This is a genomic window from Amycolatopsis sp. NPDC049252 (genome assembly GCF_043197175.1).
In the GTDB taxonomy this organism is placed as follows: Bacteria; Actinomycetota; Actinomycetes; order Mycobacteriales; family Pseudonocardiaceae; genus Amycolatopsis.
Genome location: NZ_JBICSQ010000004.1, coordinates 1 through 110,497, shown reverse-complemented (window position 1 = coordinate 110,497; position 110,497 = coordinate 1). Strand labels below are relative to the sequence as shown.

The 110,497-nt window shown below is 70.6% G+C and carries 116 protein-coding genes, 1 tRNA gene and 1 pseudogene (1 of these 118 cut by a window edge); 58 read left to right on the top strand and 60 right to left on the bottom strand.

What is annotated here, in order from left to right:
* From ACGFMK_RS08210 to ACGFMK_RS08170, 9 genes and pseudogenes are all read left to right on the top strand, one after another.
* Window positions 1–159: the end of an N-acetylmuramoyl-L-alanine amidase gene (locus tag ACGFMK_RS08210; RefSeq protein WP_392759559.1), read on the top strand. Its footprint begins 1,200 nt before the window's first position; only the last 159 of its 1,359 coding nucleotides appear in the window; the start codon falls outside the window, past its left edge; its stop codon occupies window positions 157–159.
* A gap of 56 nt (window positions 160–215) precedes the next feature.
* On the top strand, window positions 216–1,643 hold the full coding sequence (gene purB, locus ACGFMK_RS08205; RefSeq protein WP_392759557.1) for an adenylosuccinate lyase: 1,428 nt from the start codon (window positions 216–218) through the stop codon (window positions 1,641–1,643).
* A 114-nt stretch (window positions 1,644–1,757) separates the two neighbouring features.
* On the top strand, window positions 1,758–2,576 hold the full coding sequence (locus ACGFMK_RS08200; RefSeq protein WP_392759555.1) for a substrate-binding periplasmic protein: 819 nt from the start codon (window positions 1,758–1,760) through the stop codon (window positions 2,574–2,576).
* A gap of 1 nt (window position 2,577) precedes the next feature.
* Entirely contained in the window at window positions 2,578–3,354 is a 777-nt protein-coding gene (locus ACGFMK_RS08195; RefSeq protein WP_392759554.1) for a transporter substrate-binding domain-containing protein, read from the top strand.
* Window positions 3,355–3,361: 7 nt separating this feature from the next.
* The gene (locus tag ACGFMK_RS08190) at window positions 3,362–4,141 is read left to right on the top strand and encodes an ABC transporter substrate-binding protein (protein ID WP_392759552.1); all 780 of its coding nucleotides are present in this window, start codon (window positions 3,362–3,364) and stop codon (window positions 4,139–4,141) included.
* A 7-nt stretch (window positions 4,142–4,148) separates the two neighbouring features.
* Window positions 4,149–4,916, top strand: a complete 768-nt coding sequence (locus tag ACGFMK_RS08185) for an amino acid ABC transporter permease (protein WP_392759550.1) — start codon at window positions 4,149–4,151, stop codon at window positions 4,914–4,916.
* Window positions 4,913–5,659, top strand: a complete 747-nt coding sequence (locus tag ACGFMK_RS08180; protein ID WP_392759549.1) for an amino acid ABC transporter ATP-binding protein — start codon at window positions 4,913–4,915, stop codon at window positions 5,657–5,659. Before ACGFMK_RS08185 ends, ACGFMK_RS08180 begins: the two co-directional genes overlap by 4 nt.
* A gap of 216 nt (window positions 5,660–5,875) precedes the next feature.
* Window positions 5,876–6,718 (top strand): annotated as a pseudogene (locus ACGFMK_RS08175) (IS5 family transposase).
* A 153-nt stretch (window positions 6,719–6,871) separates the two neighbouring features.
* Window positions 6,872–7,753, top strand: coding sequence for an MOSC domain-containing protein (locus tag ACGFMK_RS08170; protein ID WP_392759547.1), 882 nt, complete (start codon window positions 6,872–6,874; stop codon window positions 7,751–7,753).
* Here ACGFMK_RS08170 and ACGFMK_RS08165 read toward each other — a convergent pair.
* A complete protein-coding gene (locus ACGFMK_RS08165) occupies window positions 7,636–8,442 on the bottom strand; it encodes an S-adenosyl-l-methionine hydroxide adenosyltransferase family protein (RefSeq protein ID WP_392759546.1) in 807 nt (268 codons plus the stop codon). The genes ACGFMK_RS08170 and ACGFMK_RS08165 overlap by 118 nt on opposite strands.
* A gap of 47 nt (window positions 8,443–8,489) precedes the next feature.
* Here ACGFMK_RS08165 and ACGFMK_RS08160 point away from each other — a divergent pair, with 47 nt between their 5' ends.
* From ACGFMK_RS08160 to ACGFMK_RS08150, 3 genes are all read left to right on the top strand, one after another.
* A complete protein-coding gene (locus ACGFMK_RS08160; RefSeq protein ID WP_392759545.1) occupies window positions 8,490–9,494 on the top strand; it encodes a phosphoribosylaminoimidazolesuccinocarboxamide synthase in 1,005 nt (334 codons plus the stop codon).
* Entirely contained in the window at window positions 9,388–9,879 is a 492-nt protein-coding gene (locus tag ACGFMK_RS08155; protein WP_392760093.1) for an NADPH-dependent FMN reductase, read from the top strand. Before ACGFMK_RS08160 ends, ACGFMK_RS08155 begins: the two co-directional genes overlap by 107 nt.
* A 74-nt stretch (window positions 9,880–9,953) precedes the next feature.
* Window positions 9,954–10,649, top strand: a complete 696-nt coding sequence (locus ACGFMK_RS08150) for a DUF2334 domain-containing protein (protein WP_392759543.1) — start codon at window positions 9,954–9,956, stop codon at window positions 10,647–10,649.
* A 58-nt stretch (window positions 10,650–10,707) separates the two neighbouring features.
* Here ACGFMK_RS08150 and ACGFMK_RS08145 read toward each other — a convergent pair whose 3' ends face one another.
* Window positions 10,708–11,358 carry a TetR/AcrR family transcriptional regulator gene (locus ACGFMK_RS08145; RefSeq protein WP_392759541.1) on the bottom strand — a complete coding sequence of 217 codons (651 nt, stop codon included), beginning with the start codon at window positions 11,356–11,358 and terminating at the stop codon, window positions 10,708–10,710.
* Between the two features lie 90 nt (window positions 11,359–11,448).
* Between ACGFMK_RS08145 and ACGFMK_RS08140 the strand changes: the two genes are divergently transcribed.
* Window positions 11,449–12,399 (top strand): SDR family NAD(P)-dependent oxidoreductase, encoded by a 951-nt coding sequence (locus ACGFMK_RS08140; RefSeq protein ID WP_392759539.1) that lies wholly within the window; start codon window positions 11,449–11,451, stop codon window positions 12,397–12,399.
* A gap of 20 nt (window positions 12,400–12,419) precedes the next feature.
* Here the strand turns inward: ACGFMK_RS08140 and ACGFMK_RS08135 are convergent, their stop codons facing one another.
* Together ACGFMK_RS08135 and ACGFMK_RS08130 are read right to left on the bottom strand one after the other, a co-directional pair.
* On the bottom strand, window positions 12,420–13,055 hold the full coding sequence (locus ACGFMK_RS08135) for an MBL fold metallo-hydrolase (protein ID WP_392759537.1): 636 nt from the start codon (window positions 13,053–13,055) through the stop codon (window positions 12,420–12,422).
* A 39-nt stretch (window positions 13,056–13,094) separates the two neighbouring features.
* A complete protein-coding gene (locus ACGFMK_RS08130) occupies window positions 13,095–14,033 on the bottom strand; it encodes a DUF5937 family protein (RefSeq protein WP_392759535.1) in 939 nt (312 codons plus the stop codon).
* Between the two features lie 68 nt (window positions 14,034–14,101).
* Here ACGFMK_RS08130 and ACGFMK_RS08125 point away from each other — a divergent pair, with 68 nt between their 5' ends.
* Together ACGFMK_RS08125 and ACGFMK_RS08120 are read left to right on the top strand one after the other, a co-directional pair.
* Window positions 14,102–15,238, top strand: a complete 1,137-nt coding sequence (locus ACGFMK_RS08125; RefSeq protein WP_392759533.1) for an MFS transporter — start codon at window positions 14,102–14,104, stop codon at window positions 15,236–15,238.
* A gap of 34 nt (window positions 15,239–15,272) precedes the next feature.
* Complete coding sequence (locus ACGFMK_RS08120) at window positions 15,273–16,769, top strand: aldehyde dehydrogenase family protein (RefSeq protein ID WP_392759532.1); 1,497 nt, start codon at window positions 15,273–15,275, stop codon at window positions 16,767–16,769.
* Between the two features lie 90 nt (window positions 16,770–16,859).
* Here ACGFMK_RS08120 and ACGFMK_RS08115 read toward each other — a convergent pair whose 3' ends face one another.
* Window positions 16,860–18,440 (bottom strand): GMC family oxidoreductase, encoded by a 1,581-nt coding sequence (locus ACGFMK_RS08115; protein ID WP_392759530.1) that lies wholly within the window; start codon window positions 18,438–18,440, stop codon window positions 16,860–16,862.
* 173 nt (window positions 18,441–18,613) lie between these two features.
* Between ACGFMK_RS08115 and purS the strand changes: the two genes are divergently transcribed.
* Together purS and purQ are read left to right on the top strand one after the other, a co-directional pair.
* Entirely contained in the window at window positions 18,614–18,853 is a 240-nt protein-coding gene (gene purS, locus ACGFMK_RS08110; protein ID WP_086675945.1) for a phosphoribosylformylglycinamidine synthase subunit PurS, read from the top strand.
* Window positions 18,850–19,527: a phosphoribosylformylglycinamidine synthase subunit PurQ gene (gene purQ / locus ACGFMK_RS08105; protein ID WP_392759528.1), complete on the top strand. Its 678-nt coding sequence runs from the start codon at window positions 18,850–18,852 to the stop codon at window positions 19,525–19,527. Before purS ends, purQ begins: the two co-directional genes overlap by 4 nt.
* Before the next feature lie 224 nt (window positions 19,528–19,751).
* Here the strand turns inward: purQ and ACGFMK_RS08100 are convergent, their stop codons facing one another.
* Window positions 19,752–21,497 (bottom strand): ABC transporter ATP-binding protein, encoded by a 1,746-nt coding sequence (locus ACGFMK_RS08100; protein ID WP_392759527.1) that lies wholly within the window; start codon window positions 21,495–21,497, stop codon window positions 19,752–19,754.
* Window positions 21,494–23,128, bottom strand: a complete 1,635-nt coding sequence (locus ACGFMK_RS08095) for an ABC transporter ATP-binding protein (RefSeq protein WP_392759525.1) — start codon at window positions 23,126–23,128, stop codon at window positions 21,494–21,496. The genes ACGFMK_RS08100 and ACGFMK_RS08095 overlap by 4 nt, the downstream gene beginning before the upstream one ends.
* 288 nt (window positions 23,129–23,416) lie before the next feature.
* Between ACGFMK_RS08095 and purL the strand changes: the two genes are divergently transcribed.
* Window positions 23,417–25,723: a phosphoribosylformylglycinamidine synthase subunit PurL gene (gene purL / locus ACGFMK_RS08090; protein WP_392759523.1), complete on the top strand. Its 2,307-nt coding sequence runs from the start codon at window positions 23,417–23,419 to the stop codon at window positions 25,721–25,723.
* Window positions 25,724–25,984: 261 nt separating this feature from the next.
* Here purL and ACGFMK_RS08085 read toward each other — a convergent pair whose 3' ends face one another.
* Window positions 25,985–26,542, bottom strand: coding sequence for a TetR/AcrR family transcriptional regulator (locus tag ACGFMK_RS08085; protein WP_392759522.1), 558 nt, complete (start codon window positions 26,540–26,542; stop codon window positions 25,985–25,987).
* A gap of 89 nt (window positions 26,543–26,631) precedes the next feature.
* Here ACGFMK_RS08085 and ACGFMK_RS08080 point away from each other — a divergent pair, with 89 nt between their 5' ends.
* Window positions 26,632–27,555 carry an NADP-dependent oxidoreductase gene (locus ACGFMK_RS08080; protein WP_392759520.1) on the top strand — a complete coding sequence of 308 codons (924 nt, stop codon included), beginning with the start codon at window positions 26,632–26,634 and terminating at the stop codon, window positions 27,553–27,555.
* Here ACGFMK_RS08080 and ACGFMK_RS08075 read toward each other — a convergent pair.
* The 5 genes from ACGFMK_RS08075 to ACGFMK_RS08055 form a co-directional block, all read right to left on the bottom strand.
* Entirely contained in the window at window positions 27,552–28,652 is a 1,101-nt protein-coding gene (locus ACGFMK_RS08075) for a pentapeptide repeat-containing protein (RefSeq protein ID WP_392759518.1), read from the bottom strand. The genes ACGFMK_RS08080 and ACGFMK_RS08075 overlap by 4 nt on opposite strands.
* Before the next feature lie 4 nt (window positions 28,653–28,656).
* Entirely contained in the window at window positions 28,657–29,574 is a 918-nt protein-coding gene (locus tag ACGFMK_RS08070; protein WP_392759517.1) for a hypothetical protein, read from the bottom strand.
* 174 nt (window positions 29,575–29,748) lie between these two features.
* Window positions 29,749–30,624, bottom strand: coding sequence for a lysozyme (locus tag ACGFMK_RS08065; protein ID WP_392759516.1), 876 nt, complete (start codon window positions 30,622–30,624; stop codon window positions 29,749–29,751).
* 194 nt (window positions 30,625–30,818) lie between these two features.
* Window positions 30,819–31,661, bottom strand: coding sequence for a lysozyme (locus ACGFMK_RS08060; protein ID WP_392759515.1), 843 nt, complete (start codon window positions 31,659–31,661; stop codon window positions 30,819–30,821).
* Between the two features lie 80 nt (window positions 31,662–31,741).
* On the bottom strand, window positions 31,742–32,449 hold the full coding sequence (locus ACGFMK_RS08055; RefSeq protein WP_323324700.1) for a type VII secretion system-associated protein: 708 nt from the start codon (window positions 32,447–32,449) through the stop codon (window positions 31,742–31,744).
* A 56-nt stretch (window positions 32,450–32,505) separates the two neighbouring features.
* Here ACGFMK_RS08055 and ACGFMK_RS08050 point away from each other — a divergent pair, with 56 nt between their 5' ends.
* Window positions 32,506–32,886 (top strand): sterol carrier family protein, encoded by a 381-nt coding sequence (locus ACGFMK_RS08050; RefSeq protein WP_392759514.1) that lies wholly within the window; start codon window positions 32,506–32,508, stop codon window positions 32,884–32,886.
* Here the strand turns inward: ACGFMK_RS08050 and ACGFMK_RS08045 are convergent, their stop codons facing one another.
* Window positions 32,887–33,720 (bottom strand): SAM-dependent methyltransferase, encoded by an 834-nt coding sequence (locus ACGFMK_RS08045; protein ID WP_392759512.1) that lies wholly within the window; start codon window positions 33,718–33,720, stop codon window positions 32,887–32,889. It lies immediately after the preceding gene.
* Window positions 33,721–33,884: 164 nt separating this feature from the next.
* Between ACGFMK_RS08045 and ACGFMK_RS08040 the strand changes: the two genes are divergently transcribed.
* From ACGFMK_RS08040 to arfB, 6 genes are all read left to right on the top strand, one after another.
* Entirely contained in the window at window positions 33,885–34,763 is an 879-nt protein-coding gene (locus ACGFMK_RS08040) for a helix-turn-helix domain-containing protein (protein WP_392759510.1), read from the top strand.
* A gap of 254 nt (window positions 34,764–35,017) precedes the next feature.
* Window positions 35,018–35,257 carry a DUF397 domain-containing protein gene (locus ACGFMK_RS08035; protein WP_392759509.1) on the top strand — a complete coding sequence of 80 codons (240 nt, stop codon included), beginning with the start codon at window positions 35,018–35,020 and terminating at the stop codon, window positions 35,255–35,257.
* Window positions 35,244–35,549 (top strand): hypothetical protein, encoded by a 306-nt coding sequence (locus ACGFMK_RS08030; protein ID WP_392759507.1) that lies wholly within the window; start codon window positions 35,244–35,246, stop codon window positions 35,547–35,549. Before ACGFMK_RS08035 ends, ACGFMK_RS08030 begins: the two co-directional genes overlap by 14 nt.
* Before the next feature lie 121 nt (window positions 35,550–35,670).
* Window positions 35,671–37,200, top strand: a complete 1,530-nt coding sequence (gene purF, locus ACGFMK_RS08025) for an amidophosphoribosyltransferase (RefSeq protein WP_323324695.1) — start codon at window positions 35,671–35,673, stop codon at window positions 37,198–37,200.
* A gap of 37 nt (window positions 37,201–37,237) precedes the next feature.
* Complete coding sequence (gene purM / locus ACGFMK_RS08020; protein ID WP_323324694.1) at window positions 37,238–38,308, top strand: phosphoribosylformylglycinamidine cyclo-ligase; 1,071 nt, start codon at window positions 37,238–37,240, stop codon at window positions 38,306–38,308.
* A 34-nt stretch (window positions 38,309–38,342) separates the two neighbouring features.
* On the top strand, window positions 38,343–38,774 hold the full coding sequence (arfB, locus tag ACGFMK_RS08015) for an alternative ribosome rescue aminoacyl-tRNA hydrolase ArfB (protein WP_392759505.1): 432 nt from the start codon (window positions 38,343–38,345) through the stop codon (window positions 38,772–38,774).
* Here arfB and ACGFMK_RS08010 read toward each other — a convergent pair.
* From ACGFMK_RS08010 to ACGFMK_RS08000, 3 genes are all read right to left on the bottom strand, one after another.
* Window positions 38,771–39,523 (bottom strand): GNAT family N-acetyltransferase, encoded by a 753-nt coding sequence (locus ACGFMK_RS08010; RefSeq protein ID WP_392759504.1) that lies wholly within the window; start codon window positions 39,521–39,523, stop codon window positions 38,771–38,773. The genes arfB and ACGFMK_RS08010 overlap by 4 nt on opposite strands.
* Before the next feature lie 172 nt (window positions 39,524–39,695).
* Entirely contained in the window at window positions 39,696–40,355 is a 660-nt protein-coding gene (locus ACGFMK_RS08005; protein ID WP_392759503.1) for a VanZ family protein, read from the bottom strand.
* 265 nt (window positions 40,356–40,620) lie between these two features.
* Window positions 40,621–41,535, bottom strand: a complete 915-nt coding sequence (locus tag ACGFMK_RS08000; protein WP_392759502.1) for a Gfo/Idh/MocA family protein — start codon at window positions 41,533–41,535, stop codon at window positions 40,621–40,623.
* Between the two features lie 76 nt (window positions 41,536–41,611).
* Between ACGFMK_RS08000 and ACGFMK_RS07995 the strand changes: the two genes are divergently transcribed.
* From ACGFMK_RS07995 to ACGFMK_RS07980, 4 genes are all read left to right on the top strand, one after another.
* Window positions 41,612–42,247: a hypothetical protein gene (locus ACGFMK_RS07995; RefSeq protein ID WP_392759500.1), complete on the top strand. Its 636-nt coding sequence runs from the start codon at window positions 41,612–41,614 to the stop codon at window positions 42,245–42,247.
* Window positions 42,237–43,316 carry a CbiQ family ECF transporter T component gene (locus tag ACGFMK_RS07990; RefSeq protein ID WP_392759498.1) on the top strand — a complete coding sequence of 360 codons (1,080 nt, stop codon included), beginning with the start codon at window positions 42,237–42,239 and terminating at the stop codon, window positions 43,314–43,316. Before ACGFMK_RS07995 ends, ACGFMK_RS07990 begins: the two co-directional genes overlap by 11 nt.
* Window positions 43,313–44,911 (top strand): ABC transporter ATP-binding protein, encoded by a 1,599-nt coding sequence (locus ACGFMK_RS07985; RefSeq protein ID WP_392759496.1) that lies wholly within the window; start codon window positions 43,313–43,315, stop codon window positions 44,909–44,911. Before ACGFMK_RS07990 ends, ACGFMK_RS07985 begins: the two co-directional genes overlap by 4 nt.
* A gap of 964 nt (window positions 44,912–45,875) precedes the next feature.
* Entirely contained in the window at window positions 45,876–46,724 is an 849-nt protein-coding gene (locus ACGFMK_RS07980; protein ID WP_392759494.1) for an ECF transporter S component, read from the top strand.
* Here the strand turns inward: ACGFMK_RS07980 and ACGFMK_RS07975 are convergent.
* The 3 genes from ACGFMK_RS07975 to ACGFMK_RS07965 all read right to left on the bottom strand — a co-directional run bounded on the left by ACGFMK_RS07975 (window position 46,700) and on the right by ACGFMK_RS07965 (window position 48,796).
* On the bottom strand, window positions 46,700–47,545 hold the full coding sequence (locus ACGFMK_RS07975; RefSeq protein ID WP_392759493.1) for an alpha/beta fold hydrolase: 846 nt from the start codon (window positions 47,543–47,545) through the stop codon (window positions 46,700–46,702). The genes ACGFMK_RS07980 and ACGFMK_RS07975 overlap by 25 nt on opposite strands.
* Before the next feature lie 93 nt (window positions 47,546–47,638).
* Window positions 47,639–48,493 carry a 3-hydroxybutyryl-CoA dehydrogenase gene (locus ACGFMK_RS07970; RefSeq protein ID WP_392759491.1) on the bottom strand — a complete coding sequence of 285 codons (855 nt, stop codon included), beginning with the start codon at window positions 48,491–48,493 and terminating at the stop codon, window positions 47,639–47,641.
* A 111-nt stretch (window positions 48,494–48,604) separates the two neighbouring features.
* Window positions 48,605–48,796 carry a DUF3073 domain-containing protein gene (locus ACGFMK_RS07965; protein ID WP_323324683.1) on the bottom strand — a complete coding sequence of 64 codons (192 nt, stop codon included), beginning with the start codon at window positions 48,794–48,796 and terminating at the stop codon, window positions 48,605–48,607.
* Window positions 48,797–49,003: 207 nt separating this feature from the next.
* On the opposite strand from ACGFMK_RS07965, the gene ACGFMK_RS07960 reads away from it, so the two are divergent.
* A complete protein-coding gene (locus ACGFMK_RS07960; protein ID WP_392759489.1) occupies window positions 49,004–49,900 on the top strand; it encodes a hypothetical protein in 897 nt (298 codons plus the stop codon).
* Here ACGFMK_RS07960 and ACGFMK_RS07955 read toward each other — a convergent pair whose 3' ends face one another.
* The 3 genes from ACGFMK_RS07955 to ACGFMK_RS07945 are packed head-to-tail and all read right to left on the bottom strand — an operon-like array spanning window position 49,901 to window position 52,582.
* Window positions 49,901–50,836 (bottom strand): asparaginase, encoded by a 936-nt coding sequence (locus ACGFMK_RS07955; protein WP_392759487.1) that lies wholly within the window; start codon window positions 50,834–50,836, stop codon window positions 49,901–49,903.
* Window positions 50,833–51,399 carry an aerial mycelium formation protein gene (locus tag ACGFMK_RS07950; RefSeq protein WP_323324680.1) on the bottom strand — a complete coding sequence of 189 codons (567 nt, stop codon included), beginning with the start codon at window positions 51,397–51,399 and terminating at the stop codon, window positions 50,833–50,835. Before ACGFMK_RS07950 ends, ACGFMK_RS07955 begins: the two co-directional genes overlap by 4 nt.
* 49 nt (window positions 51,400–51,448) lie before the next feature.
* Window positions 51,449–52,582: a YgfZ/GcvT domain-containing protein gene (locus ACGFMK_RS07945; RefSeq protein WP_392759486.1), complete on the bottom strand. Its 1,134-nt coding sequence runs from the start codon at window positions 52,580–52,582 to the stop codon at window positions 51,449–51,451.
* A gap of 32 nt (window positions 52,583–52,614) precedes the next feature.
* Between ACGFMK_RS07945 and ACGFMK_RS07940 the strand changes: the two genes are divergently transcribed.
* Window positions 52,615–53,463, top strand: coding sequence for an aminodeoxychorismate lyase (locus tag ACGFMK_RS07940; RefSeq protein ID WP_392759485.1), 849 nt, complete (start codon window positions 52,615–52,617; stop codon window positions 53,461–53,463).
* Here ACGFMK_RS07940 and ACGFMK_RS07935 read toward each other — a convergent pair.
* From ACGFMK_RS07935 to ACGFMK_RS07895, 9 genes are all read right to left on the bottom strand, one after another.
* Window positions 53,442–53,861, bottom strand: coding sequence for a hypothetical protein (locus ACGFMK_RS07935; RefSeq protein WP_392759484.1), 420 nt, complete (start codon window positions 53,859–53,861; stop codon window positions 53,442–53,444). The genes ACGFMK_RS07940 and ACGFMK_RS07935 overlap by 22 nt on opposite strands.
* 98 nt (window positions 53,862–53,959) lie before the next feature.
* Window positions 53,960–54,805 (bottom strand): biotin-dependent carboxyltransferase family protein, encoded by an 846-nt coding sequence (locus ACGFMK_RS07930; protein ID WP_392759482.1) that lies wholly within the window; start codon window positions 54,803–54,805, stop codon window positions 53,960–53,962.
* On the bottom strand, window positions 54,802–55,398 hold the full coding sequence (locus ACGFMK_RS07925; RefSeq protein WP_392759480.1) for an allophanate hydrolase subunit 1: 597 nt from the start codon (window positions 55,396–55,398) through the stop codon (window positions 54,802–54,804). Before ACGFMK_RS07925 ends, ACGFMK_RS07930 begins: the two co-directional genes overlap by 4 nt.
* 11 nt (window positions 55,399–55,409) lie before the next feature.
* Entirely contained in the window at window positions 55,410–56,024 is a 615-nt protein-coding gene (locus tag ACGFMK_RS07920) for an FABP family protein (protein WP_392759479.1), read from the bottom strand.
* A 258-nt stretch (window positions 56,025–56,282) separates the two neighbouring features.
* Window positions 56,283–56,594, bottom strand: a complete 312-nt coding sequence (locus ACGFMK_RS07915; RefSeq protein ID WP_323324672.1) for a DUF1416 domain-containing protein — start codon at window positions 56,592–56,594, stop codon at window positions 56,283–56,285.
* The gene (locus ACGFMK_RS07910; protein WP_392759477.1) at window positions 56,594–57,430 is read right to left on the bottom strand and encodes a sulfurtransferase; all 837 of its coding nucleotides are present in this window, start codon (window positions 57,428–57,430) and stop codon (window positions 56,594–56,596) included. The genes ACGFMK_RS07915 and ACGFMK_RS07910 overlap by 1 nt, the downstream gene beginning before the upstream one ends.
* A 30-nt stretch (window positions 57,431–57,460) precedes the next feature.
* Window positions 57,461–57,892 (bottom strand): DUF4395 domain-containing protein, encoded by a 432-nt coding sequence (locus ACGFMK_RS07905; protein ID WP_392759475.1) that lies wholly within the window; start codon window positions 57,890–57,892, stop codon window positions 57,461–57,463.
* Window positions 57,893–58,169: 277 nt separating this feature from the next.
* Entirely contained in the window at window positions 58,170–58,604 is a 435-nt protein-coding gene (locus ACGFMK_RS07900; protein WP_392759473.1) for a TlpA family protein disulfide reductase, read from the bottom strand.
* Between the two features lie 9 nt (window positions 58,605–58,613).
* Complete coding sequence (locus ACGFMK_RS07895) at window positions 58,614–59,513, bottom strand: DUF2993 domain-containing protein (protein WP_323324668.1); 900 nt, start codon at window positions 59,511–59,513, stop codon at window positions 58,614–58,616.
* Between the two features lie 175 nt (window positions 59,514–59,688).
* On the opposite strand from ACGFMK_RS07895, the gene ACGFMK_RS07890 reads away from it, so the two are divergent.
* The 6 genes from ACGFMK_RS07890 to pstB all read left to right on the top strand — a co-directional run bounded on the left by ACGFMK_RS07890 (window position 59,689) and on the right by pstB (window position 65,596).
* Window positions 59,689–60,441, top strand: coding sequence for a winged-helix domain-containing protein (locus ACGFMK_RS07890; protein WP_392759471.1), 753 nt, complete (start codon window positions 59,689–59,691; stop codon window positions 60,439–60,441).
* Window positions 60,442–60,509: 68 nt separating this feature from the next.
* Entirely contained in the window at window positions 60,510–61,415 is a 906-nt protein-coding gene (gene mshD / locus ACGFMK_RS07885; RefSeq protein WP_392759469.1) for a mycothiol synthase, read from the top strand.
* A 226-nt stretch (window positions 61,416–61,641) separates the two neighbouring features.
* Window positions 61,642–62,772 carry a phosphate ABC transporter substrate-binding protein PstS gene (gene pstS, locus ACGFMK_RS07880; RefSeq protein WP_392759467.1) on the top strand — a complete coding sequence of 377 codons (1,131 nt, stop codon included), beginning with the start codon at window positions 61,642–61,644 and terminating at the stop codon, window positions 62,770–62,772.
* Window positions 62,773–62,971: 199 nt separating this feature from the next.
* Window positions 62,972–63,892, top strand: coding sequence for a phosphate ABC transporter permease subunit PstC (pstC, locus tag ACGFMK_RS07875; protein ID WP_392760091.1), 921 nt, complete (start codon window positions 62,972–62,974; stop codon window positions 63,890–63,892).
* 2 nt (window positions 63,893–63,894) lie between these two features.
* Window positions 63,895–64,809 (top strand): phosphate ABC transporter permease PstA, encoded by a 915-nt coding sequence (pstA, locus tag ACGFMK_RS07870; protein WP_323324664.1) that lies wholly within the window; start codon window positions 63,895–63,897, stop codon window positions 64,807–64,809.
* 10 nt (window positions 64,810–64,819) lie between these two features.
* Window positions 64,820–65,596 (top strand): phosphate ABC transporter ATP-binding protein PstB, encoded by a 777-nt coding sequence (gene pstB / locus ACGFMK_RS07865; protein WP_284747324.1) that lies wholly within the window; start codon window positions 64,820–64,822, stop codon window positions 65,594–65,596.
* Between the two features lie 161 nt (window positions 65,597–65,757).
* Here pstB and phoU read toward each other — a convergent pair whose 3' ends face one another.
* The 14 genes from phoU to dusB all read right to left on the bottom strand — a co-directional run bounded on the left by phoU (window position 65,758) and on the right by dusB (window position 79,534).
* Window positions 65,758–66,423: a phosphate signaling complex protein PhoU gene (gene phoU / locus ACGFMK_RS07860; protein WP_392759464.1), complete on the bottom strand. Its 666-nt coding sequence runs from the start codon at window positions 66,421–66,423 to the stop codon at window positions 65,758–65,760.
* An 83-nt stretch (window positions 66,424–66,506) separates the two neighbouring features.
* Window positions 66,507–67,937, bottom strand: coding sequence for an LCP family protein (locus ACGFMK_RS07855; protein WP_392760089.1), 1,431 nt, complete (start codon window positions 67,935–67,937; stop codon window positions 66,507–66,509).
* A 1,012-nt stretch (window positions 67,938–68,949) separates the two neighbouring features.
* Window positions 68,950–69,654 (bottom strand): GGDEF domain-containing protein, encoded by a 705-nt coding sequence (locus ACGFMK_RS07850; protein ID WP_392759463.1) that lies wholly within the window; start codon window positions 69,652–69,654, stop codon window positions 68,950–68,952.
* A 120-nt stretch (window positions 69,655–69,774) separates the two neighbouring features.
* Entirely contained in the window at window positions 69,775–70,338 is a 564-nt protein-coding gene (idi, locus tag ACGFMK_RS07845) for an isopentenyl-diphosphate Delta-isomerase (RefSeq protein WP_392759461.1), read from the bottom strand.
* Between the two features lie 81 nt (window positions 70,339–70,419).
* The gene (locus ACGFMK_RS07840) at window positions 70,420–71,253 is read right to left on the bottom strand and encodes an alpha/beta fold hydrolase (protein ID WP_392759459.1); all 834 of its coding nucleotides are present in this window, start codon (window positions 71,251–71,253) and stop codon (window positions 70,420–70,422) included.
* A 247-nt stretch (window positions 71,254–71,500) separates the two neighbouring features.
* Window positions 71,501–71,644, bottom strand: a complete 144-nt coding sequence (locus ACGFMK_RS07835) for a hypothetical protein (protein ID WP_392759458.1) — start codon at window positions 71,642–71,644, stop codon at window positions 71,501–71,503.
* 30 nt (window positions 71,645–71,674) lie between these two features.
* On the bottom strand, window positions 71,675–72,202 hold the full coding sequence (locus ACGFMK_RS07830) for a cysteine hydrolase family protein (RefSeq protein WP_392759456.1): 528 nt from the start codon (window positions 72,200–72,202) through the stop codon (window positions 71,675–71,677).
* Window positions 72,199–73,635, bottom strand: coding sequence for a purine-cytosine permease family protein (locus tag ACGFMK_RS07825; protein WP_392759454.1), 1,437 nt, complete (start codon window positions 73,633–73,635; stop codon window positions 72,199–72,201). Before ACGFMK_RS07825 ends, ACGFMK_RS07830 begins: the two co-directional genes overlap by 4 nt.
* A complete protein-coding gene (locus ACGFMK_RS07820; protein WP_392759453.1) occupies window positions 73,632–74,510 on the bottom strand; it encodes a PfkB family carbohydrate kinase in 879 nt (292 codons plus the stop codon). The genes ACGFMK_RS07825 and ACGFMK_RS07820 overlap by 4 nt, the downstream gene beginning before the upstream one ends.
* On the bottom strand, window positions 74,507–75,508 hold the full coding sequence (locus tag ACGFMK_RS07815) for an ADP-ribosylglycohydrolase family protein (protein WP_392759451.1): 1,002 nt from the start codon (window positions 75,506–75,508) through the stop codon (window positions 74,507–74,509). The genes ACGFMK_RS07820 and ACGFMK_RS07815 overlap by 4 nt, the downstream gene beginning before the upstream one ends.
* Window positions 75,505–76,197, bottom strand: coding sequence for a GntR family transcriptional regulator (locus ACGFMK_RS07810; RefSeq protein WP_392759449.1), 693 nt, complete (start codon window positions 76,195–76,197; stop codon window positions 75,505–75,507). The genes ACGFMK_RS07815 and ACGFMK_RS07810 overlap by 4 nt, the downstream gene beginning before the upstream one ends.
* Window positions 76,198–76,229: 32 nt before the next feature.
* Window positions 76,230–76,889 carry a VC0807 family protein gene (locus tag ACGFMK_RS07805; protein WP_392759448.1) on the bottom strand — a complete coding sequence of 220 codons (660 nt, stop codon included), beginning with the start codon at window positions 76,887–76,889 and terminating at the stop codon, window positions 76,230–76,232.
* Between the two features lie 94 nt (window positions 76,890–76,983).
* Window positions 76,984–77,955, bottom strand: coding sequence for a hypothetical protein (locus ACGFMK_RS07800; RefSeq protein WP_392759447.1), 972 nt, complete (start codon window positions 77,953–77,955; stop codon window positions 76,984–76,986).
* Window positions 77,956–78,388: 433 nt separating this feature from the next.
* Window positions 78,389–79,534: a tRNA dihydrouridine synthase DusB gene (gene dusB, locus ACGFMK_RS07795; protein WP_392759445.1), complete on the bottom strand. Its 1,146-nt coding sequence runs from the start codon at window positions 79,532–79,534 to the stop codon at window positions 78,389–78,391.
* 85 nt (window positions 79,535–79,619) lie between these two features.
* Between dusB and ACGFMK_RS07790 the strand changes: the two genes are divergently transcribed.
* From ACGFMK_RS07790 to ACGFMK_RS07770, 5 genes are all read left to right on the top strand, one after another.
* Window positions 79,620–80,462, top strand: a complete 843-nt coding sequence (locus ACGFMK_RS07790) for an SAM-dependent methyltransferase (RefSeq protein ID WP_392759444.1) — start codon at window positions 79,620–79,622, stop codon at window positions 80,460–80,462.
* 242 nt (window positions 80,463–80,704) lie between these two features.
* Complete coding sequence (locus ACGFMK_RS07785; protein ID WP_392759442.1) at window positions 80,705–81,670, top strand: Gfo/Idh/MocA family protein; 966 nt, start codon at window positions 80,705–80,707, stop codon at window positions 81,668–81,670.
* Between the two features lie 60 nt (window positions 81,671–81,730).
* The gene (locus ACGFMK_RS07780) at window positions 81,731–83,653 is read left to right on the top strand and encodes a DUF2339 domain-containing protein (protein ID WP_392759440.1); all 1,923 of its coding nucleotides are present in this window, start codon (window positions 81,731–81,733) and stop codon (window positions 83,651–83,653) included.
* 70 nt (window positions 83,654–83,723) lie between these two features.
* Complete coding sequence (locus ACGFMK_RS07775; RefSeq protein WP_392759438.1) at window positions 83,724–84,113, top strand: TIGR03667 family PPOX class F420-dependent oxidoreductase; 390 nt, start codon at window positions 83,724–83,726, stop codon at window positions 84,111–84,113.
* A 113-nt stretch (window positions 84,114–84,226) separates the two neighbouring features.
* Complete coding sequence (locus ACGFMK_RS07770; protein ID WP_392759436.1) at window positions 84,227–84,745, top strand: DUF6328 family protein; 519 nt, start codon at window positions 84,227–84,229, stop codon at window positions 84,743–84,745.
* On the opposite strand, the gene ACGFMK_RS07765 is transcribed toward ACGFMK_RS07770, so the two are convergent.
* A complete protein-coding gene (locus ACGFMK_RS07765) occupies window positions 84,721–85,113 on the bottom strand; it encodes a VOC family protein (protein ID WP_392759435.1) in 393 nt (130 codons plus the stop codon). The genes ACGFMK_RS07770 and ACGFMK_RS07765 overlap by 25 nt on opposite strands.
* 123 nt (window positions 85,114–85,236) lie before the next feature.
* Between ACGFMK_RS07765 and helR the strand changes: the two genes are divergently transcribed.
* Window positions 85,237–87,441 (top strand): RNA polymerase recycling motor ATPase HelR, encoded by a 2,205-nt coding sequence (gene helR / locus ACGFMK_RS07760; protein WP_392759434.1) that lies wholly within the window; start codon window positions 85,237–85,239, stop codon window positions 87,439–87,441.
* A gap of 45 nt (window positions 87,442–87,486) precedes the next feature.
* On the opposite strand, the gene ACGFMK_RS07755 is transcribed toward helR, so the two are convergent.
* The gene (locus tag ACGFMK_RS07755) at window positions 87,487–87,963 is read right to left on the bottom strand and encodes an Lrp/AsnC family transcriptional regulator (protein ID WP_323324640.1); all 477 of its coding nucleotides are present in this window, start codon (window positions 87,961–87,963) and stop codon (window positions 87,487–87,489) included.
* 267 nt (window positions 87,964–88,230) lie between these two features.
* Here ACGFMK_RS07755 and ACGFMK_RS07750 point away from each other — a divergent pair, with 267 nt between their 5' ends.
* Entirely contained in the window at window positions 88,231–89,787 is a 1,557-nt protein-coding gene (locus tag ACGFMK_RS07750) for an APC family permease (RefSeq protein ID WP_392759432.1), read from the top strand.
* On the opposite strand, the gene lysA is transcribed toward ACGFMK_RS07750, so the two are convergent.
* On the bottom strand, window positions 89,765–91,108 hold the full coding sequence (gene lysA / locus ACGFMK_RS07745) for a diaminopimelate decarboxylase (RefSeq protein WP_392759430.1): 1,344 nt from the start codon (window positions 91,106–91,108) through the stop codon (window positions 89,765–89,767). The genes ACGFMK_RS07750 and lysA overlap by 23 nt on opposite strands.
* Window positions 91,109–91,319: 211 nt before the next feature.
* Here lysA and ACGFMK_RS07740 point away from each other — a divergent pair, with 211 nt between their 5' ends.
* Window positions 91,320–92,282, top strand: a complete 963-nt coding sequence (locus ACGFMK_RS07740) for an RNA polymerase subunit sigma-70 (protein WP_392759428.1) — start codon at window positions 91,320–91,322, stop codon at window positions 92,280–92,282.
* A gap of 12 nt (window positions 92,283–92,294) precedes the next feature.
* Here the strand turns inward: ACGFMK_RS07740 and ACGFMK_RS07735 are convergent, their stop codons facing one another.
* The 4 genes from ACGFMK_RS07735 to ACGFMK_RS07720 all read right to left on the bottom strand — a co-directional run bounded on the left by ACGFMK_RS07735 (window position 92,295) and on the right by ACGFMK_RS07720 (window position 95,294).
* Window positions 92,295–92,453, bottom strand: coding sequence for a DUF6307 family protein (locus ACGFMK_RS07735; RefSeq protein WP_323324637.1), 159 nt, complete (start codon window positions 92,451–92,453; stop codon window positions 92,295–92,297).
* Window positions 92,454–92,697: 244 nt separating this feature from the next.
* Window positions 92,698–92,880 carry an RGCVC family protein gene (locus tag ACGFMK_RS07730; RefSeq protein ID WP_392759426.1) on the bottom strand — a complete coding sequence of 61 codons (183 nt, stop codon included), beginning with the start codon at window positions 92,878–92,880 and terminating at the stop codon, window positions 92,698–92,700.
* A complete protein-coding gene (locus tag ACGFMK_RS07725; protein ID WP_392759424.1) occupies window positions 92,877–93,914 on the bottom strand; it encodes a fatty acid desaturase family protein in 1,038 nt (345 codons plus the stop codon). Before ACGFMK_RS07725 ends, ACGFMK_RS07730 begins: the two co-directional genes overlap by 4 nt.
* A gap of 474 nt (window positions 93,915–94,388) precedes the next feature.
* On the bottom strand, window positions 94,389–95,294 hold the full coding sequence (locus ACGFMK_RS07720; RefSeq protein ID WP_392759422.1) for a dihydrodipicolinate synthase family protein: 906 nt from the start codon (window positions 95,292–95,294) through the stop codon (window positions 94,389–94,391).
* A 122-nt stretch (window positions 95,295–95,416) separates the two neighbouring features.
* Between ACGFMK_RS07720 and ACGFMK_RS07715 the strand changes: the two genes are divergently transcribed.
* The 6 genes from ACGFMK_RS07715 (at window position 95,417) to ACGFMK_RS07690 (ending at window position 101,136) form a co-directional block, all read left to right on the top strand.
* Window positions 95,417–96,643 (top strand): extracellular solute-binding protein, encoded by a 1,227-nt coding sequence (locus ACGFMK_RS07715; protein WP_392759420.1) that lies wholly within the window; start codon window positions 95,417–95,419, stop codon window positions 96,641–96,643.
* Window positions 96,640–97,689 (top strand): ABC transporter ATP-binding protein, encoded by a 1,050-nt coding sequence (locus ACGFMK_RS07710; protein ID WP_392759418.1) that lies wholly within the window; start codon window positions 96,640–96,642, stop codon window positions 97,687–97,689. The genes ACGFMK_RS07715 and ACGFMK_RS07710 overlap by 4 nt, the downstream gene beginning before the upstream one ends.
* Complete coding sequence (locus ACGFMK_RS07705; RefSeq protein WP_392759416.1) at window positions 97,686–98,579, top strand: ABC transporter permease; 894 nt, start codon at window positions 97,686–97,688, stop codon at window positions 98,577–98,579. Before ACGFMK_RS07710 ends, ACGFMK_RS07705 begins: the two co-directional genes overlap by 4 nt.
* Complete coding sequence (locus tag ACGFMK_RS07700; RefSeq protein WP_392759414.1) at window positions 98,576–99,403, top strand: ABC transporter permease; 828 nt, start codon at window positions 98,576–98,578, stop codon at window positions 99,401–99,403. Before ACGFMK_RS07705 ends, ACGFMK_RS07700 begins: the two co-directional genes overlap by 4 nt.
* 26 nt (window positions 99,404–99,429) lie before the next feature.
* Entirely contained in the window at window positions 99,430–100,197 is a 768-nt protein-coding gene (locus ACGFMK_RS07695) for a tyrosine-protein phosphatase (RefSeq protein WP_392760087.1), read from the top strand.
* Between the two features lie 111 nt (window positions 100,198–100,308).
* Window positions 100,309–101,136 (top strand): MerR family transcriptional regulator, encoded by an 828-nt coding sequence (locus ACGFMK_RS07690; RefSeq protein WP_392759412.1) that lies wholly within the window; start codon window positions 100,309–100,311, stop codon window positions 101,134–101,136.
* Here ACGFMK_RS07690 and thrS read toward each other — a convergent pair.
* The 4 genes from thrS to ACGFMK_RS07670 form a co-directional block, all read right to left on the bottom strand.
* Complete coding sequence (gene thrS, locus ACGFMK_RS07685; protein ID WP_392759410.1) at window positions 101,069–102,343, bottom strand: threonine--tRNA ligase; 1,275 nt, start codon at window positions 102,341–102,343, stop codon at window positions 101,069–101,071. The genes ACGFMK_RS07690 and thrS overlap by 68 nt on opposite strands.
* 130 nt (window positions 102,344–102,473) lie before the next feature.
* On the bottom strand, window positions 102,474–103,097 hold the full coding sequence (locus tag ACGFMK_RS07680; protein WP_392759408.1) for a dihydrofolate reductase family protein: 624 nt from the start codon (window positions 103,095–103,097) through the stop codon (window positions 102,474–102,476).
* A gap of 79 nt (window positions 103,098–103,176) precedes the next feature.
* Window positions 103,177–103,644 (bottom strand): heme-degrading domain-containing protein, encoded by a 468-nt coding sequence (locus ACGFMK_RS07675; RefSeq protein ID WP_392759406.1) that lies wholly within the window; start codon window positions 103,642–103,644, stop codon window positions 103,177–103,179.
* A 25-nt stretch (window positions 103,645–103,669) separates the two neighbouring features.
* Window positions 103,670–104,131, bottom strand: coding sequence for a VOC family protein (locus ACGFMK_RS07670; RefSeq protein ID WP_392759404.1), 462 nt, complete (start codon window positions 104,129–104,131; stop codon window positions 103,670–103,672).
* Between ACGFMK_RS07670 and ACGFMK_RS07665 the strand changes: the two genes are divergently transcribed.
* Window positions 104,130–106,085 (top strand): phosphocholine-specific phospholipase C, encoded by a 1,956-nt coding sequence (locus ACGFMK_RS07665; RefSeq protein ID WP_392759402.1) that lies wholly within the window; start codon window positions 104,130–104,132, stop codon window positions 106,083–106,085. The genes ACGFMK_RS07670 and ACGFMK_RS07665 overlap by 2 nt on opposite strands.
* On the opposite strand, the gene ACGFMK_RS07660 is transcribed toward ACGFMK_RS07665, so the two are convergent.
* On the bottom strand, window positions 106,082–107,311 hold the full coding sequence (locus ACGFMK_RS07660; protein ID WP_392759400.1) for a M20 family metallopeptidase: 1,230 nt from the start codon (window positions 107,309–107,311) through the stop codon (window positions 106,082–106,084). The genes ACGFMK_RS07665 and ACGFMK_RS07660 overlap by 4 nt on opposite strands.
* Window positions 107,312–107,388: 77 nt before the next feature.
* Here ACGFMK_RS07660 and ACGFMK_RS07655 point away from each other — a divergent pair, with 77 nt between their 5' ends.
* The 5 genes from ACGFMK_RS07655 (at window position 107,389) to ACGFMK_RS07635 (ending at window position 109,677) form a co-directional block, all read left to right on the top strand.
* Window positions 107,389–107,871 (top strand): tRNA adenosine deaminase-associated protein, encoded by a 483-nt coding sequence (locus ACGFMK_RS07655; RefSeq protein ID WP_323324621.1) that lies wholly within the window; start codon window positions 107,389–107,391, stop codon window positions 107,869–107,871.
* A 23-nt stretch (window positions 107,872–107,894) separates the two neighbouring features.
* Window positions 107,895–108,323, top strand: a complete 429-nt coding sequence (locus tag ACGFMK_RS07650) for a nucleoside deaminase (RefSeq protein WP_323324620.1) — start codon at window positions 107,895–107,897, stop codon at window positions 108,321–108,323.
* 58 nt (window positions 108,324–108,381) lie between these two features.
* Window positions 108,382–108,591 (top strand): CsbD family protein, encoded by a 210-nt coding sequence (locus tag ACGFMK_RS07645; protein ID WP_392760085.1) that lies wholly within the window; start codon window positions 108,382–108,384, stop codon window positions 108,589–108,591.
* 33 nt (window positions 108,592–108,624) lie between these two features.
* Window positions 108,625–108,712: transfer RNA gene (locus tag ACGFMK_RS07640), tRNA-Ser, on the top strand.
* Between the two features lie 182 nt (window positions 108,713–108,894).
* Window positions 108,895–109,677 (top strand): SDR family oxidoreductase, encoded by a 783-nt coding sequence (locus tag ACGFMK_RS07635; RefSeq protein ID WP_392759397.1) that lies wholly within the window; start codon window positions 108,895–108,897, stop codon window positions 109,675–109,677.
* Here ACGFMK_RS07635 and ACGFMK_RS07630 read toward each other — a convergent pair.
* Entirely contained in the window at window positions 109,670–110,242 is a 573-nt protein-coding gene (locus ACGFMK_RS07630; RefSeq protein ID WP_392759395.1) for a hypothetical protein, read from the bottom strand. The genes ACGFMK_RS07635 and ACGFMK_RS07630 overlap by 8 nt on opposite strands.
* A partial coding sequence (locus tag ACGFMK_RS07625) for a hypothetical protein (RefSeq protein WP_392759393.1) occupies window positions 110,239–110,497 on the bottom strand: 259 nt, incomplete at its 5' end. The genes ACGFMK_RS07625 and ACGFMK_RS07630, both read right to left, overlap by 4 nt.

Sequence of the window (110,497 nt, the reverse complement as noted above, 5' to 3'; positions counted from 1 at the left end):
TTCCGGGCGGAGAACTACTACGCGCGGTTCGACCCGGCGGGCGTGCCGGCCAACCACACGCTCGTCACCGGCGGCACGACGTACTTCCAGATCTCGTACAACCACCGGCTCGTCTACGTGAAGGCGTCGGACGTCCGGGCCGTGCCCTACAGCGGCTGACCGGTCGCGGTGGCGGCCCCGCCCGGGGCCGCCACCTGCACAGGTATCGTGAAGCCGTGACGGACAAGCCCCGCATTCCGAACGTGCTCGCCGCCCGCTACGCCTCGCCGGAGCTGGTCTCGCTCTGGTCGCCGGAGTACAAGGTCGTGCTGGAGCGCCAGCTCTGGCTCGCCGTCCTCCGGGCGCAGAAGGACCTCGGCGTCGACGTGCCCGACGGCGTCGTCGAGGACTACGAGCGCGTCGTCGACCAGGTCGACCTCGAGTCGATCGCGGCCCGGGAGCGGGTCACCCGTCACGACGTCAAGGCGCGCATCGAGGAGTTCAGCGAGCTCGCCGGCCAGGAGCACATCCACAAGGGCATGACCTCGCGCGACCTCACCGAGAACGTCGAGCAGCTGCAGCAGCTCCGTTCGCTGGAGCTGGTCCGCACCCGCGTCGCCGCCGTGCTGGCCCGGCTGGCCGCGCTCGCCGTCGAGCACGCCGACACCGTGATGGCCGGGCGCTCGCACAACGTCGCCGCGCAGGCCACCACCCTCGGCAAGCGGTTCGCCACGGCCGCCGACGAGCTGCTGGTCGCCTTCGAGCGGCTCGACAACCTCATCGGCCGCTACCCGCTGCGCGGTATCAAGGGCCCGGTCGGCACCGCGCAGGACATGCTCGACCTGCTCGGCGACGAGTCCACTTTGGACGAGCTCGAAGACCGCGTGATGCAGCACCTCGGCTTCAACCGCCGGTTCGTCAGCGTCGGCCAGGTCTACCCGCGCTCGCTCGACTTCGACGTGCTGTCCACTGTGGTCCAGGTCGCGGCGGCGCCGTCCAGCCTGGCCAAGACGATCCGGCTGATGGCCGGCCACGAGCTCGTCACCGAGGGCTTCAAGCCCGGCCAGGTCGGCTCGTCCGCCATGCCGCACAAGATGAACACCCGCTCGTGCGAGCGCGTCAACGGCCTCGCCGTCGTGCTCCGCGGGTACCTGTCGATGATCGGCGAGCTGGCCGGCGACCAGTGGAACGAGGGTGACGTCTCCGACTCCGTCGTCCGCCGCGTCGCGCTCCCGGACGCGTTCTTCGCGCTCGACGGCCTGCTGGAGACGTTCCTCACGGTGCTGGCCGAGTTCGGGGCCTTCCCGGCCGTCATCGAGCGTGAGCTTGATCGCTACCTGCCGTTCCTCACCACGACCAAGGTGCTCATGGCGTCGGTCCGCGCGGGTGTCGGACGTGAGACGGCCCACGAAGCCATCAAGGAGCACTCGGTCGCCGTCGCGCTGGAGATGCGGGAAGGCCGCGCCGAGAACGACCTCCTCGACCGCTTCGCCGCCGACGAGCGCATCCCGCTCGACCGCGGTGAGCTGGACAAACTCCTCGCCGACCGCATCTCGTTCACCGGCACGGCCGGGCGCCAGGTCGAGCAGCTGCGGGCGCGCGTCGAAGAGGTTCTCGAGCGTTTCCCGGAGGCGGCGGGCTACGCGCCCCAGCCGATCCTGTGAGCTGACGCACGAGTCCACGGACTGGAACAAAGCCACACGAACGGGCGAAATCCCTAATCTCGATCGCTGACCACGGAGCGCTGCGAAGCGCTTGTCCTCACCATGGAAGAAGCGATGAGATCCACGCTGTCCACAATCGCCGCCGCCCTGACCGCGGGCGCGCTGACGTTGACCCTCGCCGCCTGCGGTGGCTCCGACGCGGGGTCGACCACCCTGCGCGTCGGCACGCTGAGCGACGCCCCGCCGTCGATCTACCTGGAGAACGGCCGGTTCACCGGCTACGACAACGAGCTGCTGCGCGACATCGCGAAGCGTGAAGGCTTCGAGGTCGAGTTCGTCGGCACCGAGTTCTCCGGCCTGCTGGCCGGCGTCGCGACGGGCAAGTTCGACATCGGCAGCTCGACGATCTCCAGCACCGAGGCGCGCAAGAAGACGGTCTCGTTCTCCAACGGCTACAACACCGGCTTCACGACGATCGTGACCAAGAAGGGCGCGAACCTCAAGGACCCGGCGGCGTTCGCGGGCAAGCGGCTCGGCGTCGTCCAGGGTTCGGTGCAGGACGAGTTCGCGGGCAAGACCGCCGGCGCGCAGGTCGTTCGCTTCCCCGACTACAACGCGGGTTTCGCGCAGCTGAAGAACGGCACGCTGGACGGCTGGGTCGTGCCGCAGGACATCGGCCAGAAGTACCTCGACCAGAACCCGGCGGTGCCGCTGGAGCTCGGCTACACCGTCGAGGACAAGGACACGCCGTCGGCGTTCGCGGTGGCCAAGACCAACCCGGACCTGCTGAAGAAGCTGAACGACGGCCTCGCCAAGGCCATCGCGGACGGCTCGGTGGCCCGCATCTACGGCCAGTTCTACAAGACGACGCCGTTGTCGAAGGAACTGCAACAGGGTGGCCCCGGCCTGCCCGTGAAGAACCTGGGCGCGTGACATGAAGAAGCTGATCGTCACCGCTCTCACCGCCACGCTCGTCGCCGTCCTCACCGCGTGCGGCGGTGGCAACTCGGACAGTGCCTCCTCGACGTTGCGTGTCGGCACGCTCTCCGACGCACCGCCGAACGTCTTCCTGAAGGACGGCAACTACACCGGCTTCGACAACGAACTGCTCAAGGCCATCGCGGCCAAGCAGAACCTGAAGCTGGAGTTCGCCGCGACGGACTTCTCCGCCCTGCTCGGGCAGGTCGCGTCCGGTCGTTACGACATCGCCAGCTCGGCGATCGCGCAGACCGACGAGCGGAAGAAGACCGTCGACTTCTCGGCGGCCTACGACTTCGAGACCATGAGCATCCAGGCCAAGCAGGGCACGCCGGTAACCGACGAGAAGGCCTTGGCGGGCAAGCGCGTCGCCGTCATCCAGGCGACCGTCGGCGACCACTGGCTCGGCACGACGGTGCCGACCGCGCAGGCCGTGCGCTTCCCCGACTACGCCGCCGCGTTGACCGCGTTGAAGACCGGCGCCGTCGACGCGTACATCCTGGACCAGAGCATCGCCGAGAAGAACGTCACCGACAACCCGGACGCCAAGCTCGTCGTCGTGAAGAGCTTCGTCACGGACGTGCCGCACGGCTTCGCGGTCAAGAAGGGCAACGCGGACCTGCTCGGCAAGATCGACACCGGGCTCAAGCAGGTGATCTCCGACGGCACCTGGCTTAAGCTGCACCAGCAGTTCCTGCCGACCGCTCCGGTGCCGGCCGGGTTCCAGGGTTAGGAGAAGCATGAAGAAGACACTGGTCACGGCGCTCACCGCGACGCTGCTGGCCGCGCTCACGGCATGTGGCGGGGGCTCGGACAGCGGATCGAGCACGCTGCGCGTCGGCACGCTGAGCGACTCGAAGCCGAACGCCTACCAGGAGAACGGGAACTTCACCGGGTTCGACAACGAGCTCCTCAAGGCCATCGCGCAGAAGGAGGGCCTCAAGCTCGAATTCGTCGCGACGGACTTCTCCGCGCTGCTCGGCCAGGTCGCGAACGGCACCTTCGACATCGGCAGCTCCGCGATCTCGCAGACCGACGCCCGCAAGAAGACCGTCGACTTCTCGGCGCCGTACAACTACCAGTCGCTCGGCATCGAGGCCAAGGAAACCGCCGGCATCACCGACGAGAACTCCTTGGCGGGCAAGCGGATCGGCGTCGTCCAGGGCACGGTGTCCGACACCTGGCTCGGCTCGAACGCGCCGACCGCGCAGGCCGTCCGGTTCCCGAACGACGCGGCCGCCCTGAGCGCCCTCAAGACGGGCTCGGTCGACGGCGCCGTGTTCGACCAGGCGACCGCCGAGGACTACGCGAAGAACAACCCGGACGCGAAGCTCAAGGTGACCAAGGCGATCACCACGACCATCCCGCACGGGTTCGCCTTCAAGAAGGGCAACAACGACCTGATCGGCAAGATCAACGACGGCCTGAAGAAGGTCATCGCGGACGGCACCTGGGTGAAGGTGCACGACCAGTTCGAGCCCACCGCGCCGGTGCCGGCGGAATTCAAGGCGGGGCAGTAACCCGGCGATGGACCAGTTCTTCAGCACCTTCCTCGACTGGGAGTACATCTGGCAGGTCTTCCCCGACCTGCTGAAGACGGGCCTGCTCAACACGCTGATCCTGGCGTTCACCTCCGCGGTGATCGGCACGGTGCTCGGCATGGTCGTCGCGGTGATGGGCCTGTCCACCAAGGCGTGGCTGCGCTGGCCGGCCCGGCTGTACACCGACATCTTCCGCGGCCTGCCGGCGATCCTGACCATCCTCGTGATCGGCCAGGGTCTCGGCACGCTCGCCCGCGACGTCGTCGGCACCAACCCGTACCCGCTGGGCATCCTGGCGCTGAGCCTGATCGCCGCCGCCTACATCGGCGAGATCTTCCGGGCCGGCATCCAGAGTGTCGAAAAAGGACAGTTGGAGGCCAGTCGCGCGCTCGGGATGACCTACAGCAAGGCGATGCTGCTCGTCGTCATCCCGCAGGGCGTGCGGCGGGTGCTGCCGGCCCTGGTCAACCAGTTCATCTCGCTGGTCAAGGACTCCAGCCTGGTGTACTTCCTCGGCCTGCTGTCCGAGCAGCGCGAGCTGTTCCGGATCGGGCAGGACCTCGCGGCCAACACCGGCAACCTGTCGCCGCTGGTCGCCGCCGGGTTCGTCTACCTGGTGATCACCGTGCCGCTGACACACCTGGTGAACTACATCGACAAGAAGCTCCGGACCGGGCGCAAGGTGCGCGCCGACGACCCGGACGAGGGCGACGCGGTGGAACTCGGCGCCGGCGGAAGGGCGGTCTCGTTGTGACGACGACGGCGGCGGTGCGTTCGTCCAGTGTGGAGCTGCGGGACATCCACGTCAGCTTCGGCACGCTGGAAGTCCTGCGGGGTGTGGACCTCAAGGTCGAAAGCGGGAAGACGACCTGCGTGATCGGGCCGTCCGGCTCCGGCAAGTCGACGCTCCTGCGGTGCGTGAACCGCCTGCAGGAGCCGGACTCCGGCGACCTGCTGCTCGACGGCGAGTCCGTGATCAGGTCCGACCCGGACGCGCTGCGCCAGCGGGTCGGCATGGTGTTCCAGCACTTCAACCTCTTCGGCCACCGGAGCGTGCTGGACAACATCGTGCTGCCGCTGCGCAGCGTGAAGAAGCTGAGCAAGGAGGAAGCGTCGGCGATCGCCCGCGCCCGGCTGGCGGACGTCGGCCTGGCCGACAAGGCGCCGTACCGGCCGAGCGCCCTGTCGGGCGGCCAGCAGCAGCGCGTCGCGATCGCGCGGGCCCTGGCGATGGAGCCCGAGGTGATGCTCTTCGACGAGGCCACGAGCGCCCTCGACCCGGAGCTGGTCAAGGGCGTGCTGACCCTGATGGCGGGCCTGGCCGAGCGCGGCCTGACGCTGATCGTGGTCACGCACGAGATGGGCTTCGCCCGCAGCGTCGCCGACGAGGTCGCGTTCATGGACGCGGGCAGGATCGTGGAGCAGGGCTCGCCGGCCCAGCTTTTCGACGAGCCGGAGAGCCCCCGGCTGCAGCACTTCCTCTCGCAGGTGCTCTGACGCTCGTCGACGGGGGCCCGACTGGGTGCTTGACGCTGCTGAGGCCCAGCGGTCCGGCGGTGCGCCCCTTGGGCCTGTGTCGAAGTGGTCTCAAGCAAGGTGAGCTGGAGTTGGCGCTGTCGGGCGGGTCGGTGGCCGACATGGGTGAGGTCTCCGGTAGGTGGTTCGTCGACCAAGAACCCGAACACCACCGGAAACCTCGTGGACACCCTAGAGGTGAGGAGGCGGTTTGACCTGACCGACGAGCAGTGGGCAGCGTTGGAGCCGTTGCTGCCCGCGCCGTCGCGGCCGGGTCGGCCGTCGTTGTGGAGCAGACGGGATCCGGTGGCGGGTCCGCACCGGCGCACCGTGGCGGGACATGCCGGTCGGGTATGGGTCCTGGGCGGCTGCTTATGGGGTTGTTCCAGCGGTGGCAGCGCGCGGGTCTCTGGCAGCGAATGCTGACCGCGTTGCAGGCCGCGGCTGAGGCGGCTGGGCGGATCACGTGGGATGTCAGCGTGGATTCCACGATCGCGCGGGCGCATCAGCATGCGGCGGGTGCGCGGAAAAGGGGATCTGCAGGCCGAGCCGCCGGGCGGGGTCACCGTCGAGCCTGGAGGATCACGCCTTGGGGCGGTCGCGGGGCGGGTGGACCACGAAGGCGCATCTGGGGTGTGAGCAGGGGCAGAAGCCGTTGTCGATCGTGCTGACCGCCGGGCAGGGTGGTGACAGCCCGCAGTTCGTTGCGGTCCTGGCCGGGATTCGGGTGCCCCGTCCGGGTGGTGGCCGGCCGCGAACGCGTCCTGATTGGGTGCTGGCGACCTCGAAAGCGAACCGGGCTCACCTGCGCGGTCGCGGGGTCAAGGCGACCATTCCGAGTAAGGCTGATCAGGACACGCATCGCAAGGCCAAGGGGGCGAAGGGCGGTCGGCACCGGTCTTCGACCCCGAGATCTACAAGCAGCGTCATGCGGTGGAGTGCGGCATCAAACGCCACTGCGGGGTGGCCACCCGCTATGACAAGCTCGCCGTCCGCTACGAGGCCACCCTCCAGATCGCCGCGATCAACGATTGGCTCTAATCGACTGCGATACAGGCCCTAGGCGACAGCCGCCGGAACGTCGGCGGGCGAACCTGGTGGCTGTCACAGCCCTGGCCTCACCCCTGCGGCACAGCAGCCGCGGGCGCGGAAAAGGTGGCGCGGCGGCCTCCGGGGCGCCGGTAGCCTGCGGGCATGGCGAGGATCGCGCGGCTGACCTACTACCCCGTCAAGGGCTGTGCCGGCACTTCGGTGCCGGTCGCCGAGGTCGGGCCCGCCGGGCTGGCGCACGACCGGGTCTTCCAGGTCGTCGCGCCGGACGGCGACTTCCGCAGCCAGCGGCGTTATCCGCTGCTGGCCGCGGTCCGGCCGCGGGTGCTCGGCGACCAGCTCGCGCTGTCCGCGCCCGGTGTCGAAGACCTCGTCCTCGACATCCGGCCCGACGGCCCGCGGCACCCGGCGTCGACCTTCTCCTGGCACGGCGACGGCGTCCACCAGGGCACCGAGGCCGCCGAGTGGTTCTCGGACCTCCTCGGCCTGCCCTCGGTGCTGGTCGGCGTCGCGCCGGATCACGAGCGTGTCACCAGCGGTGAGACGCCGGGCACGGCCGCGTTCGCCGACGGCCACGCTCTCCTCCTCGCCTCGGAGTCCTCTTTGGACGAGCTGAACGCCCGGATCCTTGAACGGGGCGCCGAACCCGTACCCATGGATCGCTTCCGGCCCAACGTGATCCTCTCCGGCTGGCCCGAGCCGCACCGCGAGGACGACGTTCGCGTGATGTCCGTGGGCACCGCGAAATTCGGGTACGCCAAGCAATGCGTGCGCTGCACCGTGCCGATGGTCGACCAGGAGACCGGTGCGAAGGCCGGTCCCGAGCCGATCCGTACCCTCGCCGGCTACCGCCGTCACCCGGACGGCGGGGTGGTGTTCGGCATGAAGGCCGCCGTACTCCAGCCGGGTCAGGTGGCCGTCGGCGACGAGGTGATCGTGCACTCCTGGGCCGGGCCCAGCCCGAGCACGGCGGCTGCCGAACCGCCGTTGACGGCGACGGCGAGGCGGCCGGCCGAGTCGGTGTAGAGCACGCTCGCCCCGGCGGGCACGTCCGCGAACGTCCGCCCGACCGCTGTGGTCACCGCGACCCGCTCGCTGTGCACCGAGACCGCGCCGGTCAGCCCGCTCAGCTCGAGGTCGGCCGGGGTCGCGGCGAGCTGGACGTTGCCGAAGTGGTCGACCGTCAGCACCTCGGACACCAGCTTGCCCGGGAACGCCGCCACAAACGGCTCGGGCAGCTCCGCCAGCGTCTCGACGGCGTCGCCGAAGTCCGCGGGCGACACACCCAGCGCGAGGTGCGCGGCCGCCGGCGCGAAGACGTCCCGTCCGTGGAAAGTCGCCGACGTCACGGACAGCCGCAGCGACGGCTCGGCCAGCTCGTACGCGGCCCGCACCCCGCCGAGTGCCTGCGCGGCCGGCAGCAGCAGGCCGTTGTCCGGTCCGACCAGCAGCCCGCCGCCGGCGACGACGACCACGCCGAGGCGCGCCGTGCCGACACCCGGGTCGACCACGGCGACGTGCACGGCCTCCGGCAGGAACGGCGCCGTCTGCGCCAGCGCCATGGCCCCGTGCCGGACGTCCTGGGGTGGGACTTCGTGCGTCACGTCGATGACCCGCACGGCGGGCGCCAGCCGCGCGATCACGCCGTGACAGGCCGCCACGAAGCCATCGCGCAGCCCGTAGTCGGTGGTAACCGAGATCCAGGAGTACGCCATGCCAGCATCATCCTCGGTGGCGGAGCGTGCCCGTTAGGGTTCAGCGCGTGACACCCCTCCCCAGACACCCCAAGCTCGCCACCGGCAAAGTCCGCGACCTGTACGACGCGGGCGACGACCGCCTCCTCATTGTTGCTTCCGACCGCATTTCGGCCTTTGAACGTGTATTCGCCACCCCCGTCCCGGACAAGGGACGGGTGCTCACCGCGATGAGCGTGTTCTGGTTCGGCGAGCTCGCCGACGTGCTGCCGAACCACCTCGTCGCGTGCGACGGGCCCGGGGTGCCCGACGCCGTCCGCGGCCGGGCCATGCTGGTCGAACGGCTCGAGATGCTGCCGGTGGAGGCCGTCGTCCGTGGTTGCCTCACCGGCCGCGGGTACGCGGACTACCGCCGTGACGGCGCCGTGTGCGGGATCCCGCTGCCACCCCGGCTCGCCGAATCGGCCCGGCTGCCCGAGCCGCTCTTCACGCCGTCGACCAAGGCCCGCCCCGGCGAGCCCGACGAGAACATCGACTTCGAAACGTTCACGTCGATCCTCGGCCGAGCGCTCGCCGCGGAGGTCCGGGAGGCGTCGATCGAGCTGTACCGCCGCGGCGCCGCGCGGGCCGCGGAGCAGGGCCTGCTGCTGGCGGACACGAAGTTCGAGTTCGGCATCGGCAGGAACGGCGGCCTGGTGCTGGCCGACGAGGTGCTGACGCCGGACTCGGCGCGCTACTGGCTCGCCGACGGCCACCGGCCCGGCCGCACACGGCCGTCGTTCGACAAGCAGCACGTGCGTGACTGGCTGACCGACCCGGCGTCCGGCTGGGACTGCGTGTCCCAGCTGCCGCCGTTGCCGCCGGAGGTGGTGACCGCCACGCGCGACCGCTACATCGAGGCTTATCACCGCATCACCGGGCTGTCCCTGGCAGACTGGCCGCGTGATCCTGCTGATCTGCGGCAGCCTGCGAGCAGGCTCGGGCAATGCGGCGGTACTGGGGACCGCCGCGACCCTCACGGAGAGCACGACGTTCACCGGGCTCGGCGAACTCCCGCACTTCAACCCCGATGACGACCGCGACCCGCTGCACCCCGCCGTCGCGGGGCTGCGGGCGGCCATCAAGGACGCGGACGCGGTGTTGATCTGCACCCCGGAGTACGCCGGCGGCCTGCCGGGCTCGTTCAAGAACCTGCTCGACTGGACCGTCGGCGGGGGCGAGATCTACGGCAAGCCGGTCGCCTGGATCAACGCGTCGTCCGTCGCGGCGCCGACCGGCGGCCGTGACGCGCACGACTCGCTGCGCAAGGTGCTGACGTACGCGGGCGCCAAGATCGTCGACGAGGCCTGCGCGCGGATTCCCGTTTCGCGCGCGGTGGTCGCCGACGGCCAGGTCTCCGACCCCGACCTGCGCGGCCGCATCGCCGTGGCCGTGCAGCGCCTGCGCGAGGGCGTCTGACCCTTCCGGCAACCGACGCCCGCTCGTTCTGCGCAGTTCACGGGCCGGTCAGACGCGTGCGTCCCAATGATGGGGTGGACGCTCAGTTGCTGGTTTCGCTGTCGGGCATCACCCCGCGCACGCTGCACCGGTGCGCCGATCTCGCGGCCGAGCTCGACCGCCGCAAAGTACCGCTCTCGGTGCTGTACGCCGCTCGCACCGGCGAAGGCCCGGTGACCGAGTGGGTGCGCACCCGCGCCCGCCGTGGTGATTCCGTGCTGCTGCACGGATACGACCACGTCGTCACGCCCACGCACCGCACGGTGTACCTGGGCAAGAAGGCCGAGTTCGCGACGCTCCCGGCACACGAGGCCCGGCTGCGGCTGATCGCCGCGAAGGCCGCGCTGGATTCCGCCGGCCTGAGCGTCGACGGCTTCGCACCGCCACGCTGGATCGCGTCCCAGGGCACGCTTCAGGCCCTGTCCGAGCACGGCTTCCGCCTGTGCGCGGACCTCGGCGCGGTGCGCGACCTCGTCACCGGCGAGGTGCGCCGCGCCCGTGTGCAGGAGTTCACCAGCCAGTCGCAGCGCACGGAGACGGTCCGCTGTTTCGCGCTGGTGCTGGCTTCCGCGCGGGCGGCGAAGAAGGGTGGGCTGGTCCGGCTCGGCGTCGACGCCGCCGACCTCACCCGCCCCGGCCTCCGCCAGGCTCTCCTCGACGCGGTCGACGTCGCCCTGGAGAACCGCGCGTTCGGCGCGACCTACGGCTCGCTCCGCACGGTCGCTGCCTGACCGGTCTCGCGGGACGCCGTTCGCCGCTTCGCTCTGGAGTTGTCAATCTTCGCCCGGCTCAGAGCCGGGAGCGAGGTCGCCTTGACTCCTGATCGTCATGCCCGCGGTGCGCCGGCTGCGCGTCCAGGAGCACGTCGAGCTGTCCGAAGGCCACGTCGACCGCCGGAGCCAGTGCGGGAGCGTTGGCCCCGGCGAGCCGGCTCCCGGCCTGGTAGCAGGCGACCGCGATCTGGGCCGCCAGCACCGCGACGTCCCGGGGTGTGCCGCGTTCCAGCAGGACAGCCTCGCCCACCTCGGCGAATCGCTGCATCTTCCGCGCACTGCGGTCTTTGAGCTCTGGGTTCTGCTCCAGGAGCCGCTGGTGCATTTCGTAGTGCTCGGCATCCGCCGTGGCCTCGGCGCACACGTCGAGCACCAGCCCGCGGACCTGTTCGAGGGCGGTCGAAAGATCCTGCGGCGCCTCGCCCGGCAGTGCTCGTTGCCGCTCCGCCAGGTGATCCAGCAGCTGCTGTTCGTCCGAAAACACCACCTCCTGCTTGTCGCCGAAGTACCGGAAAAACGTCGTACGCCCAACCTCCGCGCGCTCCGCGATGTCCGAGACCGTGACCTCGGTGAAGCCGCGTTCCGCGAACAACGCGAAGGCCGCTTCCACGATCTGCTCGCGGGCTTGTTTTTGCTTGCGTTCCCGCAGCGAGGGGCGTTGCTCCATGACCCCACCCTAGCGGAGCTGGTATCGAGTGCGCTACGGTACTGAGTACCAATTCGAATCGAGTACCTGATCGGATGACGGAGTGACGACATGACCGAACCGACGAGGACACTGCTGATGTCCGGCGCGACCCGGGGCCTCGGCCTGGCGGCGGCCGAACGGCTGCTTCGGGACCACCCGGACCAGCTGCTGCTGATCACCGTGCGCGGAGACGCGGGGCGGCGGATCGCGCGTGACCTGGCCGCGCGGACCGGGAACCCGAACGTCCAGGCGGTGTCCTGCGACCTCGGTTCCCTCGCCGAGGTGCGCGCGGCGGCGCAAACCGTGCGGCGACGCCTCGCCGCGAAGGAGATCCCGCCGCTGACCGGGTTCCTGGCCAACGCGGGCGTGCAGATGGCGTCGGCCACGAAAGCCACGGTGGACGGCTTCGAGGCCACGTTCGGGATCAACGTCCTGGCGAACTACCTGCTGATTCGCCTGCTGTCCGACCAGTTCGAGCCGGGTGCCCGGATCATCGTGACCGGCAGCGAATCGCACTTCGGCGACTTCCGGCACAACCTCGGCCTCGTTCCGGCACCACGGTGGACCGATGTGCGAAGCCTCGCGAGGCCGGACAGCGGGCCGGAAGCGGAGACCGTCACGGCGGGCCGCCGGGCCTATTCGACCAGCAAGCTGGGTGTGCAGTACCTGGTGCACGCGCTCGCGAGGCGGCTACCGGACGTCGACGTCTACGCCTACACGCCGCGGTTCGTGCCCGGCACGGGTCTGGCCCGGGACGCGAGTGCGATCCAGCGTTTCGGGTTCCGGTTCCTGCTGCCGTTGTTGTGGGCGACGCCGATCGCGTCGAGCCCTCAGACCGCGGGAGTGAAACTGGCGGCCGCCATGAGCGCGCCGCGGCCCGCCGAATCCGGGGCCTACCTCGACCGAGGTGAGGTCGTGTCGTCGTCCGAAGAGTCGTATGACGAGGTTCGAGAGGAGGAATTGTGGCGAGAGGCGGCCGAATTGTGCGGCGTGCCGGCGGACCCGGCGATGCGGCCCTGAAGGGGCACGCCGCACCCGGCTCAGACGGTGGTGAGCCCGCCGCGGTCGAGCACCTTCACCTCGGTGCCTTCCGGCGCGAGGTTCCCGAACAGGCCGTAGTGCAGGGCCGGGTTGGCCAGCACGGCTTCGTGGATCGGCACGGCGAGCCGCGGAGCGACCGCGCGCAGGTAGTCGACCGCTTCGCCGGCCTTGAGCCACGGCGCCCCGGTCGGCAGGCCGAGGACGTCGATCTTCTGCTCGGGCACGAAGAACGAGTCGCCGGGGTGGAAGAACGCGCCGTCGTCGAAGACGTAGCCAATGTTCGGGATCGTCGGGATGTCACTGTGGATCACGGCGTGCTCGCCGCCGACGGCCTTGATCGAGGTGTCGCCGACCGCGAACGCGTCACCGACGTTGGCGATGTCGAACTCGACCCCCAGCTTTTCGACGGCTTCCGCGGAACCGGGGTCGACGATCAGCTTCGCGCCGGGATTGGCTTCGAGCACCTTCGGCAGCCGCTCGACGTCGAGGTGGTCGAAGTGCTGGTGGGTGATCAGCACGGCGGACAGCTCACGCTCGCGCTCGAAGTCCGTGGAGAACGCGCCGGGATCGATCAGGATCCGCTCGGAACCGGTCTCCAGCAGGACGCAGGCGTGTCCGAAATGGACGATACGCATCGATGAATCTCCTTCACGGGTGGGCGGATTCCAGCCTAGTCAGAGTTCGCCGCGGAGCAACGCCTCACCGAGTCCGGTCCGCCGGTAGAGGACCCGGTGCCCGGTGCGCTCCGACGTCAGCAGCCCGGCCGCGCGCAACGCGGTCAGGTGCGCCGACACCGTCGCCGGAGCGAGCCCGAAGCGGTGCGCGAGGTCGGCCGTCGCGGCGGGGTCGTCCAGGGTCGCGAGCAGCAGCGCCCGTGTCCGGCCGAGCACCTCGGCCAGCGGTTCCGGTGGCGCCGTGGCGGACGCCCACAGGGACGCGACGCCGCGAGCGGGGTAGAGCAGCGAGACCTGCCACGGCGGCACGGTCACCACCCCGACGTTCGGCCACGCGAACACCGCCGGGATGAACAGCAGCCCGCGGGAGTCGATCTCGAGCCGTTCGTCGGAACGGACGTCGACGAGCACCGACGTCCCGGTCAGCCGCACCTGCGGGTGCAGCCCGGCCAGCATCGCGGCGATGCCTCCGGAACCGAGCAGCCGCGTCCGGTACGCGATGTCGGCCGCCAAGAGTTCGCGCAGCTTCGGCCACTGCGGCGCGAACAGCGCGTTCCAGACGGTTTCGAGCTGGTCGGCCAGCAGGTCCCGCGCGGCCGCCGGGTCGGCGGGCAGCAGCGAAAGGTCGGCGTCGACCATCGCCAGCTCCAGTGCGACCTGGTGCGGCGGGGTTTCGCGGACCACGCGCAGCTGGGCCTCGGCTGTTGTCTCCGGCCCCTCGGGCGGCGGGCTGAGGAACTCCGTGAGGTAGTGCCGGGCGCTCAGGACCGCCGCCAGCTCGGGGATGTCGAGGTCGGGTGCTTCGGAGATCCACGGCAGGTGCGCCGGGTGGCTGCGGACGCCGAGCAGCGTCTGGACGGCGCCGAGCACCTCTTCCAACGGCGAGATCGCGAAGCGGACGCGCTGGCTGCCGGCCGCGGTCAGGACCAGCTCGATCATGGCGACCTCACGATTCGCTCGTGCCCGAATCAGTATGGCGCAAACCGTCGCTGTAAGAGCGTGCTGACATGTCGTTGTTCACCCATCGCGCCTACTGGCGCTGGTCGGCCGGCGTCCAGCTCGCCCGGCTCCCGGCGACCATGGCGCCGCTCGCGTTCACCCTGCTGACCACGGCCACCACCGGCTCGTACCGGCTCGGCGGCGTGCTGATGTCGGTCTACGTCGTCGCGGAGATGGCCGGGGCGGTGCCGGTCGGGCGGCTGATCGACCGCGTCGGCGTCACGCGCGGGCTGCCGGCGCTGCTGCTCCTGACCGCCATCGGATTCGGGGTGCTCGCGTTCGCCGCGTCCGCCGACGCGCCGAACGCTGTGCTGCTCGCACTGGTCCTGCTGCCCGGTATCGCGGCGGGCGCGTTGTCCGGCGGGTTCCGGACGCTGCTCGCCGACACCGTCGACGACGACCTGCTGCCGCGGGCCATCTCCGTCGACGCGATGCTGCTGGAGGGGGTGCTCATCGGCGGTCCGGCGCTGGTCGCGCTGCTCGACCTGGCCGGTTCCCTCGTCCCGCTCATCGCGATGGCCGTCGCCTGCGTGTGCGCCGCCGTGCTCGTGCCGCGGCACGGGGGCGAGCACGAACGGGTGGATTCCGCGCCGTCTCCCGGGGCCGGTGGCTATCTGCCGTGGCTGTGCTGCGCGTTCACCGTCGGACTGCTGTTGTCGACGATCGAGGTCGCGCCGCTGCCGCTCGTCCAGCGGCTCGGGGCGCCCGAGACGGCCGCGCCGATCGTGATCGTGGTGCTGAGCGGCGCGAGCATCCTGGGCAGCGCGCTGTACGCCTGGCGCGGCAAGACCGGCGACCCACGGCTGTTCCTCGGCGGGTTCGTCCTCGGTGGACTCGCCCTGGCGGGCGACTTCGGCTGGCCGGGGTTGCTCGCGTCCGTGGCCGTGATCGGCGGGTGCACCGGCCCGCTCGTGGCCGCGACGTCGGTCAACCTGCAGCGGCTGCTGCCGAAGAACCGCAGGTCGGCGGGGTTCTCGCTGTCGTTCACCGTGCAGGCGTGCGGCTTCGGGCTGGGCTCGCTGGCCGTCGGCGTGCTGCCGTTGTGGCTTGCGCCGTTGTTCGGTGTCTTTGCTGCGGCCATTGCCGGTGCAATGCTGGTGGCGAAGCCCGCGGGCGCTATTGGCACCACGTCAGTAACGTCGTAACCTGGGCTGAACCGCGAACTTACGGGAGACGCCGATGACTGCCGTCCAGCCGAAGCCGACGTCCCTCGGCGAGACCTTCGACTCGCTGAGCCCGGCGACCGACGAGGTCGTCGGAACCTACCCCGTGCATAGCGCGGAAGACGTGCAGGCCGCCGTCGCGCGGGCTCGTGTCGCGGCACAGTGGTGGGCGGACCTCGGTTTCGCCGGGCGCGCGGAGCGGCTGCGCGCCTGGAAGGGCGTGCTGACCCGCCGGCTGGCCCAGCTGTGCCAGGTGGTGCGCGACGAGACCGGCAAGCCGATCGCCGACGCGCAGCTCGAGAGCGTCCTGGCCATCGAGCACATCGCGTGGGCGGGCAAGCACGCGAAGAAGATCCTCGGCAAGCAGAAGCGCTCGGCCGGGCTGCTGATGTCGAACCAGGCGGCCACCGTCGAGTACCAGCCGCTCGGCGTCGTCGGCGTGATCGGCCCGTGGAACTACCCGGTGTTCACGCCGCTGGGCTCGATCGCGTACGCGCTCGCCGCGGGCAACGCCGTCGTCTTCAAGCCCAGCGAGTACACCCCGGGCGTCGGGAAGTGGCTGGTCGACGCGTTCGCCGAGATCGTCCCGCAGCAGCCGGTGCTCCAGCTGATCACCGGCTTCGGAGAGACCGGCGCGGCTCTGGTCGGCGCCGGCGTCGACAAGATCGCCTTCACCGGCTCGACGGCCACCGGCAAGCGCATCATGGCCGCGGCGGCCGAGACGCTGACCCCGGTCGTCATCGAGGCGGGCGGCAAGGACCCGGTGCTGGTCGACGCGGACGCCGACCTCGACGCCGCGGCCGACGCGACGGTCTGGGGCGCGTTCTCCAACTCGGGACAGACCTGCATCGGCGTCGAGCGGGTGTACGTCCACGAGAAGGTCCACGACGAGTTCGTCGCGAAGGTCGTCGAGAAGTCGAAGGACGTGCGCGCGGGTTCGGACGAGGCCGCGCAGTACGGCCCGGTGACGATGCCGTCGCAGCTCGGCGTGATCAAGCGGCACATCCAGGACGCACTGGCCCGCGGCGGCAAGGCGGTGCTCGGCGGCGAGGAGTCCGTCGGCGACCGGTACGCCCAGCCGACGGTCCTGATCGACGTCCCGGAGGACTCCGAAGCGGTCACGGAGGAGACGTTCGGCCCGACGGTGACGATCGCGAAGGTCCGCGACATGGACGAAGCGATCGACAAGGCGAACAGCACGAAGTACGGCCTGGGCTCGACGGTCTTTTCGAAGTCCCGCGGCGTCGAGCTGGCGGAGAAGCTGCGCACGGGCATGACGTCGATCAACGCGCCGCTGTCGTTCGCGGGCATCGCGTCCCTGCCGTTCGGCGGCGTGGGCGACTCGGGCTTCGGCCGCATCCACGGCCCGGAGGGCCTGCGCGAGTTCGCCCGCACGAAGGCCATCGCCCGCCAGCGCTTCACGGCCCCGCTGACCCTGACGTCGTTCACCCGCAAGGAATCCACGGACGCCCTGGTCGTCAAACTGGTGACCATCCTCCACGGCAAGCGCTGACCGGGCCGGGGTTGTGGACAACTCGGCTCCACGACCCCGGAACCGTCGGTAGCCCCCGGTAAACTGGATACCGGGGGCCGCGGCCCGACCTCACCGCCCCCGGATGAGGTCCGCCGCCTTCTCCGCCACCATGATCGTCGGCGCGTTGGTGTTCCCGCGCGGCACCACCGGCATCACCGAGGCGTCCACCACCCGCAGCCCCTCGACCCCGCGCACCCGCAGCTGCGGGTCCACCACCGCCTGCTCGCCCGTGCCCATCGCGCACGTCCCGACCGGGTGGTACAGCGTCTGGCTGTTCTCGCGGACGTGCTCGGCGAACTCGGCGTCGGTCAGGTCGTGGCGATCCGGCAGGAACGGCTTGTCCAGGAACTTCGTGAGCGGCCCGGTGCGACCGATCTCCACGAGCGCCTTCAGCCCGGCGACCATCACGTCCATGTCCTTCGAGTCCGCGTAGTACGCCGGGTCGATTTCCGGCTTCCACAACGGATTCGCCGACTTCAGCCGCAGCCGGCCGCGGCTGGCGACGTCGACGACGGTGGCCGCGGACGTGAACCCGGCGACGGTCGGCTCGCGCAGCCCGTTGTCGTAGAACAGCGTCGGCGCGACGTGGATCTGCATGTCCGGCGCGGGCAGGCCGTCGCCGGTCGGGAAGAACGCGCCCGACTCGGCGATGCTCGACGTCAGCGGCCCGCGCTTGGTCAGCTGGTAGCGGACGAGACCGGCCGGCGTCGCGGCGTCGACCAGGTCGGTGGTGCCGCGGGTGGACCAGGTGAGCCCGCACGCCGGGTGGTCGTGCAGGTTCTCGCCGACGCCGGGCAGCGCGACGACGACGTCGACGCCGTGCTCGCGCAGGTGCTCGGCGGGGCCGACGCCGGAGACCATCAGCAGCTGCGGCGAGTTGACCGCACCGCCGCTGAGCAGCACCTCGGCTGACGCATGCGCGGTACGCTCGACGCCGCTGTCCAAATAGGACACTCCGACGGCGCGGGTGCCCTCGAACACGATCCGGGTGGCCTGCGCGCCGGTCTTCACCGTGAGGTTCGGCCGGTCCATCGCCGGGCGCAGGTAGGCGTCGGCGGTCGACCAGCGGCGGCCCTTCTTGCAGGTCACCTGGTAGAGGCCGGCGCCCTCCTGGCTCTCGCCGTTGAAGTCGTCGGTGCGCTTGAGGCCCCACGCGACGGCGGAGTCGACCCAGGCGCTCGACAGCTCGTGGGTGAACCGGCGGTCCTCGACGTTCAGCGGCCCGTCGGTGCCGTGCAGCGGTCCGCCGTGCCGCTGATTGCCTTCGGCGCGCTTGAAGTACGGGAGGACGTCGTCCCAGCCCCAGCCCTCGGCGCCGTGGGAATCGCGCCAGCCGTCGTAGTCGGCGCGGTTGCCGCGGATGTAGAGCATCGCGTTGATCGACGAGCAGCCGCCGAGCATCTTCCCGCGCGGCCAGTACGCCGACTTGCCGGTGTGTTTCTGCTCGACGGTCTCGTAGTTCCAGTCCCACCGGGTCTTGAACAGCGACGGGAAGGCGGCCGGGATGTGGATTTCGTCGGCGGTGTCCTCGCCGCCCGCTTCGAGCAGCAGGACGTGCGCCGACGGATCCTCGGTGAGCCGGTTCGCCAGCACGCACCCGGCGCTGCCCGCACCGACGATCACGTAGTCATAGGAGTCCTGGACGGCCACGGTGCCTCCACTCGCTGTTGGCGCGATGTCAACGACTCATCATGGCGCAGCGCCGCGCCGTCGGCCAGTCTAGGTTTTCCGGTGGCCCTCGCCACCTGGGCGGCGGGGCGGCCGACTGCGTGAACTATGCTCGCCGGGTACCCACGACCTGCGTGAATAAGGAGCAGCCTGCCGTGGCCCGAGTCGTCGTCGACGTCATGCCGAAGCCCGAAATCCTCGACCCGCAGGGACAGGCCGCGCTCGGCGCCGCCGGCCGTCTCGGCTTCACCGGGATCAAGGAGATCCGCCAGGGCAAGCACTTCGAGATCGAGGTCGACGACACCGTCGACGACGCGACCCTCGAGAAGATCGCCGAAGGCTTCCTCGCGAACCCGGTCATCGAGCAGTGGACCATCACGCGGGTGGACGCGTGAGCGCGCGCATCGGCGTCATCACCTTCCCCGGCACCCTCGACGACGGCGACGCGGCCCGCGCGGTCACCTACGCCGACGCCGAGGCGGTGCCCCTGTGGCACGCGGACGAGGACCTGCGCGGGGTCGACGCGGTCGTCGTCCCGGGCGGCTTCTCGTACGGCGACTACCTGCGCGCGGGCGTGATCGCCCGGTTCGCGCCGGTCATGACGTCGGTGATCGAGGCGGCGCGGGCCGGGATGCCGGTGCTCGGCATCTGCAACGGGTTCCAGATCCTCTGCGAGGCCGGCCTGCTGCCGGGTGCGATGATCCGCAACCAGGGCCTGCACTTCATCTGCCGCGACCAGTGGCTACGCGTCGAGAACACCGAGACGGCGTGGACCACCCGGTACGAGCAGGGCGCCGAGATCCTCATCCCGATGAAGAACATCGACGGCTGCTACGTGGCCGAGCAGTCCACTTTGGACGCGCTCGAGGCCGAGGGCCGTGTCGTGTTCCGGTACGTGGGCGGCAACCCGAACGGGTCGCGCAACGACATCGCGGGCATCCGCAGCGAAAACGGCCGGGTCGTCGGGCTCATGCCGCACCCGGAGCACGCGATCGACGCGCTGACCGGCCCGTCGGACGACGGGCTCGGCATGTTCTTCAGCGCGGTGGACGCGCTGATCAAGGCTTGAGGCCGGGCGGCGCCCCCCGGTGATCATGCTACCGAGGGGCGCCGACAGTTCCGGGCCGGTGGACGCGGGTTGTCCACAGGCCAGGGTCTGGTCGTTCGACAGCCACTTCTCCGGCCGGACCCGCACGAGCACCGACTGCGGGCCAGTGCCGAGTCGGCCCGCGGCGCGCGATCCGGCGCGGTCATCACGAACGATGACCTCTCACTCCTTGTCCGAACGACAGGTCAGCTCGCGGCCGCCACCAGTCGCGCGTACGAACCACCGGCCGCCAGGAGCGAGGCGTGCGGGCCCAGCTCCGTGATGCGGCCGCCTTCGACGACCGCGACGCGGTCGGCCGCCGCGGCGGTGTGCAGGCGGTGCGCGATCGCGATCACCGTGCGCCCGGCCAGCACGCTGTTCAGTGACCGCTCCAGGTCACGCGCCGAGCCCGTGTCCAGCAGCGACGTCGCCTCGTCGAGCACCAGCGTGTGCGGGTCCGCCAGCACGACGCGGGCCAGCGCCAGCTGCTGCGCGACCGACGCCGGCACCGGGTGCGCGCCCGAGCCGATCTTCGTGTCGAGACCGTCCGGCAGGGTCGCGACCCAGTCGGACGCGCCCGCCGACGCCAGGGCCGACGTCAGCTCCTCGTCCGTCCAGTCGCCCTCCGCGCGTCGCGCCGGGAGCGCCAGGTTCTGCCGCAGCGTCCCCGAGAACACGTGGTGCTCCTGGGTCAGCAGCAGCACCTCGCCGCGCAGGATGTCGTCCGCCAGCGCCGAGACGTCCTGGCCACCGATCCGCACCGAGCCCGACGACGGCGTCGCGATGCCGGCCAGCAGCCGGCCGAGCGTCGACTTGCCCGCGCCGGACGGCCCGACGATCGCCAGCCGCTCGCCGCGCGGGACGCGCAGGTCGATGCCGTGCAGCACCTCACGGTCGGCGGTGTAGGCGAACCGGACGTCGTGGACGTCGATGTCGCGCCCGCGTGGCACCTGTGTGACCTTCGGTGCCTCCTCGGCCGCCGCCTCGCGGATGCCGAGGATCCGGCGGGCCGCGGCCGCCGCGACCTGCAAGTCCTCGAGCCAGAACAGCGCCTCGTTGAGCGGGGCCGCCATCGCCTGCATGTACAGCAGCATGGTGGTGATCTCGCCCAGCCCGGCCCAGCCGCGCGTGTACGCCAGCAACCCGAGCGGCAGCATCACGGCCAGGGGCAGCACGTAGCTGATCTCCAGCGACGGCAGCCACCGCATCTGCAGCGCCCGCATCCGGCGTTCGCCGAGGATGCCCTGGTCGAGCGCGTCGTGCGCCGCCGAGACCCGGCGTTCGGTCAGCCCGAGCGCCTCGATCGTGCGGGCGCCCTCCGCCGTCTCGTGGACGCTGGTCGTCAGGTCCGCCCAGCGGTCCAGCATCCACTGCATCCGCGCCGGGATGCGCCGCTGGTACCAGACGTTGACGCTCACCAGCAGCGGCACCGCGACCAGCAGGCCCAGCGCCAGCAGCGGCGACGTCAGCACCATGGCGACGACCGTGAGCACCACCGTCACCGTCGCGACGAGGATCTCCGGCGCCGCGAACCGCGCCGCGTGGTCGATCCGGCCGAGGTCGGTCGTGGCCCGGCTGAGCAGGTCGCCGGTGCCGGCCGCCTCGACCGTGCCGAGCGGCAGCTGCAACGCCGTCCCGACGAACTCCTCGCGGGTCTCGGCCAGCACCAGCTCGGCGAACACCGCCCCGCGCAGCCGCGCGACCTTCCGCGCCACCGCCTGCAGCAGCAGGATCACGACGAACACCGCCGCGAGCACGTCGACCTCGACGGTCGTGGTGCCCGCCGCGACGTCGTCGACCAGCTTGCCCAGCAGCTGCGGCCCGGCCAGCCCGATGAGCGTCGACAGGCAGAGCGCGCCGAGCAGCAGCCCGAACTCGCGCTTGTGGCCCGCCGCCGTCTTCAGCGCCCAGCGGCGGACGTCCCGCCGGGACGCCGTGGGAAGCCGTTTCACACCGTCACCCCCTTCGCCGTGCGGACCTCGTCGGCCACGTGTGTCCACAGTGGACTTTGACTGAACACCACTGTCGTCTTGCCGCGCCTCAGCTCGGCGACGCGCTCGGTGATCCGGGCCTCCGTGTGGGCGTCGACCGCCGACGTCGGCTCGTCGAGCACCAGGACGTCCGCGTCCACCGCCAGCGCGCGGGCCAGGTTCAGCCGCTGCCGCTGGCCGCCGGACACCTCACGGCCGCGTTCGCCGATCACCTCGTCGACGCCGTCGGGCAGCGCCTCGACTATGTCGTCGGCGTCCGCCGCGAACAGCGCCTCGGTGGTGCTGACGCCGCCCGGGCGCGCCGGTGCGAGCTGCTCGCGCAGCACGCCGGAGAACCAGATGTCCTGGTTGTGCGCGTATACGATCCGGCGGCGCAGCTCGGCGAGCGCGACTTCGTCCGCCCGGACACCGCCGATCAGCACCTCCTCGCCGTCGGCCGCGTCGGCGAACCGGGCCAGCCGGTCGGCCACCGCCTCGCCCGCGGCGCCGAAGTCGACGACGGTCAGCCGCCCGGCCGCGACGCGCACACCGGACTCGGTGTCGACCAGTTCCAGCGGCCCGTCGGGCAGGCGCACCGGCGTCTCCGGGTCGGCCAGCTTCGGGCGCAGCGCCAGCAGCGCCGCCACCTTCCGCGACGCCACCAGTGCGGAGGTGACCGCCCCGACCGCTTCCGTCGCCGTCGAGACCGGCCAGATGAGGAACGCCGAAACGCCGTAGAACGCCACCAGCTGCCCGATGCCGATCGTGCCCTCGACGGCCAGCCGGGCGCCCAGCCAGGTGATCACCACGGTGACGAGCCCCGGCAGCGCGACCTCGGCCGCGGCCAGCCAGCCTTCGGCCTTGCCGACCTCGACACCGGCACCCCGGACTCGCTGGCTCGCTTCGTGGAACCGGGCGAAGAACCGGCGTTCGCCGCCGATGCCGCGCAGGATCCGCAGGCCGGACACGATGTCCGCGCCGAGCGCGTTGACGTCACCACGCTGCTCGCGTTGCGCCGCCTTGCGCTTCTGCAGCGGCGCGAGCAGCGGCCCGATGCCCAGCACCGCGAGCGGCACGCCGACCAGGGCGATCACGCCGAGCAGCGGTGACGTCGAGATCAGCCACGCCGCGACCACGACGAACGCCAGCATCGAACCGAACGCCCGGCCGCCCATCGCGGTGGCGTTGCCGATGTGGTTGACGTCGGTGGTGGTGATCGCGACGAGGTTGCCGGTGGTGGTCTTCTCGCGCAGGCCGGCGCCGACGCGCGTGGTGTGCGCCGACACGGCCCGCTGGGTGGCACCCGCCCCGTGCATCCACAGGGCGTAGTCGACGAAGTGGAGCCAGGTCCCGGACAGGGTCTGCACGACCCCGAGCGCGGCCGCGGCCAGCGCCCAGCGCCAGACTCCCGCCCCGTCGTGCGCGGTGATGGCGCCGATGCCCTGGCCGATCACCAGGGGCAGCAGGGCGCCCGGCAGCGCCCACACGACACCGATCGAGGCCGCGCCCAGCACCGTGCCGAGCCGGGCCCGGAACACGGCGAGCAGGAAGCGGCTCGCGGTCGGCCGTGCGGGCAGCCGCAGCGGCGGAAAGGGATATGTGGCGGAAAGCACGATTCCCGACGGTAAGCCGATGCCCCGCCGAAGGCGACCGATTTTCGCGCGCCCGCCTGCGGCCGCGCCTCCGCTCGGTGGCTGCGCACCGCGCCGGTCGCCCGTCTGCCGCAGTCCCGGATCAGCCGATCCGGGACCGGGAAAGCTACTCCGCGCGAGCCTTCCGCCACGGCTCCCGCGGGATCTTCGCCCACTCGGGTTGTCTGCTCCGTCACACCCGGAAGGCCACGATCCGGTGGGGCGGCCCAGTGTCCGGGGCACCCGGGCCCGGCACGTATCCTGGCGGCCGTGGCGAACCCTGACACGGACACCGTGACCAGCACCGTTGACACCACCGAGCGGGCCGGGGCGACCCCGGACCACACCCAGCCCTATCGCGAGCTCGGGCTCGCCGACGACGAGTACGCCCGCATCCGGGAGATCCTCGGCCGCCGGCCCACCGACGCCGAGCTGGCCATGTACTCGGTGATGTGGAGCGAGCACTGCTCCTACAAGTCCTCCAAGAAGCACCTGCGCTACTTCGGCGAGACCGCGACCGACGAGATGAAGGCCAAGATGCTGGCCGGCATCGGCGAGAACGCGGGCGTCGTCGACATCGGCGAGGGCTGGGCGGTCACCTTCAAGGTGGAGAGCCACAACCACCCGTCCTATGTGGAGCCCTACCAGGGCGCCGCGACCGGCGTCGGCGGCATCGTGCGCGACATCATGGCGATGGGCGCGCGGCCGCTCGCGGTGGCCGACGCGCTGCGCTTCGGCCCGGCCGACGCCCCTGACACCAAGCGCGTGCTGCCCGGTGTCGTCGCCGGCGTCGGCGGTTACGGCAACTGCCTCGGCCTGCCGAACATCGGCGGCGAGCTGGTCTTCGACCCGTCGTACTCGGGCAACCCGCTGGTGAACGCGCTGTGCGTCGGCGCGATGCGCGTCGAGGACCTGCACCTGGCCTTCGCGTCCGGCACCGGCAACAAGATCATCCTGTTCGGCGCCCGCACCGGTCTCGACGGCATCGGCGGCGTTTCCGTCCTGGCGAGTGACACCTTTTCGGGTGACGAGTCGTCGGGCGGCCGCAAGAAGCTCCCGAGCGTCCAGGTCGGCGACCCGTTCACCGAGAAGGTGCTCATCGAGTGCTGCCTCGAGCTGTTCGCCCAGGACCTCGTGGTCGGCATCCAGGACCTCGGCGGCGCCGGGCTGTCCTGCGCGACGTCCGAGCTGGCCGCGGCCGGTGACGGCGGCATGCACATCTACCTCGACCGGGTTCCGTTGCGCGCCACCGGGATGACGCCGGCCGAGGTGCTCTCCAGCGAGTCGCAGGAGCGCATGTGCGCGGTCGTCTCGCCGGAGAACGTCGAGGCGTTCATGGCCGTCTGCCGCAAGTGGGACGTCATCGCCACCGACATCGGCGAGGTCACCGACGGCGAGCACCTGGTGATCACCTGGAACGACGAGGTCGTCGTCGACGTCCCGGCGCACACCGTTGCCCACCAGGGCCCGGTGTACGACCGGCCGATCGAGCGACCGTCCTTTCAGGACGCACTGATCACCGACACCTCGGCGAACCTGCCGCGTCCGTCCACTCCGGACGAACTGCGGGCGGACGTGCTCAAGCTCATCTCGTCGCCGAACCAGGCGTCGAAGGAATGGGTGACGTCGCAGTACGACCGCTACGTGCGCGGTAACTCGGTGCTGTCGCAGCCGTCCGACTCGGGCATGATCCGGATCGACGAGTCGAGTGGCCGCGGCGTCTCGGTGGCGACGGACTGCAACAGCAAGTTCGTCTACCTGGACCCGTACCGCGGCGCGCAGCTGGCGCTTGCGGAGGCGTACCGCAACGTGGCGACCGGCGGCGCCACCCCGGTCGCGGTCTCGGACTGCCTGAACTTCGGCGCGCCGACCGACCCGGGGGTGATGTGGCAGTTCGAGCAGGCCGTGCACGGTCTCGCGGACGGCTGCGTCGAGCTGGGCATCCCGGTCACCGGCGGCAACGTGAGTTTCTTCAACCAGACCGGGTCGACGGCGATCCTGCCGACGCCGGTGATCGGCGTCCTCGGCGTGATCGACGACGTCACCCGCCGCATCCCGACCGGCATCGGCGCGGAGGCGGGGGAAACCCTGCTGCTGCTGGGCGAAACGCACGACGAGCTGGACGGCTCGGCGTGGGCCCGCGAGCTGCACGGCCACCTCGGCGGCGTCCCGCCCCGCGTGGATCTCGCCCGCGAGAAGCTGCTGGCGGACATCCTGGTGGCGGGTTCCCGCGACGGCATGATCTCGGCGGCGCACGACCTCTCGGACGGCGGCCTGATCCAGGCGTTCGTCGAGACCGTCCTCATCGGACAGTGCGGCGCCCGGGTCTTCCTCGACAGCGACCAGGACCCGTTCGTCCAGCTGTTCTCCGAGTCGTCGGGCCGCGTGCTGGTGGCGGTCCCGCGCACGGAGGAGCTGCGCTTCACGGAGATGTGCACCGCGCGCGGCCTCCCGTGGCGCAAGACCGGCGTGGTCGATCCGGAGTCAGGCACGCTGGAGCTGCAGGACATCACGGAGTTCACGCTCGACGAGCTCCGCACCGCCTGGGAGAAGACGCTCCCGGCCCTGTTCGACTGACGCGGATCCCGGCTTGTCCACAGCCTGGCTCGGTTGTGGACAAGCCGGGGTTTGGCGAGCGATTGCCGGGGTTTCGTCGGCCCGCGCCGATAGACTGGACCCGGGGACGCCCCCCGGGGAGGGTGGGGGCTGCTGGACCCTGTGCAGCCGGTTCTCCCTTGCTATGGCGGGGAAGCCGAGGTTCTCGGATGCCCGGCACGGGGAGCCGCGCCTGCCCGCAACGACACGGCTTTGCTGAGACCTGTCGGAAACGGGGCCTGCTCAGCTCGACGCGGTGATGGCGCGCAGCTCCGCCGCACCGGCCGCGAGCAGCCGCGCGAAGTCGGTGTCCTCACCCGCCAGCCATCGCTCGGTGGCCAAGCGCAGCACAGCCATCCCGGCGTCGGTGGCCAGCCGCGCCGTCGGCCTATCACACCCGCGTCGCTCCAAAGCTGCCGTGAGCGCTTGCGAAAGTGACACCAGCTTGATCAGTTCCCGTTCCTGCAACGGCGGATTAGCCGCGATGACCGCCGCCCGTTCGTCCAGGAACTCTCGTGGCCGTAGCACTTCCGGCGTCACCGCGAACGCGGCCAGCAGCGTCGGCAGCGCGCCGGTGCCCGCCGGAACCGAGGCGATTGCGGCGACGAAACGCTCCTCCAGCTCGTCGCCGGCGAAGAGCACCTCGCGCTTGTCGCTGAACCAGCGGTAGAACGACCGCTCGGTGAGGTTCGCGCGCCGCGTGATCTGCGCGATCGTCGTGCGGTCGTAGCCCTGCTCGGTGAACAGGTCCAGGGCGGCGCGCTCGAGCCGGCCGCGCGTGTTGCCTTCCCAGCGAGCCATGGCCCGAGTTTAACGACAACAGATGCTGTCGTCACTCTGGTAGCGTGAGTGACGACAGCATCTGTTGTCATCACTCTCGGAGGAGACCCATGCGCACCCTTCGCTTCCACGAGCACGGCGACCCGCAGGACGTCCTGCGGGTCGAAGACGCCGCCATCCCGGCCCCTGGACCAGGGCAGATCCGCGTCAACGTCCAGGCCTGCGGGCTGACCCCGGCGGACTGGGCCCTCTGCCGCGGGCTCTTCGCCGGTGACCTGCCGCGTGGGATCGGGCTCGAGGTGGCCGGCACGGTCGACGCGCTCGGTGACGGCGTGACCGGCGTCGGCATCGGTGACGCGGTGTTCGGCCCGGCGCCGTTCCGCGGCCCGACCGCCGGCGCGTCGGAGCAGGCCGTGCTCGACGTCTGGTTCCCGCGACCACCGGCGCTCGACCCGGTCGACGCGGCCGCGCTGCCGATGGCGGTCGAGACGGCTTACCGCGGGCTGGACGTCCTCGGCGTCCGTGCCGGCACCACCGTGCTCGTGCACGGCGCCGGCACGACCGTCGGGTACGCCGCGGTGCAGATCGCGATCGGGCGCGGCGCGCGGGTGATCGCCACCGCCGGCGAGACCTACGCCGACGCCCTGCGCGCCGCCGGCGCCGACGTCACGAGCTACGGCGACGGTCTGCCCGAGCGTGTCCGGGCCCTCGCGGGCGGCCCGGTCGACCTCGTCCTGGACACGGCGCCGGTCAGCAACGCGTTGCCCGGCCTCATCCGCACCGTCGAGGCGCCGGAGCACGTGCTGACGCTCAGCGACTTCGCCGCGGCCAACGAGCTGGGCGCCCGCGGCGGCGGGCCCGACGCCCACGCCGCGCTGCGCACGGACGTCCTCGGCGAGTACGCCCGGCTGGCGGCCGAGGGACGCTTCTCGGTCCCGGTCGCCCGGACGTTCGCCCTGGAGGACTGGCGCACGGCCGCGAAGCTGAGCCAGTCCGGGCAGGCACGGGGAAAACTGGTCCTGAAGATCGGCTAGTGCTCGGCGACGATCCGCTCGTCGCCGTCGAGCAGCTCTTCGCGCGCCCACCCAGGAGGCAGTTGAACGTCCTTTTCGGACTGGACTCGCGTGTTGTAGAGCGAGACCGACCTGGGCAGGACGGCGAACCGCAGGTCGGTCTGACCCTCGAAGTGGGTTCGCCGCAGGTCCAGCTCCCCGGTGACGCGCACGTCGTGGAAAACGGCGTCACGGAGGAACACCGCGTCCTTGAACGTGGTCGGGCCCGCGAAGGTCGTTTCGGTGAAGTCCGCGAGTTCGGCGAACCGGGTGCCGCTGAACCAGGCGTGGCTTTCGAAAACCGCGCCACGGCAACGGAAGTTGCCGATGAGCCGGCCCCCGTCGGTGCCCGCCGCCGTGAAGTAGACCCGGCCGGTGAAGCGGCAGCCGCTCAGGTTGGTGCTGCTGTGCAGCGCCGCGTACCGCAGCAGCAGGCCGCCGATCCGGCAACCCGAGAGATCGAGGTATTCGACGACCGCTCCGGTCAGATCGAGGTCGTAGCTCGGGGCGTCCGGCCGGTCGACCGGCGGCAGCAGCTCGCGGATCAGCCGCTGCGCGGTCAACCGGACCTGGAGTTCCTGCTCTTCCTCGGGCGTGCCTCGGGTGTCGTCGCGCTTCTTGCGATCGAGCTCGGGGTTGTACCGCGGGTGCGTGAAGGGCCGCCGCAGGTAGGAACACAGCACGTCCAGCACCGTCTGCGTGTAGGACGGCCGGTTGCGGGCCAGGCCCGCCAGCGCGTGCAGCGCGCCCACCCGCACCTGGTCGGCCGCGTGGCCGAGCAGCTCGACGGCCTTCGCGAACCGCTCGTCCGCCACCCGCTCGCGGTCCTGTTCGGCGCGCTGCGACTCGAGCTCGTGCCGCTGCCGCTCGATGTCCTGGCGACGTTCCTCGACGCGGCGGCGCCGGTCGTTCAGCCACAGCGCGTACAGCGCCACGATCGCCCCGCCGGCCAGGCCGCCGGTCTTCAGCGCGTCACTGCGGCTGGTGGCGGGGTCGGTCAGCAACCAGCCGCCGACCCCGAGCAGCAGCACCAGTGACGCGGCGAACGTCCACGCCAGCGGTGATCGCCACGGTTTCACCAGTTCAGGACACCAGCATCGTGCTGACGCAGAAGCCCTTGTCGTCGAAGTTCGTCGCGCTCAGCGTGCCCTTGACGGACTTGCCGGCGGACGTGCCCGTGACCTGGCCCTCGACCAGGTACTCGTCGTCCGGCACGTCACCGAGCTCCAGTTGCAGCGGCGACTTGAGGAACGTCTTGAGCCACGAGTCGAGCAGGTCCTTCGAGTCCGAGCAGCCCATGGCGATCGCGGCCTGGTTGTCACCGGCGTTCAGCTTGTCGATGAAACCCTGCAGCACGACCTTGCCCTGCCCGGTGCCCGAGCTGCCGCCCGGCGTCGACGCCTTGGTGCTCGGCGTCGTCTTCTTCGGGGTGGACTTCGGCGTCGACGGCTTCGACGAGCTCGACGCCGGGGCCGCCGTGTTGTTGCTGTCCTTCGACAGGAAGAACCCGGGCGCGACGAAGCCGGTGATGCCCAGGCCGGCCAGCACCAGCACCACGACGGCGCCGACGGCGATCCACATCCCGGTCTTGCTCTGCTTCGGCGGCGCCGGCGGCCCGCCGAAGCCCTGACCGTAGCCACCCTGCTGGTCCCAGCCGGACATCTGGCCGCCCGAGTTCGGGTCCCACGCCTGCTGGCCGTACTGCTGCGCGTTCGGGTCGGCCCACGCCTGCTGCTGCTGGGCGTTCGGGTCGGCCCAGCCCTGCTGCTGGTTGGGGTCACCCCAGCCCTGCTGCTGCGGGTAGCCGCCCGGCTGCTGGTAGCCCTGCTGGTTCGGGTCCCAGCCCTGCGGGTACTGCTGCGTCGGGTACGGCTGTTGCTGCTGGTTGGGGTCCCACCCGCCCTGCTGGGGGTACGGCTGCTGCGGGAACCCGCCGGACTGCGGCTGCTGGCCGTAGGGGTCGGGCTGGCCGGGCTGGCCCGGCTGAGGCGGGTACGTCATGGGTCATGCCTTCCGGGCGCTGGGTGTTCGTGCGCATCCGACGCCCGGCGGACGCGAGCGGTTCCCCCAGGACGTCGTGAGCAGCATTCTGCAAGCTCGGACGGTACGGCATGAAACCGGCTCCCGGCCGCGACGACGCGAAGTCGTCACAACCGGGAGCCGGCGTGGAGTGGATCAGCCGTTGGCGAGAGCCTGGAGCCGGTCGATGGCACCGTTGAAGGTGTCCTGGTCGAGCGGGCTCGAGGTGTACTGCCAGACGGTGTAGAAGCCCCAGTTGTAGGGCAGGGCGCCGACCGACGAGGAGTACCGCGCCACCCACAGCGGGGCCGTGCTGGAGAAGTCGGCGCTGACGCACTGGTTCCACCAGCTCTGCGACGTGTAGATCACGGGCCAGCGTCCGGTCTTGGCGTGGTAGGTGTCGTGGAAGTCGAGGATCCACGACGTCATCGCCGCCTGGCTCAGCCCGTAACAGGTGGCGCCGTACGGGTTGTACTCCATGTCCAGCGCGCCGGGCAGCGTCTTGCCGTCCCTCGACCAGCCGCCGCCGTGGGCGAGGAAGTAGTTCGCCTGGGCCGCGCCGCTGGCGGTGTTCGGGGTGGCGAAGTGGTAGGCGCCGCGGATGAAGCCCTGGTTGAAGGAGCCGTTGTACTGCTGGGCGAAGTACGGGTTGGTGTAGCTGGTGCTTTCGGTGGCCTTGGTCCAGACGAACCGCTTGCCCTGGTTCCACCAGCTCGCCCAGTCGACGTTGCCCTGGTAGCTGGCGACGTCCATGCCGGCCACCGTGGCCAGCACCTGGCCGGGGATGGCCTGGCCGGGCTGCGGCTGCTGCGCGGCTTTCTGCGTGTCCGGCGTCGACTTGTCACCTTCGACGCGCCGGATCTGCGAGCCCATGTCGTGGTTGTGCACGGCGATGTCCGCGTTGATCGCGGTCACCGGGTCGACCTCCGGGGAGAAGGTCGCGGCCGTCGCCTGGACCGTGCTGCCGAGCAGGAGCAGCGTGGCGGGGACGACCAGGGCAGCGAACAGCCGCCCTCTTCGGGAAGTGGACATCGTTGAATCCCTTCACAGATACCCTCGCTGAGGACGGCTTACTGCAGGTAGCCGCCCGCGCACGATTGTTAGCGACGCACCCGGGGTTTGTCACTCAGTTCCGTGAAATTGGGTATACGCGTGGGTGATTTTCTCGGGAAGTTGATCGTCAATTGGTGACCGGTTAACACCTATTACCGATAACGCTGCGCCGTTCAGCCCAGTGCGAGCGCCCGCAGGCGCTCGGCCGCGCCGTTGAACCAGTTCTGGTCGCCGGGCAGCGTGCCGCGGTCGGCGAACTGCCAGATCGTGTGCACGCCCCAGCCGGCCGGCAGCTCGCCGATGTAGGTGTTGTAGCGGGCGATCCAGAGCGGGTTGGCGCCGAAACCGCCGTTGTTCGCGGTGCACCGCTTCCACCAGCTGGTGGACGTGTAGATCGTCGGGTACCGGCCGGTGGCCGCGCGGTAGGTCTCGGAGAAGTCGCTGAGCCACCGGACCATGCCGGCGGCGTCCTTGCCGTAACAGGTCTCGCCGTACGGGTTGTACTCCGCGTCGAGCGCGCCCGGCAGGGTCCGGCCGTCGGCCGACCAGCCGCCGCCGTGGGCCAGGAAGTAGCGCGCCTGCGACGCGCCGTCGGAGACGTCCGGCCGGGCGAAGTGGTAGGCGCCGCGGATCAGCCCCGCGTCGTAGGACCCGTTGTACTGCTGGGCGAACTGCGGGTTGACGAAGCCGGTGCCCTCGGTCGCCTTGACGTAGACGAACTTCGCGCCCGCGCCGGCCGCGCCGCCCCAGTCGACTGGCCCCTGGTGGCCGCTGACGTCGTGGCCGAGCTGCTGGTCGTCGGCCGCGTACAGCACGTCCGGCAGGGCTTCGACGCCCTCGACCTTGGCGATCTGCGAGCCCGCGTAGTGGTCTTCAGCGCCCTCGTAGAGATCGATGGCTTTCGCGGGCGTCTGTCCGGCGACCAGGAGCGCGGCGGCGGCGAGGAGCGGCAGCGAACGGCCTCTTTGAAAACGGCCCAGCACCCTCTTGCCCCCCACCGGTCCCGTGAGTCTCATTGAGCCTCACGATGCACCCGCGTCGCCGGATCGGCTACCCGGTGCCACTCGAAAGTGTGAGGGGCTTGAGGGTGACGACGTCAGCGCTGTTGCTCGTCGGCCAGGGCCTTCAGCAGGTGCTCGGCGGGCACGACGGCGGTGATCAGGTCGTGCGGGTTGATCGCGACCGGGTGACCACCCAGAAGGCTGACGATGTCGCGGCCGACCACGGCCCGCGCGTGCGGCCACTCGCGCGGCACCAGCGCCTTGCGCGTGTACGCGGGCACCATCACCCGGCCGTCGGTGTTGTGGAAGCCGATCACCGTGCGCTGCACCGGCGACATCGCGTAGACGAACAGCGTCGAGTCGAGGACGACCTTCGGCAGGTCCGACGGCGGGCGGTGCTCGGTGCGGACGAGCTGCAGCAGCTGCTCGAGGTCGTTCGACGGCTCCGGGAACCCGAGCGCCTTGGGCGAGGGCCGGTAGCGGTCGTTGGGGTGGAAGTCGGCCACGACGTCACCGGTGCCGTTCACCGGGTACGCGCCGACGACCGCCCACGACGGCACCGGGCCGTTCGGGTCGAAGGCCTCGTCGATGACGTAGAGCCAGCTGTTGGGGTTGGCGCGGGCGTTCGCACGCATCTCCTCGGTGATCTCGGGCGTGCCGTGCTTGCCGGAGCGCCGGGCCTGCTGGCCGCCGCGCCGCGCCGGACGGCTGTGCTTGCCGTGCTTGCCGGGGCGATCCGCTCCGCTTCCGGTGGGCTGCTGCGAAACCATCCGATCTGCCTCGTCCCGCTGCGCCATCGTCATCCCCACGTTCTCGGGTGTGCCTGAAAACTCTTGGTGCGCCACTCTACTGTTTGCCCATGGCCTCTTCGCGTTCGGTCGACCCCGGACAGTTACGTGCGGCGGTGCAGGCGATTTTCCCGTGGCTGCAGGGGGACGCGCCGGATCCCGCGCGCGCCGAGCTCGCGGCCGCGGTCCGGCTCAGCCTGCGCACGCTCGCGGCGGACGCCCCGGGCCGGACGGTCGAGGTCCGGGTGCCGCCGTTCGCCGCGGTGCAGTGCGTGGAAGGGCCGCGCCACACGCGCGGCACCCCGCCCAACGTGATCGAGACGGACCCGCGCACGTGGCTGGAACTCGCCACGGGCCTACTGGACTGGACCACTGCGGTGGCCGGCGGCCGGGTGTCCGCTTCGGGCACCCGGGCCGACCTCTCGCAGTGGCTCCCGCTGGTCCGCGTCTAGTTACGGCTTGCGGCCGACGCCGCCGGCGATGGTGCGCTGCGCGACGTTGAGCTCCTTGAGGCGCGGGCCGTCCGGCCACCAGTCGGCGCACAGCGTCACGCCGGGATCGACCATTTCGAGGCCGGGGAACAGTTCCTCGATCTCCTTCTGCGTCCGGAACGTGCCGGAGCCCATCGGGCTGTGCACGAAGAAGTCCTCCATGCGGCGCGCGGTCTCGGAGTCTTCGTTCTCCGGGTCGAAGAAGTGGCTGAGCCCGACGAAGGAACCGGACGGCAGCGCGTCGACGTACTCCTTCATGATCTCCGCCGGCCGCTCCCGCTCGCCCTTGAAGTGGTGCAGGGTGCCCATCTGCAACAGGATCAGCGGCTGGCTGAAGTCGATGTGCTCGCGCACGACCTCGTTCTCGAGGATCCGCGCCGGCTCGAAGATGTCCTCGGCGACGAAGTGGGTGTGCTCGTTCTCCTCGAGCAGCGCCCGCCCGTGGGCGAGCACGACCGGGTCGTTGTCGACGTAGACGACGCGGGTCTCCGGGTTGATCCGCTGGACGACCTGGTGGGTGTTTTCGGCGGTCGGCAGACCGGACCCCAGGTCGAGGATCTGGGTGATCCCCGTCTGGCCCGCGAGGAACCGGCACGCGCGAATGAGGAAACCACGGTTTTCGAAGGCGAGGTCCTGCGCTTCGGGGGCGGCCCGCTGCACCTGCTTCAGGACCTCCCTGTCGATCTCGTAATTGTCCTTACCCAGCAGAAACGCGTCGTACACGCGGGCGATGCTCGCGCGGGTCGGGTCCACTCCGACGGGAACGCGTTCGGTCCGGGTCGCGGCGTCGGGCATCTTGAACCTCGCAAGTTCTGTGTCGAAAGTCTCGTACTCTACGTAGAGTAGGACTACACACGCATGCGGTAAACCGGGTCACCTCTTTGCGCAGGACGGCCCAACGTGTACTTTCGGTAGTCGGGCTAGAGCCCCCTGGTGACTGACGCGCGGAAGGTCCGGGAATGAACGCGGTGAACGCGTCCAGTGCTGAACAGAACATCGGCCCCACGGCGCGCCGGATGATCCTCGGCTCGCAGCTGCGCCGGCTCCGTGAAGAGGCCGGGGTCACGCGCCAGCAGGCGGGCTACAACATCCGCGGGTCCGAATCGAAGATCAGCCGCCTCGAACTGGGCCGGGTCGGCTTCAAGGAACGCGACGTCACCGACCTGCTGACGATGTACGGCGTCGACGACCCGAACGAGCGCCAGACCTTCCTCGACATGGTCAAGCAGTCGAACGAACCAGGCTGGTGGCGGCGGTTCGGCGAGACGATGCCGAACTGGTTCACCGACCTCGTCGGCCTGGAAGAGGCCGCGGCGCGGATCCAGATCTGGGAGCCGCTCTACGTCTCGGGCCTGCTGCAGATCGAGGGGTACGCGCGGGCGATCTTCAGCCACGGCCGTCCGGAGATGGCCGACGACCGCGTCGACCAGCTGGTCGCGCTGCGGATGCGGCGGCAGAAGATGTTCAGCAGGCCGGACGCGCCACGCGTCTGGATGGTGCTCGACGAGTCCGTGCTGCACCGGCCGATCGGCGGCATGAAGGTCCTGAAGCAGCAGATCGAGTACCTGCTCGAGATGAGCGCGCTGCCGCACGTGTCGGTGCAGGTCCTGCCGTTCTCGCGCAGCGGGCTGTCCGCGGAGCACGCGTTTTCGCTGCTGCGGTTCGGCGAACCGGAACTGCCGAACATCGCCTACGTCGAGTACCTCACCGGCGCGCACTACATCGAGAAGCGCGAAGAGATCGAAAAGTACAGCCGCGCGCTGGACATGCTCGCGGTGGACGCGGAGACGCCCGACCGCAGCCGGTCGATGCTGGCGAAGCGCCGCCAGGAGATCTGAGACCCGTTCGACGGTATCGACGAGGTACCGGTCAGCGGTAACCACGTGTAGCGACTAGCCCGTTCGGGAACGTTTCTATCACCCATTAGATGAACACTGACCTGGTGATCCTTCACTACGGGACAAGTTTGCAAGAAATTCTGCACGTGCATTTACCGCTGCAGGCACACGTGCTAGCCTCCGATACGCGGGCAAATGCACATGCAGATGGAGATGCATTGCCTCGACAGCTTCCGCATCGAGAAGGTGGGACCATGGCTGAGCGATTCGAGAACGGCATCCCGGCCGACCGGCTGTCCGGTGCCGCGTGGCGTAAGGCGAGCTACAGCGGCGCCGTCGGCAACTGCGTCGAGGTCGCCCCCCTGTCCAGCGGTGAGATCGCGATGCGCAACTCGCGCTTCCCGACCGGTCCCGCGCTCGTGTACACCCGTGCCGAGATGGCGGCGTTCCTCGCGGGCGCGAAGGACGGTGAGTTCGACGATGTCCTCGGCTGAGGTCGTCGCCCCCGCCTTCGACATCGAGACCGGACTGCAGGAGCTGGTGGCTCGCGGCTACCAGTTCGTCCACCCCGCCGACGAGCGTGGTGAGGTTCTCGCCGTCGTCGGCGTGCGGGTGCACGATGACGTCGTCGACGTGGTCCGGCTCAACGCCGAGGACGACGTGGTGGCGACGCGGATGCCCGGAACCGAGGAGAACATCTTCGAACCGGAGCGGTGGCTGTGGCGCCGCAGCGGTGACGGCGCCCGCGTGCTCACGGAGATCCTCGCGCTGCCGGATGCCTGCTAGCGCAGTGAAAGAACTTCAGGCCCTGTCCGAAGTGGTCAGAACCACGTCGGGCGGGGCCTGACTCATGTCCGGACCGTTTACACTGAAATCGGCCTGACCACGTCTTCCTGGGAGCACCTCGGTGGTTTCCGACCCGCAGCTCGTGTCCTCCGACCAGCCCGACCCGGAACCCCGCGAGGAGTGTGGCGTCTTCGGCGTCTGGGCTCCGGGGGAAGAAGTCGCGAAACTGACCTACTACGGCCTCTACGCCCTGCAGCACCGGGGCCAGGAGGCCGCCGGCATCTCCGTCTCCGACGGCTCGCAGATCGTGGTCTTCAAGGACCTCGGCCTGGTCAGCCAGGTGTTCGATGAACAGATCCTGCAGTCGCTGCAGGGCCACATCGCCGTCGGCCACTGCCGGTACTCGACCACCGGCGCGACCATCTGGGAGAACGCGCAGCCGATCTTCCGCACCACCGAGACGGGCAGCGGCCTGTCCTTCGCGCACAACGGCAACCTCGTCAACACGGCGGAGCTGCGCGAACGCACCATCGCCGCGGGCCTCAAGCCGCACGCCGGGCTGACCGGTTCGTCCAGCGACTCGGACCTGGTCTGCGGGCTGCTCGCGGCGAACGCCGCCGACAAGGGCATCGAAGGCGCGGCGATGGAGCTGCTGCCGACGCTCAAGGGCGCGTTCTGCCTGGTGTTCGCCGACGAGAACACGCTGTACGCCGCGCGCGACCCGCACGGGGTGCACCCGCTGGTGCTCGGCCGGCTCGAGCGCGGCTGGGTCGTCTCCAGCGAGACCGCCGGCCTGGACATCGTCGGCGCGTCGTTCGTCCGCGAAGTCGAGCCCGGTGAGCTGATCGCCATCGACGCCGAGGGCCTGCGCTCCTCGCGGTTCGCCAACCCGGAGCCCAAGGGCTGCGTCTTCGAGTACGTCTACCTGGCCCGCCCCGACACCACGATCGCCGGCCGCGGCGTGCACGCCACCCGCGTCGAGATCGGCCGCCGGCTCGCCGGCGAGCAGCCGGTCGAGGCCGACCTGGTGATGCCGGTGCCGGAGTCCGGCACTCCCGCCGCCATCGGTTACGCGCAGGGCTCGGGCATCCCGTACGGCACCGGCCTGGTGAAGAACGCCTACGTCGGGCGCACGTTCATCCAGCCGTCGCAGACCATCCGCCAGCTCGGGATCCGCTTGAAGCTGAACCCGCTGCGCGACGTCATCCGCGGCAAGCGGCTGGTCGTCGTGGACGACTCGATCGTCCGCGGCAACACCCAGCGCGCGCTCGTCCGGATGCTGCGCGAGGCCGGCGCGCTCGAGGTGCACGTCCGGATCGCGTCGCCGCCCGTGCGCTGGCCGTGTTTCTACGGCATCGACTTCGCGTCGCGGGCCGAGCTCGTCGCGAACGGCGTCGACCTCGACGGCATCCGCCGCTCGATCGGCGCGGACTCGCTCGGCTACATCTCGCTCGACGGCCTCGTCGCGGCGACGGAGCAGCCGAAGTCGCGGCTGTGCACGGCGTGCTTCTCCGGCGAATACCCGATCGCCCTGCCCGACGACGCGCTCATCGGGAAGAACCTGCTCGAGAGCCTCGACGCGGTCAATGGCGCGGCAACGCCGGTCAGCCCGGCCGGGTACGGTGCCGAGGACGCTGTTCGGCGTCCCTAGCCTTCGGCTAGTCCTTCCAGTTGGGAGTCCTTCTACCGTGAGCGAGTCCACGAGCGCCACGTACGCCGCCGCCGGCGTCAGCATCGACGCCGGCGACCAAGCCGTCGAGCTGCTCAAGCCCCACGCCGAGCGGGCCACGCGCCCCGAGGTCATGGGCGGCGTCGGGGGCTTCGCCGGGCTCTTCTCGCTGAAGCTCGACAAGTGGAAGGAACCGATCCTCGCCTCCTCCACGGACGGCGTCGGCACCAAGATCGCCGTCGCGCAGGCCCTGGACAAGCACGACACGGTCGGCATCGACCTGGTCGCGATGGTCGTCGACGACCTGGTCGTGACCGGCGCCGAGCCGCTGTTCCTGCAGGACTACATCGCCGTCGGCAAGGTGCACCCGGAGAAGATCGCCGCGCTGGTCGGCGGCATCGCCGAGGGCTGCGTCCAGGCCGGCTGCGCGCTGCTCGGCGGTGAGACCGCCGAGCACCCCGGCCTGATGGGCGAGCACGACTACGACATGTCGGCCACCGGCGTCGGTGTGGTCGAGGCGTCCGCGCTGCTGTCTCCGGAGAAGGTCCGCCCGGGTGACGTCGTGCTGGCGCTCGGCTCGTCGGGACTGCACTCGAACGGGTACTCCCTGGCCCGGCACGTGCTGCTGGACATCGCGCGGATGCCGCTCGGCGGGCACGTCGAGGAGTTCGGCCGCACCCTCGGCGAGGAGATGCTGGAGCCGACGCGGATCTACGCGAAGGACTGCCTCGCGCTGGCGGCCGAGACCGAGGTCCGGACGTTCGCGCACATCACCGGCGGCGGCCTGGAGGCGAACCTGGCCCGCGTCATGCCGCGCGGCCTGGTCGCCCGGCTCGACCGCGGCACCTGGTCGCCGGCGCCGGTGTTCGCGCTGATCGGCCAGCGCGGCAAGGTCGAGCGCGCCGAACTGGAGAAGACGTTCAACATGGGCGTCGGCATGGTCGCGATCGTCGGGGCCGAGGACGTCGACCGGGCGCTGGCCATGCTGACCGCGCGGCACGTCCCGGCGTGGGTGCTGGGCGACGTCCAGCCCGCGGACGACGTCGACGGCCCGCGCGCGCTGCTCTCGGGTGACCACCCGCGCTTTTAGATACGCACTTGATCGCGGCTGTCACACTGGTGTCATGGCAGCCGGAGACGTGGTGATCGGCTCCCGGTTCACGATCCCGGGAGCCGAGCTGAACGAGCGCTTTTCGCGGTCGTCCGGCCCGGGCGGTCAGGGCGTCAACACCACGGATTCGCGGGTCGAGCTGTCCTTCGACGTCGCCGGTTCGCCGTCCATCCCGGAGCACCTGCGGGACCGGGTGCTGGCCGGGCTCGAGGGCCGGCTGGTCGACGGCGTCCTGACGATCGCGGCCAGCGAACACCGCTCCCAGCTGCAGAACCGCGAAGCTGCCCGTGGCCGGCTGGCCAACCTTCTGCGCGATGCGTCGGCTCCGCCGCCGGCCAAGCGGCGCCCCACGAAGCCGTCTCGCGGTTCGAAGGAACGCCGCCTGGCGTCGAAAAAGCGCCGGAGCGACGTGAAGCGTGGCCGCTCCGGCCGCTTGAACGACTAGCTGAGCGAGAGGTGCACGCACTCCCCGGCCGGCCGGTAGCCGACCCGGGCGTAGACGTTCCCGATCCCCAGGTCGCCGGGGGTGAGGAACGCCGTGTGCGCGCCGGACTCGTGCACGTCGCGGGTGAGCCGGGCGGTGATCGCCGCGGCGATCCCGCGGCGGCGATACGGCTCGAGCACGGCGATGCCGGCGACCTCGGTGGTGCCGTCGACGATCGCGAGCGCGAGACCGCCGCCGAGCACCACGCCGTCGGCGACGTCCTCCGCCAGAAGGTGCCGGACCCCGGCCTCGATGCCGGACCGCAGGCGTTCGACCTCCTCGTCGGGGACCTCCGGCGACTCGCCGAACGCCGTGTTCTGCACCGTCCGCAGCCGCCGAAGGTCCTCGTCGGACTCCGGCGCGCGCAGCCGGATCCCCGCCGGAACCGTCTGGTCGATCCGTTCGGCGGGGGCGCAGGTCATCAACGGCACTCGCCGCTCAAGCGCGTACCCGGCCTCGACCAGGAGTTCCTCCAGGTCGGGAGCGACGTCGGTGAAGTACTCCAGCCGCGGGAGCAGGCCGCGCCGCCGGTACGCGCTGGTCAGCGCGTCGATCTCCGCCGCCGACGGCCGCGCGCCGTCGTCCGGGATCGCGTAGTTGAGCATCGGGTGCTCGGTGTCCGGCGAGTAGGTGGCCAGGAACGGGCCGACCCGTTCGGTCTCGCGGCCACGGGGCGCCGTCTTGCGGACATACGTCTGAATAACGGACATTGCTGGTGGAAGCCTTTTCGAGAGCACGTCAAGGAACCGCAGCTGAGTGCGGGAGGTTCGCTGGGCGTCGGGCCTAGCGGAGGCCGACGCCGGAGACGGCGCCAGGCATAGGCGTTCATTCCTCGAGTCGAAAGGGCTCTTCCGGGCCAGTGTGGCACGGCCCGCAAGCCGGTTACTGCCGGTCGGGGTGGGCGATCGCCGCGTACCGCGTGTCCCAGACCGACCGCGGGACCCGCATGGTGAGGGTCGGGGCTTCGCAGATCGTGCGGCGCTGCTGGGCCGGGATCACCACCGGCGGCGCCGGCGGCAGGTCCAGCGAGTGCCACGCGCGCCGGCTCAGCGCCGCGCCGAGGATCGCGCCCGTGGTGTTGAGCAGGACGTCGTCGGTGGACGTCACCCGGCCGGTGTGGATCAGATATTGCGTACCTTCCACCAGCACGGACACGGTCAGGGCGGCCAGCGCGATCCGGAGCAGCGTGCGCAGGCCGCGCATCCGCAGCGGGAGCAGCGCGCCGAGCGGGCAGAGCAGCAGGACGTTGCCGATCACCTGCCAGAGCGAGCCGTCGTCGCCGAACGCGGCGGTGATGTCGGCGCCCGGAACGAGGTCGAGCGTGCTGCCGCCGGACCCGTTGACCGGCATCGTGACCAGGCACAACACCAGAAAAGCGATCAGGACGGCGGCGCTGTCGACGCCGGCGGTGGCGCTCGCGTAGCGGGGTGGGAGTCTTCGCCGCCGTCGAGCCGCGAGCAGGGGCCACCCGAGCAGCGCGTACGGCAGCGCGATGGCCGAAACCGGAATCATCCCCCAGAAGGCGCGCAGCAGGGTTTCCATGCGCCTCCCTCCTTGAGCACCCAAAGATCTTCTGTGCGCTGGAAACGGCCCTCCCAAGATCACCTTCGCATCACAAGATCATCTCGGCACTCTGAGGGAGGCGCACTATTCGGTGATCTTTCCGGTGGCGCGACGGAACTTTCCGTGGTTCGGTCGGGAGGCGCACTGTCCACTGTGGATGCTGTGGACAACCCTGTGGATGAATCGGGGGATGCTTTCGAAACCCCTTATTTCACAACGGAAACTCTCAGGGGGTGCCTGTGTACTACTTGGCGTCGCCGGCCAGCTCGCGAGCGCGTTCGAGCAGGCCCTGGAGGTGCAGGCCGCGGCGGACGTCGCAGGGGTGGGCCGTGGTGCCACTGGCGATCATCGCCGCGAAGTCGTCCAGCAACGCCGTGTAGGACTCCGACGCCGAACCGGGCTTGCGGCCGAGCGTGCGGTAGCCGTGTTCACCCCAGACGGCGACCTCGACGACGGTCGGCTGCACCGGCAGCCGCAGCGACAGTGTGGCCGTGCTGACCACGTCGTTCTCGTGGGCGAGCATCAGGTGCCACAGGTCGCCGGGGCCGCACCGCGCGGCGACGACGTCGGTGATCGGGCCGAGCGCGGCGTCCAGCATGTCGAGGGCGTGCGGGCCGATGTCGAACAGCGCCCCGCCGTCGTCCTGACGCCACTCCGAGGCCGCGTACTGGCCGCCGAGCAGGGCGCCGGACAGCCAGCGCGCGCCGCCACCGGTCCAGCCGCCCGCCTGGCCGAGGTCGGCGAGCCACTCCTGCGTCTGCGCCGAGTACCGCAGCGTCAGCATGACCAGAGCGGCGACGTCGGCGGCCGCGACCGCGTCGGCCAGCCGCCGCGCGCCGGCCAGGTCGGCGGCGATCGGCTTCTCGAGGATCAGGTGCTTCCCGGCTTCGGCGGCCCGGACGCCCAACTCGGCCTGGATCGACGGCGGGACGGCGAACGCCACGGCGTCCACCTGCTCGAACAGCTCCTCGATGCTGCTCGCGGCGGCCGCGCAGTGCGTGTCCGCAAGCGCTTGCGCCGCCTCCGGGCGGCGGGCCCAGACCGCGGTCAGCGCCGTGCCGGGGTGATCCGCCAGGCCGGGCGCGTGAATCGTCGTCGCCCACGGACCGGCGCCGACGAGGCCGACCCGCAGCTGTCCCTCCGCGATGAGCTGTCCCACGGGCCGCAGTCTAGGTGTGTCCCGCATTGCGCCGGAACCGCACCTGCGAGGCGGGCCGCCTGGTTAAAGTGCCCGCATGATCACCCTGCCGTCCCGCATCGCCGCGGTCTGCCTCCTGCTCCTGGCCACCTGCTTCGCCGGGGCCTCGCCCGCGTCGGCGACGGGCACGGACGGCACCTGCCCGGCCGGTGGCGGCGTGACGGTGGTCGTCGACTTCGGCGACCTGGGCCCGCAGCCGCTGGTCCGCTGCGCCCCCGGCACGCCCGCGACCGGTATCGCGGCGCTGCAGGGCGCGGGGATCGACGTCGCCGGCTCGCAGAAGTACGGCCTCGCCGTCGCCTGCCGGATCAACGGCAAGCCGGGCCCGGACGTCGAGTCGTGCGCGGGCATGCCGTCGGCGACGGCGTACTGGAGCTATTGGCACGCTTCGGCCGGCGGCACGTGGGAGTCGAGCCAGGAAGGTGCGCAGACGTCGAAGCCGAAGGCCGACGGGTTCGAGGGCTGGGCGTTCGCGCGGCCGAAGACGGCCAACGACCTGCCGGCGCCGCCGCGGGTGGCACCGGTCCGCCAGGCCGCTTCGACTCCGGCCCCGGCTCCCGCGGCCGAGGGCAGCTCGTTCCCGTGGGGGCTGGTCATCGCCGTCGTGGTGATCCTGCTGATCGGCGGCGCCGCGGTGGTCGTCTCCTCGCGCCGTCGTCGGCGTGATCAGTAGGGCGCTGCACCCCGGTGCGTGGTGGGCCTGGGCGCTCGCGCTGGCCGTCGCGGCCAGCCGGACGACGAACCCGCTGCTGCTGGGCCTGGTCATCGCGATCATCGGCTTCGTCGTCGCGAACCGGCGGAGTGACGCGCCCTGGGCGCTGGCGTTCCGGCTGTACGCCTACGTCGGCGCGGTGATCGTCGCGACGCGGGTGCTGTTCCGGATCCTGATCGGCGGCGAGGACGGCGGGCACGTCCTGTTCACGCTGCCGCGGATCCCGCTGCCGGAGTTCGCGGCCGGGGTGTCGCTGCTCGGGTCGACGTCGGCGGAAGAGCTGCTCGGCGGCTTCTACGACGGCCTGCGGCTGGCGACGATGGTGCTCTGCGTCGGCGCGGCGAACGCCCTCGCGAACCCGAAACGCCTGCTCAAGGCCGTGCCGGGCGCGTTGTACGAGGTCGGCACGGCCGTGACGGTCGCGCTTACGGTGGCCCCGCAGCTGGTCGAGAGCGTGCAGCGCGTCCGGCGGGCCCGGCGGCTGCGGGCCGGGCGGACTCGCGGGCTGCGGGCGGTCAAGGGCATCGTGGTGCCGGTGCTGGAGGACGCGATGAACCGCTCGCTGCTGCTGGCGGCCGCCATGGACTCGCGTGGCTACGGGCGGCGCGCGTACCTCGGTGTCGGCGTGCGCGTGACGATCGCCGGCTGCGTGCTGGGTGGGCTGGTCGGCGTGTGCGTCGGCGTCTACGGCGTGCTCGACGGGACGTCGTCGTGGCTGGGCGTGCCGCTGCTGGCGCTGGGGCTGGTCGTGGCCGCGGCGGGGTTCGTGCTGGGCGGGCGGCGGATCCGGCGGACGGCTTACCGGCCGGATCCGTGGCGGTGGCCGGAGACGTTGGTCGTCGCGTCCGGAGCCGGGGCGTGCGCGCTGCTGTTCTTCTCCTCGCGGGTCGACCCGGGGAACCTCTACCCGTCGCTGAGCCCGCTTCGGTGGCCTGAAGTGTCCCCTTGGCATGCGCTGTCCCTGCTCGTCGGGGTGCTGCCCGCGTTCGTCGCACCCCGTCCACCGTCGTTGTCGGAGGTCGTCCGGTGATCGAGTTTTCGCAGGTCACGGTCACTTATCCCGACGCTGCCGGGCCGGTGCTGTCCAACGTCTCGCTGCTGGTCGAGGAGGGCGAGCTGTGCCTGGTCGCCGGGCCGACCGGCGTCGGCAAGTCGACTTTTCTCGGGGCGATCAACGGGCTCGTCCCGCACTTCACCGGCGGTCGGCTGGCCGGGCGGGTGCTGGTGGACGGCCGGGACACCGCGGTCTACCCGCCACGCGAGCTGGCCGCGGTGGTCGGCGTCGTCGGGCAGGATCCGCTGGCCGGGTTCGTGACCGACACCGTCGAGGAGGAACTCGCGTACGCGATGGAGCAGCTGGCGGTAGCGCCGGACGTCATGCGCAAGCGCGTCGAGGAAACCCTGGACCTGCTGGGCATCGCGGAACTGCGCAACCGTCCACTTCGGACGCTCTCGGGTGGCCAGCAGCAGCGCGTCGCGATCGGCTCGGTGCTGACGGCGCACCCGCGGGTCCTGGTGCTCGACGAGCCGACGTCCGCGCTGGACCCCACGGCGGCCGAGGAGGTGCTCGCGGCGATCACGCGGCTGGTGCACGACCTGGGGACGACGGTGGTCGTCGCGGAGCACCGCATGGAGCGGGTCGTCCAGTACGCCGACCGGCTGCTGTACTTGCCGGGCGACGGTTCGGTGCGGTCCGGGCCGCCGTCGGAGATCCTGGCGACGGCGGAGATCGCGCCCCCGATCGTCGAGCTGGGGCGGCTCGCGGGCTGGTCGCCGCTGCCGCTGTCGGTGCGGGACGCCCGACGGGTGGCGGGGCCCCTGCGAGCTCGTCTTCAAGAATTGTCGGTGGTGAGTCGTACTCTCTCGGTGACCGGTCAAGCACTGGACGTGAGAGGGGTGGTGGTCCGATACGGAGATGTCCTGGCGGTGCGTGGGGTGGACCTGCGCGTCGGACCGGGGGAAATCGTCACGCTGATGGGACGCAACGGCTCCGGCAAGTCGTCGCTTCTCTGGGCGGTGCAGGGCAGCGGTCCGCGGTCGGCGGGGAAGGTCGACGTGGGCGGCGCGGACCCGGCGTCGCTCAAGCCACGCGCGGCTCGTCAGCGTGTCGGGTTGGTCCCGCAGTCACCCGCCGATCTGCTGTACCTCGATTCGGTCGACGCCGAGTGCGCACAGGCCGACACCGAATCCGGGGCCACGGCAGGCACGGCGAGGTCACTGCTGGACCGGCTGGCCCCCGCGATCGCCGGTGAAGCGCACCCCGGCGACCTGTCCGAAGGGCAGCGACTGGCGCTGGTGCTGGCCGTCCAGCTGGCGGCGGCACCTCCGGTGGTCCTGCTCGACGAGCCGACGCGCGGCCTCGACTACCACGCAAAACGGCGCTTCGCGGCGATCCTGCGAGAGCTGGCCTCGCAGGGCCACGCGATAGTGCTGGCCACCCACGACGTCGAGTTCGTGGCCACGGTGGCCCACCGGGTGGTGGTCATGGCCGAGGGCGAGGTGGTGGCGGACGGCCCGACGAAGGAGGTCATCGTCGCGTCTCCGGCCTTCGCGCCCCAGGTGGCGAAGGTGCTGGCACCGCAGGAGTGGCTGACGGTGGACGAAGTAGCGGAAGCCCTGACATGACTTCCGTCGCGTCACGTCGCCTGCCTGCTGCGGCCTCGCACTGCCGGCCACCTCGCGAGCTTGCGTGGCGTGGGCGGCTGCGTTGCCGCGGCCTGGCGTCGGGCGGCCGCGCCCTGCGCCTTGCCTCGCGGGTGCGTGCTCGCGATCTGGTGCCGGGTGGCCGACTGCGCTCTCGTGAACTCGTGCTGGCGGCTGCGCCTTGCCTCCACACTGCGGCTGCGAGTGTGTCGGGAGGGGTTTCTGGCCACGTCGTGCTGGCGGCCGGGGCTTGTCTCCGCACCGTGGCTGCGAGCGGGCTGGGGGCGGTTTCTGGCCACCTCGTGTCGGCGGTTGCGCCTCGTCTCCGCGTCGCGGGTGCGAGCGGGCCGGGAGCGGCTTCTCGCCACGTCGTGCTGGCGGCCGGGGCTTGTCTCCGCGTCGCGCCTACGAGCGCGCCGGGAGCGGCTTCTCGCCACCTCACGACGGCGGTTGCGCCTCGTCTCCGCGTCGCGGGTGCGAGTGCGCCGGGAGCGGCTTCTCGCCACCTCGCGTCGGCGGTTGCACCTTGCCTCCGCGTCGCGGCTGCGAGCGGGCTGAGAGCGGCTTCTCGCCACGTCGTGCTGGCGGCCGGGGCTTGTCTCCGCGTCGCGGGCGCGAGTGCGCTGGGAGCGGCTTCTTGCCACCTCGCGTCGGCGGTTGCACCTTGCCTCCGCGTCGCGGCTGCGAGCGGGCTGGGGGGCGGTTTCTTGCCACCTCGTGTGGGCGGCTGCGCCTCGTCTCCGCGTCGCGGTTGCGAGTGCGCCGGGAGCGGCCTCTCGCCACCTCGCGTCGGCGACCGCGTCGTCGTCCGCCGGAGTATTCGTAGATGCTGGCGGCGCGGCCTCACCAACCCAGGCGGTCCGGTCTACCCGCGAAGGCGCCCATTGGCGGCCCAGCCCTGCTCGCCCGCGGCTTGGCGCGTACCCAGCCACGGTGAGGTGCTGACGTGACCGGCTTCCTCGACCCGCCGTCCCGGGCCATCCGCCTCCGCCTGCGTCCCGCGCTGGTCCTCACCGTCGCGGCGGTGCTCGGCCTGGTCATGTTCTGCTGGCCGCTCTTCGCGCACCCCGCGCCGAGCGTCTCCGCGCACACCGCCGACGCGCCGTTCGTCTTCATGGTGACCCTGCCGGTGCTGATCCTCGTGGTGCTGGCCGAGCTGTCGCGCGGGGGTATCGACGCCAAGGCGCTTGCGCTGCTGGGCGTGCTGTCCGCGGTGAACGCCGGGCTGCGGCCGCTCGGGGCCGGGACCGGCGGGGTCGAGCTGGTGTTCTTCCTGCTCGTGCTCGCCGGGCGGGTGTTCGGGCCCGGGTTCGGGTTCGTCCTCGGGTCGACGTCGCTGTTCACCTCGGCGTTGCTGACCGCGGGCGTCGGGCCGTGGCTGCCGTTCCAGATGCTCGCCTCGTCGCTCATCGGGCTCGGGGCCGGGCTGCTGCCGCGCGCCCGCGGGAAGGCGGAAATCGCCCTGCTCGTGGCCTACGGCGTCGTCGCGGCCTACTGCTTCGGGCTTCTGATGAGCCTGTGGTCGTGGCCGTTCCTCGCCGGCACGTCGCTCAGCGGCGCCACCGCGGGGCTCGGGTACGTGCCGGGCGCGCCGCTGCTGGACAACCTGCACCGGTTCGCCGTCTTCACGGTCCTGACCTCGACGCTCGGCTGGGACACCGGCCGCGCGATCACCAACGCGGTCGCGATCGTCCTGCTGGGACCGGCCGTCCTGGCTGTCCTGCGCCGCGCCGCGAGGCGGGCCGCCTTCGACGCGCCGGTGGTCTTCGATCAGGCGGGTGCCAAGCGGTCGTAGATGTCGACCAGCTGGGCCATGTGCGGCGCGTCTGGGACGTGGCTCGTGTCCAGGTCGACCACGTGAAAGCGGTTTCCCGGCGTGGCCGCGTCCGCCTCGCGGATCATGCGGTCCTGCAGGGCCGGCGGGATGATCCGGTCCCGCAGGTGCCGGACGTAGACCCGCGGCACCCGGCCCCACCGGTCGCGGCTGCCGCGGGCCGGGATGGCTCCCTTGCCGAGGAGGTCGTCCGGGGCCATCGAGTTCAGGAACGCGTAGAACTCGGCGTCGGTCGCCTCGGCGAGGAACGCCTCCTTGGCCTTCGTGAGCAGGGCCCGGTCGGCTGTGCGCCAGTTGAACCGGAGCGCGCCGATCACCGACGGGTCGGCCGCCGCGAACCCGAGGAGGTCGCCCACGCGGGTGTCGGCGGCCTCCGGGGTCGCCATGTACTCGTCCGGGGTCGGGAGGTCGACGCAGCAGAACGCCGTGTCGTAGACCAGCAGGTCGATCAGGTCGGGCACGGCGTCGGCGACCAGGCTGATCGCCGCGCCGCCGATGCTGGCGCCGACGAGGACGACCGGGCCGTGTGCCGCCGCGCGGCGGACGACCTCGACGGTGGACGCCACCTGGTCGGCGACCGTGACGCCGGCCAGCGACGACGGTTCCGTCGCGAACGCCGCCAGGTCCTGCGGCGCCTGGTAGGAGAGGCGGAACTGCGGCCCGGGCTGCTCGACGCCGACACCTCGGTGGCCGCGCAGGACCAGTTCGTTCGGGGCGGCCGAAACACCGTTGGCGCCCGCGGCGAAGACGAAGGTGGCCACACGACGGCTCAGTTCAGGCATGCCTGACAGTCAACCGAGCCCGGCCGCGCGACCCAAGACGACAAAGTCGCCGCACGGATCACCGAAAGTGGATCGTGCGGCGACGAAGGTCGGTCAGCTGTAGGAGTAGAAGCCGCGGCCGGTCTTCTTGCCCAGCAGGCCCGCGTCCACCATGCGCAGCAGCAGCGGCGGCGACGAGTACAGCGGCTCCTTGAACTCCGCGTACATCGAGTCCGCGATGGCCTTGATCGTGTCCAGGCCGATCAGGTCGGACAGGCGCAGCGGGCCCATCGGGTGGGCCGTGCCCAGCTCCATGCCGCGGTCGATGTCCTCCGCCGAGGCGAAGCCCGACTCGATCATGCGGATCGCCGACAGCAGGTACGGCACCAGCAGCGAGTTCACGATGAAGCCGGCCCGGTCCTGGGACCGGATGACCGTCTTGCCCAGTGCCGTCGTCGCGTGCTCCTCCGCGCGGCGGGCGGTCTCCTCGCTGGTCAGCAGCGACGGGACCAGCTCCACCAGCGGCAGCACCGGCACCGGGTTGAAGAAGTGGATGCCGACCACCTGCTGGGGACGGCTCGTCGCCATGCCCAGCTTCATGATCGGGATCGACGACGTGTTGGACGCGAACAGCGCGTCGTCCGCCTCGACGATCTTGTCGAGCTGGCGGAAGACGTCGACCTTCGCCTGCTCCTGCTCGAGGATCGCCTCGATGACCAGTTCGCGGTCGGCGAACTCGGCGATGTCCGTGGTGAACCGGAGCCGGCCGAGGGCCGCGTCGGCGTCCTCCGTGGAGAGCTTGCCGTTCTTGACGCCGCGCTGGAGCGACTTCTCGATGCGGGCCTTGCCCGCGTCGAGCGCCGGCTGGTTCACCTCGGTGACCACGACGTCCAACCCGGACCTGGCGTGCACCTCGGCGATGCCGGAACCCATCAGTCCCGCCCCGACGACTCCAACCCGACTTACCACCGGTTCACTCCTTCATCCGCTACGCAGCCCACAGGGTTTTGGGCAGCACGCAGCGCACGAGGGCGGTCGCTGGGTTGTGCCCGGCTCACGCCCTCGCGCGGTTACGCGTGCTCAACGACGGTACTCGTCGTACCCGTCGTCGTACGGATCTTGATCATTGCTATCGGGCTCCTCGTAGTGGTGACCACTAGAGGAACCACTCGACAGCTCGCGCTGCAAAGCATCGAAGTCGGTCTCGTGCGAGCTGTACTTGAGCTCGCGCGCCACCTTCGTCTGCTTGGCCTTAGCCCGGCCGCGCCCCATGGCTCGACCCCCTCGCACAGGGGCGGGGCGGCCGGGGGAATCGGCGGCCCCGCATCGTCTCGACAATTCTTTCCTGCTCACACCGTACCGTGTCCGGGGGGTTCGATGCGACGTGGCACGGTGTGCCGGTCGTGACAGTGTCGGCCGGACACCGGTTACCGGCCGGTCGGTGACGATCAGCGCAGGTCGGCGTGCCACGATCTACTCGTGCTCCGTCCCTTCGTGGCCTATCTGCGGGTGTACGAACCCCTGCTCGCCCTGGGCGAGCCGCCCGACGATCGGCTGCGTGCGGCCGTCGCGGCGGCCAAGCTGGGGCGGACCGACGCGGGCGCCCGCGAGCAGGCCATGTGGCTCAAGTCACAGGTCGCCGCGCCGCGCCGGTTGCTGCCCGCCGAGCTCGCCAACGGGCGCCCGGCGCCCAGCCTGCTGACCGACGTCCTGGTACTCGACCCGGCCGACGTGCCGGAGGGCCAGCGCGTCCACGGGCCGTTCGTGTGCCCGCTGGAGCTGCGGGCCCGGTCGGCGGCCGCGCTGGTGACCTTCCTGGGCGACGCGCACCCGGCGCTGAAGAACGTGATCCTCGACGAGGGCGGCTTCACCCAGGACGCGATCCGCGCCCGCACGAAGTCCGCGCTGTCGGACCTCAGCACGTCCGCGGCGCACACGCTGTCGACCACCTGGACCGTCCCGCTGCCGTGGTTCGTGCTGGTCGACCCGGAGGACCGCAAGCTCGTGCTCGGCAGCGGCCGCGACGACCCGAAGCGGGAACTGTCCTGGCGGACCACCCTCGCCGACGCCCAGCACCGGGCGCGCGAGGCCGGTGACCTGCTGGAACAGACCTTCGGCGACTCCGGGCCGGGCCGGGTGCTGTTCGAGACGCGGCGCTGGCTCGACAGCTTCCACGCGGACTCGATCGTCGAACTCGACTACGGCGGTCTCGTGCAGCTGTTCGCCGACCCCATCCTCGAGGCCGACACCACCGCCGAAGAGGTGCACGACATCCTGGACGCGCTGCGCTCGGGCAACGTCGAGGAGCTCGCGGAACTGTTCTCCGACCTGCGGGAGTTCTGGGGCGACCTGGCGGCGCGGGAACGCGCCAACTAGCTAGCCGCGCAGTTCCGGCACCCGGATCTCGCCGACCGGGCGCCCGCCGCCGAGCACCGGCCCGTGCGCGAGCGTGTCGAGGCCGGAGACGTCCACGCCGAGGAACCGCAGCGCCTCGACGGCCAGGGGCGTGCAGGCTCGCTTCGCGCCGTCGTCGATCTTGATCGCCACCGCGAAGCCGTCCGGCAGCGCGAAGGCCTGGACGCCCTCGGCGCCGGCCTTCGAGACGAGACCGTCCACGGCGGACATCAGCTCGGTGTCCTCGCGCCCGGTGCCACCGACCAGCCACGGGTGCGCGCGCATCGCCTCGGCCACCGTCCGCTCCGGACCGCCGGACGCCGTCGCGAGCCGGCCGAACGCGCGGGCCAGCCCGGTCAGCGAGAAGCCGAAGAGCGGCGCGCCGCAGCCGTCGACGCCGGTGTGCGCGATCGGCTCGCCGGTCAGGTCGGCGACCGCGACGGCGATCGCCTGCTGCAGCGGGTGGTCCGGGGTCTCGTAACCCGCGGTCGGCCAGCCGGCGCGGACGCAGGTGGTGAGCATTCCGGTGTGCTTGCCGGAGCAGTTCATCATCACGCGCCGCGGCTCGGCGGCGTCGCGCATGCTCGGCACGTGCAGCGGGAAGTCGGCCGGGCACGCGAGGTCGTCCTCGGTCAGGCCCGCCGCCTGCAGCAGTTCGAGGACGCGCTTGACGTGGCCGGGCTCGCCGGAGTGGGACGCGCAGGTCAGCGCCAGGTCCTCGCCGGTGAAGTCCAGTCCGGACCGCAGCATGCCGACGGCCTGCAACGGCTTGTTCGACGACCGCGGGAAGACCGGCGACGTGACGTCACCGAGCGCCAGCCGGACGTCGCCCTCGGGGCCGGTGACGACGAGCGCGCCGCGGTGGACGCTCTCGACGAAATCGGAACGGACGACCTCGGCCAGGACTGGGTTCGTCACTGCGCTTCGTGCCCGCCTTCGCTTTCCAGCAGCTCGTCCACAGTGGCCGAACCCTGCTGGTAGCGCTGGGCGATCTCCGCGTTCAGGGTGTCCATGACGGTCTGGACCTCGCGCCGGAACGAGGACACCGAAAGCTCTTCGCGGGCGTAGGTGTCCAAAGCGGAGGCGAGCTTGTCGTCCGTCAGGGAACTGACGTCGGTCAGGTCGGTGTCGCCGATCAGGGCCTCGGCGTGCCGCCGGTGCTCGCCGGCGCGGGACGGCTCGAGCTGCTGGTGGCGCCCGGAGCCCGCGGCCGGGCCCAGCGCGTTGTCGGCGAGGATCGTGGCCAGCTGGTCGACGATGCTGGACTCGCCGCCGGAGCTGCGCCGGGTCTGCTCGGCGCGGACGATGTCGATCCGGGCGTGCAGCAGCCGGCGCAGGTAGGACAGATCGGTCTCTTCTTGGGCGGCTTCGTCCCGCCGCTCGCGGAGCACCTTCAGCGGCAGGTCACCCACACCGCTGAGGTATCCCGGGCCGAGCACGCGGTCGATCCGCCGCCTGCCGCCGGGCCGCACTTCGATCACAGCGCAGTTTATCCCGGTTGGGCGTGATCCTGCTGTCAGGGGTTTTCGATCAGCCACGAAGTTGCGCCGCCGCGGCCCGCCCGGGCGCCGGGAGTTCCGAGGGCACGGAGTCGGGGTCGATCGCGGCTTGGACGAGGTCGTCTTCGGAGCCGGTCAGCAGCTCGGCTCCCACCGACGTCGAACGCTTGATCAGGGCCAGCGCGATCGGGCCGAGCTCGTGGTGCTGGATCACCGTGCCGACGCGGCCGACCGTGCGGCCGTCGAGCAGCACCGGGTCGCCGGGCTCCGGCCGGATCTCGGGCGAACCGTCCAGGTGGAGCAGCAGCAGGTTGCGCGGCGGGCGGCCGACGTTGTGCACCTTCGACACGGTCTCCTGACCGCGGTAGCAGCCCTTCGCGACGTGCGCGGCCGAGCCGACCCAACCCACCTCGTGCGGGATCGTGCGGTCGTCGGTGTCGACGCCCAGCCGCGGCCGCAGCGACTCGACGCGCAGCGCGTCGAACACCCAGCTCCCGGCCGCGCGGGCGCCGGCGTCGGTGAGCTTCTTCCACCAGGCGGCGAGCTCGGCGCGGGGCGCCGCGAGGTCGACGCTGAACCGGCCGGGCCACGGCATCCGCCGCGCGAAGCCGGTGCCGCCGGGAAGCGCGGCGACCGCGTACGGCTCCGGCCCGACCTCGACTCCGACCGCGCTCAGCACGCGCTCGGAGTCCGGGCCGAGCACGGTGAGCAGCGCGAACTCGTCGGTCGCGTCGCGGATGTCCACCTTGGACCAGAACTTCATGGCCTCGAGGTACTCGCGCAGCGTCTGGGGGCCGCCCTTCGGCAGCGCGCTGGTGACACTCGTGCCCGGGTCGGTGTCGAGGTACACGGTGCCGTCGAGGTGCGCGACCACCATGTGCGTCTCGACACGGCCCTGGCTGTCGAGCACCAGCGCCTCGGTGCCGGACCCCTCGGCGAGCTCGGTCACGTGCTGCGAGATCACGAGGTGCAGCCAAGACAGCCGCTCTTCGCCCGTCACGGCCAGGACTTCGCGGTGTGACCGATCAATCACCACGACGCCGCGCGAAGCGGTGCGCTGCTCCGCGAAGGGGTCTCCCCAGTGCCAGGGGACGCCGGCTTCGGGGTGGTCGTCGGGCGGGGGGATGGATCCGGGCACGTCCAGCAGCGGCGAGCGGTACGGCATACCGCCCAGCCTAGGTGAGTACCGTGTCCGGCATGCGCGTGCTCGCCTTCCTCGACGGAACCCTGGCCGATCCGGACACCGCCCAGATCAAGGTCGACGACCTCGGGCTGACCCGCGGCGACGGTGTCTTCGAGACGATCCTGGTGGTCGGCGGCAAGCCCCGTGAGCTGCGGCCGCACCTCGACCGGCTGGCGCGTTCGGCGGCCATGCTCGACCTGCCGGAGCCCGATCTCGCGGCCTGGGAACGGGCGGTTTCGCTCGTGCTCGAACACTGGACCGGCAGCCCCGAAATGGTGCTGAAACTGGTGTACACCAGGGGTTCCGACGGCGATCCCGACGCGGTCCCGACCGGGTTCGCGCTGGGTTCGGAGGTCGCGCCGTCGATCCTGAAGGCGCGCGCCGAGGGCGTCGCCGCGGTCACCCTGGAACGCGGTTTCCCGCCGGACCTCGCCGAGCGCGCGCCGTGGCTGCTGCTCGGCGCGAAGCCGTTGTCGTACGCCATGAACATGGCCGCGCTGCGCGAAGCGCGCCGCCGCGACGCCGAAGATGTGATTTTCACCGCCGCCGACGGCTCGGTGTTCGAAGGCCCGACGTCGACCGTGGTGCTCGCGAAGGCGCGGACGCTCTTCACCCCGCCGTCGAGCGTCGGCATCCTGCCGGGCACGACCCAGGCCGCGCTGTTCCGCGGCGCCGAAAAGGCCGGCTGGTCGGTCAAGGTGGAGCCGCTGCGCGTGCGCGACCTCGTCGAGGGTGACGGCGTGTTCATGGCGTCTTCGGTCCGCAAGCTGACGCGGGTCCACACGCTGGACGGCGCGCGGCTGCCCGACTCGTCGGCCGGCTACGCCGAGCTGGTGGCGGCCTACGAGGCCGAGTACGCCTGAGCGATCCGCACGACCGCCGGCGCGATCTCTTCGGCGCGGTAGGCGGCGATCTTGTGGTGACCGTCGAGGATCAGCTCGCGCTCGCCGTCGCCCAGGACCACGGCCACCGGCCGATGCCCGGTGCGGATGGCGGTGCGGTAGTAGCCGACGCGGGCCTCGTCGGACGGCGGCCAGGTGTCGGTGGGAGTGAGGGGCTGGTCGTCCGGCACGCGTTCCGGGCCGCTGACGCGGTAGTCGCCGTCGACGAGCAGGTCGAGCACCGGGCCGAGCGTGGTGACCAGCGGACGGCGCAGCTGCCCGGTGGCGAGCGCGATCCGCAACGCCTGGGGCAGCTCCGCCCGCGCGCGCTTGTTCACATCCAGGAAGCCCGTGCCACCGCTGATCGTCACCTGTTCCACAGCTATCAGGACGGCCGGCGGCGCGACATGGTTCCGGCCCCTACCCGGACGGGTGCACCGCGTGACCCGGGTCTCACCCGCGTGGCGGTACAGACCATTCACGTCACCCGGAAGCGCACCCGCGTGCCCGGCCGGGCCTGGGCGAGTGCGCCCAGTGCGGCGGTCCGGACCACGGCCGCGACGGGATAACCGCCGGTGGTCGGGTGGTCGGCCAGGAAGACCACGGGCAGGCCGCTCGGCGGCACCTGGATCGCCCCGGTGACCACTCCCTCGCTGGGCAGCTCGCCGTCAGTGGCCCGGCGCAACGGCGTCCCGTCGAGGCGCAGGCCGACGCGGTTCGACTCGGCCGTGACCGTCCACCACGTGGACAGTCCGGCGGCCGGGTCGTCGAGCCAGTCGTCTCGGGGGCCGAGCGTCACCGGCACCACGAGTTCGTCCGGTGCCGCGACGGGCACGACGACGTCGGCGCCCGCCGGGATGCCGGGCCGGCCGAGCGGGATTACGTCGCCGGCCTTCAGCGGTGCGGGCCCGATGCCGGACAGGACGTCGCGCGAGCGGCTGCCCAGCACCGGTTCGACGGCGATCCCGCCGGACACCGCCAGATAGCAGCGCAATCCGGTCGACGGCGTGCCGACCGACAGCGTCTGCCCGGCGCGGACCGGCACCGGCGCGTGGGAGCCGAACGCACGGCCGTCGACCCGCACTTCGACCGCCGGCCCGGTGACCGCCACCGTCGCCGACGCGGTCAGCCGCACCGAGAGACCGCCGAGCAGCGCTTCGATGCCCGCGGCCGCCGACGGGTTGCCGACCAGGCGGTTCGCGAGCCGCAGGGACGCCGTGTCCAACGCGCCGGACGGGGCCACGCCGAGGTGGGCGTACCCGGGCCGGCCGAGGTCTTCGACCAGCGCGTACCGCCCCGGGTCGAGGACCTCCAGTGACCTCACCGGACGCTCCGGAACCGCACGTGGTCACCCGGGGCGAGCAGGGCGGGCGGGTCGGCGTGGGCGTCGAACAGGGGCGTGGTCGTGTGCCCGAGCAGCCGCCAGCCGCCTGGGGACTCGCGCGGGTAGACGCCGGTGAACTCGCCCGCCAGCCCCACCGACCCGGCCGGGACGCGGGTGCGCGGGGAGTCCAGGCGCGGCTGCCGCAACGGCGAGGGGAGCCCGGTCAGGTAGCCGAAACCGGGCGCGAAGCCAGTGAACGCGACCGTGTAGCCGGCACCCGTGTGGAGGTCGACGACGGCGTCGGCGGAACAGCCGGCGTCCTGGGCCACCAGGGCGAGATCGTCGCCGTCGTAGTGGACGTCGAGGGTCACTTCGCGCGGGTCGCCGGCGGGCGGGTGCGTGAGATCGGCGCCGTCCAGGACCGCGCGTGCGGCGGGGACGTCGCCGATCACCAAGAGGCTGCGGGCGCCGGGTACGACGTCGGTGACGCCGTCCGGGCGCGCCGCGAGCAGCGTCGCGTGTGCCGCCCGCATCTGGTCGAGCGAATCGCAGTCCAGCAGGGCGGCGTTCTCGCCACACCGCCGCCAGCGCATGCCGGGTGCCGTCAGCCGACCACGCGGTGCAGCAGGGCCGAGGTGTGCGGCTGCAGCTCCTGGCCCATCATCGCGCGCTCCTCGACGTAGCCGAGGGAGCCCTCGATCAGGCCGTACAGCCGCTGGGCGGCCTTGACTTCCTTGGCGCTGGCCGTGCGGATGACCGCGTCGGTGCCCAGCTCCCAGGACGTCTGGTTGCGCGGCTTGCCGTAGTACAGCTCGATCAGGCCGGTGTTGTGCGTGAGCAGCAGCTCGAGCGTGTCGTCGGCCTGCGGCCGCCAGAAGCCGGACTCCCGGGCGGCGGGGCGGATGACGTTGCCCTCGTCGTCGAGCAGCCAGGACCGCGACTCGTGGATCAGGAACGGACGGCCGTCGTGCGCGATCGTCAGCTGCTGCGCGAACTTGCGGGGGCCTTCGATGGTCGGGTAGTCGACCTCGCCCTCACCGCGCCAGACACCGACCATCGGCAGCAGCGCGAGGCAGGCCTCGTTGAGGTCCGGCCCCTCGCGCAGGTTGGCCGTGTCGTTGGGGATGGGCAGGTCGTCCCACAGCGGGAGGTTGCGCGCGCGAGTGCTCTCCGCGCGCAGTTCCGCTGCTGCGATGGCGTCGTCGCCGCTGGCAGTCATGGGTCAGCGCTGGTCCGCGTAAAGCCGGTAGACGACGTACACGGCGAACCAGGTGATGGCAACGCCCGCCAGCACCAGCAAGGTCGTAAACAGAGCTTCCACGCCCAGCAGGATAGTCCGCCGCCGCTCACCCGGCCCGGCGCAGGGTCGCCGCGGTGAGCACGGTCACCACGCCGGCCCCATCGCCGTCGAAAAGCCGTGAAGGCCACCTTGAGGGACTCAGAGTCCCCCAAGGTGGCCTTCACGGACCTTGGAACGTCAGGCGACCGAGATCGCCAGCTGGTGCAGGCCGGGCCCTTCGGCGGTGACGGACGCTTCGCCGTTACCGCTGCGGTGCAGCGCGCGCACGGTCCACTCGCCCGGCGCCGCGTAGAAGCGGAAGTCGCCGTCGGCCGAGGAGACGACCTCGCCCGTGAAGTCGCCGCCGCCGTCCAGGAGCCGGACGAACGCGCCGCCGACCGGCCCGTCCGCGCCGGTCACCTTGCCGGCCAGGACGACCTGGCCCTTCGTGTCGTAGTCCGCCGGCGTGGCCTCCTGGACCGGTGCGCCGCAGCTGTCGTCGACCGCCATCACTTGGCTCCCAACTCGACCGGCACGCCGACCAGCGAGCCGTATTCCGTCCACGAACCGTCGTAGTTCTTCACGTCGTCGTAGCCGAGCAGCTCGTGCAGCGCGAACCACGCGATCGACGAGCGCTCACCGATGCGGCAGTAGGCGATGGTGCCCTTGCCGGCGTCGATGCCCTGGTCCTTGTAGAGCTCCTCGATCTCGCCCTCGGTCTTGAAGGTGCCGTCCTCGTTGGCGACCTTCGCCCACGGCACGTTCAGCGCGCCCGGGATGTGGCCGGGGACCTGGGACTGCTCCTGCGGCAGGTGGGCCGGGGCGAGCAGCTTGCCGGAGAACTCGTCCGGCGACCGGACGTCGACGAAGTTCTTCGCGCCGATGGACTGGACGACCTCGTCGCGGAACGCGCGCAGCGTCAGGTCCTGGTCCTTGGCCTTGTAGTCGGTGGTGTCGCGCTTGACCTCGTCGGAGTTCAGCTCCCGGCCGTCGAGCTCCCACTTCTTGCGGCCGCCGTCGAGCAGCTGCACGTTCTCGTGGCCGTAGAGCTTGAAGTACCAGTACGCGTAGGCGGCGAACCAGTTGTTGTTACCGCCGTAGAGGATCACGCGGTCGTCGTTCGAGATGCCCTTCTCCGACAGGAGCTTCTCGAAGCCCTCCTTGGAGACGAAGTCGCGGCGCACCCCGTCCTGCAGGTCCTTCCGCCAGTCGAACTTCACCGCGCCCCGGATGTGGCCTCCGTCGTAGGCGGTGGTGTCCTCGTCGACCTCGGCGAACACGACGCCGGGGGTGTCCAGGTTCTCCTCGGCCCACTGGGTGGTGACCAGGACGTCTTCACGGCTCATGGAAACGGACTCTCTTTCTGGGGTTGAACTTCAGGACGCGCGGGCGGGGCTGAAGCGTTTGATCAGCAAGAACATTTCGCAGCCCAGGCAGAAGTTGAAGGCCGCGTTGAGGAAGGCCGCGAACAGCGCGAACGCCGTCGCGACGATGCCCAGCGGGGTGACGCCGAGCGCGAAACCGAGGGTCCCGATCAGCGCGAACACGAACCCGACCGCCTGGGCGAACCGCAGCGGCGCCGCGTCCTCCCGCTCGGTCGTCGGGCCCAGGCGCGGGGCCACCAGGTAGCGGTACAGCAGCGAGTACGGCGCGGGCTTGAGCCCGACGAACGCGCCGATGGCGAAGACGACGGTCTGGATCGCCAGCAGCGGCCACCACTGGGTGACCAGGACGACCGCGAGCACGATCGTCGTCAGGATGGCGGCGAACCGCGGGCCACGCGGGTCGACGGCCGGTCCGGCGGACATGGTTCCTCCAGCTGGAGCAGAGAAAGGTGCGTGCATACGGCACGCGTCAGCGGCATCAGGGCTGGCTGGGGACCGAAGCGATGAGAAGACGTCGTTCAGCGCCGGTCGGGCTGAACACGACACAGGCTGCTGCGGACGCGGCAGAGGTCGACTGCGCGTCGCTGCGTCAAGAAGGTGGTCAGCCCGGTCACGGGTGCGAGGGTACCCAGAGCTCCCTCAGGGTGGGAACCACGTTCATACCTTGGGACGATTCCCGTCCGGTGGGACACCGGCCTCGTCAGGACGTCCGCAGAGTGAGATGCGGGCGCAGCGCCTCCAGCAGATCCGCGCCCTTCGGGACGCCGCTGACGCGCAGCAGCTCGCGGCCGTCCGGGGCCAGCGCGATCGTGGTCGGCGTCCGCAGCACGGACAGGGACTGCGCGACCTCGGGCTGGTTCGTGACGTCGAGTTCGACGTGGTGCAGGCCCTCGGTCCGCTCCGCGAGCGGCGCGAGGACGGCCTTCGCGTGCCGGCAGGGCGCGCAGAAGGTGGTGGAGATCTGGACCAGCGTCACGGCGGACGCCGGGTCGAGCGCGGCGGCGACGGGGCCGGGCAGCTCGCGCACGGGCTCGGTGTCCCGGGCCTCACGCACGCGGCCGTTGCGGGCCCGCAGCACCAGCCCGGCGGCCGTCCCGGCCACCAGTACCGCCACGAGCACCCACAGCCCCGTCACCGGCCACTCCTACTTGCTCAGGTCCGCGAAGGACACGTTCGACGCCTCACCCTTGATGGTCACCGATCCGCTCTGCACCCGCACGCCGGTCGGGGTGACTGACAGCGGCAGGTCCTTCGTCGCGATCGACGCGTTGAAGTTCGGCAGCAGCGCCTTCTGCACCGCCTGGGGAACGACCGTGGTCTCCTGGTCATTCCCGAACTGCAGCCGCTTCGGCGCGAAGGTGATCGTCCCCGCCTTCGCGTCCGCCTCGATCATCGCGAAGCAGAAGATTTCCAGATCCTTGCCCGCGAACTGAAGGTGTCCCGAAATGCGGACACCCGTGCTCGACTCGTCGACGGTCTGGCCGTCGGCGGCGGTCGTGGTGGTCGTCGGTGTCGGCTCGCTCTGCCCGGAGTCGCCGTTCTGGACGTAGTCCGTGGTCGCCGGCTCGATCCGCAGGTCCTTGATCTTGTCCAGCGGCGAGATGCGGGCCAGGTCGGCGGCCTTGATGGTGACCGCCCCGGTCAGCTTGCCGATGGTGATCGCCTTGGTGTTGCCGTTCGTGAGGTCCGACAGCGGCGCGGTGACGTCCTCGAGCTCGGCGTTCAGCGCGACGTCCTGCAGCTTGTCGCCGACCGGCACCCCGGCGGCCGACACGCTGATGTGACTGTAGTCACCGCCCAGCGCCTGCGTGAGGAACGGGAAGCCGTGGATCGTCACGGACGGGTCGTCGGTCAGCTGCAGCTGCTCGCGCGCCTTCTGCGAGATCGTGTGCTCGGCGAACGCGGCGGCCCCGAAGTCGGCGCCGACGAGCAGCAGCACCAGCACGACCAGGGCGATCACCCAGCGACGGCCCCGGCGGCCGCGGCGTCGCGCGTCCGGCCTCGGTGCGGGTCGGTCGTCCCGGGTCACGGGCCTGCTCACCATCGCGTCCGTACTCCTGTTTCGTCGGGGGTCATCGGGGTTCGTCGGGCGCACCGGGGGTTTCTCCAGGTGTGATCGATCCAGCAAGGGTTAGGTGCCCGGCCGTTGAGCCGCTATTCTCACTTAGCACCGACTAACGCCACCGTGAGGCGACGATTTTGAGAAGGCGGTGCGGCTCATGAGCCTGGACCTTCTGGTACTCACCGCGGAAGCGGACGCCACTTCGGTGCTTCCCGCGCTGGACTTGCTGCCGCACACCGTACGCGTCCGTCCCCCCGAGGTGACCGCCCTGCTCGACGCGGGGCACCGTGACGTCATCCTGCTGGACGCGCGCAGCGATCTGGCCTCGGCGAAGAGCCTCTGCCGGCTGCTCAAGGGCACCGGTGAGGACGAGGCGTCCACCCCGATCATCGCCGTCGTCGGCGAGGGCGGGCTGGTGGCGGTCAGCGCCGAATGGCGTACCGACGACATCCTGCTGCCGACGGCGGGCCCGGCCGAGGTCGACGCCCGGTTGCGGCTGGTCACGACCCGCGACGGCGGTTCCGCGCAGGTCGACGCCGAGCTGCGGGTCGGCGAGCTGGTCATCGACGAGGCGACCTACACCGCGCGGCTCAAGCGGCGCACGCTGGAGCTCACCTACAAGGAGTTCGAGCTGCTCAAGTACCTCGCGCAGCACGCCGGCCGGGTCTTCACCCGCGCCCAGCTGCTGCAGGAGGTCTGGGGCTACGACTTCTTCGGTGGCACCCGCACGGTCGACGTGCACGTCCGGCGGCTGCGCGCCAAGCTCGGCCCGGAGCACGAGCAGATGATCGGCACCGTGCGCAACGTCGGGTACAAGTTCGAGCGGCCGGCCAAGGGCGCACCGCGCGGCAGCGTGCCGGCGCAGGCGCCCGCCGAGGCGCCGGCCGACACCCCCGAACTCGCGCGCTAGGTCCCCCACGCTCTTCAGGACGTCTCGCACGACCTTCGCGTTGCTCCGGTCCCGGGTACGGTCACGGGGTGAGTGGAGACGGGGAGTGGCGCCAGGAACTGGACGGGCAGCAGCTCGCGGACGTGCGGCAGCTGCTGCTGGCCGTGCGCGACGCGGACGGGCGGCCCGAGGTCGAGCCCGAGGGCGCGCTGCCGGGCGAGTTCGACGGCGGTGAGCACCTCGTCGCGTGCGTCGACGGCGACGTCGTCGGGTACGCCCACCTCGACACCACCGGCGACTCCTTCGGCCACCAGGTCGCGGAGCTGTTCGTGCACCCCGCCCACCGCAGCCGCGGATACGGCGCGAAGCTGCTTCAGGCGCTCGACGAGCGTGCCGCGGTCGGCTTCCGGGTGTGGGCGCACGGCGACCACCCCGCGGCGCGTCAGCTCGCGCTGAGGGCCGGGCTGGAGCGCAAGCGCGAGCTGCTGATCCTGCACACCACCGTCGACGGGGCGGACTGGCCGGAGCCGGTGCTGCGCGACGGCGTCACGCTGCGCGCGTTCGTGCCGGGCCAGGACGAGGACGCCGTCGTGGGGGTCAACGCGCGGGCCTTCGACTGGCACCCCGAGCAGGGCGCGCTGACCGCCGAGGACGTCCGCGCCGACGAGCGCCGGCCGTGGTTCGATGCGGCCGGCTTCTTCCTCGCCGAAGAAAAAGGCGAGGTCATCGGCTTCCATTGGACGAAGGTGCACGAGGCCACGCCCGGCCGCTTCGGCGGCGAGCGCGTCGGCGAGGTGTACGTCGTCGGCGTCGATCCTTCGGCGCAGGGCGGGGGCCTCGGCCGGGCGCTGACGCTGGCCGGGCTGCGGTACCTCGCGGGCCTGGGGCTGCGGCAGGTGATCCTCTACGTGGAGGGTGACAACGCTCCGGCGCTGGCCGTTTACACGAAGCTCGGGTTCACCCGTCACGAGACCGACGTGCAGTACGGTCGGTGACCACGTTGGACGCCGTGCAAGCACTCCGTCACTGTGGGCAAACCCGCAGGTCACGGCCAGGACACGGCACCCTTTCAGAGTAGTAGCACTGCTCACACCCACGGCCTTGTTCACTTTGCGTTCATTTGTTCACGGCCGACCGTCCACCAGGGCTGCCTAATGTCCGGATCCGGCGCGGCACCACGCCGCGGGTGTTCCGGTCAAGCTCCTGATGGAGGAAACAGCAGTGAAGATCATGCGGCCCCTGAGCGCGGTGGGCATCGTGGCGAGCGCCGCCCTCGTGCTCGCCGCCTGTGGTTCCGACCCCGCGGCGTCGAACAGCAGCGGCTCGTCCTCGGCGGCCGCTCCGGCCGCCACCGGCACGGCCGACGTGGAGTGCGGTGGCAAGAGCCCGCTGTCCGCGGAAGGTTCGTCCGCGCAGAAGAACGCGATCGACATCTTCACGCAGCAGTTCAGCAAGAAGTGCCCGGGCCAGCAGGTCAACTACAACCCGAGCGGTTCGGGTGCCGGCGTCAAGCAGTTCAACGCCAACCAGATCGACTTCGGCGGCTCAGACTCCCCGATCAAGGACGCCGACGCGGCTGCCGCCAAGGCCCGCTGCGCCAGCGACGCGTGGAACATCCCGATGGTCGTCGGCCCCGTGGCCGTCGCCTACAAGCTGTCCGGTGTCGACAAGCTGACGCTGACCCCGTCGGTCATCGCCAAGATCTTCAGCGGTGCCATCACCAAGTGGAACGACCCGGCCATCAAGGCGGTCAAGGGCAACGAGAGCGCGAACCTGCCGGACAAGGCCATCCAGGTCGTCTCCCGCTCCGACGAGTCGGGCACCACCGACAACTTCCAGAAGTACCTGGGCGCGGCGGCGAAGGCCGACTGGACCAAGGGTGCGGGCAAGAAGTTCAACGGTGGCGTCGGCAACGGTGCGCAGGGCTCCAACGGTGTCGCGACCGCGGTGAAGGCCTCCGACGGCGGCATCACCTACGTCGAGGGCGCGTTCGCCAAGGACGGCCTGACCCCGGCCCTGATCGACAGCGGTTCCGGCGGTGTCGAGCTGAACTCGGAGAACGTGGCGAAGTCCCTCGAGGCGGCCAAGTTCCTCAAGGACGGCACGAACGACCTCGCGCTCGACCTCAACGGCATCTACGCCAGCAACACCCCGGGTGCCTACCCGCTGCTGCTGACGACCTACGAGATCGTCTGCTCGAAGTACGCGAACGCGGACGTCGCCAAGGCCGTCAAGGCGTACCTGACGGTGGCCGCCACCGACGGTCAGCAGCCGCTGTCCGCCAAGGGCTACGTGCCGATCCCGCAGTCGCTGCAGACCAAGGTGCTGGCCGCGGTCAAGGCGATTTCCTGACCTGGTCTTGCTACCGCTCCCCGAGTTGATACAGGCTGGACAGAACTAGTCGATGAGCGAGTCATCCTCGACGCGAACGCCCACCGGCGACCCCGGTGGGCGTTCGTCGTCCGCCACCACGCCCCCGGAGGATCCGATTTCGGAGCAACCCACCTCGACGGCGGCGCCCGAGCCGCCCGCGAGCGAGAAGCCGAAGAAGGTGCGGCCCGGTGACCGCATCTTCCAGAACCTGACCACCGGGGCCGGGATCTTCGTCGTCGCCCTGATCGGCCTGATCGGGCTCTTCCTGCTCATCCAGGCGATCCCGGCGCTGCAGGCCGACAAGGCCAACTTCCTCTTCAACCACGGCTGGTCGACCAACGACCCCGCGAACATGTCGTTCGGCATCCTCGACCTCCTCGAGGTCACGGTGGCGACGTCGCTCGTGGCGCTGATCATCGCGATGCCGGTTTCGCTGGGCATCGCGCTGTTCCTGACCCAGTACGCGCCGAAGCGGCTCGCGCGGCCGTTCGCGTACGTGATCGACCTGCTCGCCGCGGTGCCGTCGATCATCTTCGGCCTCTGGGGCATCCTGGTCTTCGCCCCGGCCATCGAGCCGTTCTCGCAGTGGATCAACGACACGTTCTCGTGGTTCCCGCTTTTGGCGCCGGGCAACGTCGCGCCGAGCGTACGCGGCACGATCTTCACCGCCGGCATCGTGCTGGCCGTGATGATCCTGCCGATCATCACCTCGCTCTCGCGCGAGGTGTTCGAGCGGACACCGACCCCGCACATCGAGGGCGCGCTCGCCCTCGGCGCCACGCGCTGGGAGGTCATCCGCACCACGGTCCTCCCGTTCGGCAAGGCCGGCTACGTCGGCGCGTCCATGCTCGGCCTCGGCCGCGCGCTGGGCGAGACGATCGCGCTGGCCGTCATCCTGCTCATCCCGCAGGGCCGCAACTTCGACTGGAGCCTCTTCGACGGCGGCGCCACGTTCGCCTCGAAGATCGCGGCCAACTACAGCGAGTTCAACAACGAGGTCTCCGCCGGCGCCTACATCGCGGCCGGCCTCGTCCTGTTCGTGCTCACGTTCCTCGTCAACTTCGCGGCCCGGTCCATCATCGGCAAGAAGGGAGACTGAGCATGACCACCACGCTCGACGCCCCTGCCACGACCCCCGCGTTCCAGCAGGTCAGCCTGGCTCGCAAGGTCAAGAACGGCCTCGCGACCACGCTGGTCTGGCTGTCGTTCCTGATCGCCGTCGTCCCCCTGGTGTGGGTGCTGTACACGGTCGTCGCGAACGGCATCAAGCGCATCCCGTACTCCAACTGGTGGACGCAGGACCTGGGCAACTACCTGTCCGACGAGGTCGGCGGCGGTGTGCTGCACGCGATCATCGGCAGCCTGCTGCAGGGCCTCGTCTGCGCGATCATCGCGGTGCCGATCGGCATGCTCGTCGCGATCTACCTCGTCGAGTACGGCCGCGGCCGGCTCGCCAAGGTGACGACGTTCATGGTCGACATCCTCTCCGGTGTTCCCTCGATCGTCGCCGCGCTGTTCATCTACGCGCTCTGGATCACCACGTTCGGCCTGCCGCGCAGCGGTTTCGCCGTATCGCTGGCCCTGGTGCTGCTGATGATCCCGGTGGTCGTCCGCTCGTCGGAGGAGATGCTGCGGATCGTCCCGGACGACCTGCGCGAGGCCTCCTACGCGCTGGGCGTGCCGAAGTGGAAGACGATCGTGAAGATCGTCCTGCCGACGGCGCTGTCCGGCATCATCGGCGGCATCATGATGGCGCTCGCCCGGGTCATGGGCGAGACCGCGCCGTTGCTGGTCCTGGTCGGCTACTCCGCCTACACGAACTGGGACATCTTCCACAACGAGCAGGCGGCGCTGCCGCTGCTGATGAACAACGAGCGCGTCACCAACTCCATGGACCCCGGCTCGGTCGGCTTCGACCGGATCTGGGGCGCTGCGCTGACGCTGGTGCTCATCATCGCGATCATCAACCTCCTCGCCACCGTGTTCGCGCGCCTTGTCGCCCCGAAGAAGAAGTGAGCTGTAAGCCATGGCAAAGCGAATCGACGTCAAGGACGTGGACATCTACTACGGCAAGTTCCACGCCGTCGACGGTGTCACCCTGTCCGTGCCCCCGCGCAACGTCACCGCGTTCATCGGCCCCTCGGGCTGCGGCAAGTCGACGGTGCTGCGCACGCTGAACCGCATGCACGAGGTCATCCCCGGCGCCCGCGTCGAGGGTGACGTCCTGCTGGACGGCGAGAACATCTACGCCTCGGCCGTCGACCCGGTCCAGGTGCGGCGCACGATCGGCATGGTGTTCCAGCGCCCCAACCCGTTCCCCACGATGTCCATCAAGGACAACGTCGTCGCGGGCCTGAAGCTGGGCGGCACCAAGGGAAAGAAGACGCTCGACGAGATCGCCGAGCGTGCCCTGCGCGGCGCGAACCTGTGGAACGAGGTCAAGGACCGCCTGAACAAGCCGGGCGGCGGCCTCTCCGGCGGTCAGCAGCAGCGTCTCTGCATCGCCCGCGCCATCGCGGTGCAGCCGGACGTCCTGCTGATGGACGAGCCGTGCTCGGCGCTGGACCCGATCTCGACCCTGGCGATCGAGGACCTGATCGGTGAGCTGAAGAAGGACTACACGATCGTCATCGTCACGCACAACATGCAGCAGGCGGCGCGGGTTTCCGACCAGACGGCGTTCTTCAACCTCGCCGGCGTGGGGCAGCCGGGCCGGCTGGTGGAGCTCAACGACACGGAGAAGATCTTCTCCAACCCGGACGAAAAGGCCACGGAAGATTACATTTCCGGCCGCTTCGGCTGAGTAGTCGTTGTTGCGGAAGGCCTTTCTCGCCCGTGCTCGGGGCCGGCGAGAAAGGCCTTCTTCTTTTGCGGGCGCAGTGTCCGAAGTGGATATGCGAAAGCCATTGGTCCGCAATGAAAAAGCCCCCGGCGCCGGCCGGGGGCTTTCTCGTCGAACGAGGCTCAGATGTCGTCGTCGGAGCCGTAGCCCGGCATCTTGCCGGTGACCACGAAGATCATCCGCTTCGCGACCGACACCGCGTGGTCGGCGTAGCGCTCGTAGAAGCGGCCCAGGAGGGTGACGTCGACCGCCGCGGCGACGCCGTGGGGCCATTCGCGGTCCATCAGGACCGTGAAGAGGTGGCGGTGGATGTCGTCCACCTGGTCGTCGTCGGACTCGAGCGTCTTCGCCGCTTCGACGTCCTTCGTCTTGATGACCACCTCGGTCTGCCGGGCCAGCTTCACCGCGACCTGGCCCATTTCGGCGAAGTACGGCCGCACGGCCTCGGGCAGCACGGGTTCCGGGTGCCGCCGCCGCGCGGCCTTCGCCACGTGCAGCGCCAGGTCGCCCATCCGCTCCAGGCTTTCCGCGGCGTGGATCGCCGCCAGCACGGTGCGCAGATCGGTCGCCACCGGAGCCTGGAGGGCGAGCAGGGCGTACGCCTGCTCCTCGCACAGGGCGCGGGCGTCGTCGACCTTCGCGTCGTCGCTGATCACCTGCTCGGCGAGACTGAGATCGACCTCCAGAAGGGCCTGGGTGGCGCGCTCCATGGCGTCGGCGACCTGGAGCGACATGGCCGCCAGGTTGTCGGCGAGCTGTTCGAGTTCGACATGGTAAGCCTCACGCATGGCCCAACCCTACGGGCAACCGTGACCGAACACCGCATCGCTGGGTGAACCGTACGTGAACCCGGACTAACAATCCTCGCGGCTCAGCCGGTGGTGCCGGTCTTCTTGCTGCTCGAAGTCTTGGACGTGGTCTTCGACGATGTCGACGTCGACTTCGACGAGGTCGAGGACGACGACTTCGAGGTGCTGGTGGGCGCCGGCTGATCGCTCTGCGGGACCGGGGCGTTCGGGTCGGGCAGCGCGGTGTTGTTGCGCAGCGCGTCGAAGAGCGCCTTCGTCTTGCTGCGGACGAGGACCTCGTTGCCGCGGCTGTTGGCGATGCCGACCGTCGGCACCGTGAGGAACGAGATCTTCGACTGGTCGAGGCCCTTCATCGACTGCGCCAGCGTCATCATCTGCTTGACACCGAGGTTGTCGCCGAAGGTGGCCTTCGCGAACGCCGTGATGAAGTCGCTGAGCTTGCCCGGGTCGAGCACGACGTCGGACGACATGACCTTCTTCAGCAGCGCGCCGATGAACTCCTGCTGCCGCTTGATCCGGCCGTAGTCCGACGTCGGGTCACCCTTGACGTGCCGCGCGCGGACGAAGTTCAGGGCCTGGTCACCGGAGATCGTGACGTCGCCGGTCTCCAGCAGCACCTTGCCGAGCACGGAGTCGTCGATCGGGATCTCGTTGTGGACGGTGACACCGTGCACGGCGTCGACCATCTCCTTGAAGCCGTTGAAGTCGATGCCGACGAAGTGGTTGATCCGCAGCCCGGTGAGCTGCTGGATCACCTTGGTCACGCACGAGGGCCCACCGACCGCGTACGCGGTGTTGAGCTTCGCGATCTTCTGACCGGGCACCTTCTCGTCGGTGTTCTTGTTCTGCGCGGGGTCCCAGCGCTGGCAGTCGGGCCGGTCGATCTCGAGGTCGCGCGGGAACGACGTGACGACGACGCGCTTACGGTCGGCCGGGATGTGCGCCACCATCACGGTGTCCGAGCGCGCGCCCGGCGTGCTGTCCGCGGTGCCGACGCCTTCCTCGGCCGCGGCGCCGTCACGGGTGTCGGACCCGACCATGAGGAAGTTCTCGTCGTTGGCCTGCGCCGCGGCGTCCTGGATGTCGGACGAGTTCTCGTCGAGGGCCGAGATCTGCGTGAACTTCGCGTCGAAGTAGGTCTGGGCGCCCCACGCGCCACCGACGCCGAGGAAGACGAGCGCGGCGACGACGGCGGCGGCGATCCGCCCGAACCGGCCCGCCCGCTCGTGCTTGTGCTCCTTCTTCTCCTGCAGCCGTGTCTGCGCGGCCGGCTCGGCGGCGTCCGTCTCGGACTCGACCGGGGTGACCACGCGCTGAAGGGCCGTACGCGTGCTTTCGATCAGGGAAGCCGGGGAGAGGCGCTCACGGCGTTCACGCCGCTTCGCCTCCTCGGCGTTCCCCTCGTCGTGCGCGGCCGAGAACCGGGCGAGGGTGTGGTCGATCTTGCGGCGGTACTGCGTCGCCTCGTCGATCGCTTCCATCTCGTCGGTCATGGTCAGCGGGTCGAGCTCGGAGCGCGGCGGGACCGCGCCGGCCGGGGCGTCGGCCTGCGGGCGCCGCAGCGCGGTGGTGTCGGGCGTCGGCCGCGCGCGTCCCGGTGCCGAGGATTCGGACGCGGCGGCGCGCTGGGCCGCCGGGCCGTCGGCCAGGGGGCGGCGGATGTCAGCGGTGGGCCGGGTGCGTCCCGGCGCCGACGATTCGGACGCGGCCGCGCGCTTCGCGGCCGGGCCGTCAGCGGTAGTTGGTGGCCGCTTCACCATCGGTGCGTCGGGGGCCGGGGGGCGCTGGGGGGCCGGCGCGTCCGCACGCGGCGGTACGGCGCCGTCCTGGGTGGGCGCGGGGCGTCGGGGCCGCCGGGGTGGCTGCGGCGCGGCCGACGTCTGCTGCTGGCCCGGGTTCGCGGCCGGCGGGCGGCGCTGGAGCGGGGCCTCGGGCTGCGGGGCGGCGGCGCTCGTGCGGCGCGGCTGACGCGGCCGCGGGGGACGCGGTTGACGAGTGGCGTCCGCGGGTACTGGGTTGTCAGCGGGCGACTGTGCCGGCCGCGGCGCGCGACGCGGCGGCTGCGCGGCCCGGGGCGGTTCGGCCGTACGCCCGCGCTGTCCCGGCTGGTCAACGCGGTCCTGCTGGTCGCGCGGCGGGACGGGGCGGACACCGGTGGTCTTGGCGACGACGTCCGAAACGCTGATCCCGCCGTGGTCCTCCATGGACCTGCGTCTACCGCTTCGGGGTCGCGCGGGACCATCGACGCGGCGACCGGTTCCCGGGCTGTCGTGCTCGTCCGGCACTCGGTCTCCTTTCGCGCGCTCAGGGGCAGGCATCGACTTGGCCGTCTTCCCCCGCGAGAGGTGATCGTTCCCGCCGAGGTTTTCGTTATCGTACGGATACCCCCCGTTCGTGACGACACCCTCCCGGAATTTTCTTCACCTTGAGTCGACGAACGGCCGCCTGGCGTCGACAAACGGGTGAAGGCGCTTGTAAGCAATCCGGGGTAATGCGGAGTTTACGTTACTCTGAGTGGGTTATTAACCGAGTCGTTTGCGCGTCGTGATAGGCGACTTTGTTCCGCCCCGCACGTTTCGCGGCGTAGAGCAAGGTGTCGGCGCAGCGCAGCTGACGCTCGGGGGTCGCGTCCGCGTCCGGCTCGGCCGCGGAGTCGTGCGCGAGCCCGGCGCTGATGGTCACGCAGAGTCCCGGCTGGAGTTCTGACCAGGGGTGACGGGCGACGCGCAGGCGGGCGGCGTCGACGATGCGGACGGCGTCCCCGGCGTCGACGCCGGGCAGCCACAGCACGAACTCCTCGCCGCCGTACCGGGCGCAGAAGCCGTCTTCGGGCAGCTCCTCCTGCAGGAGGTCGGCCACCCGGCGGAGGACGCGGTCGCCGACGAGGTGACCGTACGTGTCGTTGACGCGCTTGAAGCGGTCGAGATCGATCAACGCGATCGCCAGCGGGGGCCGCGGCCGGGCGGTCTGGTGGCCGGTGAGCGGTCCGTACAGGCGCTCGTCAAGGTACCGGCGGTTGTAGCTGGACGTCAGCGCGTCACGCAGGCTGCCGTCACGGGCGATGTCGAGGGCGGAGCGCAGGTGCTGGTAGGCGCGGCGCCAGTCGCCCTGGGTCGCGAACAGGCTCGCGACGGCTTCGTGGATGCGGAGCAGGTCCGGCGGCTGCGGGCCGCGTGCCCGGCGCAGCGCGGCTTCGTCCTCGGCGACCATGCCCACCTCCACCACGCATTGGTTGTCGTCGTAGAGGTGGCCGCGCTTGAGGTGTGGGTACGGACGAAAGTGAATTTCGCTCAAACGGGAGGTCGTCGGTGACTCAGCGGAGTCGGACAGTCAGAGACTCGAGAACGGTTCGATGTCCTTGAGCTGCGTGTACTGGTCCTTGGCCCAGTAACTCACATTAGCCGTCTTGTCGTTCAGCAACTCCGTGTAGTCGCCCCAGGGAATCCAGCGCCAGCCGCCGACCTCGGCCGGGTTCGGCGCCGGCTCGGTGTCGGTCCAGGCGGCGAACACCGGGCAGAACTCGTTCTCGACGATCCCTTCGAACGGCGGCGTCCGGTACCGGTACTTCGGCAGCACGCAGTGCAGCCCCGACAGCGACGGCAGCCCGAGCTCGTAGGCGGCGCGGCGGCGGACGGCGTCCTCGAGCGACTCACCGGGCGCGGGGTGCCCGCAGACGCTGTTGGTCCAGACCCCCGGCCAGACCTTCTTCTCGTGCGCGCGCTGGGTGATCAGCAGGGCCTGGTCGCTGCGGCGCAGGACGTAGCAGGAGAAGGCCAGGTGCAGGCGGGTGTGCTCGTGGTGGCTGGCCAGCTTGGGCCCGGTCTCGCCGGTGGGAACACCGTCCTCGGTGACGAAGACGACGCGCTCGGTCTCGGTTTCGGTCGCGGTATCCACCGGCCCAGTAGACACGACGGCCGCGTGTGTCCTGTACCGCAAGGCGAGTGGCCGCGACGCGCACGGCAGGGTGATCGGCCGTTACCGCGCGTTGAGGTGCTCGACGAGCAGCGTCGTCACGGCCTCCGGTGCCTCCTCGGGCGCCCAGTGGGTGACGTCTTCGAGCATCTCGAAGCGGTAGGGCCCGGTGACCCAGTTGCCCGTGTCGAGCGCGGCGGTCGAGCCGAACGAGACGTCCTCGGTGCTCCAGACGTACAGCGTCGGCAGGTCGATCTTGCCGATCTTCCCGCCGGGCCGGCCGGCGCGGTACCAGTTGAGCGCGGCGGTGAGCGCGCCCGGCTCGGACAGGCGCTGGATGTACTCGTCGACCTTGCTCGGCGAAACCCGCCGCTCGAACATGTCCCGCAGCGCCCGCCCGTCGTTCTCCAGCATCCGCCGCTCGGTGACGCGCGTCTGCCGCCACTCCGTCATGTACTGCGTCCGGAGGTACTGGTCCTCGTCGTTCTTCATGGCCGCCGAGAGCGCGGCAGGATGCGGCGTCGACACGACGGCGAGGCTGCGCAACCGTTCGGGATGGGCATCGGCGGTCCACCAGGCGACGGCGCCACCCCAGTCGTGCCCCACGAGGTCGAACTGCTTCCACCCGAGCTGGTCGGCGATGGCGACGACGTCCCCGACAAGGTGATCGATCCGGTAGTCGGCGGCGGGTTCGGGCCGCACCCCGGGCGAGTACCCCCGCTGATCGGGCGCGACGGCCCGGAAGCCGAGCACCCCGAGCGTGGCGACTTGGTGCTCCCACTCGACGGCGGCTTCGGGAAACCCGTGCAACAGCATGACCGGCCGCCCGTCTTCGGGCCCGGCGGCAATCCCGTCGAAGGAACCGGCTTCGGTGGTGACGCTGATGTGGTCGATCACGGAGTCGAATCTACTGGCCGCGGGGGAACGCCAGGCCAACGGCTTGCCACCGTCGCCGGCTCGACCGTGCTCCCGGTCCCGGCAACTCCGTACCGACCGGCCGGATCTTTTCGCTCACCAAGACCTGGATCCCGGCGTGTCCGGCGAGTGGGCCCAAGGCCGGCTCGCCCGTTCCGAACACCGTCAGAACCTGAAGGCCTTCGAGACCGGCGAGCGGTGTCAGATCTACTTCGCGTAACCGCAGCTGTTACGGGGTGCCGAATGCCGGACAGCGGGCGGCGATCGGCGCCAGATCGACAGAGGGACAGGCGTTCAGCCGCAGGTATCGCAGGTCGGTCGCCCAGCTCTGGAGCAGGGTCAGGTCCGGGAAGCCCTGGAAGCTCAGGGACACGCCGACGCTTCGAGGCTCACCGGATCGAGCCTAGCCGAGCACCTCCGCCGTCGTGGCCACCTTCACCAGGGGGGCGTACAGGCGCAGGATGTCCAGCGTCTTCGCGTGGCTCTCGTCGTCGACCCCGGCGCACGCGTCTTCCACCACCGTGACCGCCACGCCCGCGTCGGCCGCGGCCAACGCCGTCGACAGCACGCAGCAGTCCGTTGACACCCCCGCCAGTACCAGCGGGGCCTCGCCCACCCGGGCGGCCATCTCCGGTGTCCACTTGCCGAAGGTGGTCGTGTCCACTGTGGACATTGGCTGAAAGTCGGAGATTACTTGGTACAACTGTGATTCCGGCGGTTGCAGCGCGAACGGCCACCGCGCGTAGTACTGCTTCCAGGCGCCCTCCGGCCGGGCGGGCGCGATGAACCGCGTGAACACCACGTTGTCGCCGAACGCTTTCACCAGGCGCTGGATCGGGGGCACCACCTCGGCGAAGCGCGGCGTGAACCACTCGCTCGCCGGGTCGCCGAAGACGTTCTGCAGGTCGATGACCGCCAGTACCGGCTTCACACCGCCTCCTGGGCGCGGATCCGCCGGTTCGTCGCCAGTGTCACCACGAACCCGAGCGCCAGCGCCACCAGCACGCCGAGGTTCGCGAACGCCCACGAGCCGTCGCGGCCGCCGAGGCCGAGCGGCTCCAGCAGATAACCCTGCCAGTTCAGCCAGCCCGCGGACGTGTTCGTCACCAGGCCCCAGCCGAGGGCCGTCGCCACCAGGATCAGCGCGATCGGGCCGACCCGGACGTCGCCGTAGCGACCCGCCCGGTCGAACAGCTCCTGCTCGGCGTAGTCCCGGCGGCGCAGCAGGACGTCCGCCAGCATCACGCCGCACCAGGCCGCGACCGGGACGCCCAGCGTGACCAGGAAACCCTGGAACTGCCCGAGGAACCCGTCGCTGAAGAAGACGATGTAGATCGTGCCGAGCACCATCAGCACGCCGTCGACGAGCGCCGCGATCGGCCGGGGGATCCGGAGCCCGGCCGAGAGCAGCGCCAGCCCGGACGAGTAGATGTCCAGCACCGCGCCGCCGACCAGGCCCAGCACCGCGACGATCGCGAACGGCACCAGGAACCACAGCGGCAGCAACGTCGTCAGCGCGCCGATCGGGTCGAGGCCGATCGCCTTGCTCAGCTCCTCCGACGACCCGGCGAGCAGCAACCCGAACACCAGCAGCACCAGCGGGGCGACCGACGCGCCGAACGTCGTCCAGCCGATCACCCCGCGCCCGGAGGCCGAGCGTGGCAGGTAGCGCGAGTAGTCCGCGGCCGCGTTGACCCAGCCGAGGCCGAACCCGGTCATCAGGAACACCAGCGCGCCCACCCACTGCTGCGCCGAGCCGGACGGCAGGGCGCTGACCGCGTCCCAGTGGATGTCGCCCACGACGAGGATCACGTAGACGACCGTGAGCACGCCGGTGATCCAGGTGATCCACGTCTGCAGCTTCATGATCGCGTCGAAGCCGAGCACGCCCGCCCCGACGATCAGCGCCGCGACCACGATCAGCGCGATCACCTTCGCCGTCGTCCCGTCACCCCAGCCGAGCCGCTGGACCACGGTCCCCGTGGCGAGCGTCGCCAGCGCCGTGAGCACGGTTTCCCAGCCCACGGTGAGGATCCACGAGATCGCCGACGGCAGCCGGTTGCCGCGGACGCCGAAGGCCGCGCGCGAGAGCAGCATCGTCGGCGCGGACCCGCGTTTGCCCGCGATGGCGACGAACCCGCACAGCAGGAACGAGAACAGGATCCCGACCACGCCGGCGACCAGCGCCTGCCAGAACGAGATGCCGAACGCGAGGGTGAACGAGCCGTAGCTCAGCCCGAGCACCGAGACGTTCGCGCCGAACCACGGCCAGAACAGCCCGCGCGGGCTGCCGCGGCGCTCGGCGTCGTCGATCACGTCGAGGCCGTTGGTCTCCACCTTGAGCTTGCGTTCGGTCGCGGTCATGGCCCGTCCCTGGTCAGTAGGCGGTCGATCGCCGCCCGGTCCGGCGCGGTCGCCGGGCCAAGGCGGGTCACCGAAAGCGCCGCCGCCGCGTTGGCGCGCCGAGCGGCGTCGAGGAGGGTGCGGCCGCGCAGCAGCTCCGCGGCCAGTACGCCGCAGTGCGTGTCGCCCGCGCCGTTCGTGTCGACGGCGTCGACCGAGAAGCCCGGTACGTCGGTCGTCCGGCCGGCTTCGAGGACCCGGCAGCCCTTCGCGCCGTCGCGGACGACGGCAACCGGCGGCAGCTCGCCGAGCACGTCGGCTTCGCGCGCGTTGCAGCTCAAGATGTCTACAGTGGACAGTATTTCGTGTAGGCCTCCAGGGTCGATTTCGGCCACGAGCGGGCCGGGGTCGAACAGGATCCTCGAGCCGGGCAGGCGGGGTAGCCACTCGAGGAGAGCCGTGCGATTGGTCTCGTGCAACAGACTGTATCCGGTCACGTACACAACGTCGTCATACTTTGGGACGACTTGATCGAGCAGCTCGGCGCGCAGCCGTCCTTCGGCGCCCGTCCCGGTCGCGAAGGTGCGTTCGCCGGTCGAATCGACCAGCGTGACGACCACGCCGGTGTCGAGGTCCGGCGTCGGTTCGTGAGCCACGTCGATGCCTTCGCGGGACAGGGCTTCGCGTGCGAGGTCGCCGAAAGAACCAGTGCCGTGGCTGCCCGCGTACAGCACGCCGGCCCCGGACCGCGCGGCCGCGGCCATCACGTTGAAACCGCCGCCCGGCAACAGGTTCGTCGAAGACGCCATGACGTCCCCGCCCGGCGGCGGCAGCGCGGGCACCGTCATGACCAGGTCGATCACGACCTGCCCGGTGTGCACCAGCCGCCCGGTCACCGCGAACGCCGTCTCAGCTTGAGAAGTTCGTCCACCAGCGGGCCGAGGTCGAGGTGGTTCACCCGGAGCACGGTCTCGGCGAGGTCCGCCGGGATGGCGCCGACACCCTGCGCGGCGCCGAGCATCGCGCCGCAGATCGCGGCGACCGTGTCGGTGTCGCCGCCGAGGCCCGCGGCCAGGCGCAGCGCCGCCGCCGGGTCGTCGCCCATGGCCTCGGCCAGCGCGAAGGCGGCCACGACGGACTCCTGTGACGCGACCGACGTCCCGATCACCGTGCCGACCGCGTCGGCGACATCGTCGTGGGCCATGCCCCGCACCCAGCCGCGCGCCCAGCCGATCCGGGCGGCGATTTCGCCGCCGGCCGCCCAGTACCCGCGTTCCCCGCCGACGACGGCCGCGCGCTCACCCGCGTCGAGTGCTTCGGTCAGGCTCGCGCCGTCGACCCCGGCGGAGACGACGGCCGCGACCGCCGCCGCGGCGGCGATGCCGAGGCTGGTGTTGTGGGTGACGCGCGCGGTCGCGACCACGGCGTCGACCAGGGCGTGCAGGTCCTCCGAGGGTGTCGCGATGCCGACCGGGGTGACCCGCATGGCGGCGCCGTTGGTCGTCCCGGTGCGCCCGGCCTCATCGGCCGGGACGCCGTCCTGGAGACGGGAGAGCGCGCGTTTCGTCGACGGGCCGAGCAGGTCCGCGGAGCCGCGGCGGACCATGTCCGCCTCCCAGATCAGCAGGGCGTCGGCGAAGACGAGCGGGTCGACGGTGCCGCGGCCGTCGATGAGCAGCCGGGCCAGCAGGATGGCCTGCTCGGTGTCGTCGGTGACCGAGCCGGCGGGCATGGACGGCGCGATCGGCTGCTCCGCGACGGCGGTGAGCAGCCCGGTGACCGGCCCGTAGGCGGCGGCGATGGCGGCGCGGGACATGGACTGCGTCGGCATCCCGAGCGCGTCACCGACGGCGAGCCCGGTGAACGCGCCGAGCGCCCGGTCCCGCGCGTTCACCGGTGTCCGAAGGTGAGGTGGAACTGGAAGCGGTCCGGGTCCAGGAGGCTGACGACGCGTTCGACGAGCTGGCCCTCGACGTCGACCGAGGTGCGCTCGGCGCGGAGGAAGAGCTCACCGATCGAGCGGCCGAGGAGCTCGGCGGCGCAGGCGTCGAGCCGTTCGGTGCTGATCCACTGGTCCCCGCCGACCGAGACCCGCCCGGCGGCTTCGAGCGTCTTGGTCAGGGAGTCGTCCCGCAGTCCCGTTTCGGGGAGTTCGGCGAGCGGCCCGATCGCGGGCACGGTCGCCGTCTCGAGGGAGATCCCGCGCCCGTGCTCCCGGCGCAGGCGTCGTACCGCGATGTAGTTGTGTTCGCCGAACTCTTCTTCGAGGGCCTCGTCTGCGACGGTCTGGATGCCGAGGAGTTCGGTGGTGACGGGCGCCCCGGCGTCGGCGAGCGCGCGGGCCCAGCCGAGCCGCTGGTCGAGCTGGACGCCGTCGAAGGTGACGAACGAGCCGACGCCGGCCTGGGTGGAGATGAGCTCGAGCTGCTGCAGTTCGGAGAGCGCGCTGCGCACGGTCCCGCGGCTGACCTGGTACTGGAGGGCGAGCTGGTTCTCGCCGGGCAGTCGGTCTCCGCGGGCGAGCCGCCCGGAGCGGATCAGGTCGCTGAGGTCGCCGACCAGCTGCTCCCGCTTGCTGTACATGTACACACCTGTACACCCCGGGTTTCCGCAGGTCAAGCGGTGACGAGCTCCCGGGTGTCCTTGGCGGCCTCGTTCGCGACCATCTCACCGGCCGTCTTCGACGCGGCCCCGGCGACGACCATGATCACGGCGAACGAGCCGATGAAGAGGACGGTGCTCAGCCAGACCATCGTTTCGACGGGCAGCGTGAACGCCCCGACGACGCGAGCGGCGCTTTCGAGCACAAAGCCGATCCCCCAGATGAAACTCGCGCGGCGCAGGACGCTGTCGAATCGGCGCCCGCCACTGAGCCGCTCCCAGGCGGCTTCGTGGTCGGCCTTGCCGTGGGTGAGGAACGGGCGCAGGGCCTTGGTCATGATCGGCTGCGCGGTGAACGCGGAGATCAGGATGACGAGCCCGGTGAAGCCACTCCCGATGGAGTCCTTGGCGATCATCATCCGCGCGTCCCCGGCGACGAAGGTCAGCAGCATGCCGACGACGTTGGTCACCAGCACGACCAGCGCGAGCCCGTTGATGGTGCGGTTCTTGGCGAACTGGAAGAGGGTCCTGGCCAGCGGGACGACGCCGCTGAGGGCGAGGGAGAGGAAGACGCTCACGCCGAGCGAGTGGAGGCCGTAGTAGACCCCGGTCGGCACGGCGATCTCGATGGCGAGGGTCCTGAGGAGCGCGGCGGGAGCGTTGTCGTTCGTCATGGGAAGAGCTTGTCGCGGTAGGGGGTGCGGCAGAGATGCTGTCCGCCACGACTTCGGGCTGACAGATGTCACGGGCCCGGAGGCTGCGGCGACATCACTCCGACCAGCGCAGCCCGTAGGTCAGCCCTTGCTTCAGAGCGTGGAAATCAACAGCCGCCTCGCCGATGCGATCGATCGTCACCGGAACGTCTTCGGAGTTGATCTCTTCTGCCGCTCGCGGGGGAACTCCGGTAACCGCCCATAGGTTGCCGGGTAGTCGGTCCGGCGCGAATTTGACGCGAGCGCTGAAAAAATTTGTCCTTCGGAGCGGGGTCAGAAAGTAGTACGGATGCATCAGTTCCGGTGAAAGCATCGTGTACTGGATGCAGTACTCGTAACGCTCCCCAAGTTGGAGTGGTTTTGCAAGTTCGACGGATAAGACCATGTGGCTCGGTGATACCTGCTTGCGGCCGAGGATTCTTCCACCGTAAATGAATTCAGCGTGGACGTGGTCTTTCTGGCTCGGTGTCCGACGTGGTGCGGTCGCTGGGAGTTGGATCTCCTCCAAGCCGTCCGTCATGGAGACGATTTGGCGCGTCTCGGTGAGGGTCGGTGACTCGAGGTCGAGCCGGAAGATCCCCCGTACCGATTCGGTGTGCCATTGCTCGGCGGTGTATCCGGCCGATGGGGAGTTCATTCTGGCGACGATCTCTTCGGCCATTGTTCTAAAGGCCAGGTCGACCCGCCTGCGGGCCGTTCGAGGCTCTCGGCCGAGAGCCTCGGCCAGCCAGCTCAGTCGCTGCTCAAGGGACTCCTCTGGGGCGTTCTCCTCCAGGCCGAGGGCGGTCAGCGCGGCGAGCTGAAGGTCGTCCGGCAATGTCGTCGTCAGGCTGGTGATGGCTTGGATCAGTTTTTCCCTGACCTGCCGGTCCGGCTCCGTGCTCTGAATTTCACAAAATTGCCGAAGAAGTCGGCCGGTTCGTTGTGCGATGTCTGTCGCGAAGATCCCTCGACCTCGGCGAAGTTCGTTCAGTTCGCGGACGATTTCGTTGAAATCGACGTTGACCTCTGGCTGCATGGCGTCCATGGTCATTCTTGGGAGTGGTTCTGTTTTTCGGAAGGCTGGTTGGTTACTCTTTGCCGAGATCTGAGGGGCCTGCCCAATGAAGTCCAGGGGCGGCACTTCGAGTATTCGCGGAGGAGTGCTACTCGATCTTTCGGCTCGCTCCCGCGAAGGACGATGACAAGGCCGAGCAGCCAAGTGGTCAGCAAGAGCGCAAGGGCCAAGACCGCCCAGGCTGAGAAGGCAACCTCGCGGAGCCATGTCGCGATCGCACCCATGAGGTGCCCTTTCGTCGAGGTCTGTCCGACCTGTCGCGCGGGATGTCGACCATGCGAGATGCGACTGTCGTCGATCGACGACAGGGCTCAGTGGGTCTCCATGACACCATGGTGTCCAACTTATGTCACTCTTGTCAAGACTTGGGCGGTCGGGCGTCAGGCCGGCGACCGTGCGCGACTCAGCCGCCCGAGTGCATGTCTTCCGCCTCCGGGACGCAGTCGTCGTCCGGGTCGTTGAGCCAGCCGTGCGGGAGGGTCACCTTGCCCGGCGATCCCTGACGTCCGCGCGGGCCGTCCGCGTTCTCCGGGAACGGGGCGTCGTGGTCCAGGCGGGTGATGAGGTCGTCCAGCTCCGGCAGGCTGGACACCATCGCGAAGCCGCGGCGGAGTTCGGAGCCGACCGGGAAGTTCATGAAGTACCAGGCCATGTGCTTGCGCAGGTCGCGCAGGGCCTTGGTCTCGCCGTCGTGCTGGATGAGCAGCTCGGCGTGGCGGCGCAGGACGCCGGCGACCTCGCCCAGGGTCGGCGGGGTCGGCAGCGGGCGGCCCGCGAACGCCGCCTCCAGCTCGCCGAACAGCCATGGCCGGCCCAGGCAGCCGCGGCCGACGACGACGCCGTCGCAGCCCGTTTCCGCGACCATGCGCAGGGCGTCGTCCGCGCAGAAGATGTCGCCGTTGCCCAGCACCGGGATGCTGGTGACGGCCTCCTTCAGCGCCGCGATCTTCGTCCAGTCGGCCTGGCCCGAGTAGCGCTGGGCCGCCGTGCGCGCGTGCAGGCTGACGGCCGCGGCGCCCTCGGCCTCCGCGATGCGGCCGGCATCCAGGTAGGTCAGGTGGTCGTCGTCGATGCCGACGCGGAACTTGACCGTGAACGGAACGCCTGCCTCGGCGGCCGCGGCGGCGGACTCGCGCACGATGTCGGCGAACAGCCTCCGCTTGAACGGCAGCGCCGCCCCGCCGCCCTTGCGCGTCACCTTCGCGACCGGGCAGCCGAAGTTGGAGTCGATGTGGTCGGCGAGCCCCTCGCCGACGATGATCTTCACGGCCTCGCGCATGGTCTTCGGGTCGACGCCGTAAAGCTGCATCGACCTGGGCTTTTCGTCAGCGCCGAAGGTCATCATGTGCATGGTCCCGGGGTGCCGTTCGACGACGGCCCGCGCGGTGATCATTTCGCAGACGTAGATCCCGGCGCCGTACTCCGCGCACAGCTGCCGGAAGGCGACGTTGGTGATCCCGGCCATGGGCGCGAGCACGACCGGCGGATCGACCTCGTACGGGCCGATCTTCAGGGCGGGCTTGCTCAGCAGGGCAGTCACGTCCTCCATTGTCACCTGTGGTGTCGATCACGTCGACCAGGGGCCGGAGTCGGCTCCCCGTGAACGGTTCCCGCGGACGCCACGTGTTCGGGGGGTGGAGGCGAGACGCAGGGACACGGCCGGTCCGAACGCGCCGGTCGGGGTGGATCCGAGGCGGGCCAGCATCGCGCGGATGTACGACTTCGTGCTCGGCGGCAAGGACCACTACCAGGTCGACCGGGACGAGCTGGTGCGGCTGCAGCGGGTGCTGCCCGAGGTCGCGGACCTGGCCCTCGAGAACCGCCGGTACCTGATCCGCGTCTGCCGCTTCCTCGCCGAACGCGCCGGCGTTGACCAGTACCTCGACTGCGGGTCGGGCCTGCCGACGACGGAGAACGTGCACCAGGTCGTCCAGCGCGTCGAGAAGCTGTCCAAGGTCGTCTACGTCGACAACGACCCCGTCGTCGTCGCGCACGGCCACGCTCTGCTGGAGGAGAACGACCGGACCCGGTTCATCAACGGCGACATCTTCGCGCCCGAGACGATCCTCGGCCACGACCTCGTGCGGGAGCACCTCGACTGGCGGCGGCCGATCGCCCTGCTGTTCGTGGCCACGCTGCACCACTACAAGGGTGACCGGCACCGCCCGGCCGAAATCATGCGCGAATACGTCGACGCGCTGCCTTCGGGTTCGTACGTCGCCATCTCGCACCTGTTCGACCCCGGCGAGGGCGGCGACCACGACACGGTGACCGCCTTCCAGCGGGCCGTCGCGAGCGGTTCCCTCGGCGGCGCCACCGCGCGCACCGAGCCGGAGATCGAGGAACTGCTGCCCGGCCTGGAGATCGTCGACCCCGGGATCGTGCTGCTCGCGAACTGGTGGCCGGACGGCCCGAGCCTCAAGCCGCTCAACTCCGCACAGCGGCTCATCGCCGGGGTCGTCGCCCGCAAGCCCTGACGGCGGTTACTCCGCGAGCATCGGCGCGTGCCGATAATCCGCGTCTTGGCCGCGCCGATCGCCTGGGCGAGCGCGACCAGTGTGCGCTCCAGTCCGCCATCGCCGCGAGATCCGGTCGCTCCGTCATGCGTCCGCAGCACGCCGTGCGGCCTTCGGACCGGTGCGGAACTGTCCGGTTTGGACCGCGTCGTCGCGCTCCTCGGCCGTTCGCCGAAGTGGCCGGAGCGCCTAGAGTCGGTGGCATGACGACCACACCCCTGCGCTGGGGAATCATGGGCACCGGCGGGATCGCCGCGGCCTTCGCGGACGACCTGAAGCTGACCGACTCCGGTGTCGTCGCCGCGGTCGGGTCGCGGACCGCCGTGAGCGCGGACGCCTTCGCCGACCGGTTCGGCGTCGAAACCCGGCACAGCAGCTACGAAGCGCTCGCCAACGACCCTGACATCGATGTCGTCTACGTCGCGACACCGCACCCGATGCACCACGGCAACGCCCGGCTCGCGCTCGAGGCGGGGAAGGCCGTGCTCGTCGAAAAGCCGTTCACGATGAACGCCGAGGAAGCGCGCGACCTCGTCGCGCTGGCGCGGGAGCGCGGGCTCTTCCTGATGGAGGCGATGTGGACGCGCTTCCTGCCGCACATCCGGCACGTGCGGGAACTGCTGCCGCAGCTCGGCGACGTCGTCACGGTCACCGCCGACCACGGGCAGTGGTTCGCCGAGGACCCGGCCTTCCGCCTGTTCGCCCCGGAGCTGGGTGGCGGCGCCCTGCTGGACCTGGGGATCTACCCGGTTTCGTTCGCGTCGATGGTGCTCGGCACGCCCGAACGCGTCGTCAGCATGGCCGCGCCCGCGTTCACCGGCGTCGACGCGCAGACGTCGATGCTGTTCGGCTACGCCGGCGGCGCGCAGGCCGTGCTGAGCTGCACGTTGCGCGCGGTTTCCCCGACGACGGCGACGATCGTCGGCACGGACGCGCGGATCGAGATCGAAGGCCCGTTCTACGCGCCCGCGTCGTTCACGCTCATCCCACGCGAGGGCGACCGAAGCCGCTTCGAGTACGTCGACGAGGGCCGCGGCCTGCGCCACCAGGCCGACGAGGTGGCGCTGCGGCTGGCCGCCGGCGAGCTCGAGAGCCCGCACATGCCGCTCGACGAAACCGTCTCGATCATGGGGACGATGGACGAGGTGGTGGCCGCGACCAGGACGTGACCCCGGATTGAGTAGTGCTACGGATCCGCAGGTGGGCGCCGGTGCGTGACCCTGTCCGGTATGACCACCGAAGCGAATGTGCTCCTCCGGCTCGCCGGCGAGATCGACGACCTGGGGCGTCGGCTCGCACTGGTGGGTTCCGAACTGCGGACCGCCGAGGGCGAGGGGCGGCCGAAGCAGGCTGAAGCGCTGAAGCAAGCCGAGGCGCCGAAGCAAGCCGTTGCGGCGCAGCAGACCGCGGCGCAGCAGGCGCCGCCGCACCAGTCCATCCCGCCTCAGCCGCAGGCCCAGCAGCCGCCGCACGCCGCGCCGCAGCAGGCCGTGCCGCCTCAGCCGCAGGGCCAGCACCCGCAGATGCCGCCGCCGTGGCCGCCGCGGTACCAGTGGCAGCAGCCCCAACCCCAGCCCCAGCAGCAGTACTTCCCGCCGCAGCCGCCGTACCAGCCCGTTCCGCGTCAGACGCTGGGCGAGAAGCTCGGCAAGGAGGGTGCGGGCAGCCGCGTGCTGGCCTGGGTCGGCGGTGGCGTGACGCTGCTGGGCGTCGTCCTGCTGCTGGTCCTGGCCGTGCAGCGGGGCTGGCTCGGTCCGCTGCCGCGGGTGCTCGTCGGCGCCGCGTTCGGGCTGGCGCTGACCGGCACCGGCCTGTGGCTGCACCGCAAGCCCGCCGGTCGCACCGGGGCGTTCGCGCTGGCGGCCACCGGCATCGCGACGCTCTACCTGGACGTCGTCGCGGCGACGTCGCTGTACGAGTACCTGCCGGTGCTCGCTGGGCTCGCGATCGGGCTGGCCGTCACCGTCGGCGGGCTGCTCGTGGCCGTGCGCTGGGAGTCGGCGCTGCTGGCGTCGGCCGTCGTCGTCGGGTGTGTCGTGTGCGCGCCGATGATCACCGGGGGCTTCACTCCGGAACTGGTCACCTTCCTGCTGATGGTCCAGCTCGCGACGACGCCGGTGCAGCTGCGCCGCGACTGGTCCTCGCTGACGCTGGCCGCCGGCGTCCCGCCGCTGTTCGCGTCCGTGATCGCCACCGTCGTCGAGGGCGCCGGTGGCAGCTGGGCGAACACCGCCGCGGCCACCGGCACCTCCGTCGTCGGCGTCGCGCTCGCGCTGATCGTCTTGCGCCGCCGGGAGAACGACCCCGCCGCGCTGTCCGTGCTGGCGACGGCGGTGGTGCCGACGTTGGTCGCCGCGCTGGTGCTGCCGAAGGTCCCGGCCGTGCCGGTCGCGGCCGGGGCCGGTGTCCTCCTGCTCGCGGTGTGGGCCGCACGCCGCTTCTGGTCCGGGCTCACCGGCCAGCTCGCCGGGATCGCCGGGCTGCTGGCGATCCTGCAGGCGACGGTCACCCAGTTCGACGGCCCGGCCCGCGCCGGGGTGCTGCTGGGTGAGGCGCTGCTGCTGGTCGTGGCCGCGCTCGGCGGGCGCACCCGGCTCGCGCTCGGCGCCGCGCTGGCCTTCGCCGCCCTCGGCGGCCTGATCGGCGTGTTCTTCGACGTCACGCCCGTGCTGCTGATCGTCCCCCGGCCGCACTCGGGCGCCGAACTGGCCGGCGCGCTCGCGGTGTCCGTGCTGATCCTCGCCGTTGCGCTCGCGCTGCCCTGGGCGGCGGCGCGGCTGGCGGTCTTCAAGGGACCGGCGGACGACCTGCCCGTGTGGCTGCCGGCCGGGGTCGCCGCGCTGTACGGCGCCGGCGGGGTCGTGCTGAGCGGGTCGATGCTGGCGGTCCCCGGCCGCACCGGCTTCCTGCTCGGCCACGCGCTGATCACGGTGTCCTGGACGGTCGCCGCGCTCGTCCTGCTGCTGCGCGGGATCGACCTCGTGGCGCTGCGCGTGATCGGGCTGGTGCTGGTCGGCGCCGCGGTGCTGAAGCTGGTGCTGTTCGACCTTTCGGCCCTGGACGGCCTGGCCCGGGTCGGCGCGTTCCTCGGCGCGGGGCTGGTGCTGCTGGCGGCCGGGTCGCGGTACGCGCGGCGCGTCGCCTCACGCTGACCGGGAAGAAATTGTCGGTGCCTCGTGGTTACGTGGATCACAACGACGACCCACAGGGGGTAACGCGGACATGGCACCGAAACTCGCCGACCGAGCCGGGGAACCGATCGGCTGGCTGACCACCGTGACACCGAAGGGGCGGCCCGCGCCACGGCCGGTCTGGTTCGTCCTCGACGGTGACGACATCCTCGTGTTCAGCCAGCCGGGCACCGCGAAACTGCGGCACATCGAGGCCAACCCCGAGGTCACGCTGAACCTGAACAGCGACGACGACGGCGGCTCGGTCCTCGTCGTCAACGGCAGGGCGCGGATCGAGGAGGGCAAGGCCTCGGAAGCACCCGGGTACCTCGACAAGTACGGCTCCCGCTACGAGGGCATCGGCTACGCGACGCCGGAGGCGTTCGATGCCGCGTACTCCGTCCGCATCCGCGTGGTGCCCGAGCGCACCTGGGGGTTCTAGCAGGAGACGTCCAGGGCGCCGGCGCGGCAGAGATCCACTGTGGACCGGGCGGGACGAACGAGGGTGGCGTTTCTCGGAGGGTGGATGCCCTCGGCGCCGCGTATCGTCTTCCCGTGCCCGAACACACCGGTGAAACCCGCAACCAGCAGCTGACGCGCAACGTCGGCGAACTGCTGCAGGAGCTGCGGGTGGCGCAGGCCGGCGTGCAAATCCTCTTCGGCTTCCTGCTGTCGGTCGTGTTCACCGACCGGTTCCACAACGCCAGCGGTTTCGAGAAGTCGTTGCACCTGACCGCGGTGATGCTCTCGGTCGCGGCGACGGCCTTGCTGACCGCGCCCGCGGCGTGGCACCGGCTGTTGTTCCGCACCGGCAGCCGTGAACGGATCCTGACCGTCGGCAACCGGTTCGTGCTGGTCGGGCTCGTCTGCCTGGCCTTGGCGATCACGTCGACCGTCGCGCTCATCGCGAAGGTCGTCTACGGCGAGCCCGCGATGATCGTCGTCGCGGTGCTCACGTTGCTGATCTTCGGCGTGCTCTGGTTCGTCATGCCGTTCCGGCTGCACCCGTTGGACGGCGACCCGCTGGACGGCGACCCGCTGGAAGACGCTCAGCCGACGGGACCGCCCAAGTAGAGCGTGTCCTCCTGGACGAAGCAGAGCGGGTTGCCGAACGGGTCGTCGGCGTAGAAGGAGCGTTCGCCCCAGAACTGTGTGGCGATGCCGTCGTCGATCCACCGCGGCCCGGCCGCCCGTACCTGCTCGAACGTCGCTTCGACGTCGTCGACCGCGAGGTAGACGATCCGCGGATCCTTGGCGGGCCGCGGTTCCCGGCGTTCGAGCGGTGCCTCGACGCAGGCGAGGACCACGCTGCCGCAGGTGAAGTAGTGCCGGTTGAGGGCGATCCGCTCACCGGCGTCGCCGAGGACGCGGCCGTAGAACGCCACCGCCGTCTCGATGTCCTCGACGGGCTGGATCAACCGGAACACCCGTGGACCGCTCATGCGTGGAGACAGTACCGGATGGCGCACTTGACAGCGGGTGGACAATAAAAAATCGACGTGCTCTCCGAAAACAATGGGAGAACTCGCCGAATGTGTCGTCAGTCTAACCGCTGTGAGGGGAACTTGTCAAATCAGGGGTACGACGAGGAATTGCGGTCCGAGCGCGCGTACACGGCCGAGCTGTACGCGCGTCTCGACCGTGAACGCAAGCAGGCGGCGGGCCGCTTTCGCGCCGCACTGGGGGAAACCGGCATGGCTCTGGTGGATCGGGACGCCGACGTGCGTGTCCGGGCGCGCGAGACGGCCCGGCTGGGCGTCGTCGACAATGGGCTCTGCTTCGGCAGGCTGGACGCCCTTTCCGGCGAACGGAGTTACATCGGCCGGATCGGGATATTCGACGACGAAAACGACTACGAACCGCTTCTGCTGGATTGGCGGGCGCCCGCGTCGCGCGCGTTCTACGTCGCCACCGCGGCGACCCCGGAAAACATGCGGCGGCGACGTCAGTTCCACACGATGGGCCGCCGGGTCGTCGACTTCACCGACGAGGTGTTCGGCCGGCCCGGCGACCACGAGCGCGGTGACGCGGCCCTGCTGGCGGCCGTCAACGCGCCGCGCGGCGAAGGCATGCGCGACATCGTCGCGACCATCCAGGCCGAGCAGGACGAGATCATCCGGCTCGGCCACGCGGGGGTGCTGGTCGTCGAGGGCGGGCCGGGCACCGGCAAGACCGCCGTCGCGCTGCACCGGGTGGCCTACCTGCTCTACACCCAGCGTGAGCGGATGTCGCGCAGCGGTGTGCTGGTGGTCGGGCCGAGCCCGGTGTTCCTGGACCACATCGGCCGCCTGCTGCCGTCGCTCGGCGAGTCGGACGTCGTCTTCACGACGACCGGCGGGCTCGTGCCGGGCCTGCGCGTCACGGCCGAGGACCGGCCGGAGGTCGCGAAGCTCAAGGGCTCGCTGAAGATCCTCGCCGTCCTCGCGGCGGCGGTCGCCGACCGGCAGAAGGTGCCCGACGAGCCGGTGCCGATCGAGCCGGCCGACGTCACGGTGGCGCTCGACGAAGACGTCGCCGACGAGGCCAGGGTCGAGGCGCGGCGGACGGAGCTGCCGCACAACGAGGCCCGCCAGGTGTTCCGCGAGGTCGTCGTCCGGCTCCTCGCCGAGCGGGCCGTGGCGGTGATCGGCGAGGGCTGGCTGAGCCGGGAGGACCAGGGCGCGTGGGCCAACCTCCGCGCCGACGTCCGCGAAGAGCTGTCGGAGCACGAAGAGCTCACGGCCGCGCTCGACGCGTTGTGGCCGCCGCTGACGCCCGAGACGCTGCTGGCGCCGCTGTACATGTCGCCGCGACGGCTCGAGGCGGCCGGGGCCGACCCGTCGTTGTTCCGCGTGGACGGCGCGGCCTGGACGGTGTCGGACGTGCCGCTGCTCGACGAGCTGGCCGACCTGCTCGGCCGGGACGACGCCGCCGAACGCGCCGCCGCGAGACAGCGGGCGGAGGAGGACGCCGAGTACGCCGGCGGCGTCATGGACCTCCTGAAGCTGGACCGCGAGGAACTGGACGAAGACGTCCAGCTGGTCGCCACCGACCTGCTCTACGCCGAGGACCTGGCCGACCGGTTCGCCGAGCGCGACACCCGCGACCTCGCCGAGCGCGCGGTCGAGGACCGCGACTGGACGTACGGGCACGTCGTCGTCGACGAAGCCCAGGAACTGTCCGAAATGGACTGGCGGGTGCTGATGCGACGGTGCCCGAGCCGGTCGTTCACGATCGTCGGCGACCTCGCGCAGCGGCGGTCGGCGGCCGGGGCCACGGCGTGGGCGCCCGCGCTCGCGCCGTACGTCCGTGACCGCTGGCAGTACCGCGAGCTGACCGTGAACTACCGGACCCCGGCGGAGATCATGACCGTCGCCGGCGCGCTGCTCGCCGAGTTCGCCCCGGACGCGCGGGTGCCGGAATCCGTGCGGGCGTGCGGGATCCGGCCGTGGTCCAGACAGGTTGCGGACGGCGACTTGCAGGCCGCCATCGACGAATTCGAGCGCGACGAAGCCGGCCGTGCAGGCACCAGCGTCGTGATCGGCCCGGCGGGCGTGCCGGGCGCGATCCCGCCGTCGGCGACCAAGGGCCTGGAGTTCGACGCCGTTCTCGTCGTGGAACCCGAGCGGATCCTGGCCGAGGGCCCGCGCGGCGCCGCGGAGCTGTACGTCGCGCTCACGCGCGCCACGCAGCGCCTCGGGGTGCTCCACCGGGAGACGCTGCCGCCGGCGCTGAGCGGGCTCGCCGAAGCCGGGGTGCCGGTCTCCGCGGGCCACCGCCGCTTCCTGTAGCCGGTCAGGGTGGCGGGCGGGGTCCCGGCCCGTCACCCCGGCCCGCTACGCGGTCAGCCGGCCCCAGGCGTAGTTCTGCTTGGCCAGCTTCAGGTACACGAACAACTCGGTGCCGGAGACACCCGGGATCTTCCGGATCTCCTCACCCAGCACTTCGAGCATGTGGTCGTCGTCCCGGCAGACGAGTTCGGCCAGCAGGTCGTAGCGTCCGGCGCAGAGCACGACGTAGTGCACGTTCGGCAGTTCGGACAACTTCTCCGCCACCGCACGGGGATCCGCGCCGTCGACGCTGATCCCGACCATCGCCTGCCGCGTCAGATCGACGTTGGCTGGATCGGTCACCGCGACGATCTGCATCAGGTCGTCGCGCAGCAGCCGCTGCACCCGCTGGCGGACGGCACCCTCCGAAAGGCCGACCGCTTTGGCGAGAGCGGTGAACGAGGCCCGGCCGTCCTGCTGGAGCAGAGCGATCAACGATCTGTCCGTATTGTCCAGTCCTCGCGCACGTGATTCGTCACCCATGCCGTCCCTCCCTGTGTTTCGGCATGTGATTTGTCAAGTGCGCAGCGTATCGAGACCTGACCAGAAAGCGAGAGTCCCGGAGCAGCTTCACGTGATCCGGCGTGCACGTCGCGATCGGCCGAGGAATCGGTGGCCCCGGAGGAAAATCACAAGCCAATCCGAGGCTCGTTTGTGCGCCCGCGCACAGCCGGGGGCGCTCGCGGGCCGCCGCCGGGTACCGTCTGGCGGCTCGTCGTCACCGAACCGGAACGCCAGGAGGACCAACACATGTCGGAGGCCGTGGCCCTCGGCGGCCGCCCCGCGCCCGCCGTCACGGAGAAAGGACTGCGCAGCGGCGCGCTGGGCATGGTTTCGTCGATGGTCATCGGGATGTCGTCGACGGCCCCGGCGTACTCGATCGCGGCGACGCTCGGGCTGATCGTGCTCGCCGGTACCGGTTTCAAGGCGGCCGCGTTCGTCCTGCTCTCGTTCGTCCCGGTGCTGTTCGTCGCGTTCGCGTTCCGGGAGCTGAACAGCGCGGAACCCGACTGTGGCACCAACTTCACGTGGGCGACCCGCGCGTTCGGCGCCCACGCGGGGTGGTTCACCGGCTGGGTCGTCACGGTCGCCCAGCTGCTGGTGATGAGCAGCCAGTCCGCGCTCACCGGCCGGTACACGCTGCTGCTGTTCGGCGCGTCCGACGTCGCGGAGAACCGGTGGGTGACCACGGCGATCGGCGCGGCCTGGCTGCTCGCGTTGTGCTGGCTGTGCCATCGCGGCATCGAGGTGTCCGCGCGGGCGCAGTGGATCCTGCTCGGTGTCGAGCTGGCGGTGCTGGTGCTGTTCTCGGTCGTTGCGCTGGTCCGCGTTTTCGACGGCACGGCGGGACCGCAGGCTTCGGTGCCGCGGCTCGACTGGCTGTGGCCCGGCGGGGTCGGTGTCGGCACCGCGGTCTCGGCGGTGCTGCTGGCCGTCTTCATCTACTGGGGCTGGGAAAGCTCGCTCTCGGTCAACGAGGAGTCGGCCGATCCGCGCCACGCGCCGGGCCGCGCGGCGGTGCTCTCGACGGTGTTGCTGGTGCTGAACTACCTGCTCGTCACGGTCGCGGCGCTCGCCTTCGCGGGCGTCGGCCCGGACGGCGTCGGGCTGGGCAACGAAGCGAACTCCGACGACGTCCTGGCCGGGCTGGGTGGCGCCGTGTTCGGGGACGGGACCACCGGGAAGGTGCTGGGCGTGCTGCTGATCGTCTCGGTGCTGACCAGCGGCGCGGCGACCAGCCAGGCGACGATCATGCCCGCCGCGCGCACGACGTTGTCGATGGCCAGCCACGGCGCGCTGCCGCGGGTCTTCGGCCGCGTGCACCCCCGGTTCCGGACGCCGTCGGTGGCCACCTGGGCGTTCGGGCTCGTGTCGCTGGCGGTGTACGTGCTGCTCGCGCTGGTGAGCGACAACGTGCTCTCGGACAGCGTCGACGCCGTCGGGCTGACCATCGCCATCGAGTACACGATGACCGCCCTCGCGTGTGTCTGGGTGTTCCGCCGGACGCTCTTCGCGAGCGTGCGGAACTTCGTGCTGCGCGGGCTGTTGCCGTTCGTCGGCGGGGTGTTCTTCCTGGCCGTGCTGGTGCTCGCGCTGATCGAGTACGCACAGCCGGACGCGGGCGAGACGACGGTGTTCGGCGTCGGCGGGGTCGCGGTGATCGGCGTGGTGTCGATCGTGCTGGGGGTGCCGCTGATGTTCGCGGTGCACCGGGCGTGCCGCGAGTTCTTCGCCGGCCGCCGCCTGCCGCGCGGTCTGGTGCCGCGCGGCGGCGACGTGATCGTTACCCGAGATCCCGCCGGCTGAGGTCCTCCTCGGTCTCGCGGCGCACCAAGAGCGTCGCGACGCCGTCCCGGACGCCGACCAGCGGCGGGCGGCCGACCTGGTTGTAGTTCGAGGCCAGCGAGTGGTGGTACGCGCCGGTGCACGGCACGGCCAGCAGGTCACCGGCGTGCAGGTCACCGGGCAGGAGGATGCCGTCGGCGAGGACGTCACCGGATTCGCAGTGCCGGCCGACGACGGTCATCGGGGTGCGCTTCTCCTTCGAGTGCCGTCCGACCAGGCGGGTCGTGTAGCGCGCGCCGTAGAGGGACGGGCGTGCGTTGTCGCTCATCCCGCCGTCGACCGCGACGAACGTGCGGCTGCCGCGCTTGACCGCGCACACGCGGTAGACCGTGATCCCGGCCGGCCCGACGATCGCCCGGCCCGGCTCGATCGTCAAGCGCGGCAACGGAAAGCCGTGCGCCGCGCACTCGTACCCGAGCGCCACGCGCAGGCGTCGCGAGTAGCCGCCCAGGTCGAACGCGGGCTCACCGCCGACGTACGGCACCGCGTGCCCGCCGCCGAGGTCGAGCTCCCGCAGCGTCACGCCGTGGATGTCGCGGATCCGGACGAGCAGCTCGGCCATCCGCCGCGCGGCCGCCTCGTACCGGTCGACGCGGGTGACTTGCGAGCCGATGTGGCAGTGCAGGCCGGCGAGCCGCAGCCCGGGCTGGGCGAGGACGGCTTTCACGGCGGCGTCGACGTTGTCCGGGACGCCGTCGAGCAGGGAGAAACCGAACTTCTGGCCCTCGGTGCCGGTGCTGATCGCCGCGTGCGCGCCGGCCGCGACCCCCGGCGTCACGCGGATCATCACCTGCTGCGCGCCGTGGGCGAGCGCGCCGAGCTGCTCGATCTCGTCGAGCGAGTCGACGACGATCCGCCGGACGCCGTACTCGAGCGCGGCCTTCAGGTCTTCGGGCGTTTTCGCGTTGCCGTGCAGCAGCATCCGTTCCGCCGGAAAGCCGATCGCGCGGGCGACCGCGATCTCGCCCGCGGAGCACGTGTCGAGCGACAAGCCCTCTTCGGCCACCCAGCGCAGCACGGACCGCGTGCACAGCGCCTTGCTGGCGTACGCGACTTCGACGTCCGGCAGCGCCCGCCGGTACTCGCGTGCGGTGTCGCGGACCTGCTGCTCGTCGATGAGGTACGCCGGCGTCCCGAAGCGGGCGGCGAGGTGGCTGACCTTCGCGCCGGCGAGGAGCAGCTCGCCGTCTTCGCCGAGTCGGGTGCTGCGCGGCCAGACTCCTGGCTCGAGGTGGTCGGCGGCTTCACAGCCGAGGCTGGGAAGAAGCTCGCTGAGCGTCACGGGTGCCTCCGGGCATCGCGGCGGATCGGACTCACTCAGGACAACCCTTCGGCAGGCCCCTCGGGTCGGCCGCCGATGCCGTCCTGACGGGTTCCCCGCTCCCGCTGACGTGTTTTTAACGCGCGAGTAACCTCGGCCACACCCCGGCTGACCTGCGAAGAGCTGACTTCGGGCGACGGTCGCCGTCACATAGGGCATGGTGACCACCGAGATGGACGAGACAGAGTTCGCGGACCTGGCCGAAACGCACCGGCGTGAGCTGCGGGTGCACTGCTACCGGCTGCTGGGTTCGGTCGACGAGGCCGAGGACCTGGTCCAGGAGACGTTCCTGCGTGCGTGGCGCGCCCGCGAGCAGTACGCCGGGCGGGCGAGCCTGCGGGCCTGGCTCTACAAGATCGCGACCAACACGTGCCTCGACTTCCTCGACCGCACGCCGCGGGTGGTGCCGTCCGTCGACCTGCCCGTGGCTTCCGGTTCGCACCTGGCGCCCCGGCCCGCGGCGGCTGTCCCGTGGCTCCAGCCCTGCCCGGACGACCTGCTCGACGCGGCGGTCGCGCGCGAGACGGTCGAGCTGGCGTTCCTCGCGGCCGTCCAGTACCTCTCGCCGCGACAACGCGCGGTGCTGATCCTTCGCGACGTCGTCGGCTGGACGGCGAAGGAGACCGCGACGACGTTGGAGACGACCCCGGCCTCGGTGAACAGCTCGCTGCAGCGGGCGCGGGCGGAGTTGAAGGAGCAGCTGCCGTCGCGGCGCACGGAGTGGCGCGTCGAGTCGAGCGGCGACGAGCGCGCGGTCGTCTCCCGCTACATGGCGGCGATCACGGCGGGCGACGACCAGGCCATCGCGGCGGTCCTGTGCGACGACGTCCGCTGCAGCCACCAGCCGGGCGCGGGCGGCCACGACGGGCCGGAACCGGCTTGGTACGGCGGCCGCGCGACGGTGCTGGCGGGCTGGGCGCCGGTGCTGCACGGGCCGGACGCGATGGAGTTGCGGATGCGCGAGGTGCGGGCCAACGGCGGCCCCGCCGTGGCGACGTACCTTCGCCACGGCGGAGCGTTCCGCGCGTTCGGCCTGAACACGTTGCTCATCGCGGACGGTTCGGTCGCCGAAGTGACGACGTTCGTCCCGAGCGTGTTCAAGGCGTTCGGCCTGCCGGACGTGCTGCCGGACTGACGGCGCCGACACTCAGCGCACGGGCTCGGGGACGGTGTCGAGCTCGTGCACCATCCGCACGGCGAGCGCGAGCGCCTTGGTGTCGCTCAGCTTCGTGTCTTCCATGACGATCTTCTTCACGCGCTCGACGCGCAGGTGGTAGCGGCTGGTGGGTTCGATCTGGGCGGTCATGGTGAATCCTGTCCGGTGGGTCGGTTCAGCGGGTTGGTTCGATGAGGTCGGGGTGGCGGATTCCGGTGGCACGGGGCCGAGTTCGGCCGTCGACCGGTGAAGGTCGATCCGGCCGCGGTCGCGATCCGGCTCGGTGGGGCCGGGTGCCGCGTCCCAGCCGGTAGCCGTTCGCGACCGGCGAGGTCCCTGGTTCGTACGCCTCTGCGCGGGTGAAGATGTCTCGGCTCGCGCGGTCAGGTCGGGCTCAGCGGGCCTTGTGGTCCTGTGCGCTGCCGCAGACGCAGCCGCGGTCGGTGCCCTGGCCGGCCGCCGTGGCCGCGCAGTAGCGGCGGGCGATCGTGTCGTGGGTGCCGAGGGGGTGCGGGCAGCTCGGGCACTGTTCGCCTGAGCGGGGCACTTCGGTTTCGTTCGGCGCGGGGGCTGTCATGCCATCACCTTCTTCGTCCGGAGCGGCTCGCCTGCCTCATGCAGGTGCTGCAACACGTAACCGTAGGAGCGGGCCCAGCCGCACTCGGCGTAGGAAATCCCGTACCGGGCGCAGAACTCCTGGACGATCGCCTGCGCGTGCTTCAGGTTCGGCCGCGGCATGCTGGGGAACAGGTGGTGCTCGATCTGGTAGTTCAGCCCGCCGAGGGCGAAGTCGACGACCGGCCCGCCGCGGACGTTGCGCGAGGTGAGCACCTGCTTGCGCAGGAAGTCCAGCTTGTGCCCGCTCTCGAGCATCTCCATGCCCTTGTGGTTGGGCGCGAACGAGCAGCCCATGTACAGCCCCCACAGGAACTGGTGCACGAGGATGAAGATGATCCCGGTCAGCGGCGAGAGCACGATGAACACGGCGGCGAGGTAGGCCACCAGGTGCGCGATCAGGAGCGCGGACTCCAGCTTGCGCCGGCGGATGTCCTTGTTCAGCACCGCCTTCACGCTCGAGACGTGCAGGTTGAGGCCTTCGAGCAGCAGCAGCGGGAAGAACAGGAACGCCTGGTACTTCGCCATCCAGCGGAGGAAGCCGCGCTTGCGCGAGCTCTGCGCCTTGCTGAACGCGAGCGCGGCGATGTCGACGTCCGGGTCCTCGTCCTCGTGGTTCGGGTTGGCGTGGTGGCGCGAATGCGTGCCGACCCACCAGCCGTAGCTCAGGCCGGTGAGTCCACCGTGGACGAACCCGGTCGCGTCGTTCGCCTTGCGGCTGCTGAAGATCTGCTTGTGCCCGGCGTCGTGGCCGATGAACGAAAGCTGCGCGAACATCATCGCGAAGAACGCGGCGAGGAACAGCTGCCACCAGGAGTCGCCGAGGTAGGCGAACGCGACCCAGCCGCCACCGAAGGCGGCGAGGTTCAACCCGATCCGCACGATGTAGTACCGGCGTCGGCGCTGGAGGAGCCCGGCGGCCTTGACGAGCCGGGACAGCTCGGCGAAGTCACTGCCGGTGGACACAGGGGTATCCGGAACTTGGGTGGCACTCATCGGCACAACCGCTCTGGGTAAGTCGTAAAGGCTTGTCCAGCAACGGTTTCCGGCCCCGACAGGGTCCGGGTCCGGTCCGGGAAAAGGGCACTGGGGCCTGGTCGCGGTGGTACCGCGTCCTTAGGCAAGCCTCTCACCCCACCGCCGGAATGGCAATTCCCCGCAGGTTGCCGAGCAGGTGTACAGTCAGCCACATCGGGATTACGGTGACTTACCGCACACCCGTGACCTTCCGGTCGGATCACTCCGGCTGGAGACAGGAGCCTGTCAGGCCCGAACCCGTCTCGTACCGCAACCGTGCCAGCCGTTCGGCCGGCGAGCAGCCGCCCGCAGTCGCGCAGAGCGACGCCCGGGGCGCCCAGTTGGGTTGCTACAGCGAGGATCGAGCCGAACAGGCCTCTGTCACAGGGTGGTTCGTCGGCGAGTTGTGGTTCGGCGTCACCGCACTTCCGACCCGTCGACGGGCCGCCATCTTCACGAGAGCCCCCAGGACGAGAGCAGGCCGAAGAGCCGTTCCCGCTCGGCCGCCGTCAGCAGCCGGCTGGGCGGCCGGACATCCGGGCGGCAGAGACCCAGTTGCGCGAGCGCGTCCTTGACGACGCTGACGTTGTTCGCGTTCCCGTTGGCGGCACGGAGTTCTTCGAAGGGCCGGATCCGTTCCCAGACGGCCATCGCCGCCGGATAGTCCCCTGTGGACAGTGAGCGGAACATGTCCAGCGAGATCGTCGGGTCGACGTTCACCAGCCCGGACGTGAACCCCGTGGCGCCCACCGCGAAGTAGCCGGGGGCGGAGAGCTCGGCCAGCCCGGCGATCCACACGAACCGCTCGAAGCCGGTGTCCCGCGCGACCGAACCGAACCGCACCGGGTCCGGCACCGCGTACTTGACCCCGATTACGTTCGGCGCCGCGACACCCAGCGCGTGCAGCTGCTCACCGCCGATGGCGGGGTTGCGCACGTAGAGCACCACGCCGAGTTCCGGCACCGCGGCGGCGATCGAAGCGTGGTAGTCGACCCAGCCGTCGCCGGAGACGTACGGGTGCACCGGCTGGTGGATCATGACCATGTCCGCGCCGGCGTCCCGCGCGTGCGCCGCCGCCCGCGTCGCCGACGAGACGTCGTGCCCGATCCCGGCGAGCACGCTCGCCCGGCCGGCCACGGCCTCGACGGTGACCTCGAGGCACTGCCGGGCTTCGTCCGTGTCGAGCGCGTAGAACTCGCCGGTGTTGCCGTTCGGCGTCACGACCTCGATGCCGCTGGTCACCAGGCGGTCGACCAGCTTCGCGTAGGTCTGGCCGTCGACGGCGCCCTCGGCGTCGAACGGCGTGACGGGGATGGCCACCACCCCGGAAAGCCGCCGCCTCTGCTGCTCGAACGTCATCGGGCCCCTTCCGGATCACGGTCTCCCCGGACGGCCCGATCGGGAGCGAAAGTGCTCGCCAAGGACGTGTCCGATCTGATATATGATGCGACATACAACATTATCACGGGCAAGGAGCAGCCATGCAGGGTCGCAGCGGCTTCCGATTCCGACGAGCGCTGCTGGTGGTGAGCCTCGCCGCCGGCCTCACGGCGTGCGGTGCCCCCGGCGGCGACGGCGGCCAGGCGGCGGCCCCGCAGGCCGTGCCGGACAAGCCGAGCAAGCCGGTCGAGCTCAACATCCTCGACATCGCCGGCAACCTGCAGCTCACCAAGCAGATGATCGAGAACTTCAAGGCCGCGCACCCCGAAGTGCTCTCCAAGGTCACCTATTCGACGGCCCCCGCCCCGAGCATGGCGGGCAAGCTCAAGGCCGAGCAGGACGGCGGCGTCGCCCAGACCCACCTGGTCCTGAGCGGCACCGACGGCCTCTCCGCGGGCATCGCGAACGGCACCCTCGCGAAGATCCTCCCGGACTTCGCCGGCCGGTTCCCGAACCTGATGCAGAACTACCTGGAGCCCGCGGCCAAGATGCAGGACCTCGCCAACGGCTACGGCGTCGAGGTCGTCTACTACCCGTCCGGCCCGCTGCTGGAGTTCAACCCGGCCGCGGCCGCCACGCCACCGGCGTCACCGCAGGAGCTGCTCGACTGGGCGAAGGCGCACCCGGACAAGTTCCAGTACGCCCAGCCGTCGAACTCCGGCCCGGGCCGGACCTTCCTGATGGGGCTGCCGTACCTCCTCGGGGACAAGGATCCGAAGGATCCGGACAAGGGCTGGGACAAGACCTGGGCGTTCCTGCAGGAGCTGGGCAAGTACGTGAAGTACTACCCGTCCGGCACCACGGAGGCGATGAAGAACCTCGCCTCCGGCTCGGTCGACATGGTCATGTCGACCACGGGCTGGGACATCAACCCGCGCAAGCTCGGTACGGTGCCGAACACGGTCAAGACCGCGATCATGCAGCCGATGCACTGGGTCACCGACGCCCAGTACGCCCTGATCCCGAAGGGGCTCTCGGGTGACCAGGAGTCGGCGATCCTGCAGCTCGTCGCGTGGATGCTCAAGCCGGACCAGCAGGCCATCGCCTACGACGACGGTTACTTCTACCCCGGCCCGGCGGTCAAGGACGTCACCCTCCAGATGGCGCCGCAGAAGAGCCAGGACACGATCAAGCAGTTCGGCCGCCCGGAGTACGAGCAGTGGATCGCCCAGTACCCCAAGGAGACTTCGCTGCCGGCCGCGCAGCAGGTAAAGGCGTTCGACAAGTGGAACCAGCTGGTCGGCGGCTCGAAGGTCGGCAAGAAGTGACGTTCGAGCAGCTCAGGCTCGACGGTGTCTCGCGCAGCTTCGGCACCGCGAACGCCCTGCGCGGCCTCGACCTCGCCATCACCCGCGGCGAGTTCGTGGCCCTGCTGGGCCCGTCGGGCTGCGGCAAGTCGACGGCCTTGAACTGCCTGGCCGGCCTCCTGCCGCTGACCGGCGGCAGCATCTGGCTCGACGACGCCCGCATCGACGGCCGGCCACCGGAGCAGCGCGGGTTCGGGATGGTGTTCCAGAACTACGCGCTGTTCCCACACCTGTCCGTCCGCGCGAACGTCGGCTTCGGCCTCAAGATGCGCAAGGTCGCCCGCGCCGACGCCCGCCGACGGGTCGACGAAGCCCTCCGCCTGGTGCAGCTCACGGAGCACGCGGCCAAGTTCCCCGCCCAGCTGTCCGGCGGCCAGCAGCAGCGCGTCGCCATCGCCCGGGCCGTGGTGCTGGAGCCGGCGGTCGTCCTGATGGACGAGCCGCTGTCCAACCTGGACGCCAAGCTCCGGCTCGAGATGCGGATGGAGATCCGCCGCCTCCACCAGACGCTCGGCCTCACCACGGTCTACGTCACCCACGACCAGGAGGAGGCGCTCTCACTCGCCGACCGCCTGGTGGTGCTGCGCGAGGGCGCGGTGCAGCAGATAGGCACACCCGAGGAGGTCTACGCCCAGCCCGTGAACAGCTACGTCGCGTCCTTCATGGGCTACCGCAACCTCCTGGACCTGACGGTCACCGGCCCGGCCGCCGGTCCGGTCACCGTGGAAGGCGACGGCATCCGCCTGACCGGCACCAACCGCGACGACCTCACGGACGGCCCGGCGAAGGTCGCCATCCGTCCCGAGGACTTCGTCGTGGGCGAAGGTACCGAGAACGCCCTCGACGTCACGGTCGAGATCGTCGAGTACCACGGCCGCGAGCTGTCGGTCTCGGCCCGCTTGCCCAACGGGGTGCCGGTCTACTTCCGCACGGACAAGCGTCTCGCCCCCGGCGACCCGGCGAAGATCGGTGTCCCGGCCGAGCGGGTCCTGGTGTTCGCGCCGTGACCGCCGTGACGACCACCCGCCCGGCGCTGCGCCACCGCCTGGCCGAACGGGGCATCGACCGCGCGTTGCTGCTCCTGGTGCCCGGGCTGCTGGTCACCGCGTGCCTGTTCCTGTATCCGTTCCTCTACGGCCTCCAGTTGTCGTTCGCCCCTCGCCAGGGCGGTGTCTTCGCGAACTACGCCAGGTTCTTCAGCGACCCGTACCTGCGCGACACGATCTGGACGACGCTGGGCATCGCGCTGCCCGCGACGTTCGTCAACGTGCTCGCCAGCATCCCGATCGCGTACGTCATGCGTGGCCGGGTGCGCGGCAAGCGCCTCCTGACGACGATCCTGGTCGTCCCGATCACGCTCGGCACGGTGCTCACCGCGCAGGGCCTGCTCATGTACGGCGGCGAGGCGGGCTGGTTGAACAAGGTGCTCACCGCCGTCGGGATCACCGACCAGCCGCTCCCGCTGGTCCACAACTACACGGGTGTCCTGCTGTCGTTGGTCATCACCGGCTTCCCCTTCTCGTTCCTGCTGACGCTGTCCTATCTCTCGGGCATCGACCCCTCCTTGGAAAAGGCGGCCGCGACGCTCGGCGCCAACTGGGTCCAGCGCTTCCGGCGGATCACGCTGCCCCTGCTCGCGCCCGGCCTGGCGATCACCTTCTGCCTTTCGTTCGTTATGGCGTTCTCGGTGTTCCCGTCGGCTCAGCTCGTCGGCGACCCGGCGAACGAGACCCGCGTCATCTCGATCGCGGCCTACCACGCCGCCTTCGAGGAGTACGACTACTCGATGGGCTCGGCCGTTGCGATGATCATGGCGGTGCTCATGCTGATCGTGATCGGCCTGGTCATGGCGTGGCGCGGCACGCTGTACCGCGGAGCGACCGGAGGCAAGGGATGACCGGTTGGGTCACGCGTCCCGGACGTTGGGTCGTCTGGGCCGTCGTCGCGTTCTTCTTCGTCAACCTCGCAGGCGTGGTCCTTTCCGTCGTCGTCGATTCGTTCGGGGTGCAGTGGTTCGGCACCTGGCTCCCGGAGGGCTTCACCACCCACTGGTACGCCGACGCCTGGCGCGAGTTCGGCCTCTCGGACGTCCTCCTCACGACGGCGATCGTCGCCCTGGTGGTGATCGCGGTGTCGGTGGCGGTCGGCGTCCCGGCCGCGTACGCACTGGCCCGCCGGACGTTCCCCGGCAAGCGCCTGGTGATGCTCCTGTTCGTGCTGCCGATCCTGATCCCGCCGATCACCTACGGCATCCCGCTGGCCACGGTGCTCTACAAGTTCCACCTGGCCGGCTCGATGACCGGGGTCATCCTGGCGAACCTGGTGCCGTCGGTGCCGTTCGTCGTGCTGACGATGACGCCGTTCATCGAGCAGATCGACCCGAAGATCGAAGCGGCCGCGCGCATGTCGGGCGCGCGCACGCTGTCGGTCTTCACCAGAATCCTCGGCCCGTTGCTGCTGCCGGGCATCCTGGCCGCGTCGATCCTGGTGCTGGTGCGCACGGTCGGCATGTTCGAGCTGACGTTCCTGACGGCAGGCCCGGACTCGACGACCCTCGTCGTGGCCCTCTACAACTCCGTGTTCGCCGCGGGTATCCGCGCCAACCAGTCGGTCGACGCGATGGCCACCATCTACACGGGTTCCATGCTGATCCTCCTCGTCGTGGCGTTGCGGTTCGTGAATCCGACGCAGCTGGTGACCCGGATCCGCGAAGAAACGTGAGGTGTTGCGAAACGATGAGCAGGGTGATGGCCTGGGACGGCTTCTTCAACACGAGGGACCTCGGCGGCTTGCCGACCAAGTCCGGGAAGACGACCGGCTACGGCGCCTTCTTCAGGTCGGCGGACCTCCGGTTTGTCACTGACGCGGGTTGGGCCCAGGCTCGCGAAGCCGGCGTCCGCACCGTCGTCGACCTGCGCAACGACGACGAGATCCGGCCCAGGTTCGAATCGCGAACAGCGCAGGCAGGTTCGGCGCAGTTCACCGCACACTCCGCGGGACCGGCCACGCCGACTGGCATCACCCGCCTCGAAGTGCCGCTCGACGACATCGACGACGTCGAGTTCTGGCAGCAGGTCAACCGCGACCAGCTCAACGGCACCCCGCTCTATTACCCCCTCTTCCTCCAGCGGAAAGCCGGCCGCTGCGCCGCCGTCATCAAGGCGATCGCGCACGCCGATCCCGGCGGTGTCCTGTTCCACTGCGGCGCCGGACGAGACCGGACCGGGCTGATCACGCTCCTGCTGCTCGCGCTGACCGATGTCGAACCCAAGGCCATCGCCGCGGACTACGCCTTGTCGGCCGAGGCCGTCAAGGCGCTGTTCGCTGCGATGGGCACCGACGATCAAGGTCCGGTCGTCAAGGCCATCCTCGCGAAGCGAGGCGCGACGGCCGAAGAAGCCGTCTTGGCTGCCCTCGACGGTTTCGACGTCGAGCACTATCTGCTCGAGGCCGGTGTCTCCCGCGACGAACTCCGCAGCGTTCGCCATCGGCTCTTGGGTTCGCGCGCTCACTGACTGTTGCTTCCACGTGATCGACTCTACCGCCGTTATTCGAACATGTGATCGACACGATGAGGTGAAACCAGTCTTGCGCCTCCCCTGGGAGGAGGTGCCAGGCTGAACCGCATGCGCTACTCGATCGGCGAGCTGGCCCGGCGGACGGGGCTGACCGTCAAGGCCGTCCGGTTCTACTCCGACCGCGGTCTCGTGCCGCCGGCCGAGCGCAATCCCGCAGGTCACCGGCTGTACGACGGGACCGCACTCGCGCGGCTCGACCTGATCCGCACCCTCCGCGAACTGGGGCTGGACCTCGCCACGATCCGGCGTGTGGTCGACGGCGAAGTCACCGTCGCCGACGTCGCGGCGAGGCATGCGGAAGCCCTCGCGGTGCAGATCCGGGTGCTGCGGCTGCGTCGCGCCGTCCTGACCGCGGTTGCGGAGCGTGGTTCGACACCCGAGGAGACAAGCCTGATGAACCAGTTGGCCCAGCTGTCGGACACCGAGCGTCGCCGGCTCGTCGACGACTTCCTCCGGGACGCCCTCGGCGACCGTCCCGAGCTCGCGGGCATCGCGCGCAGCCTGACTCCCGAACTGCCGGACAACCCGGAAGCCGCGCAGGTCGAGGCCTGGATCGAGCTGGCGGAGCTGACTCAGGACGCGGAGTTCCGCGGCGTCTTGCGACGCCTCGCGGACGACCACCCGGGCGGCCTTCGCCGCGACCTCACCGCGGAGCTCCGGACCGCCGTCGAGGCCGGTGTCGCGCCGGACTCGCCGGAGGCCGCCGAGATCGTCGACGGCCTCGGGCGGGATCCCGGGCGGCTGCGCGCGTGGCTGGCCGCCGCCCGGGATCCGCGTCGCGCGCGCTACCTGGAACTGCTCGCGGTCGTCAACGGCTGGGCGGCTCCGGAAAGCCTGGCGCCGACGCTGGATTGGCTGGCCGAAGCGGTTTCCTGATCTCGTCGGCGAGCCACGCGAGAACTTCGTCGACGGGCCGGGTGTCCAGCCGGCTCTCGTCGCGCAGCCGGATCGAAAGCCCGCCCGACGAAACCTCCCGCGGGCCGATCACGGCCTGGTACGGCGCCAGCCGCCCCTCCCTGATCCGCGCGCCCAGGCTGCCCCGGGACGCGTCGACGACCTCGATGCGCAGGTCGTCGCGCTGAATTCGGTCGGCGTAGGGCAGTTCGGCGTCGGACACGGGGAGCAGGCGGAGCTGCACCGGCGCCAACCAGGCCGGGAACGCGCCGCCGTGGACCTCGATCAGCTGCGCCATCGCCCGCTCGATGCTGCCGATGATGCTGCGGTGGACCATCACTGGCCGGTGTTTCGCGCCGTCCGTGCCGACGTACTCGAGCGCGAACTGCTCCGGCTGGTGGAAGTCGACCTGGACGGTGGACAGGGTCGATTCGCGGCCGGCGCTGTCGACGACCTGGACGTCGATCTTCGGTCCGTAGAAGGCCGCTTCGCCCTCGACGGCGTCGTACGCGAGTCCGGCGCGATCGAGCACCGAACGCAGGATATTCGCCGCTCGCAGCCATTTTCCGGCGTCGCCGACGTACTTCCCGGAGTCCCCGGCGAGCGAGAGCCGGTAGCGTGCCGGCTGGATGCCGAGAGCGTCGTAAGCCCGCCTGATCAGGGCCAACGCGGCGGCGGCCTCGTCTTCGACCTGGTCGAGGGTGCAGAAGACGTGTGCGTCGTTCAGCTGGATCGCGCGCACGCGGCTCAGGCCGCCGAGCACGCCGGACAGCTCGGCGCGGTACATCCCGCCGAGTTCCGCCAGCCGCAGCGGCAGCTCGCGGTAACTGCGCCCGCGCGAGCGGTAGATCAGCGCGTGGTGCGGGCACAGGCTCGGCCGCAGCATGACCTGCTCACCGCCGAGGTCCATGGGTGGGAACATGTCGTCGCGGTAGTGCGACCAGTGCCCGGAGAGCTCGTACAGCTCGCGCTTGCCGAGCACGGGCGAATGGACGTGCCGGTAGCCCGCGCGGCGTTCCACGTCGCGGACGTACTCCTCCAGGCTGTGGCGGACGATCGCGCCGTCGGGTAGCCAGTAGGGCAGGCCGGCGCCGATCAGCGGGTCGGAGCCGAACAGCTCCAGCTCGCGGCCGAGCTTGCGGTGGTCGTGCATTGTGGACTCCTCGGGGACGGCGAGGCGGGTGACCACAAGACGAAGCCCGGGGCAACCGCCCCGGGCTGGAAACGTCGTTCAGCGCGCCGGGACACTCTCCGGCGTCGTCGTCATGGCGCGCTGCATGCGCCCACGGTAACCAGCGGCGTCCGGCGCCGCGACGGAATTACTCCGTCACCAGCTGGAACGTGTCGTGCCGGGGCTTGCCGGCCGGGCGCAGGACCAGCACGTTGGCGCCCGTCGACGTCTGGCGGGTCTCGACGTGCGTGAACGACTTCGGCGTCACGCCCTCCGGGAACAGCTTGCGTCCCTTGCCCAGCACCACCGGGTAGAACCAGAGCCGGTATTCGTCGACGAGGTCGTGGGCGATGAGGGTCTGCAGCAGGTCGCCGCTGCCGTGGACCTGGATCTCGCCGCCCGGGCGGCCCTTCAGCTCGCGGACGAACTCGACGACGTCGCCGTTCACGAAGGACACGCCGGACCAGTCCGAACTCGACAAGGTCCGGGACGCGACGTACTTCGGCAGGTCGTTCATGGCGACCGCGATCGCGTTGTCCGGGTCGGTGGCCTTCGGCCAGTACTGGACGAAGATGTCGTAGGTCCGGCGCCCGATCAGCAGGGCGCCGGCCTTGGACAGCCACTCCGTGGCGTAAGCGGCCATGTCGTCCTCGTAGAACGGCGTCACCCAGCCGCCCAGGTCGAAGCCGCCCGACGTGTCCTCCTCGACGCCGCCGGGGCCCTGGTAGACGCCGTCCAGGGACAGGAACGTCGTGACGATCAGTTCGGCCATCGTGCCTCCTCGAATCGGGGTTCTCGGAAGACCGTCGTCCGAGGTGGGCGCCGGATCGACAAACCCCGTCCGAAGAATTTCAGGAGGCGAGGAACAGCTCCAGCTGTTCGACGACGAACGCGTGGTCGTCGGCCTGCGGGAGGCCGGAGACGCCGACCGTGCCGACCGGTCCGACGCCGCGGACCAGCACCGGGAACACCCCGCCGTGCGCCGCGTACCGGTCCGGGTCGAGGCGGGAGTCCTTTTCGAAGGTCCCGCCCTTCGCGCGGAACTGGCTGCCGACCAGGAAGGAGCTGTGGCCGTAGCGGTCGACGACGCGGCTCTTGCGCTCGATCCAGGCGTCGTTGTCGGCCGACGTCCCGGGCAGCGCGGCGTGGAAGAGGCGCTGGCCATTGCGGCGGACGGAGATCGTCACCGGCAGGCCGCGGTCCCGTGCGGCGGCCAGCAGCTGGGCGCCGAGGGCGAGCGCGGTCTCGTTGTCGAACTGCGTGAACTGGAGGCGTTCCTCCTGGTCAGCGAGCTGGGCGAGGCGTTCGGCGTCAGTCATGCACCTATTAAATCAACACTGTTGTTTAATGGCCAGTGAACTCGGTCAACGAGAGCACGTTGCCGTCAGGATCGCGGAACCAGGCGATCCGGCCGCCCGGCGTGGTCCAGATTTTGTCGGTGTCCTGTGGCAGGTTGTCGAAGGTCAGGAACTCGACGCCCCGGGCGCGCAGTTCGGCGACGGACGTGTGGATGTCGGCCACCGCCCAGCCGAGCACGGTGAACGGGTGCGGCGTGAACTCCGGCACGGCGGTGACCCGCAGCATGGTGCCCCCGCTGCGGAAAACACAGGCGAAAGGAGACTGCTCGATGAACTCGAGCCCGGCGACATCCGTGTAGAAGGTACGTGAGCGCTCCAGGTCGGTCGACGGTGCGAAGGCGACCAGATCCGCTGAGCCGAGCATGGCTGCACCTTTCTCTCGGCGGTGAACGTACTCCTTGGCCGCGTCCTCGGCGTGCGGACAGCTCGCGCCCGAGGAGGTGGGCATGGGCCGGATCCGGCGGCGAACGGTGCTCGGTGGCGCGGCGGCGGTGACCGTGGCCGGTGCCCTCCCCGCGGCGTGCGCGGTGCCGGCGCCGCGCACGGGCACCATCGAAGACGTTCGCCACGTCGTGGTGCTGATGCAGGAGAACCGGTCGTTCGACCACTACTACGGGACGATGGCCGGGGTGCGCGGTTTCGGTGACCGCGCTGCCCTGCGGGACGTCTTCCGCCAGCGCGGCGGCGGTGGCGGCGACCCGGTACTGCCGTTCCGGATCGACACGTCCGTCGTGGACGGTCAGGACCTCGGCGAGCTGCCGCACGACTGGAACAGCACGCACCGCGCGTGGAACGGCGGTGCGTACGACAGCTGGATCGCCGCGAAGAGCCCGATGACGATGGGCCACTTCGCGCGCGACGACATCCCGTTCCAGCGTGCGCTGGCGAGCGCGTTCACCCTGTGCGATCACTACTTCTGCTCGATTCAAGGGCCGACACAGCCGAACCGGCTGTTCCACTGGACCGGCACGATCGACCCCGACGGGGTCGCGGGCGGTCCGGCCACGCACAACTCGCCGGACTACGAGCCGTCGTTCCGCTGGACGACGTACCCGGAGCGGCTGGAAGCCGCCGGGGTCTCGTGGCGCATCTACGCGAACGACGAGGAGCGTGGCGTACCCGAGCACTTCGTGGGCGACTACGGCGACAACCCGTTGTGGCTGTTCCAGAACTACCACGACGCGTTGTACTCGATGGACCCCGTGAAGCGGCGGCTCGCCGAGCGCGCGAACCTGCGCACGAAGCTCAAACCGGACTCTGGGCGGGGCAGGGACCTCGACCACGTGCTGGCCGAGTTCCTCGCGGACTGCGACGCCGGGACGCTGCCCGCGGTGTCGTGGGTGGTGGCGCCCTACGGCTACTGCGAGCACCCCGCGGCCCGGCCGGTCGACGGTGCCGCGTACGTCCAACGGATGCTGAAAGCGTTGTGGGACAAGCCGGAGCTGTGGGAATCCACGGTCGTGTTCGTCAACTACGACGAAAACGACGGGTTCTTCGACCACGTCGTCCCGCCGACCCCGGCACCCGGGACGCCCGGTGAGTTCCTGCCGGCGAGGCAGCCCTGGAACGGCGTGCCGTCCGGGCCGCCGGTTCCGATCGGGCTGGGGCCGCGGGTGCCGATGACGGTGATCTCGCCGTGGAGCCGTGGTGGCTGGGTGAACTCGCAGGTCTTCGACCACACGTCGGTGCTGCGGTTCCTCGAGACGTGGACGGGCGTGCGGGAGCCGAACATCTCGGCGTGGCGCCGGGCGATCTGCGGCGACCTGACCAGCTGTTTCGACTTCCGGACGCACGACACCACGATCCCGCTGCTCCCGGACGTCGACGCGTTGCGCGCCGAAGCCGACCGGACGCAGACGCGGCTGCCGAAGCCGGGCGTGCGGCCCGGTGCGCTGACGCAGGAGCCGGGCACGGCGAAGGCGCGTCCGCTGCCGTACCAGCCGGTCGCGTGGGCCGCCGTGGAGCCCGGTGCCCTCAAGCTGCACCTGGCCAACCACGGCACGCAGGCGCTGCAGCTGGCCGCGTACGCCTACCACGCCGGTGGGACGTCACAACGCTTCGACGTCCCGCCGAACGGGGTCGTCACGGACGAAGTCGCGCACAGCGGCGCCTACGACGTCGCGATCCACGGTCCGAACGGCTTCCTGGTGGAGGCTTCCGGCGGTCCGGAGCTCGACGCCGTGGTCACGTTCGCGCCGACGCCGTCGCTGCGGGTGACCGTGACCAACAGCGGCCAGGCGCCGGTCGTGCTGAACGGCGTCACGATCCCGCCGGGCGGCGCGCACGACTTCCCGGTGACGACGGCGAACGGCTGGTACGACGTCACGTTCGAGGTGCCCGGCTGGCGTCGCCGCTTCGCCGGTCACCTGGAGGACGGCCGCCCGTCGCGCACCGGGCCTTAGCGGAGGGCGTCCAGGGCGAAGGCGGCCAGCATCGCGACGCCGTTCGGCATGGCGTCTTCGTCGAAGAGCACGCGGTTCGAGTGGTTCGCCGCCGCCTCCGCCGGGTCGACGCCGGGCGGGCACGCGCCGAGGAACGCGTACGCGCCCTGAACGCGTTGCAGGACGTAGGAAAAGTCCTCGGCGCCCATCAGCGGGTCGGCCATCAGCTCGACGTTCTCCGGGCCCAGGACGGCTTCACCGATCGTCAGGACTTCGGCGGCGACGCGGTCGTCGTTGACGGTCACCGGGTAGCCCGGCTCGACGTCGGCGACGACGCGGCAGCCGTAGGCCGCGCCGACCTGCTCGCACACCTTGGGCAGCTCGGTCCGGACCAGGGCGCGCGTGTGCTCGGACAAGGCGCGGATCGTGCCCTCGAGCACGGCGCTCTCCGGGATGATGTTCGTCGTCGTGCCGGCCTGGATCCGCGTGACCGACAGCACGGCCGGGTCGAACACGCTGACCCGGCGCGTGATCATCGTGTGCAGCGCGCCGACCATCGCCGCGGCCGCGGGCACCGGGTCGATCGTGTGCTGCGGCGCCGAACCGTGCCCGCCCTTGCCGACGACGCGCACGTGGAACGAGTCCGCCGACGCCATCTGCGGGCCCGGGCGGACCGACAGCAGGCCGCTGCGCAGGTTGGCGAGGATGTGGATGCCGAACGCGCGCTCGACCCGCGTCCCGGCCGCGTCGAGCACGCCCTCGTGGATCATGAACCGGGCGCCGTGGTGACCTTCTTCGCCCGGCTGGAACATGAACACGACCGACCCGGCCAGCTGGCCCTTCCGCTCGGCGAGCAGCCGCGCGGCCGAGGCGAGCATCGCGACGTGCGTGTCGTGCCCGCACGCGTGCATCGACTCCTCGTCCTCGGAGGCGAACTCCAGGCCGGTCTCCTCCAACAGCGGCAGGGCGTCCATGTCGCCGCGCAGCAGCACCGCCGGGCCGGGCCGGGAGCCGCGCAGGACGGCCGTCAGCGACGTCGTGGACTTGCCCTCCGTGATCTCCAACGGCAGGTCAGCGAGGGCTTCGCGAATGGCCGCCTGGGTGATCGGGAGCTGGAGGCCCTGTTCCGGCCGGCGGTGCACCGCCCGCCGCAGGGCGACGGTGCGGTCCTGCAGCGCCCGCGCGTCGTCGAGGAGGCCGGCGAACGGCGTGCCGGGCAGGGTGGGCAGGTCAGTGGGTCCGGTCATGCTCCCGATAGTGGCCCATGCGGCGCTTCGGGCGCACCGTGCGTGCGCTCGGTCGGGCAGCGGAATACGGTGTGCGCATGGCGGTGGATGAGCCGGTCACGGGCTTCGCGGTAGCCGTGGTCCGGGAGGACGGTCGGTGGCGGTGCAGTGCGCTCGACCCGGGGGCGTTGACAGAGCTGGACGCGGCGATCACTGAACTGGGCAAACTACGTTCCACCGGCGCGGCCTTCGGGCTACTGGCGGTCGACGACGAGTTCTTCGTCCTCGTCCGGCCGAGCCCGCGGGGACCGGCGTTGCTGCTTTCGGACGCGGCGGCGGCACTCGACTACGACATCGCGGCGGACGTCCTCGACGTCCTGCGCGTCGAACCGCCGGACGAGGAGGACGACTCCGTCTGGCCCGAAGGCGACCTCGAGATCCTCGCGGACCTCGGGCTGCCGGCGCCGGAGCTGGAGGTCATCGTCGGCGAGGTCGACCTGTACCCGGACGAACAGCTGCAGATGATCGCGCAGCGCGTCGGGTTCGGCACCGAGTTCGCCAAGCTCCTGGACGAGCTCTGAGACGGCCGTCCGACACCGAAGCCGTGGAGGCGGCGCTGGAGGCCGCACACGCCCCCGGCGCGGACGTCCCGATCGGCGCGGTCGTGTTCGGCCCCGACGGGCTGCCCCTGGCCGCGGCGCGCAACGCGCGGACCGAGCTGGGCGACCCGACGGCGCACGCGGAGGTCCTGGCCCTGCGCGCGGCCGCCCAGGTGGTGGGCGACGGCTGGCGGCTCGAGGGCTGCACGCTGGCGGTGACGCTGGAGCCGTGCACGATGTGCGCGGGCGCACTGGTGCTGGCGCGCATCTCACGGCTGGTGTTCGGCGCGTGGGAGCCCAAGACGGGCGCGGTCGGGTCCCTGTGGGACGTCGTGCGCGACCGGCGGCTGAACCACCGCCCGGAGGTTCACGGCGGGGTCCTCGAAGCGGAGTGCGCGTCCCTGCTGGAGACGTACTTCGCGACGCGTCGCTGAGTCCGTCGGTGGGTACCCCCTCGGTGAGGTCCCCGTCGAAGGAGGAACCGTCGTGACGATGAAGGACAAGGTCCAGCAGGCAGTCGGCGGCGCTCGCGAGAAGCTCGGAGACGTGACCGGCAATCGGCGTCTGAGGGCATCCGGCCGAGCCCAGCGAAGGACCGCTCAGGTCCGCGAAGTGGCCCACGACCTGCGAGACAAGGCGAGCGGCGTGATCCGGGACGTCCAGTCCCGCCGCCGGCCAGAGCGGCCCACCGACCCCAGGTGAGGCTGCGGGAGACGCTCCGGTATATTTCTCGGCGGTGGCGTGTCCGAGCGGCCGAAGGAGCACGACTCGAAATCGTGTGACGGCTAATCCCCGTCCGTGGGTTCAAATCCCACCGCCACCGCTCTTCAGCAAGCGAGACACCCGGCTCCCCGCAGAGGGACGCCGGGTGTTTTGCTGTGGCGCCGTCGATGACCGAGGCATTTTGGTGCACTGCCGGGTCCGCCGATACCGAATCGCCCGCTTGACTTGAAGAGGGCTTGAAGTGTGACCGTGGTCGGGTAGCCGATCACGAGGGAGTACTCCATGACCGTTCTCGTCACCGGGGCCACCGGCCACACCGGACGCCACGTCGTCAGCGGCCTGGCGGACGCCGGAGTGCGAGTTCGTGTTCTTGTCCGGGACCCGGGGAAAGCGCCCGAAGGCGTGGACGTCGTGCGAGGTGACATCACCGATCTTGCCGAAGCCGCCCAGGGTGTTGACGCCGTTTACCTGCTCTGGCCCTTCTTCGATGCGACGGGAATCGAAGGAGCCGTGGAACCCTTGAAAGGCAAGAAGATCGTCTATCTCTCCGCGATGAGCGCGGAGCAAGGTGGTGTTTGGGGCGACGTCGAAAAAGCCGTCCAAAAGGTCACGGACGACTGGACGTTCCTCAGGGTCACCGGCCTCGCCACTAACACCCTCGGCTGGGCGGAGCAAGCCAATAACGGCGTCGTGCGTGGACCTTTCGGCCAAGCCAAAAGGTCACTCGTGCACGAGCGCGATGTCGCCGATATGGCGGTGAAAGCGCTCACTTCGGACCACGCCGAGCAGACTTACCTCGTCACCGGGCCGGAGGCGATCACCCAGGCCGAACAGGTGAGACTCATCGGGGACGCCCTGGGAACGCCGGCTGTGTGGGAAGAACAGCCGATCGCAGAAGCCAAATCGGAGCTGATTCGGCAAATGGGTGCGGAATTCGCGGCCGGTGCACTGGACTACTGGGCGTCGCTGGTCGAGGAACCGGAGCCCGTGTCGCTGGACGTCGTCAACGTCACCGGGCATCCCGCGCGGCCCTTCGAGGACTGGGCCCGGGAGCACTTCAGCTGAGGTCGACCGCCGGGGTCGTCAGCGGTTCCAGTTCCGCGGCAAGGGAAGACAGCGAGGAGACCTTCCGCTGGACCGTGCGGACCACCGACGCGCACGCGCCGCTGACCGTGCTCACCACCTCGGCCGACCGGTCGTCCGACAGGACCGCGGACGCCGCCGGTTCCGCGGCCTCGGCGATCGCGGCGACCTCGGCCGACGTCGAAACGGCCAGGGCGTCGAGGTAGTCGGCGATGCGTTCACCCAGCGCCGCCGTCGCCGCCGCCGCGCGGGCCGCCTCGGCGTACTGACCGTCCACTGTGTCCGCCCACGTGCCGAACGTCTCCGCGCTGCCCCCGGTTTCCGCGAGATCGACTCCGGTGCGGAACTCGGAAGCAGCCGTCGTCACCACGGTGGAACCCGAGTCGACCGCCGCGGCCGAGGTGCGGATCTCGGAGGGGGCGCAGTCGAGGTGGCGCAGGGCCGCGACCGGGTCCGGGGCGCCGATCCGGCCCGCGGCCGCCCGGAGCGTCGACAACCGCGCCGCGGCCGAGGTCAGCGCCGGGTGCTCGAACAGTTCGAGCGTCACGGCGCCACCGCGATCCGCCCCCGGAAGCCCGTACTCCTCGTGGTGTCGGCCGCCATCCGGAGCCGGCCGGCCAGGTCCGACGTCGCGTCGCCGAGGACGCGCGCGTCCGCTTCCCGGGCCGCGAGCGCGGCCGACCAGCGGCCCGCGAGCTCGCGGGCCTGCGCCGAGATGCCGAACGGCGTCGAGTCGACGCGGGCCTCGGCGAACCGGCCGGCCGCCTTGTCGTCGGCGGCCGCGGCCTGGTCCAGCTGGTCG

Bases quoted from the DNA above. Each gene is read 5' to 3' on its own strand.
- ACGFMK_RS08200 (WP_392759555.1), top strand. From the start codon at position 1,758: ATGAGATCCACGCTGTCCACAATCGCCGCCGCCCTGACCGCGGGCGCG.
- ACGFMK_RS08195 (WP_392759554.1), top strand. From the start codon at position 2,578: ATGAAGAAGCTGATCGTCACCGCTCTCACCGCCACGCTCGTCGCCGTC.
- ACGFMK_RS08190 (WP_392759552.1), top strand. From the start codon at position 3,362: ATGAAGAAGACACTGGTCACGGCGCTCACCGCGACGCTGCTGGCCGCG.
- ACGFMK_RS08185 (WP_392759550.1), top strand. From the start codon at position 4,149: ATGGACCAGTTCTTCAGCACCTTCCTCGACTGGGAGTACATCTGGCAG.
- ACGFMK_RS08170 (WP_392759547.1), top strand. From the start codon at position 6,872: ATGGCGAGGATCGCGCGGCTGACCTACTACCCCGTCAAGGGCTGTGCC.
- ACGFMK_RS08165 (WP_392759546.1), bottom strand. From the start codon at position 8,442: ATGGCGTACTCCTGGATCTCGGTTACCACCGACTACGGGCTGCGCGAT.
- ACGFMK_RS08145 (WP_392759541.1), bottom strand. From the start codon at position 11,358: ATGGAGCAACGCCCCTCGCTGCGGGAACGCAAGCAAAAACAAGCCCGC.
- ACGFMK_RS08140 (WP_392759539.1), top strand. From the start codon at position 11,449: ATGACCGAACCGACGAGGACACTGCTGATGTCCGGCGCGACCCGGGGC.
- ACGFMK_RS08135 (WP_392759537.1), bottom strand. From the start codon at position 13,055: ATGCGTATCGTCCATTTCGGACACGCCTGCGTCCTGCTGGAGACCGGT.
- ACGFMK_RS08130 (WP_392759535.1), bottom strand. From the start codon at position 14,033: ATGATCGAGCTGGTCCTGACCGCGGCCGGCAGCCAGCGCGTCCGCTTC.
- ACGFMK_RS08125 (WP_392759533.1), top strand. From the start codon at position 14,102: ATGTCGTTGTTCACCCATCGCGCCTACTGGCGCTGGTCGGCCGGCGTC.
- ACGFMK_RS08120 (WP_392759532.1), top strand. From the start codon at position 15,273: ATGACTGCCGTCCAGCCGAAGCCGACGTCCCTCGGCGAGACCTTCGAC.
- ACGFMK_RS08085 (WP_392759522.1), bottom strand. From the start codon at position 26,542: ATGGCTCGCTGGGAAGGCAACACGCGCGGCCGGCTCGAGCGCGCCGCC.
- ACGFMK_RS08080 (WP_392759520.1), top strand. From the start codon at position 26,632: ATGCGCACCCTTCGCTTCCACGAGCACGGCGACCCGCAGGACGTCCTG.
- ACGFMK_RS08070 (WP_392759517.1), bottom strand. From the start codon at position 29,574: ATGACGTACCCGCCTCAGCCGGGCCAGCCCGGCCAGCCCGACCCCTAC.
- ACGFMK_RS08065 (WP_392759516.1), bottom strand. From the start codon at position 30,624: ATGTCCACTTCCCGAAGAGGGCGGCTGTTCGCTGCCCTGGTCGTCCCC.
- ACGFMK_RS08060 (WP_392759515.1), bottom strand. From the start codon at position 31,661: ATGAGACTCACGGGACCGGTGGGGGGCAAGAGGGTGCTGGGCCGTTTT.
- ACGFMK_RS08055 (WP_323324700.1), bottom strand. From the start codon at position 32,449: ATGACGATGGCGCAGCGGGACGAGGCAGATCGGATGGTTTCGCAGCAG.
- ACGFMK_RS08050 (WP_392759514.1), top strand. From the start codon at position 32,506: ATGGCCTCTTCGCGTTCGGTCGACCCCGGACAGTTACGTGCGGCGGTG.
- ACGFMK_RS08045 (WP_392759512.1), bottom strand. From the start codon at position 33,720: ATGCCCGACGCCGCGACCCGGACCGAACGCGTTCCCGTCGGAGTGGAC.
- ACGFMK_RS08040 (WP_392759510.1), top strand. From the start codon at position 33,885: ATGAACGCGGTGAACGCGTCCAGTGCTGAACAGAACATCGGCCCCACG.
- ACGFMK_RS08035 (WP_392759509.1), top strand. From the start codon at position 35,018: ATGGCTGAGCGATTCGAGAACGGCATCCCGGCCGACCGGCTGTCCGGT.
- ACGFMK_RS08030 (WP_392759507.1), top strand. From the start codon at position 35,244: ATGTCCTCGGCTGAGGTCGTCGCCCCCGCCTTCGACATCGAGACCGGA.
- arfB (WP_392759505.1), top strand. From the start codon at position 38,343: ATGGCAGCCGGAGACGTGGTGATCGGCTCCCGGTTCACGATCCCGGGA.
- ACGFMK_RS08010 (WP_392759504.1), bottom strand. From the start codon at position 39,523: ATGTCCGTTATTCAGACGTATGTCCGCAAGACGGCGCCCCGTGGCCGC.
- ACGFMK_RS08005 (WP_392759503.1), bottom strand. From the start codon at position 40,355: ATGGAAACCCTGCTGCGCGCCTTCTGGGGGATGATTCCGGTTTCGGCC.
- ACGFMK_RS07995 (WP_392759500.1), top strand. From the start codon at position 41,612: ATGATCACCCTGCCGTCCCGCATCGCCGCGGTCTGCCTCCTGCTCCTG.
- ACGFMK_RS07975 (WP_392759493.1), bottom strand. From the start codon at position 47,545: ATGCCTGAACTGAGCCGTCGTGTGGCCACCTTCGTCTTCGCCGCGGGC.
- ACGFMK_RS07965 (WP_323324683.1), bottom strand. From the start codon at position 48,796: ATGGGGCGCGGCCGGGCTAAGGCCAAGCAGACGAAGGTGGCGCGCGAG.
- ACGFMK_RS07945 (WP_392759486.1), bottom strand. From the start codon at position 52,582: ATGCCGTACCGCTCGCCGCTGCTGGACGTGCCCGGATCCATCCCCCCG.
- ACGFMK_RS07940 (WP_392759485.1), top strand. From the start codon at position 52,615: ATGCGCGTGCTCGCCTTCCTCGACGGAACCCTGGCCGATCCGGACACC.
- ACGFMK_RS07925 (WP_392759480.1), bottom strand. From the start codon at position 55,398: ATGCGCTGGCGGCGGTGTGGCGAGAACGCCGCCCTGCTGGACTGCGAT.
- ACGFMK_RS07920 (WP_392759479.1), bottom strand. From the start codon at position 56,024: ATGACTGCCAGCGGCGACGACGCCATCGCAGCAGCGGAACTGCGCGCG.
- ACGFMK_RS07915 (WP_323324672.1), bottom strand. From the start codon at position 56,594: ATGGCGGTCGACGACAGCTGCGGCGCACCGGTCCAGGAGGCCACGCCG.
- ACGFMK_RS07910 (WP_392759477.1), bottom strand. From the start codon at position 57,430: ATGAGCCGTGAAGACGTCCTGGTCACCACCCAGTGGGCCGAGGAGAAC.
- ACGFMK_RS07905 (WP_392759475.1), bottom strand. From the start codon at position 57,892: ATGTCCGCCGGACCGGCCGTCGACCCGCGTGGCCCGCGGTTCGCCGCC.
- ACGFMK_RS07895 (WP_323324668.1), bottom strand. From the start codon at position 59,513: ATGGTGAGCAGGCCCGTGACCCGGGACGACCGACCCGCACCGAGGCCG.
- ACGFMK_RS07890 (WP_392759471.1), top strand. From the start codon at position 59,689: ATGAGCCTGGACCTTCTGGTACTCACCGCGGAAGCGGACGCCACTTCG.
- pstA (WP_323324664.1), top strand. From the start codon at position 63,895: ATGACCACCACGCTCGACGCCCCTGCCACGACCCCCGCGTTCCAGCAG.
- pstB (WP_284747324.1), top strand. From the start codon at position 64,820: ATGGCAAAGCGAATCGACGTCAAGGACGTGGACATCTACTACGGCAAG.
- phoU (WP_392759464.1), bottom strand. From the start codon at position 66,423: ATGCGTGAGGCTTACCATGTCGAACTCGAACAGCTCGCCGACAACCTG.
- ACGFMK_RS07855 (WP_392760089.1), bottom strand. From the start codon at position 67,937: ATGACCGACGAGATGGAAGCGATCGACGAGGCGACGCAGTACCGCCGC.
- ACGFMK_RS07850 (WP_392759463.1), bottom strand. From the start codon at position 69,654: ATGGTCGCCGAGGACGAAGCCGCGCTGCGCCGGGCACGCGGCCCGCAG.
- ACGFMK_RS07825 (WP_392759454.1), bottom strand. From the start codon at position 73,635: ATGACCGCGACCGAACGCAAGCTCAAGGTGGAGACCAACGGCCTCGAC.
- ACGFMK_RS07810 (WP_392759449.1), bottom strand. From the start codon at position 76,197: ATGTACAGCAAGCGGGAGCAGCTGGTCGGCGACCTCAGCGACCTGATC.
- ACGFMK_RS07805 (WP_392759448.1), bottom strand. From the start codon at position 76,889: ATGACGAACGACAACGCTCCCGCCGCGCTCCTCAGGACCCTCGCCATC.
- ACGFMK_RS07800 (WP_392759447.1), bottom strand. From the start codon at position 77,955: ATGGACGCCATGCAGCCAGAGGTCAACGTCGATTTCAACGAAATCGTC.
- dusB (WP_392759445.1), bottom strand. From the start codon at position 79,534: ATGGAGGACGTGACTGCCCTGCTGAGCAAGCCCGCCCTGAAGATCGGC.
- ACGFMK_RS07785 (WP_392759442.1), top strand. From the start codon at position 80,705: ATGACGACCACACCCCTGCGCTGGGGAATCATGGGCACCGGCGGGATC.
- ACGFMK_RS07780 (WP_392759440.1), top strand. From the start codon at position 81,731: ATGACCACCGAAGCGAATGTGCTCCTCCGGCTCGCCGGCGAGATCGAC.
- ACGFMK_RS07775 (WP_392759438.1), top strand. From the start codon at position 83,724: ATGGCACCGAAACTCGCCGACCGAGCCGGGGAACCGATCGGCTGGCTG.
- ACGFMK_RS07765 (WP_392759435.1), bottom strand. From the start codon at position 85,113: ATGAGCGGTCCACGGGTGTTCCGGTTGATCCAGCCCGTCGAGGACATC.
- ACGFMK_RS07755 (WP_323324640.1), bottom strand. From the start codon at position 87,963: ATGGGTGACGAATCACGTGCGCGAGGACTGGACAATACGGACAGATCG.
- ACGFMK_RS07750 (WP_392759432.1), top strand. From the start codon at position 88,231: ATGTCGGAGGCCGTGGCCCTCGGCGGCCGCCCCGCGCCCGCCGTCACG.
- ACGFMK_RS07740 (WP_392759428.1), top strand. From the start codon at position 91,320: ATGGACGAGACAGAGTTCGCGGACCTGGCCGAAACGCACCGGCGTGAG.
- ACGFMK_RS07735 (WP_323324637.1), bottom strand. From the start codon at position 92,453: ATGACCGCCCAGATCGAACCCACCAGCCGCTACCACCTGCGCGTCGAG.
- ACGFMK_RS07730 (WP_392759426.1), bottom strand. From the start codon at position 92,880: ATGACAGCCCCCGCGCCGAACGAAACCGAAGTGCCCCGCTCAGGCGAA.
- ACGFMK_RS07725 (WP_392759424.1), bottom strand. From the start codon at position 93,914: ATGAGTGCCACCCAAGTTCCGGATACCCCTGTGTCCACCGGCAGTGAC.
- ACGFMK_RS07720 (WP_392759422.1), bottom strand. From the start codon at position 95,294: ATGACGTTCGAGCAGCAGAGGCGGCGGCTTTCCGGGGTGGTGGCCATC.
- ACGFMK_RS07715 (WP_392759420.1), top strand. From the start codon at position 95,417: ATGCAGGGTCGCAGCGGCTTCCGATTCCGACGAGCGCTGCTGGTGGTG.
- ACGFMK_RS07700 (WP_392759414.1), top strand. From the start codon at position 98,576: ATGACCGGTTGGGTCACGCGTCCCGGACGTTGGGTCGTCTGGGCCGTC.
- ACGFMK_RS07695 (WP_392760087.1), top strand. From the start codon at position 99,430: ATGGCCTGGGACGGCTTCTTCAACACGAGGGACCTCGGCGGCTTGCCG.
- ACGFMK_RS07690 (WP_392759412.1), top strand. From the start codon at position 100,309: ATGCGCTACTCGATCGGCGAGCTGGCCCGGCGGACGGGGCTGACCGTC.
- ACGFMK_RS07680 (WP_392759408.1), bottom strand. From the start codon at position 103,097: ATGGCCGAACTGATCGTCACGACGTTCCTGTCCCTGGACGGCGTCTAC.
- ACGFMK_RS07675 (WP_392759406.1), bottom strand. From the start codon at position 103,644: ATGACTGACGCCGAACGCCTCGCCCAGCTCGCTGACCAGGAGGAACGC.
- ACGFMK_RS07665 (WP_392759402.1), top strand. From the start codon at position 104,130: ATGGGCCGGATCCGGCGGCGAACGGTGCTCGGTGGCGCGGCGGCGGTG.
- ACGFMK_RS07670 (WP_392759404.1), bottom strand. From the start codon at position 104,131: ATGCCCACCTCCTCGGGCGCGAGCTGTCCGCACGCCGAGGACGCGGCC.
- ACGFMK_RS07660 (WP_392759400.1), bottom strand. From the start codon at position 107,311: ATGACCGGACCCACTGACCTGCCCACCCTGCCCGGCACGCCGTTCGCC.
- ACGFMK_RS07655 (WP_323324621.1), top strand. From the start codon at position 107,389: ATGGCGGTGGATGAGCCGGTCACGGGCTTCGCGGTAGCCGTGGTCCGG.
- ACGFMK_RS07645 (WP_392760085.1), top strand. From the start codon at position 108,382: ATGAAGGACAAGGTCCAGCAGGCAGTCGGCGGCGCTCGCGAGAAGCTC.
- ACGFMK_RS07635 (WP_392759397.1), top strand. From the start codon at position 108,895: ATGACCGTTCTCGTCACCGGGGCCACCGGCCACACCGGACGCCACGTC.